The sequence below is a fragment of the Roseovarius tibetensis genome, assembly GCF_050896375.1.
Lineage (GTDB): Bacteria > Pseudomonadota > Alphaproteobacteria > Rhodobacterales > Rhodobacteraceae > Roseovarius > Roseovarius tibetensis.
Map to the genome: position 1 here is coordinate 1 of NZ_JBPBBB010000002.1, position 111,360 is coordinate 111,360.

The following is a 111,360-nucleotide window of genomic DNA, read 5'->3' on the forward strand; positions in this document are numbered from 1 at the left end:
GTGAATGAAATCTGACATAACGTCGGACTTATCATCGGATCGTAGCCGAAGTCAGACGGCCCCCGCCGCAGCCTTACCCAGCGAGAACAAGGGTGGCGTCTTCTTCGCTGAGCACGGCGCGCCGCTGTTCGGCTGTGAGCGGCTGAGACTCGACCTCATCTAGAAAGCACTCCCATCGAGCAAGTTCGCGCTCTAGGTGCGCGGCTATGGCGCCTTCCCTGGCAAGTTTTGGGTCTTTCAAGAAGTCACGGATACGTTCGCAAACCGCCTTGTCTCCAATCATCCCTTCTACACGGACCAGTTCCTGCTTCAGAAAGCCTCGATATTTTGCGGCCTCTGACAGGACCGGTGGCGTCACGCAAGCGGCAGGGTACGGAGACGGGCTTTCAAGACAGTCCAAGGCCGCCGACAACTCGTGGAACCTTGAGACGTCCCACGCGGTCTCCGGCTTCTGCTCCTCGGCAGCCTGCGGTGTCAGGGTCAACTTTGGGCGGGTGCTGACGGGCTGGTACGATGGAGCCGATGGCAGCCGACGCGATGCGCCGAAGAGTTCTCCAACCAATCCGAAAACGGCCGCACCGATCAGCCACTCAATCATTGCCTCGACCGCCCACCATCACCTGTCGAACAATGCATTGGCCGTGCCAAGTGACCTTTGTGTGACCGAAAACGGTCGGCTACGAAGCGAAGTCTTCTGAAGGCTGTCCGTTTCATCGTGCAGGCGATGTCGAACTGTCGGCGGTCCGTTCTCCATTCAGACTTCGAAGAAGCGCTTTACGCCTAGAAGCGGCGCTGCGTTCTCTCCTAGATAGGATTTCTTGATCATGTGGCCGACCACAGTGCAGCGGGCCATCTTTCCGAGTTTGCTTCCCATTCCAGACCGACTGAGAGCCAAACTGAAATCGTTTAGACCATCAGTGATCTGGTCGGCAGCAGATCCTTCGACAAGTCGATTTAGGCTTCCCCTGTAGAAACTTGGGGCTATTCCCGTTCGACGAATGAAGTCTTGCACATATCCGTCTTCGCTGGAGCTCGCGGCGTCCAGTTCATAGGAAATGACGTCTATCGTAGCACCATACTTGATGCTGACGGACGTCACAAAACGACACGCACAGACCATTAAGATCGGTGGGAGAAAGCCGGTTTCGACTGAACCTGTGGCCAACGCGGCAAGGTTGTCCATTCCGAATCCGGCCCGATCAGCACCCTCCAAAATGTAAAGCTGCTGCTCTGCCTTAGGATGACCAATATCCGCCGCCTTGTAGAAATTGTCCGCTGCGGCATCGAGATCGAAGGTGGGCAGATAGCCGCCTCCGTGCAGGAGGAACAGGTTGTAATAAGCAGACCCGTGCTCACCTTCGGCTGCCCGATTAAAGTGGTCATATGCCTCTTGGAACTTCTTGGCGCTTACGGCCAAGACGCCTGATCTGTAGGCTTCTTCAGCCCGGGCATCTGAGCTTTTGAAAAACTGCTTGCCGAAAAGTGCCATCCTGAAGGCTTCCTAGAATATGAGTGAGGATTTACCCCTTGCCGTCGATCTAGATGCGTAACGATTTGAAAGTCAACGAAGCGTGCGGCGCCTAGCCCGGCAAATGATCCAACACAAGCATGAACTCAATCCGCAGCACGGTATACACCTTGTCTCTCACTTGATGCAGAGACGGCCCCGAAATTCGTTCGATTAGCTGGTCGGCAGTCCGGTTCTATAGGTCGTTCATTCCGCATGCAACGAAAGGACGCTACCCGCGCTTCGTATTCGGCACGCCTCTTGCTGCTTGGAACAAGTCCGACAGCTTAGGGCTGTACCTGCCATCCGCTGAGCTAGGCACGAAGGGCCGGTTTGGGACGGGTGTGTCGTGAAGGGCGATCATAGTTTGCAGTTTTGCAGGGTCGGTTCACTGCGCACCGCCGTCGCTCGGGTCCGGCCAAGCTGCGCCTGCAGCGAATGTCCGGAAGGTCCGCAGAGCGGTCGATCACACGCCCGCGGTCCCACGCCTCAAACGCGGGTTCGGATCGTCTGATCCGAACCCATCAAGGTGGCGGCTCATGCCTTGAGCCGGTACCCTGTCGCCAGCATGCGCCATGCCAGCAGACATACGGCCAGCGTGGACCCGGCGCTGACGGCCAGACCAAGCGCCGGCGCGCTGTCCGAAACCCCCAGCACGCCGTAACGCGCGCCATCGATCAGGTAGAAGACCGGGTTGTAATGGGTGATCGTCTTCAGGACGGGCGGCAACGCCTCGACCGAGTAGAACGTGCCCGACAGGAAGGCCAGCGGCGTGATGACGAAATTGGTGATCGCCGCCATCTGGTCGAACTTGTTGGCGAAAATGCCCGCAACGATGCCCACGGCGCTCATGAAAGTGGCCCCCAGCAGGATGAAGACCAGCGCCCAGAGCGGATGGACCGGCACGATCCCCAGCACCGCCGTCAGCCCCACCGCGATGGCCACCGCGACGAACACCCCGCGCCCGATCCCACCGGCGAGATAACCCAAAACCATCTCACCCGACGACAAGGGCGGCATCAGCGTGTCGACGATATTGCCCTGCACCTTGGCGATGACGATCGACGAGGACGTGTTGGCAAAGGCGTTCTGGATCAGCGTCATCATCAGGATGCCGGGGGCGATGAAGGTGGTGAAATCGACGCCCATCACCGCACCGCGCCGTGGCCCGATCGCGATGGAAAAGATCACCATGAACAATCCTGCGGTAATCAGCGGCGCCATCAGCGTCTGCGTCCACACCGCGAGAAAACGGCGGTTCTCGCGCTCGGCCAGCGTGAACAGGCCCAGCCAGTTCACCCGCCCGAAACGGCGCGTGCCCATCGGAATCAGGTCGGGGTCGGGTAATTCGGCGGTTTGATCGCGCATGCGGACCTCTCGGGCTTGGTTCAGGGTGCGGGAAAGCGGCTCGGCCGGCGTCACGGACTGCCCCGGTCCCTTGTAACTCGGGCGTGCATCTCTACAATAGGGAACTGATGCAAATGACAAGGTGGCAGGGTTCGGCTCGGCCGTCCCATCCTCCATTTTATGCCAGATTGATGCAAGGAACCCCCGATGGCGTGGAACGACGAACGCGTTGAGCTTTTGAAGAAGATGTGGGGCGAAGGCCAATCCGCAAGCCAGATCGCGAAGGAACTGGGCGGCGTCACGCGCAACGCGGTCATCGGAAAGGTGCATCGTCTCGGACTGTCCAATCGAAACGGCTCTGGCCCGGCGGCCGCGGATGTCGCGGCGGTGGCCGACGAGCCCGAGATCGCACCGGCCGCCGAACCGGAGGCGGTGCCCCCCCTCGAACCCGAGGCACGGCCCGAGCCCGAACCGGAACCGGCCGCGGCGCAGGAGGCCGAACCGGAGGAAGAGCCAGAGCCCGCAGCCGTCACGCGGGTGCGAACGATCGTGCCCGCCGGGCAGCCGCTTCCGCCGCAACCCTCTGCGAACGAGATCGACCCCGACGCCCTGGCAAAGGTAAGCGAGATCGAGAAGAAGGCTAAAAGACTGAGCCTGATGGAACTGACGGAGCGGACCTGCAAATGGCCCGTCGGCGACCCGGCGACAGAGGACTTCTGGTTCTGCGGCTTGCCCGTCCAAAGCGGCAAACCCTATTGCGAAGCGCATGTCGGGGTCGCCTTCCAACCCGTATCGGGCCGCCGCGACCGCAAACGCTAGCAGCCGGCAGCATCATGCCCGCCTGGGCGCGCAACATTGCCCCGTGCGCCGCACGATGGCGCGGCTGCGCCCCCTGCAACCGGGATTAGGTCATGGGCGTGACCCTGCCGGTCGTTCGGGGCAGGGCCAGCCGCCCGAAACCGGCCTCACCGGCGCAGGACCTCTGACAGCAGGGGGTTGGCAAAGCGCCGTTCCTGGGTGACGGCGAAAAAGGTTTCGCTGATCCCGTCCAGTTTGGCGGCCTCGGTCAAGGCGCCCGATCGAAGCTCGTCATGCACGACGATCGGCGGAATGATGGCAAGGCCCGCATCCGCCCGCGCCAGAAGGCGGATCATTGCCATGTCATCGACTTCGGCGGCAAGGTTCGGTCTGACCTCGAGACGGGCTGCCAACGCATCGAAGGCGGCGCGCAACGCGGTCTCTCGCGTGGGAACGATCAGCGGTTCCGTGGCAAGAAGCGCGCGCAGCGCGCGCGGCACTGGACCCACGCGGGCCGGCGTGCCGATCAGGCCCACGGGCTGTTCGTCGATCCTGTGGACAAGCCATGGGCTGGCCGCATCGCGCGCCGGGGCAAGGTTCGTCAACACCACGTCCAGCGCCAGCCCGTCCAGCCCGCGCAGCAGCTCGTCCTGTGACCCGGCGCGCAGAACGACCTCGACATCCGGACGCCCGATCAACGGCCTCAGGAATTGCATCTGGAAGTTGCGCGACAAGGTGGCAAGCGCGCCGACACGCAGGGCCCGCCGCGCACGTCCGGTTTCGCGCAGGGTCGCGGTCAGATCGTCGGCGGTCCGGAAGATCGCCTCGGCATGGTCCAGCGCGATGCGGCCCGCCTCGGTCAGGACAAGCCCGCGCCCGCGTCGCTCGAAGAGATCCTGCCCCAAAGAGGCCTCGAGCGCGCGAAGCTGTGTGGACAGCGCGGACTGCGACAGGTTCAGCCCGCGCGCGGCACCCGTCAGAGTGCCATCGCTTGCCACGGCCCGGAAGAGACGAAGATGATGCAGATTCAGCTGGGCCATTGTTCTATTTTATCGAATGTTTGCGATCATTATATGTAATTTTCTGAAATCCAGACAAGCGTTAGATCGCATGGAATGATCCCGAACCCGGAGCCTGCCATGTCGAGCCTGCCGCTGATTTCCCTGTCCCCTGTTCTGCTGCTGCTGGCGGCGCTTGTGTCGCTTGCCCGCCCCGGACGCCGACCGGGCCGCTTGCCGATTCTGGCGGAAATCGCGGCCCTGTCCGCGCTCGGCCTTGGTCTTGCTGGTCTCGCGCGACTGCTGGCGGCGGGGCCACAGACGGTGGCCCTTGGGGACGCTGCCCTTGTGCGGCTGGACGCGATCAGCGTGACGATGACGTTGCTGGTATCGTTCGTCGGCTGGATCGTGGTCCGCTACTCGCGGCGCTACCTTGACGGAGAGGCGCGCGAAGGTCGCTTCCACACGCTGATCCTGACGGCCATCGCGGCGGTTCTCGTGCTCGTGCAGGCTGCCAGCCTGCCGGTGCTGGTCGCGGGTTTCGTGACGACGGGGCTCGCGCTGCGGCAGTTGCTGCTATTTTATCCCGACCGGGCCGAGGCGCAGCGCGCCGCGGCCAAGTTCATCCGGGTCTGGGGCATGGGCGACGTGGCGCTGATCCTTGCCGCGGGTCTGCTCTGGTACAGCTTTGGCACGGTCGACATCGCCACGCTGAACACACGCGACAGCCTGCCGGTACCGGCTCAGGCCGCGACCGGGCTTCTGGTACTGGCCGCAGCGCTCAAGACGGCGGCCTTTCCGGTACACGGTTGGCTGACCGAGGTCATGGAGGCGCCAACGCCCGTATCGGCCCTGCTGCACGCGGGAATCATCAATTCGGGCGGGGTGCTGCTGATCACGCTCTCGGGGCTGGTGCAGCAAAGCCCCGGAACCATGGCGGCACTGGTGATGCTCGGCGGCATAACGGCGCTGTTCGGCGCGCTGGTGATGCTGACACAAAGCGCGGTCAAGACCGCGCTGGCCTGGTCCACGGTGGCTCAGATGGGGTTCATGCTTCTGCAATGCGGGCTGGGCCTCTGGGCACTGGCGCTGCTGCATATCGTGGCGCATTCGCTTTACAAGGCGCATGCCTTCCTGTCCTCGGGCGGGGCGGTGCAGGCGGTGAACGCGATCCGCAAACCGGGGCCTGTCGCGGTGCCGGGGCTGGGTGCGGTGGCGCGGTCCTTCGCGCTGGCGCTGATCCTTTATGGCGTCGTCGCCGCCGGCTTCACCCTGGTGTTGGGCGACAAGTCACCGCAGGCACTGGCCCTCGGGGCGATGCTGATCTTCGGCGTGTCCTACCTGATCGCGCAGGGCCTTGCGGATTCGGCGCCCGGCGCGCTGACCCGGCGGACGGTCGCGGCCTCTCTTGGCGCGGCACTGGCCTATTTCGGCTTTCAGGTCATCGCACAGGTGCTTTGGGGCCCGTCCCTGCCCCCGGTCCCCGATGCAGGACCGCTGGAATGGGCGTTGATCGTGCTTGCGGTCCTGTCCTTTGGCCTCGTGGCCTTTGCCCAGGCGTTGTTTCCGCTCTGGGCGCATCATCCCTCTACCGCCGGGTTGCGCGTACATCTCGCGAACGGCCTTTACCTGAACGCGCTTCTGGACCGCCTGATCGGCGGCTTCCGGACGACCCCGCAATCCTGATCCGGAGACGCCCCCATGTTCATCCAGACCACACAGATCGCGCCGTCGCTGGCGTCACAGTTGCGCGCGGCGGCAGAGGCGGCGGCACGGGCCATCCCGCCGGCATTCCCGTTGGAGGCGACGGTCGCCGTCAACCCCTTCCTCGGCCAGACGGGCGAGGATCTGGCCACGACCTCGGCCCGCGTCGGGCGGGTGGCGGGCATCCGGCTGACCCTGCCGCGGGCCGACCTCGCCGCGAAGGTCGCCGCCGGCGAGATCACGGACGACGATCTTGCCGCGGCGCTGATCGCCGCCACCTCACCGGTCAAACCGCGCGATCTGGCCATGCTCAAGGCAAAGTTGACAACCAATAGCCACACGCCCGAGGCCCTGCCCACCGTGGCTACCCTGGCGGCACGCGCCACGGGCATCGACTGGCCCGCAATCATCTCGCGCAGCTTCGGCCTGTGGGCCGCGGGGTATTTCGATCGGGGTCAGGCACTCTGGACACCGCGGCCGGGCCAGGGGGCCTTTGCGGCGTGGCGGGAATGGGCGACCCACGACCTCACCCCGGAAATCGCCGGGCTGACCGGCTTCTCGGCCCATGTGGCCGAGGCGCCCGACAGCGCCGAACGTGCCATCCTGCGCGCGGCCGAGCGGCTGGGTCTGACACCCGAGGCCGCGGAGACGACCTTTCACCGGCTGCTCGTCGATCTGGGCGGGTGGCCGCAACACGCCCGTTGGCTGTTGTGGCAGGCCGAGCTGACCGGCGGAACCGATACGACACTGACCGACATGCTGGCGATCCGGCTTGTCTGGGAAGAGGCGCTGCTCGGGCAGTGTCCGGAGGTGGCGGAGGACTGGCAGATGACTGTGACCCGCCATGCCGCCCCCTTGCAGCCGACACCCGACCAGGCGCTGGACGCGATCCTTCAAGACGCGGCCGAACGGGCGCATCAACGCAAGGTCGCGGCCCTTCTGACAGGCCCCGCCGCACGCACCGGCCAGGCCCGTATGCAGGCCGCCTTTTGCATCGATGTGCGCTCCGAGGTGTTTCGCCGTGCGCTGGAGGCGCAGGATCACGACATCCAGACATTGGGTTTTGCCGGTTTCTTCGGCCTACCCGTCGCCCACAGGCCGGCCGGCACGGACGAGGTGCAGGCCCATCTGCCCGCACTGCTGACACCTGCGCTGACCTCGACCGGTCACGGCGCTGCCGATCACGAGGCGGCGATGCGCATCTCGGCGCGCGCCAAGCGCGCATGGGGCCGGTTCCGGCAAGCCGCGGTATCGTCCTTTGCCTTTGTCGAGGCCGCTGGCCCCGCCTACGGGGCCAGACTGCTGAAGGACGCGCTCAGGCTGGGCCCCAAGGATCCGTGCCCCACACCCCCGCCCCGGATCGACGGCGGGCTGACACCGGCGCAGAAGGCGCAGACGGCCGCGTCGGTGCTGCGGGCGATGAGCCTGACAACGGATCATGCGCGGCTGGTGCTGCTGGTGGGTCACGGCGCGCAGATGCGCAACAACCCGCATCAAAGCGCGTATCACTGCGGCGCCTGCGCCGGGCAGACCGGTGAGGTGTCCGCGCGCCTGCTGGCGTCGCTGCTGAACGATCCCGACACGCGCGCGGGGCTGCCGGCGCACGGGGTGTCACTGCCCGAGGACACCCTGTTCGTGGCCGGCCTGCATGATACGGTGACCGATGAGGTGACCCTGTACCACGACACGCCCGCCCCCGACCACGCCAACGACCTCGCGCAGGCCAAAGCCTGGCTGTCGGGCGCGGGGCATCAGGCGCGCACCGAACGTGCGCTGCGCCTGCCGGGCGGCGGGGGGGACACCCTTGCACGGCGGGCCACGGACTGGGCTGAAATCCGGGCCGAATGGGGTCTGGCCGGGTGCGGCACCTTGATCGCGGCCCCGCGTGCGACGACTGCAGGGCGCGACCTTGAGGGGCGCGCGTTCCTGCACAGCTATGACTGGACCGACGATACCGGGTTTGCCACGCTGGAACTGATCCTGACCGCACCGGTCGTGGTGGCAAGCTGGATCAGCCTGCAATACTATGGCTCGACCGTCGCACCGCAGGTTTTCGGCGGCGGGAACAAGCTGATACACAACGTCGTGGGCGGGATCGGCGTGGTCGAGGGGAACGGCGGCCTGATGCGTCCGGGGCTGCCCCACCAGACCGTGCACGATGGCGTGCGCCCGGCGCATGAGGCACTGCGATTGACGGTGCTGGTAGAGGCGCCGACAGAGGCGATAACCGACGTCCTGCGCAAACATGACGGCGTGCGGGATCTGTTCGACAATGGCTGGCTACATCTGCTCGCGCTGGAAAACGGCCGGTTTGCCGCGCGCTATTGCCCCGGCCTGATCTGGAAAACGTCTCGGCTTGATGGTGCTATCCGCTGAAGCCGGGCTGATCGGATCGCCGCGCGCGTTATCCGATCAGCCGGGCGTGCCCCTGCTTGTCCGCCGCGACCTGTCGGTGGCGATACCAATGCAGTCCGCGACGAAGGGTCAATCGCCGACGGCACGACGTTATCTGGCGGCCGTCGGGGTGCCCACGCGGCGTGTGCCATGGCGGCGAAGGCGACAGACCGATCCGTTCCTTGGATGACCGAGCGGGATCGCCGGATCAGGCCGCGCCGGCGCGCAACCCGTCATCCGAGGCCGCCGTCGGCACGAGCGCCTTGAACAGATCCGTCATCTTGAGAACGCCGACCTGCTTTCCATCTTGCGTGACGACATAGGTCAGGCCCGCCTCGCCTTCGGACCGGGCAATCACGGATTCGAGGTTGTCATCGTAATCGACCTCGCCGGCGACGGTGTCGGGAATGTTCTCCGTGACTTCCATGACCGAGCGGACGCGCAGAACGCGGGCGCGGTTGATGTCCGAAATGAAGTCGACGATGTAGTCGTCGTTCGGCGAGATCAGGATTTCCTGCGGCTCGCCCTGTTGCACAACGTACCCCTCGTTCAGGATCACAAGGTGGTCGGCCAGTTTCAGCGCCTCGTCAAGGTCGTGCGAGATGAAGACAACCGTCTTCTTGAGCTCTTTCTGAAGCTCCAGCAGCAGGTCCTGCATGTCGGTACGGATCAGCGGATCAAGGGCCGAGAACGCCTCGTCCATCAGCATCACCGGCGCATTCGAACAAAGCGCACGGGCGATCCCCACGCGTTGCTGCATACCCCCGGAAAGCTGGAAGGGATACTGGTCGGCGACGCCCTTGAGGCCCACGCGCTCCAGCCATTTATGCGCCTCGCTCTGGAATTCCTCCTTTGGAACCCCGCGCACGTCCATCGCCATGCCGGCATTTTCAAGCACGGTGCGGTGCGGAAGCAGCGCGAAGTGCTGGAACACCATCGACATCTCTTCCCGCCGCAGCTTGCGCAGATCCTTCTCGTTGAGGTCGACGATGTTGGTGCCGTCCAGATTGACCTCGCCTGCCGTCGGCTCGATCAGGCGATTCAGGTGGCGGATCAGCGTGGACTTGCCGGACCCGGACAGGCCCATCATCACGGTGATGTCGCCTTCCTTCACATCCACATTGATGTCGTTCAGGGCCAGAACGTGATGGTGATGTTCCAGCAGATCCGCCTTGGTCATCCCGTTCTTGACGTGATCCATCACGCCCTGCGGGTCTTCCCCGAAGATCTTGTAGAGGTGCCGGATCGAGATCTTGGTGTTCTTTTCGGATCGGTTGATCATGGCTCAGCCTTTCTGCGAGGCGTTGATGCGGTTGAGCGCCGCCTTGGTCGTCCGGTCCAGCATCACCGCGAGCAGCACGATGCCAAGGCCGGACACAAGGCCAACCCCCAGTTCAAGGTTGTTGATCCCCCGCAACACGAGAACCCCCAGACCCGGCGCCGATACCAGCGAGGCGATCACGACCATCGCAAGGCTCATCATGATGGTCTGGTTCACACCGGCCATGATGTTGGGCAGCGCCAGCGGGATCTGCACGCCATACAGCTTCTGCCGGTCGGTCATGCCGAACGCCTCGGCCGCCTCGATCACCGACTCGTCGACCATGCGGATGCCCAGATCCGTCAGGCGGATCACCGGCACGATGGCGTAAAGAATGATCGCGATCCCGTAGAGCTTCGGCTCGGTCACCGAAAACAGGAAGATCAGCGGAATCAGATAGACGAAAGGCGGCAGCGTCTGCAGCATGTCGAGGATCGGTATCGTGCCGGCGCGCATCCTGTCGGATCGCGACATCGCGATACCTATCGGGACCCCCAGTATCACGCATAGCACGGCGCAGACAAAGATGATTGCCAGCGTCTGCATCGCATAGCTGTAATAATCGATGAAGGCGAGGCCGCCGAGGCTGATCGCGACAAAGGCCAGAAGCTTCCACGATTTGGATACGAACCAGACAATAAGCATCAAAAGCGGGATGACGATCCACCACGGGGTGTTGAGAATCCCGTAAAGCGCCCCTTCGAGCAGCCATGACAGCGGCTGTGTCAACGGGTCCAGCACGACACTCATGGAATCCTTGACGTTCAGGAACCCCTGTTCGAGCCCGAGCGTGACGTTGCGCGATTGCGGAAACGCGGCGCAAGCGTCGTTCAGCGAGTCCATCGACGGGAACGGCAATTCCCATATCGATGTGCTTTGTTCCTGGCCCGAGGCCTGCGCCGTGAGCGCGTCCATGGACATGGGCGCCGACTCTTCAGAGGCCGAACACCAGTCCTCGAGCCCGAGAGCCCGGAATACGAAATCATATGTCGCCATCGTGACTTAATCTCCCTAGGCACTGCCGCATCGCAGGACATGCCGCGCATAAAAAAGGCGGGGCCGACCATAGATCGGCCCCGCCACTACGAATAATCTTAGCCTTGGTCGAGGACGGACGCAAGATTCTGACGTGCGTCATCACTCAGCCATTCGGACCACTGATCCTGATAGTTCTGCAGGTAGTAGACCGCGGCCTCGTCAGCCGACGCGTTGTTCTCGTCCATCCACGCCAGGATAGAGCTCATGTTGTCGGTCTTGAAGGTCATGTTCTGCATGAGCTTGAACACGGCGGGGTTCTCTTCCTGGAAGGTCGATGTCACGGCGGTGACGATCGGCGCTGCCGGGAAGTCGGACACGCCCGGATTATCGGCCTCTTGGTTCTGGTTGCGCGCGTGCACCTCGGGCTTGACCTCGCCAAGATCGACCTTGGTCATGTCGTATTTGCCGAGCGGCACGGTCGGGCCCCAGTAGTAGCCGAACCACGGCTCTTCTTCCATCACGGCATCGGCCATCGACGAGGCGAGCACCTGGCCCGACCCGGCGTTGAACACCTCGATGCCATTGCCCTCGAGGTCGAGCGCACGCGCCAGGTTGTCGCTGACCACGCGGCAGCCCCAGCCCTCGGGGCAGTTGTAAAAGCGTGCGCCGACCAGATCGGGATTTTCGAGGATGCCCTCGATCGTCGTCACCTCGGGGTGCTCTTCGGCGAGATAGGTGGGCACCCACCAGCCTTCGACACCACCGGGATCAAGCACGGATGCGGCTTCGACAACCTTTCCGGCTTCCTTGAGCTGCTCATACGCGTCACCGGTGGAGTTCAGCCACAGCTCGGTGACGATGTCGGGTTCGCCGTTCTCGGCCACCGACGTGACGGCCGGCACGGTATCGGACTGCACGACGCTGACATTGCAGCCGTAACCCTGCTCCATCAGGAACGACGCAACGCTGGTCACGACCTGCGCAGAGGCCCAATTCATTTCGGTGATCGAAACATCTCCGCATGCGTCGGATTGCGCGTGTGCCGCCATGGGTGCCGACAGGGCACTGGCCGCGAGAAATAGGGATAGCTTCTTCATGATCGTTTCCTTTCGATTTACCGCGTCATTTGCCGTTACGCCCGGTGTTTCAGGGCATACCTTTGCAACGTTTGTTCGCTACAAGGGACGACAACACACATTCGGGCACGGGTATTGTACCCGTGACGTCCGAATGGGCCTGAACGACGTGGATGTTGGGTGTTTTCCCATGCCGAGAAACTTAGCCAAGCCAAACATAAAGATCAACCCCCGACAGGGACATGTGGCCCGGACATGTGGCCCGCGGACGCCGTTACGGGGTCGTGCCACGCCACCCGCGCCATGATCGCGGCGGGCTCAGATATCCAGCGTGTGCTCTTTTTCCCACCGGCTGAAATGCGACACGAAGGAGTCCCACTCCTGATGCTTGAGCTTCAGGTAGGATCGCGAGAATTCGTCGCCCATGGCGCTCATCAGTTCGGGATCGGCCTCAAAGGCGCGCAGCGCGTCGAGCATGTTCAGCGGCAGCCGCGGCGCGTCCGTCACGGTATGACCTTCAGCGTACATGTCGATATCGCGGCGCGGTCCGGGATCGGCATCCGTGCGGATGCCGCTGAGCCCCGCGGCGACGATCACCGCTTGCAAAAGGTAAGGGTTGGCCGCGCCATCGGGCAGCCGCAGCTCGAACCGGCCCGGCCCCGGCACGCGCACCATGTGGGTACGGTTATTGCCCGTCCATGTCACCGAATTAGGCGCCCATGTCGCGCCCGAGATGGTGCGCGGCGCGTTGATCCGCTTGTAGCTGTTCACCGTCGGGTTGGTGATGGCCGCCAGCGCGCTTGCGTGTTTCATGATCCCGCCGAGGAACGCGCGCCCCTTGTCCGACAGCCCCAGCTCGCCGGTATCGCCGGTGCCCTTGTCGGTGGCAAAGACGTTGGTTCTTGCCGCCTCGCCCGGCGCGTCCCACACCGATATGTGCGCGTGACAGCCATTGCCGGTCAGCCCCTCGATCGGCTTGGGCATGAAAGTGGCGCGCAGCCCGTGCGCCTCGGCGACGGATTTCACCATGAACTTGAAGAAACTGTGCTTGTCGGCCGTGGCGAGGATGTCGTCGAACTCCCAGTTCATCTCGAACTGGCCGTTGGCGTCCTCGTGGTCCGTCTGGTACGGCCCCCAGCCCATGTCGAGCATGTAATCGCAGACCTCGCGCACCACGTCATAGCGGCGCATCACCGCCTGCTGGTCGTAGCACGGCTTTTCGGCTGTATCGAACGGGTCGGAAATCGCATCGCCCGACGGCGTCAGCAGGAAATACTCGGCCTCGACCCCGGTCTTGACATGCAATCCTTGCGCCGCAGCCTCGTCGATCAGACGGCGCAGCACGTTGCGCGGGGCCTGCGCGACGGGGGCATCGTCCATCATGCAGTTGCCCGCGACCCAGGCGACCTCGGGCTTCCACGGCAGTTGAATGACCGACGCCGGGTCGGGCACCGCCAGCAGGTCAGGATGCGCGGGCGTCATGTCCAGCCACGTGGCAAACCCGGCAAACCCCGCGCCATTCTCCTGCATGTCGGCGATCGCCTGTGCCGGCACCAGCTTGGCGCGCTGACCGCCGAACAGGTCGGTGAAGGAAATCATGAAATACTTGATGCCTCGGTCCCGCGCGAATGCCGCCAGATCCAGTGTCATGCGTCTGTCCCCTGTCTTGTGATCTTTTTATCATGAACAAGGGCCGGGAAATCCCCGGCCCCTGCGTCAGTCGTCAGTAACCAGTTCCGGGCTTGCCCGGATACCAGTCGGTGCCGGCCAGCGGGATCTGCGCCATCGCCGCGGCCTCCATCGTGAGCGCGCACAGATCCTCCGGTTCGAGGTTGTGCAGATGGTTGTGCCCGCAGGCGCGCGCGATGGTCTGCGCCTCCAGCGTCATGACCTTGAGGTAATTGCGCAGCCGCCGCCCCGCCGCGACCGGGTCAAGCCGCGCGGCAAGCTCGGGATCCTGCGTGGTGATGCCCGCCGGATCGCGGCCCTCGTGCCAGTCGTCATAGGCCCCGGCGGTGGTGCCAAGCGCGTTATACTCGGCCTCGTATTTCGGATCGTTGTCGCCAAGCGCCACCAGCGCGGCGGTGCCGATGGCCACCGCATCCGCACCAAGCGCCAGCGCCTTGGCGACATCCGCGCCGCTGCGGATACCGCCCGAGATCACAAGCTGCACCTCGCGGTGCATCCCGAGATCCTGCAGGGCGCGGACCGCCGGTCGGATGCAGGCCAGCGTCGGCAAGCCGACATTCTCGATGAACACGTCCTGCGTGGCCGCCGTGCCGCCCTGCATGCCGTCCAGCACCACGACATCCGCGCCGGCCTTCACCGCAAGCGCCGTGTCGTAATAGGGCCGCGTGCCGCCGACCTTGACATGGATAGGCACGCGCCAGCCGGTAATCTCGCGCAACTCCAGTATCTTGATCTCCAGATCATCCGGGCCGGTCCAGTCGGGATGGCGACAGGCCGAACGCTGGTCGATCCCCTTGGGCAGCGTGCGCATCTCCGCCACGCGGTCCGAGATCTTCTGGCCCAGCAACATGCCGCCGCCACCCGGTTTCGCGCCCTGCCCCACGACGACCTCGATCGCGTCGGCACGCCGCAGGTCGTCGGGATTCATGCCGTAGCGTGACGGCAGGTATTGATAGACCAGCTTGGTCGAGTGGTGGCGTTCCTCGGGCGTCATGCCGCCATCGCCCGTGGTTGTCGAGGTGCCGGCCGCCGACGCACCGCGCCCCAGTGCCTCCTTGGCCTGCGCCGACAGCGCACCAAAGCTCATCCCGGCGATGACGATGGGTATGTCCAGTTCGACCGGGTTTTTGGCATGCCGCGTGCCGAGGGTGACGCGGGTGTCGCAGGTCTCGCGGTAGCCTTCCAGCGGGTAGCGGCTGATCGAGGCCCCCAGAAACAGCAGATCGTCGAAATGCGGCACGCGCCGCTTGGCCCCGCCACCGCGAATGTCGTAGATGCCGGTCGCCGCGGCGCGCCGGATCTCGGCATTGACCGGATTGCTGAAGGTCGCGGACTGAACCGGCGCGGTGCGCGGGGGGGTATGCGGGTCGTCTTTCATGGTGTCATCCTCGCTCAATACGCGTCGGCATTGTCGATGTCGAAATTATACAGCTTGCGCGCCGAGCCGTAGCGCCGGAACTCTTCCGGGGCCGCGTCGCAGCCCGATCGCGCCAGAAGATCGCGCAGGATGTCGAGATGTTCGGCACGCATCTCCTTCTCGATGCAGTCGGCCCCAAGGCTTTTCACGCTGCCGCGCACGAACAGCCGTGCCTCGTAGATCGAATCGCCCAAGGCGTCGCCCGCATCGCCGCAGACCACAAGGTTGCCTGCCTGCCCCATGAAGGCCGACATGTGGCCGACATTGCCGCCCACGACGATATCGATGCCCTTCATCGAGATGCCGCAGCGGCTGGACGCGTTGCCCCGGATCACCAGCAGCCCCCCGCGGCCGGTGGCCCCGGCATACTGGCTGGCATCGCCATCGACGATCACCGTGCCTGACATCATGTTCTCGGCGACCCCCGGCCCGACAGACCCCGCGACATGGATGCGGGCCTGCTTGTTCATGCCGCCGCAGTAATACCCGGTGACACCGCGCACCGCGACGTCGATGGGCGCGTCGAGCCCCACGGCAACGGCATGCGCGCCGCGCGGATTCAGCACTTCCCAGTGCGTGGCGTTGGTCTGATCCGCCTGCGCCTGAAGCGTCGCGTTTAACTCGCGCAAGGGCTGCGTTGCCAGATCGATCGTCTGCATGGCTCAATGGCTCCAGAAATAGACGGTGGCGGGTTCGGGTTCCCAGACGTGGGCGGTGTCGATATCGGGCAGGTTGACCAGCGCGCGATATTCCGACCCGAAAGCGACATAACGATCCGTTTCGGCCATCACCGCCGGCTTGCAGGCGATGGGATCGCGCACCACGCCAAAGCCGTCGCGCGTGCCGACGACGAAGGTGAAGAACCCGTCCAGATCGGTCAGCGCACTGTCCAGCGCCTCGCCCAACGAGGCCCCCTCGCGCATGCGCCAACTCAGGTAGGCCGCGCCGACCTCGGTGTCGTTCTCGCTGTCGATGCGCATGCCGGCGGCGCGCAGCTTGCGGCGCAGGTTGTTGTGGTTGGACAGCGACCCGTTATGCACGAGGCACTGATCGGCGCCTGTGGAATAGGGATGCGCGCCATGCGTGGTGACCGCCGACTCCGTCGCCATGCGGGTGTGGCCGATGCCGTGACTGCCCGACATGGCGGCAAGATCAAAGCGCGCGACCACGTCCCGCGGCAGCCCGACCTCCTTGAAGATCTCGATGCGCTCACCGTCGCTCATCACCCGCAGCGCGGGGCGCAGGGCGGCGAGGGCCTTGCGCGCCGCCTCGACCCCGTCGACGGGCAGGTGAAGCACGGCATGGGTGTCGACCGGGTGCACCGTCACGTCCATCTTCAGCGCGGCGCTCAGTTCCTCGGCGAGGTTGGCGAAATCCGCCTCTGGCTGGGCCGATTGCACGGTCATCTTGGCGGTGCCGCCCTGGCCCGCGCCATAGATCGCGATGCCCGCACTGTCGGGGCCGCGATCGGTCATGGTCGCCAGCATGTCGGTCAGCATCGCGCCAAGCTGTGGCTCCAGCGCCTTGTCTTTCAGGAACAGTCCGACAATCCCGCACATGGAACGCCCTTTCCGGTTTTCACTACGTCCTGATGGCTAGCAGCACAGATTGCGCAAATCAACCAAGGGGAATTATTTATTCCCTTGCTGAAACAGCATTTCGATTGGATGCCGAAATTTCAGGCAGTCTCAGGCAGTCTGGGGGTAGGCGATGATCGACAGGTAACGCGCCGGCAGCTTCTCCAGCCCCTCGGGGCCGTGCGGCGCGTCGGCATCGAAAAACAGCGTATCGCCGGGGCGCAAATGATAAAGTCGGTCGCTGTGACGGTACAAAAGTTCCCCCTCCAGCATGTAGATCGTCTCGATCCCGCCATGCTGGAAGGTCGGGAAGATATCCGAGGCATAGGACAGCGTGATCAGGTACGGCTCGACCGTCACGCCGCTGGCATTCGACCCGATATGACCCAGAAGGTTGTACTGATGGCCGGCGCGCGTGCCGGCGCGCTCGGTCTCGACCCCGGTGCCCGAGGGCGTATGCACCGCTTCGCGATGCTCTTCGAAGCGCTGGAAAAACGACGTCAGCGGCACGCTGAGCGCATTGGACAGGGTTTGCAACGTGGTCAGCGACGGCGAGGTGTTGCCGTTCTCGATTTTCGACAGCATTCCGATGGACAGGCCTGTCAGGTCGGCAAGCTCGGCCACCGTGATGCCCTTTTGCCGGCGAAACGCGCGCACCTCGCGACCGATGGCCACTTCCAGCACCTTTTCCCGCTCGTCGCGAATGCTGTGCGGATCCTGGCGCAACCGTGTGCCGGGCCGTGCCTTGTCCACGTTTTTCGACTGCACCATGCCGCACGCCCCTTTCTTGCAACGCCGGTCTTGCGGCGGGATCGTCGATTTCACTGGCAATATAATGAATCGGCCTGCAAATGAAACCGTCCTGCCAATCGCCAGACCGGCGTTGTGGCGCGGCTACGGGCGACGTTGCGGGCCCGCTGCACGATATTCAGGCAGGACGCGCGCGTTTCGGGCAGTTGCTCAATACCCATGTCGCGATTATCCTGTATTACACTAAAGGGGGACGGAGATATCATGGCGCAGGGTGTCAGGCAGGTTCTGTTCCGGGGCGGGACGCTGTGTCGTCGCGGGGCATCGACCCTGATCGCCGGGCTTTGGCCCGGCCGCAGCCTGCACGACGTGGATGACGCGCTTGCTGCGCGCCCGGTCGGCCAGCAGGCGGCGATCACAAGCGGCGTATTCCTGTGCCTTGTTCTGGCTGGGTTCTTCGCGGCCCAATTCGGCTGGATCGGCATTCTGGTGTTCTGGCTGGCGGTAATCCTGATCGCACAGTGAGGCGCCCTCAGTACCCGAACGTATACAAACAAGTTATTGGTATTTCTGCAATTTTTTTGACGAAGACTCATCCAGTCGGCACGGACCGTCGTAAATCCTGACACAAACGAAAGGAGACGGTTATGGAACTCATTGGAATTCTCGCGATCGGTACTCTCAGTGGCGTGATGGCCTTTGCATATCTCAGCATTCGTGGCCTCGAAAAGATGAAGGACAGCGACGCGCCGAAATCGGCCCTGTCGCGCGACGGCGCGGAACAGCGCCTGCGCGCAAAGCGGATCTGACTTTGAGCAGCCAATGTTGAAACGGAAAATGCGACCGCGGGCTCCGCGGTCGCATTTTTTGTCGTGAAAAGGCGTGCGCGCGCTCAGGCCACGGCAAGTTGCTTCTTAGGGTCGTAGAAGGGCCGCTGCACCACCGTCGCAGGGGTCGCACCGGCCTGCGTGAACACCTCGAATTCCGCCCCAAGCTCGGCATGTGCGATATCGACCATCGCCAGCGCAATGTTCTGCTGCAGCCGGGGCGAATAGACCGCCGACGTGACCTTGCCCACGAACGCACCGCCATGGGTGATCTGCCAGAAACGCGTGTTCGGCCCCTTCAACGGCTCGCCCCCGAGGCGCAGACCGACCTGCTTGCGGGTGATCCCGGTGTCACGGATACGCTGCAACGCGAATTTGCCGATGAAATCGGTCTCCATGTCCAGGTTGCACAGACGCTCCAGACCCAGCTCGAACGGGTTGGTGCCGCTGTCGGCATCCGCGTGATACGACAGCATCCCGCCCTCAATCCGGCGAATGGTCGAGGTGTGGCCGGGCTTCAGCCCGTAAGGCAGGCCGGCGGTCATGATCCGCTCCCACAGGGCGTCGCCCCAGTCGCCGTCGCGCAGATAGATCTCGTAGCCCAGCTCGCTCGACCAGCCGGTGCGCGACACGATCAGCGGAATGCCGTCCAGCTCCATCTCGCGCAGCCAGTAATAGCGCAGGTCCATGATCTGGTCGCCGAACAGCGCGCGCATGATCTCGCCCGATTTCGGGCCCTGCAATTGCAGCGGCGACACGTCCGGCTCGGTGATCGCGACATCCATGCCGGAATGCACCGCCACGCCTTGCGCCCAGAGCAGGATGTCGCTGTCGGCCAGCGACAGCCAGAAGTGATCCTCGGCCAGCCGCAGGCAGATCGGATCATTCAGGATGCCGCCCTGCGCATTGGTGATCAGCACGTATTTGCACTGCCCGACCGCCATGTTCGACAGGTCGCGCGGCGTCAGCATCTGCACGAAGCGCGCGGCATCGGGTCCGGTGATCTCGACCTGTCGCTCGACGCCGACATCACACAGGATCGCATCATTCACGAGGTTCCAGAAATTCTGTTCCGGATCGCCGAAATCACGCGGGATATACATGTGGTTGTACACCGAAAAGCCCTGCGCGCCCCAGCGGACCGTTGCGTCGAAATATGGCGATTTGCGTATCTGCGTGCCAAAGCCGAATTCATCCGCGTATGTCATGTCGTTCCCCCTCCTGTCATGGTCGGCGGCCCCGTCGGCCGCGATCCATCCTCTGGAGGCACAATAACAAGTCGCATCCCGCCATGCGGACCGAATCGGTCGGGGAATGCAGCCCGATCAGACCAATAATCACGCGCCGACAGGCCGTTCCGACAGGCGCGGGGCGCATGGGTCAATCACGCAACGGCGCGACAAGTTTTGCAAGGTCGGGATGCGCGGCCTTGACCGTGCGGGTCGTGAAATATGTCACGTACCGGTCAATGCCGAGATCGGCGTCCAGCAGGGCGGCCATCATCGTCTCGAACGCGGCAAGGTTGCGGACGTAGATGGTCAGGACGTAATCCATGCCGCCGCCGGTGGCGACGCAATCGGTGATCTCGTCGACATGCACGATGTAGGATTCGAACCTGTCGAAATCCGTCCTGCGATGGTGGGTCAGCGAAACGGTGACGATGACCCGGGTGAAATCGGCGATCCGTTCCAGCGCGATATTGGCGTGATAGCCGCGGATGAACCCCGCCGCCTTCAACCGGTCGAGACGGGCCCAGCAGGGCGTGGGCGACAGGTTGACGATTTCGGCCAGTCGGGTCTTGCTGAGCTGTCCGTGCGTTTGCACGGCGCTCAGGATACGGATATCCGTCGCGTCGAGCCCGGATCGCTTCATGCCGCCGCCTGAATCACTGCCGTCATCGCCTCCGCTCGATCACGCCTCGTAAAGAAATTGTAGCGCGGCGAGGGTCGGTCAAGGCGGTTCGGGACGACCAGTTTTGCGTCGATCGCGTCACCGGACATTGCGTGGCAGGTGCGCGACCGGGCGGATCACGCCTGCCGTTCGGCCTCGGCTTCTGCTTCGGCTTCGGCCTTGTCGGCGGCCCAGGCCCCCGCCGCTTCGACCGCCACGACCGAGCTTGTGGGCACGACGCCCAGATAGCTGTCCGTCTCGCTTGCGGTCGCGGTGGCGCGCTGCGTCATTCGGTAGAGCGCGTAAAGCGCGATCGCGCCGAAGGTCGCCCCCAGCACCAGCCAGAACCCGAACGGACCCAGCCCCTGCATCGCCCAGCCGGTGGCGAGCGGCCCGAGGATCGCGCCAAGGCCGAACGTGAAGACCAGACCACCGGACGCCGCCGGCATGTCCTCGGGGTCGAGCGCGTCGTTGGTATAGGCGAGAAACAGCGCGTACAGCGGCGTCGTCACGCCCCCGGCAAAGAATGCCGCCGCCATCAGCGGCCACAGCCCGTCCGACGGGATGAAGGCCGGCAACCCGTCCTTGGTCAGCCAGCCCAGCCCGCAGGAAACCGCCCCGAGCAACGCCGCCCCGAAGATCAGCTTGCGCCGGTCCATGCAGTCCGACAGCCAGCCGATGGGGTATTGCATCAACAGCGCCCCCGCGAACAGCATCGCCACGAACAGCGAGATCTGTGCGACCGACAACCCGATTTGCGTGCCAAAGACCGCACCCATCCCCGATTGCGTCGCGTAGATCCCGCCCAGCAGGAAGATCCCCACCGTTCCCAGCGGCGAGCTGCGAAACAGCTTCAAGAGCGACATCGGCCGCGCGACATCCGTCGCGGGCACCGGGATGGCCGACAGCAGGATCGGCGCGAACGAGATCGACACCAGGATCGACGCCCCGATGAACAACGCCGATGTCGCCGCATCCCCGAGATTCAGCAAGCCTTGCGCCCCGATGATGCCAAGTGTCTGCGCGATCATGTAGGCCGACAGCACCTTGCCGCGCGTCTCGTTGGTGGACGCCGCGTTGAGCCAGCTTTCGGCGGCCACGTAGATGCCCGACATGCAGAACCCGATGAGGATGCGCAGCACGGTCCACGCCCAAGGTTCGGTCAGCAGCGGAAAGGCGATCAGCCCCGCCGACATGAAACTGCCCAGCGCCGCGAAGACCCGCAGATGCCCCACCCGCCGGATCATGATCGGCGTGATCCGCGCGCCCGACAGGAACCCCAGGAAATAGCCCGAGGTCACGACCGACAGTTCAGCGGCGGAGAAGTTCTCGATCCCGCCGCGCAGACCGATCAGGGTGAAATGCATGCCGTTACCCAGCATGATGAGCACGATCCCGAGCAGAAGCGCCCAGACCCCGGCGAGGGTTTTGATCATGACGCGGTCCTTTCCCGGATCGAGGGTGCACCACCCTCGGTTTCTACATGCGCGCATCGCGGGTCACTGGCGTCGCCGCGGTGCCGCATGTGCGCGCATTAACGACAAGCCGCGCGGCCCGCGTCAACGCGACCTTCAAACGCAGACCGGAAAAACCGCGCATTCGATGCACAAGCGCCACCATTTCGGGCAGCCAGGCCCGCGACGGGCATGGCCGTCGCATACGGTGGTCTGGACCATGCAGTACCGACAGCTACGTTTACTAAAACGGCTGATCACACAGGAGGCATCATGGGACTGATTCACGCTGGCATCGCCACCAAGGCCACGCTCACCGGGCTGGCCATCGGCCTGACGATCGGCGCCGGGTTCGCGCTCGCGGCTCACGGGGCCATGGCGATGGAGGACCGGAAATGATCATTCGATTGGCGAAAAGCGCGGCCCTTCACACCGCCGGGGGCGTGATCTTCGGCGTCACCGCCGCGCTTGCGGCCTGCACCGTGGCGCAGGCGGTACAGCGCGGGCGACCGTGCGGGCGCGATAGCGGGCGCGACGATATGCCGTCCCCCGCCCCGTCAGATCCCAAGGCGACGGACCCGTCCACGCTGTGACAGGGTGGCGGGGCGTATGGCGCCTTCGCGTCCCGCATCCCGATTGCCTGCACAATCGCACTGGAAAGACCCGACATGACACGTGAAACCCCCGCCTGGGCCGTCGATCTTGGCGCGCTTCATGCGCAGGTCTGGACGCGGCTTGTGCGTGGCGTGCACGACCGTCATGCGCCCGCGCGGCACCCGACCCTTGCGACGATCGGCCCGGATGGCATGCCGCAGGCCCGCACAGTCGTATTGCGTGCCGCCGACACGTCGTCTGCGACGCTCGACATCCACACGGATACCTGCTCGGCCAAGGTGGCCGAACTGCGCGACAATCCCCGTGCCGCGCTGCATGTCTGGGATGCCGCGGCGCATCTGCAAGTGCGCATCGAGTCCGAGGTCGCCATCCTGCAAGGCGCGGAGGTCACCGATATCTGGACCCGCGTCCCCGCGCCCTCGCGCAGCGCTTATGGCAGCACGCCGGCACCCGGCCAGCCGATTCCCGACGCGCTCGGCTACGACAAATCGCCCGACCCTGACCGTTTCGGGGTACTGCGCCTAAGTGTCCGGGCCATCGACGCGGTGCATCTTGGCCCCGAGCACCGCCGTGCGCGGTTCGTGCGTGGCGACGGCTGGGCGGGGCAGTGGCTGGCCCCCTGAGACGTGCACCCCGGTGCCATGTGGCGTGCCCGCGCGTCGATCTTGTTTTCCGCTGTAAAAGCCGTCAGGGTGCGTTTCATATCGTCCGTCAGCGGACCATCGGGGTTTTTGATGTCTGCCAACGGATCAGTCTTTGCGGATGTGAAGGTCACTGAAACAGACGACGGGCGCGACCTTGTGCTGTCGGGCGTCTTGACCGTCCAGACGCTTGCGCGGCTTCACCCACAGCTTGACGGCTTGCCGCCCAAGGCGACGCGTATCGACCTTTCGGGGGTCGAGCGTCTGGATACCGCGGGCGCATGGGCCATCGCGACGCTGCAACAGCGCATGTCCGACGCCGGGTGCGACGCCGACCTGCAAGGGGCCAGTGAACCGCATGCGGACCTGATGAAGACGGTCAGCGCCGCGATGCCCGACATTCCCGACACCACGGCCAAGCGCCCGAGTTGGGCCGACAGGCTGGAAACCATCGGGCGCGGGATCACGTCCGGCGGCGTGTTCGCGATGGAGCTGAGCGGATATCTGGGGCTTTTCATCGCCCGTCTTGGACGCGCATTCGTGCACCCGAGCGAGTTTCGCCTCACGGCGCTGGTGCATCACTGCCAGGAGGTGGGGCTGCGCGCGGTGCCCATCGTCGCCCTGATGGCGTTCCTGATCGGCGTCGTGCTGGCCTTCCAGGGCTCGGCGCAGCTGCGGCAGTTCGGCGCCGAGGTCTTCGTGGTCGACCTGATCGCCATTTCCATCCTGCGCGAGCTGGGCATCCTGCTGACCGCGATCATCGTCGCCGGTCGAACGGCCTCGGCCTTTACCGCCGCCATCGGCTCCATGAAGATGCGCGAAGAGATCGACGCGATGCGCACTCTCGGAATCGACCCGGCGATGGCGCTTTTCGTGCCGCGCATCCTCGCGCTGCTGTTGATGCTGCCCATTCTGGGCCTGATCGCGAATATCACCGGGCTTTTGGGCGGCGCGATCATGTCCTGGGTGGAGCTGGGCATCTCGCCCGCCATGTTCCGCACCCGGCTGGTCGAGGGCACGGATATAAGCCATGTCATCGTCGGCATGGTCAAGGCGCCCGTCTTTGCCATCATCATCGGCGTGGTGGGCTGCCACGCGGGCATGAAGGTCGGCAGCAATGCCGAATCCCTCGGCCGGATGACATCCGCCGCGGTGGTCACGGCGATCTTCGCGGTGATCGTCGCGGATGCGCTGTTTTCGATCTTCTTCGCGCAGATGGGGGTGTGATGACAGAAGGTCCGATCATCTCCGTCCGCGGTCTTCGCAATCAGTTCGGCGAGAATGTCGTGCATGACAATCTCGATCTCGATGTCTGGCGCGGCGAGGTTCTGGGGGTGGTCGGGGGGTCGGGCACCGGCAAGTCGGTCCTGCTGCGCAGCATCGTGGGCCTGTTGCGTCCGACAGCGGGCAGCATCCACATGTTCGGCATCGACGCGCTTTCGGCCGATGAGGACACGCGCATCGCCATCGACAGCCGCAACGGGGTGATGTTCCAGGATGGGGCGCTGTTCTCGTCGCTTACCGTGCGCGAGAATGTCGAGGTGCCGCTGCGGGTCGTATCCGATCTGTCGCCGGACCTGCGCCATGCCCTTGCCGATCTCAAGATCTCGATGTCGGGCCTGCCCTGGGCTGCGGGCAACAACTACCCGTCCGAACTGTCGGGCGGCATGCGCAAGCGCGCGGGGCTGGCGCGGGCCCTCGCCCTCGATCCCGAGATCGTCTTTCTGGACGAGCCGACCGCCGGTCTCGACCCCATCGGCGCATCGGGGTTCGACACGCTGATCCGGGGCCTCTCAAAGCAGCTCGGGCTGACCGTGTTCCTTGTCACGCATGATCTTGATACGCTGCATGCAACTTGTGACCGGATCGCGGTGTTGGCAGAGAAACGCGTGCTTGTCACCGGCACCATGTCGGAGATGCTGGACGTCGATCATCCGTGGGTGCATGAGTATTTCCACGGCCCCCGCGCGCGCGCCGCGATGGACGCCAAGGACAGGACCGACTGAAAACCATGGAAACACGTGCAAACTACGTCTTGATCGGAGCGTTCGCCCTCGCCGGTTTCATCGGCATTCTGGGCTTTCTGCTGTGGTTCGCCCAATTCGAACTGGACCGCCAGTTCGACTATTACGACGTGCGGTTTTCGTCCGTGTCCGGCCTCTCGCGCGCCTCGGAGGTCCGGTTTTCCGGGCTTCCCGTGGGGCAGGTCGTTTCCGTGGATCTTGCACCCGAGGGCGACGGGACGGTGGTGGCCCGCATTGAGATCGCAGGCGATACCCCGGTGCGAACCGACAGCGTCGCGACCATCGAATCCATGGGCGTGACCGGCGTCTCGTTCGTCGGCATCACGTCCGGCACTCCGGACGCGCCCCTTCTGACCGACGAAGACGGCATCCCCGAAATCGAGACCGGCCGCTCGGTGATCCAGACCCTGACCGAGGACGCGCCAAGGATCGTCGAAGAGGCCGTCACCGTCATGGAAAACATCGGCCAACTGCTGAACGACGACAACCAGCAGAAGGTTCAACTGATCCTGGACAACCTCGCGGACTCGTCCGGCGAGATCTCGCGCGCCCTGTCGGAATTCTCGGGGGTCAGCCGCACCATCGGCCAGGCCTCGGATGACATCGCGGACTTCGCTGGCCGGCTCAACCCTGTCGTTGCCGCCGTCGAGGATACCCTCGGCAATCTCGACACGACGCTGGAGGCGTTGACCTCGCTTTCGGGCCGGATCGAGACGTCGCTGGACGAGGCCGACGCCGCCCTCGAAAGCGGGCGCGGCGCGCTTGACGCGGCAGAGGTCTTCATGACCGGCGAATTGCAGGCGATCGCACAGGATCTGACGGCCACCACGTTGTTCCTGCGCGAACAGACGGGCGATCTGGTGACCGATGCGCGCGGCATGATCGGCGAATTCTCGGCCGTCGGCAGCGCCGCCACGGCGCGGCTGACCGAAGCCGAGGCCACCCTGACGGCCACCGAGAACGCCATCGGCCGGCTGGTCGCGACGCTCGACACGATCGACGGGGCGGTGACCTCGTTTGACGGGCTTATCACGACCGAAGGTGCCGCGCTGGTATCCGAGACGCGGACGATGATCGAGAATGCCGATCGGGCGATCGCGTCAGTCAATGCGGTGGCCGAGACCGATCTGCCCGCGATCGTCGCGGATATCCGGGATGCGACGAACACCGTGAACCGCGTCGCGGCAGAGGTCGGCACGAACCTGAGCGATGCCACCGGCAAGATCGACGGCCTCGCCGATGATGCCGCCACCACGCTCGCGCAGGTGACCGAGACCTTTGCCAATGCCAACCGGACGCTGGAAGCGATCGATCAGGCGCTGGTCACCGGCGAGCGCAGCCTCGAAGCGGCCGAACGGGCGTTCTCCGGTGCCGACAGGGTCATCAACGAGGATCTGGGGGCGATCACCGCGGACTTGCGGCAGGTCATGCAGCGGCTGGACGGGGCAATCGCACAGGTGGCCGACGATGTGCCCGCAATCACCGCGGACCTGCGCGACGCCGCCAGGACCGCCAACCGCGCCTTTGAAGAGGTCGGGCAACTGATGGCGGACTCGGGCGAACCGATCCGGCAGTTCACGACGTCCGGCCTGCCGCAATACATGCAACTGGCCCAAGAGACCCGCGCACTGATCGCCAATTTCGAACGCATCGCCCGACAGATCGAGCGCAATCCCGCGCAGTTCTTCCTCAACCGTCAGACACCGGAGTTCCGCAGATGACCCCTTTACGCAGCATTCTGTTTCCGTTGGTCGCACTGGCTCTGAGCGGATGTGCGGCCATCACCGCGGTCAACGAGGCCACGACACCGCTGCAAGCCTATGAACTGCGCGCGCCGGCCGACACCCCCACGGTGCGGGGCAGCCTGCAACGCGATCTGGTGATCGAGACGCCCAGCACGAGCGGCGCGCTTGATACGGACCGGATCATGATCCGGCCCAGCCCGGTCGAGGTGGCATATCTGCCCGCGTCCCGCTGGACGGATAACGCCCCCGTCATGCTGACCACGCTCATGGTCCGCAGCTTCGCGGATACCAACGCACTGCGTTACGTCGGGCGTCGCCCGCTCGGCGGCTCGGCGGATTATACGCTGATATCCGAGCTTACCGATTTTCAGGCCGAACTCGGACCTGACGGAACCACGGCGACGACACGTGTCCGGCTGAGCGCGCAGCTTGTGCGCGGCGAGGATACCGTCATCCTGGGCAGCCGCACCGTCGAGACCGCGTCCACCGTCGCGTCCACGGAAACAGCCGATCTGGTCGCAGGGTTCGATCAGGCCACGACGGCGGCCCTGAACGACCTGCGGACATGGGCCCTGCGGCGCATGGGACTTGGCGTTTCGGGCTGAAACGCGATGCGCGGCCTTGCCCGCCGGCACGCAGCGCCACACGACAGCGCGGGGCGTCACGGCCACCGCGGTTGTGAAACCATGCCCCACAGGTCATTCCCGCCTTGTTTTCCCTGCAGATACTTACGGCTGTTTGCATTTTGCTGCACCTGCACATAATTTTCTGCAGGTGCATTATCACTGACACATACCTGTGATACCGTGATTTGAGACAAGATTTGAGGCAAAGCATGACCGAACGGCCCCCCTCCACCGACATCACCACCGCATATGCAGATTTTCTGGATCGCATAGCACGCCTGACCATCGGCAAGGCGACCGGTGGCATGGCCCCATCGACACTTATGTCCGCGATGGCGGACTGGTCCATGCACCTTGCCACGGCCCCCGGAAAACAAAGCTTGCTGGCCGAAAAGGCAATGCAGGCGCCGGCCGCGATCGCGGCACGCAGCATGAACCCCGACGCGGCCCTGCCGGTGCAGGAAGACCGCCGTTTCGCGTCAGAGCATTGGGACACACCGCCGTTTTCGATGCTGCGCGACAGTTTCCTGCTGACCGAGGACTGGTGGCAGTCGGCCACGACGGATGTGCGCGGCATGTCCGCCAGCAACGAGGCCGCGCTGAGCTTTGCGGTCCGGCAGGCGCTCGACACGGTCTCTCCAACCAATTTTCCGCATCTCAACCCCGAAGTCCTGACACGCGCGCACCAGACCAAGGGTGCAAGCCTTGTGCAGGGCATGATGAACACCGTTGCGGATGTCTCCAGAAACGTCACACCGGACCCCGAGCCGCAGCCGACACCTGCGGAACTGACAGTCGGAGACGGCCTTGCCGCGACCCCCGGCAAGGTCGTCGCCCGCAGCCATCTGGCCGAACTGATCCAGTACACCCCCACCACCGAAACCGTGCACCCCGAGCCGATCCTGATCGTCCCGGCATGGATCATGAAATACTATATCCTCGATCTGTCGGCGCACAACTCGATGGTGCGCTGGCTGGTGTCGCAGGGATACACGGTCTTCATGATCTCGTGGCGCAACCCCGGCGCGGACGACCGTGATCTGGGGATGCAGGAATATCTCGATCAGGGGCCGCGCATGGCGCTCAACGCGATCGAGGCGATCACCGGGTCGGACCGCATCCATGCCACGGGGTATTGCCTTGGCGGTACGCTGCTGGCGATCCAGGCGGCGACGATGAAGCGCGCAGGCGACGATCGGCTGGCGTCGATGACGCTTCTGGCCGCGCAGGTGGATTTCTCCGAGCCGGGCGAGCTTGCGCTGTTCGTCTCCGAGGCGCAGGTCGCGCTGCTCGAGGATCTGATGGCGCAGCAGGGCTATCTCGACGGCGACCAGATGGCGGGGGCGTTCACGATGCTGCGCTCCAACGACCTGGTCTGGTCGCGTCTGATCCGCGAGAACATGATGGGCGAACATGCCGAACCCAACGACATGATGGCGTGGAATGCCGACACCACACGCATGCCCTACCGGATGCATTCGGAATACCTGCGGGGCCTGTTTCTGGAAAACCGGCTGTCGAACGGGAAATACCGGATCGACGGAAAGATCGTGTCGCTCAGCGATCTGGATCTGCCGATCTGTGCCGTGGGCACCGAGAAGGATCATGTCGCGCCGTGGACCTCGGTCTACAAGATCCATCACCTGACCGATGCCGATATCACCTTCATCCTCACCAATGGCGGGCACAATGCCGGCATCATCTCCGAGCCGGGCCACAGGCACCGCCACTACCGGATGTCGACGACGCTCCATGCCGGGCGCTACCTCGATCACGAGGCCTGGCGCGATGCCGCGCCGGTGACCGAAGGGTCGTGGTGGCTGGGCTGGGCCGACTGGCTTGAAACCCTCTCTGGCGAGCGTGTCGCGCCGCCGCCCATGGGACGGCCCGATGCGGGCTACGAGCCACGGGACGATGCCCCCGGCACCTATGTCTTTCAGACGTGAGGACGCGCCATGATGCTTGAAAACCGGATCGGTCTCGTGGTCGGCGTGGCGAATGAACACTCCATCGCGGCGGGCTGTGCCAAGGCGTTCGCACGCGAGGGGGCCACGCTTGCGCTGACCTACATGAATGACCGCGCGCTGCCGCATGTGCGGCCCGTCGCCGACGCCGCCGGGGCCGCCGAACTGCTGCCGCTCGATCTTGCCGATCCCGCGCAGATCGACGCGGTCTTCGACACCATCGCCAACCGCTGGGGCCGGCTGGATTTCCTGCTGCATTCGGTGGCGTTCTGCCCCAAGGACGACCTGCACGGGCGCGTCGTCGACTGCTCTGCCGATGGCTTTGCACAGGCGATGGACATCTCGTGCCATTCCTTCCTGCGCCTCGCGCGCAAGGCAGAGCCATTGATGCAGAAGGGCGGCAGCCTGCTGACGGTCAGCTATTACGGCGCCGAAAAGGTGGTGGACCATTACAACATCATGGGCCCGGTCAAGGCCGCGCTCGAGGGCGTCACCCGCGAGGTCGCGGTCGAACTGGGGCCGCAGGGCATTCGCGCCAACGTCCTGTCACCCGGCCCCATCGCCACGCGCGCGGCGTCGGGCATCGAGGATTTCGAAAGCCTGATGCAGGATGCCCGCGAGCATGCGGCGCAAAGGCGGCTGGTGACCATCGACGAGGTCGGCGAAATGGCCGCGTTCCTTGCCTCGGACCGGGCATCGGGCGTCACCGGGTCCATTTCCTATATCGACGGAGGACGGCATGTCCGAATGTAACGGGGATACCCCCGAGCGGATCGAGAACCGCACGCTGGACGAGTTGAGCATCGGCGAAAGCGCCGAGATGGTGCGCGTTCTGGCGCAAGAGGATATCGAGCTGTTCGCGGTGATGTCGGGCGACGTGAACCCCGCGCATCTCGATGCCGACTATGCCGACGAGACACAGTTTCACCACGTCGTCGCGCATGGCATGTGGGGCGGCGCGCTGATCTCGGCGGTGCTGGGGACGCGCCTGCCGGGGCCGGGCACGATCTATACCGACCAGTCGCTGCATTTCAAACGCCCGGTGGCCATCGGCGACAGCATCACCGTGCGCGTCACCGTGGCCGAGATCGACCGCGACAGCGGCCGCGTGACGCTTGATTGCCTGTGCCGCAACCAGCACGACAAGGTGGTGATCGATGGCCGGGCCGAGGTGCTGGCGCCGCGCCACAAGATCAGCCGCGCGGTGACCGCGCTGCCCACGGTGCGGATGCACAAGCCCGGCGCGCGGTTCAACGCGCTGGTCGAACAGGCACACGAATTGCCCCCGATGCCGACGGCGGTCGTGCATCCCTGCGACAGCCTCAGCCTGCTGGGCGCGCTTCAGGCCGAACAGGCCGGCCTGATCGAGCCGTTCTGGGTTGGCCCCCGCGCCAAGATCGAGGCCACGGCCTCGGATGCGGGCGTCACGGTCGATGCCGACCGTATCATCGATGCCCCGCACAGCCATGCCGCCGCCGAGGCCGCCGTCGCACTGGTGCGCGAGGGCCGCGCAAGCGCGTTGATGAAGGGCAAGCTGCACACCGACGAGTTGCTGGAGGCCGTCCTCGACCGCGCCAAGGGCCTGCGCACCGAACGCCGCCTCAGCCATGTCTTCGCACTCGACGTGCCGGATCACGAGCGGCTGCTCTTCATCACCGACGCGGCGATCAACATCGCGCCGGATCTTCCCACGCTTGCGGATATCGTGCAGAATGCTCTGGATCTGGCCATCGCCCTGGGGATCGAGACACCGCGCGCCGCGATTCTTTCGGCGGTCGAGACGGTGACCTCGAAGCTGCCCTCGACGCTGCTGGCCGCCTCGATCTGCAAGATGCACGACCGCGGCCAGATCACCGGGGGGCTGGTGGACGGGCCGCTGGCCTTTGACAACGCGATCTCGCCCGAGGCGGTCAAGGCCAAGGGCATCAAATCCGACGTGGCGGGCCTTGCCGATATCCTGGTCGCGCCGAACCTCGAAAGTGCCAACATGATCTCGAAACAGCTCATTCATCTGGCCGGTGCCGAAGCGGCGGGTGTCGCGGTCGGCGCGCGGGTGCCGATCATGCTGACCAGCCGGTCCGACAGCGCCGCCGCGCGCCTTGCATCGGCGGCCCTCGCACGGCTTCTGGCGGACGCACAACCCTCGACGCCTGTCTGATGTCCGGGGTGCTGCTGATCCTCAACACCGGCTCGTCCAGCGTGAAGTTCGCCCTGCACGACGCCGACAGCCATGACCGCATCGCCCACGGCGCGATCGAGGGGGTTGGGCGCACGCCCGTCATGACCCTGCACGAGGGCGAGACAAGGCAGACCCTGCACCCCGAAGATGACAAGATCGACATGGGCGCGCTGATCGACTGGCTGCTGGCCGGGCTAGACGCGCGTCTCGGGCCGCTGGATCTGGTCGGCGCAGGGCACCGCGTGGTGCATGGCGGACAGGATTTTGACGCGCCGGCACGGATCACGGACGACGTTCTGACCCGGCTGGACGCGCTCTGCCCGCTGGCGCCGGGGCATCAGCCCTACAACCTGATGGGCATTCGCGCGGTCGCCGCACGCTGGCCGGCCTGCCCGCAGATCGCCTGTTTCGACACCGCGTTCCACCGCACCCGCCCGCGCCACACCCAGCTTTTCGCCCTGCCCCGCGCACTGTCGGACGAGGGCATCCTGCGCTACGGCTTTCACGGGCTGTCCTACGATCACATCGCCGCATGCCTGCCGGAGATGATGGAAGACCGCGTGGCACGCGGCAAGGTCATCGTCGCGCATCTGGGCAGCGGCGCAAGCCTGTGCGCCATGGAGGGCGGGCAAAGCGTGGACACCACGATGGGCTTTACCGCGCTTGACGGGCTGATGATGGGCACGCGCTGCGGGCAGATCGACCCCGGCGTGCTGATCCACCTGATGCGCGAAAAGGGGATGGACGCCGACGCGCTGGAAACGCTTCTGGGTAAAAAGAGCGGCCTTGCGGGCGTTTCGGGGATCAGTTCGGACATGCGCGACCTTCTGGCCAGCCCGGCCCCCGAGGCGGCCGAGGCCGTCGCGCTGTTCGTGCACATGATCCAGCGCCAGATCGGCGCACTGACCGCAAGCCTCGGGGGTCTGGATGCGCTGGTCTTCACCGCAGGGATCGGCGAACGCTCGCCCGTGGTCCGGTCGAAGGTGATGGCGGGTCTGGGTTGGCTTGGGCTGGTGCCCGATGAAGCCGCGAACGCGGCCAACGAGACACTGATTTCGAGCCCCGACAGCCGTGTGACCGCCGCCATGATCCCCACCGATGAAGAGGGCGTGATCCTGCGCGCGCTGGTCGACCGGGTGGGCTGAACCGCGCGCGTCAGGCGAGGCTCAAAGCACGTAGCGGCTAAGATCCGTGGATCTCATCAATTCGCCAAGGTTCGCCTCGACGAAATCCGCGTCCACGGTCACCGTCTCGCCGGTGCGATCGGGGGCGGTAAAGCTCAACTCTTCGAACACCCGCTCCATCACCGTGTAAAGCCGGCGCGCGCCGATATTCTCGACCGACTGGTTCACCTCGGCCGCGATCCGGGCCAGCGCCGCGATCCCATCCTCGGTGAAGTCCACCGTGACCTGCTCGGTGCCCATGAGGGCGGTGTATTGCCGCGTCAGGGCATTGTCGGTCTCGGTCAGGATTCGCACGAAATCCGCCTCGGTCAGCGCACGCAACTCGACACGGATGGGCAGCCGCCCCTGCAGTTCGGGCAACAGGTCCGACGGCTTGGCGGTGTGAAACGCGCCCGAAGCGATGAACAGGATATGATCGGTCCTGACCGCGCCATGCTTGGTGCTGACGGTCGTGCCCTCGATCAGCGGCAGCAGATCACGCTGCACACCCTCGCGTGAGACGTCGCCACCGCGCGCGTCGGACTTGGCGCAGACCTTGTCGATCTCGTCCAGAAACACGATGCCGTTTTCTTCCACGGAGTCGAGCGCGGTGCGATTGACCGTCTCGTCATCGAGCAGCTTGTCAGCCTCTTCCCCGATCAGCAGGTCATGGCTATCGGCGACGCTGACCCGCTTTGTGGTGGTGCGCCCGCCGAACGCCTTGCCGAAAATGTCGCCCAGGTTCATCATCTGCGACCCCGGCTGGCCCGGAATTTCCATACCACCCAACGGGTTGGAGGTGTCGCTGACCTCGATATCGATCATCGTGTCGTCAAGCAGCCCGTCACGCAGCTTCTTGCGGAACATCTCGCGCGTGCCCTCGCGGGCATCCTCGCCGGCGATGGCGGTGATCACGCGTTCCTCTGCGGCGGCCTCGGCGCGGGCCTTGACGTCCTCGCGCATCCACTCGCGGGTCTGGGTGATGGCGCTGTCCACCAGATCGCGGATGATCTGTTCAACATCGCGCCCGACATAGCCCACTTCGGTGAACTTGGTCGCCTCGACCTTGATGAAGGGCGCGCGGGCCAGCTTGGCCAGACGGCGGCTGATCTCGGTCTTGCCGACGCCCGTGGGGCCGATCATCAGGATATTCTTGGGGTACACTTCGTCGCGCAGATCGTCAGCCAGCTGCTTGCGCCGCCAGCGGCTACGCAAGGCAACGGCGGTCGCGCGCTTGGCTTCTTTCTGGCCGATGATGAAGCGGTCAAGCTCCGAGACGATCTCGCGCGGGGTCAGGTCGGTCATTTCGAAATGGTCTCCACGGTGAGATTGCCGTTGGTGTAAATGCAGATATCAGCTGCGATGGCCATTGCCTTGCGGGCAATCTCCTCGGCCGACAAGTCTGTCTTGTCGGACAGGCCGCGCGCGGCGGCGAGCGCGAAATTGCCGCCCGAACCGATGGCGGCCACGTCATGCTCGGGTTCCAGCACGTCGCCGGCGCCGGTGATGACGTATAGTTGATCGCCATCTGTCACGATCAGCATCGCCTCGAGCTTTTGCAGGTACTTGTCGGTGCGCCAGTCCTTGGCGAGATCGACGCAGGCGCGCTGCAACTGTCCCGGTGTCGCCTCGAGCTTGGTTTCCAGCCGTTCCAGCAGGGTGAAGGCGTCCGCGGTCGATCCGGCAAAGCCCGCCACGACATCATAGCCACCGGGGCTGAGCCTGCGGACCTTGCGCGCACCGCCCTTGATCACGGTCTGGCCAAGACTGACCTGACCGTCCCCGGCGACGACAACCTCGCCGCCCTTGCGCACACCGATGATGGTGGTTCCGTGCCAACCGGGAAAATCGCTCATGATCGGGGGCTCCGTTTCGTTCCGGACGGTGCGCGCGCCGCACCGCGGGGGCAAGCTGCGCGTGAATAAGGGGGCCGCGTATGCTGCAGCCCCCTTGCGGACAACTGTCGCGGCTCAGATGCTCTCTTCGATCCAGCTTTGCAGTGCGGCCTTGGGCGCGGCACCGGTCTTGTTCGACACGACCTCGCCATTCTTGAAGATGAACAGCGCCGGAATGCCGCGAATGCCCATCGAGGCCGCGGAATTGGGGTTGCTGTCAACATCGACCTTGGCGACCTTGATCCTGCCGTTCATCTCGTTGGCCAGTTCTTCAAGCGCGGGGCCGATCTGCTTGCAGGGGCCGCACCATTCGGCCCAGAAATCCACGACGACGGGGACATCGGAATTTTTTACTTCGGCGTCGAAGGTGGCGTCGGTTACGGCAACGGTGGCCATGTCGGTTCTCCTAACGTTTCGGGTGTGAATTGTAAGTATGGAGCCGGGCGCGGCGCGTCAAGCGATCCCGGCGGATTCGAGCGCCGCGGTCACGCTGTCGTGCGGCAGTCGCATCAGCGTTGCGGTCCGCGTCCAGAGCAGCGCCGTCTCGATCCGCCGGTCCGGGTACAGCGCCGACAGCGCATGCGCATAGACCCCCATCTGCCGCAAAAGACCGTCCGGACACTCCTGAACGGTGTCGGGCACCATGGCGTTGGTCTTGAAATCCACCGCCAGCACGTGATCGGGTTCGACGATCAGCCGGTCGATGGTGCCGTGCAACCGCCGCGCCCCGAGATCGGCGGTGATCGACACCTCGGTCAGCGCATCGCCGGCGAAGAGCGGCCCGAGGCTGGGCCGCGTAAGGACCTTTTCCGCCTCGGCCAGCAACAGCGCCAGTTCCGCGCCCGTGGCCGCATCCGCGCCATTCGCCAGCAGGCGCGCCGCCGTCGCGGGCCAGTCGGGCGCGGGCATCTGGGGCAGGAATTCCAGCAGGCGATGCACCTGCCGGCCGCGCCGCGTGGCGGCATCCTTGTCAAGACCATCCTCGCCCGGCAGCGACTTGTCCCCTCCAAGATCCTCGGACGGGCTCAGGGTTTTCTGGCGCGGCGGATGCTGTGCGGCAACCTGGGTGAATATCGGGGCGAGGACAGGGGCAGGTGACGGCGCGGCGGACCCTGACGGCGTCCGCGCCTCTGGCCAGTCCCCGTGTTGCAGACGCAGACCCGTCCCATCGGCAAAGTCATGCGGCACAGCCCCGGCGCCGTCCATCCCGCGCCGAATCTTGTCGTACCAGGACGTGCCCGGCTTGCCCGGATCGCCGTGTGCTGCGACGATCAGCCAGGTCTCGGCGCGGGTCATGGCGACGTAGAGCAGGCGGTCACGCTCGGCCTCCTGCGCGGTGCGCGCACCGGCGACGGCGTCGCCGATCACCTCGGGCATATCGGCCGCCGGGCCGGTCCAGAGCGGCACATCGCCCGCCGTGACGATCTGCGGGGTCGGCGAGGCACGCCACGCGCCGGTTTCCGGCAGGATCACCACCGGCGCCTCCAGCCCCTTGGCACCGTGAACCGTCATCACGCGGATGCGGTCGCCGGCGCTGTCCATCTGGCGCTTGATCTCCAGATCGTCGGTCTCCATCCAGACAAGGAACCCGGTCAGGCTGTCGACGGCGCGCTGCTCGTAAGCCATCGCCTGGGACAGCAGGGCGTCGATCCCGTCCTCGGCCTCGCGGCCCAGACGGGCCAGCAGGCGGCGGCGTCCGTCATGCCGGGTCAGGATGCGCTCGATCAGCTCGAACGGGCGCAGGTAATCGACGTGATCCAGAAGATCGTCGATCACCGCCATCTCGGCCGGATACTCCGCCCGCCTGTTGCGCAGCGCCTGCCACAGGTAGCGCGCTTCGCGGCCCTGCGCGAGATCGTATAGCTGCGCCTCGGACCAGCCGAACAGCGGCGATTTCAGGGCTGTGGCCAGCGACAGGTCATCCTCGGGCGTGGACAGGAACGCCAGCAAGGCCCCCAGATCGCGCACCGCCAGTTCGGCGCCGACCTTGAGCCGATCCGCCCCGGCGATCGGCAGGCCTTCGGCCTTGCACGCGCGGATGATCTCGTGAAAGAGCGCCGAGCGGCGGCGCACGAGTATCAGGAAATCCCCGGCAGTGACGGGTCGGCCCCCCGACGACGCGGCACCATCCGGGATCATCTCGCCGCGGTCGAGCATCGCGCGCATCTCGGATGCCACGCGGCGGGCCAGCAGGATCGCCGGATCCGACGCCCCACGAATATCGACGGGCTGATGCCACGCGGGCGGCTCTTCGGTGTCGGGTTTTTCCACCACCGGCCACAGATCCACCCGGCCGGGGAGTGCGTCGAAAAACGCCTTGTGGCGTTCCTCGGGCGCAAAACCGCTATCGGCACTGTCATCGAAACAGCAATCGACGCAGGTCAGGATCGCGCGCGATGAGCGAAAGGACCAGGCCAGCACCCGCGATTGCAGGGGTGTCCCGGCACCCGCAAGGCGGTTGGCGAAATCGTGCTGCATGCGGTCGAACTCTCGCGGATCGGCCCCCTGGAAGGAATAGATCGACTGTTTCTTGTCGCCCACCACGAAGATCGTGCGGGCCGTGTCGGCCCGCGCGCCCTGCCCGCTGGTGAATTCCTGTGCCAGACGCTCGATCACCTGCCACTGCACGGGGCTGGTATCCTGCGCCTCGTCCACGAGGATATGGTCGATCCCGCCATCCAGCCGGTACAGCACCCAGGCCGCAACCGCCGGGTCGGTCAGCAGATCACGCGCGCAGAGGATCAGGTCGTCGAAATCCAGCCAGCCGCGCAATTGCTTGGCGCGCGCATAGGCCGGAAGGAAGATTTGCGCGAAATCGTGCAACGCACGGGTCTTTTGCATCGCGGCAAGGGCGAGACGCGCGGCGCGGGTCTCTTCGATGCGCAGCATCCATTGTTCGATCTGGTCGATCACCCCGGTCAGACCTGCGCGCGTGGCCTTGGTCGGAAACGTCCCGATCTTGGCCGAAAACGGGTCTTTCGCGCCGCTGCCGGTCAGAAAGACATCCTCAAGGACAGCAAGGGCACCATGATCCAACGCGCCGATCCGTGCGAGTTTCTCGGCGGCCTTGACGTCATTCGCCGAACCGGCCCTGAGCGCCGGTATCAACTGGTCCAGCAAGGTTTGCTCGTTGCCGAGAAAGGCGCGGGCCTCGATCCCGGCCATGTTCAGACCCTCGGGCAGACCGAACAGCGCGGCGAGCTCCGCGTCGTCCGGGGAATGCGCGAACCCGGCGCGGTGGCGGGTGATTTCGGATGTCAGGCCATCAAGCGTCTCGCCCGAATAATGCCGGGCCAACGCATAGAACACCCCAGACTGCGGCCCGCTGGCCAGCTCCTCGACGATCTCGGCCCGCAAGAGACGCGCGGTGCGGTCCTCCATCTCGGCGAATTGCGGGGTGACACCGGCCTCCAACGGAAAGCGGCGCAGAAGCGCGGCGCAGAAAGAGTGGATCGTCTGGATGCGAAGGCCGCCGGGCGTCTCGATCGCCTGCGCGAAAAGGCGGCGCGCGCGGCGCAGCGTATCCTCGTCGATCACGCCCTCGTGGCCCAGCCTGTGCAGGGCGCTCCGCAGTTCGCCATCGGGCAGCATCGCCCAGCTTCCCAGACGCTCGAACAGCCGGTTCTGCATCTCGCTTGCGGCGGCCTTGGTGTAGGTCAGGCACAGGATGTGCTGCGGGTTCACCTCGTCCAGCAGCAACCGCGCGACCCGGTCTGTCAGAACGCGGGTCTTGCCCGATCCGGCATTGGCCGAAAGCCATGTCGACAGGTCCGGGCGCGCCGCATCGACCTGCGCCTGCGTGGCGGCATCGCGCACGCTCATTGCCCCACGCCCGTCTCATCGGGGGGATCGGTCACATCCCATTCGCCGAACCGCGCCAGCTGGTCGTAATCGCCACGCTCAGCGGCGCTGTGCGGCGCGCGGCGCGCGACATAGCCCTTGCCCGGCACCGAATAGGCCGCGATCAGCTCCGTGAACTCGGACCAGACCTGTTCGGCGGGTTCTTCATCAAGGCGCGCGGGCACTTCCTTCGGGGGGCTGCCCAGCCCGATGAACACCGCGCAGCGCACCGGGACCGGGCCAAGTTCCGCGAACGCGCCGCGCTCGGTCATCGCGGCCTCAAGCAGCAACTGCTTGTCAAAGCTGCGTTGTTCCTTGGCCGAGGGCGGCGCGCCTGTCTTGTAGTCGTAGATGCAAAGCCGTCCCTGCGCATCGAGGTCGAGGCGGTCCGCCTTGGCCGACAGGACGAACCCCAGTTCGGCGATCGCGGCGCGCCCGCGCACCTCGAAATCATAAGGTTCGGCGATGCTGCGTCGGCCCTGTTCGCTTTCAATGAACCAGTCCGCCACCCGCTCCAGCCGGGCCAGCCACAATGTGCGCGCCTCGGCCCAGGGCACGTCACGCATCAGAACCTCGTCCGCCATCGACAGCAGGACGTCGCGCGTGGCCTTGCCGGGATCGTCCCGCACAGCCTTGACGAACCGCTCCAGCACCTCGTGCAGGACGGTGCCGCGCAGCAGCGCATCGGGCACCTTCATCAGCGGATCGAGCGGGCGCAGACGCAGCACATGGCGCGCGTAGATCGCGTAAGGGTCGCGGATCAACCGCTTGATTTCCGTGACGCTCAGGTGATCGGGGCGCGCGGCGACCGGGGGCGCGGGCGCAGGACGCGCGGCGCGCGGCGCCTCCACGGGGGTTTCCAGCGCCGCGACCTGGTCAAGCCATGCCTGCCCGCGGTCGCGCATCGCCCCAAGCGCCGCCACACCGCCCTGGTCGGGCAACCCCGCCAGCAGGTTCTGAACCCGGTTCAGCCAGCGCGACACCACCGTTTCGGCATCGTCGGACCTGACCGCGCGTGTCAGCCAGACCTCTTTCGCCGCCACCGCCTGCTGGAAATCATGTGCCGACAGGCCGATCCGCCGTTCCGGCAGCAACAGCCCCGCGCGATGCCGCAAGGACCGGTTGAGCCACGGGTCGGGCGCGGGCGCCTCGGGCCAGCTGCCCTCGTTCAGCCCGGCAAGGATCAGCAGGTCCGCGCCCTGCACCCGCGCCTCCAGCGTGCCCCAGATCAGGATATGGGGATGCGGCTCGGTCGGGGTTCGGACCTCCTCGTTGGCAAGGATGCTGTGAAACAGGCTGGCGTAATCGGTGGCGTTCAACGCGCCCGCCGCCCCGGCCTCGGCCAACAGCCCGTCGACCGCCTTGCGCGCGTCCTGCCCGGCCTCTTTCTGCCAGAGCGTGCCGGCCCCGTCGCCGCGACAGCCCTGTGCAATCCGTTCCGCCAGCGCGACATGCGCCGCGACACGGGTGTCCAGGGGCATGTCGTCGGGCTGGGCCTGATCGGTGAAACAATCGCAAAGCCATGTCACCCACTCGGGGATCAGCGCGTCGGACTTGGCGCCAGCCCAGGCCCGCAGGCTTTCGGCCGTGGGATAGGGCGGGCCGTGGCGGCGCAGGTGCAGTTCCAGCTCGCGCGTCAGGCGCAGGTGATCGCCGCGCAGCCCCCCCTGATGCGTCAGCGGGTGCTTGAGCAGGGTCAGCAGCGCCTCCGCGCTCAGCGTCTGGCGAGACAGATCGGCGACATGACGCAGGAACCGCCCCGGCGGCGACAGGTGCAGCGGCTGACCCGCGCTGTCATCGGGCAGGATGTGCCAACGGTCGAGGGCGGCGGTCACCTGCCGGCTGAGCGTGCGGTCGGGCGTGATCAGCGCGGCGGTCTGGCCGTCCTCGGCGGCTTGCCGCAGACGCATCGCGATCGCCAGCGCCTCGGCCCGCGTCGACGGCGCCTCGATCAGCGTGACATCGGCCATTGCATTTTCGATGCCCTGCAAGGCCGGTCCGTCGCGCAGCCACTGATCGGTGACGGGCGCGGGGCGCAGGGCCAGCGACATCAGCGCGTTGCGCGCCGGGCTGGGCGGCGTGCCGTCGGACCACGGGCGCACATCATGCGCGGAAATTCCCGCGCCTTCGGCAAACTTCACGAAACGGTATTGCGGATGATCCTCGGATGTCATCGCATCGCCGAGCGCATCCCAGACATGCGCCGGCGCGTCGAAATCAAAACCGGGCAGCACCACCGCGCCCTGCGGCAATCGCGCCACCGCCTGCATCAAAACCTGTGTCGCCCCGCGCGAGCCCGTTGATCCGGCAACGATGATCGGGGCCTGCGGCGGCGCCTCGGCCCATAGATCTGCCAGCCGTTCGATCACCATGCGCTGCCGTGTCTCCACGTCCGGGTTTTCGGGATCGGCCTCGAAATAGTGCCGCACGATGCCCAGAAAGGCCTTGATCCGCGCCCAGTGGCCGGACTGGTCGCTGACATCGAGATCCTCGATGACCTGCGGCGCCACACCCTCGCCATGCATCTCGTCCACCAGCCCGGCAAGACTGTCGGCAAGGTGAAAGATCGCGCTGCGCGGCGCCAGATCGGGCTGGCTGTCGAGCAGCCGCGAGATGAGCTGCACCAGTTCCAGCCGCCGGCGCAGGCGTGGCACCGGGTCGGGGACATGCGCCAGGTCCCACATCTCGCCCAGATCGGTGACAAGGCTGATCCGCGGCAACAGGCAGGGTGGCCCTTGGTCGAACAGATCGCGGATGCGCCGCGCCATGCGGCGGGTGTTCACGATCAGGGTGACACGCGCCAGCGCCTCGGGCGGCTGGCCGGCATGGCGCGCGCGCAGCCCCTCGACCAGCGCGCGCGGAAAATCAAGACCGGGGGCCAGGCCATAGACGCGCGGGGTGTCCGACGGCTCAAACATCGCGCAGCATCGCCTCGGCCTGCGCGATCCCCTCGGGACGTCCGACGTCGCACCACCGGCCGGGATAGGGCGTGGCCGACAGCCGCCCGTCACGCAGCATCTTGTCCCACAGAACGTTGAGCGAAAAGCACCGGTCCTCGATCTCGTGCAGCAGGTCGGGCTTGATGATCTGAACGCCCGAATAGATCAGGCCCGGCCCGCGCGCCGCACGCCCGTCGGCGGCGATGCGGAAGTCACCGGCGCCAGAATGCCCCACCGCGCGGTCGGGCGGCACGCAAAGCAGCAGCGCGTCCATGTCGTCGGGCCGCCACCGTGCCGCGAGATGGCACAGCGGATTCGGCCCGTGCCAGACCGCATCGGTGTTCATGGTGACGACCGGCCCCGGCCCCAACAGCGGCAATGCGGCACGCAGCCCGCCCCCGGTCTCGAGGATGTCTTGCGTCTCGTGCGAGAAGGCCACGTCACGCCCGGCGAGATGCGCGGTGATCCGGTCAGGCAGGTAATGCAGGTTGACCACCGTGCGCGGCGGGCCGTACTCGGCCACGAGATCAAGCGCATGGTCGATCAGGGCGCGCCCCGCGACCTGGATCAGCGGCTTGGGGCGATCCCTCGTCAGCGCGCCCATCCGCGTGCCGAACCCGGCGGCGAACAGCATCACCGGAAACGTCATGTCGCGCATCGTTCTTTCAGCCCCTGCAGAAAGGTTGCGTCCGGAGCGGGCAGGTTGTCCTGCACATGTGCGGCAATGCCTTGCAGCGCCGGATGCCCGAGATCACGCTGCAACAGGTCCCAGACCCGCGGGATCAGATCCACGTAATGCGCCTTGCCGTCGCGCAGGCAGAGCCGCGCGAAGACACCGAGAATACGCAGGTTTCTCTGCGTGCCAAGGCAATGATAGGCGGTGATGAAAGCCTCCGGATCCGCGCCGGTCGCCGCCACGTAGCGGTCGATCATCGCGCTTTCGATGTCGGGCGGCACATCGCGGCGCGCATCCTGCAGGACCGACACCAGATCATAGGCGGGATGGCCGCGCATGGCATCCTGAAAGTCGAGCAACCCGACCCGTGCGACGCCGGCGCGGTCGGGCAGCCACAGAAGGTTCTCCGCGTGATAGTCGCGCTGGATCAGGACATCCGCCCGTTGCGCATGCTGCGCGAGCAGCGCTTGCATTTCGACGTGAAACCCGGCCCGCGCGGGGCTATCCGACACGGTACCGCCATCAAGATACCAGTCGAAGGCAAGCGCGGCCATGTCGGCCATCACGCGTGGCGAATACGGCTCCAGCCCGGTCGGGGGCGGATGGCGGTGCAGCTCGACCAGTACATCGGTCGCGGCCTCGTAGAGCGGCGGTTCCTTGCCGGGCTCGGCCTCCAGCACCCGCGCGAACAGGGCGTCGCCCAGATCCTCGAGCAGAAGAAAGCCACCCGCGCTGTCCTCGGCGAGGATCCGCGGCGCACTCAGGCCCAGCCCCGAAAGGTGCCGCGCGATCCGGGCAAAGGCCGTGACATCCTCGCCCCTGTCGGCAGGCGCATCCATCAGCACGGCCCGCGCGCCGTCCCGGGCGCGCAAGCGCAGATACCGACGGTTCGACGCGTCCCCGGCAAGCGGGCGGGTTTCGGCGCCGTACCAACCGCTCGCACGGATGAAATCGGCTGTGGCCTGTGCGCGATCAGACATCGGCGAGCCCCGCCAGCCGGGCCGTCCAGCGCGGATCGGTCCATGTCAGTGTCAGGTGGCGACAGTTTTCGTCCGCCCCGGTCGCGAAATGCAGCGAAAGCGCGGTCGCCGGGCACAGATCGCCCAGACGGTCAGGCCATTCAACAAGGCAGATCGCGGTCTCGAACGCCTCGTCGAGGCCCAGTTCCGTGACCTCGCCCGGATCGCCAAGCCGGTAGAGATCGGCGTGCCAGATCTCGCATGTCGGGGCGGCGTAGACCTGAACCAGCGTGTAGGTGGGCGACGGCACATCCTCGGGATCGGTCAGGCATGACTGGATCAGGCAGCGCGCGAAATGCGTCTTGCCCGCCCCCACGCCGCCGTCGAGCAGCAGCACATCACCGGAACCAAGGCGCGGCGCCATGGCCCGTGCCAGCGCGCAGGTCTTGTCGGGGTGATCAAGGGCAAGGCTGTGGCACAGGTCGGACATGGCCCGACACTACACGCGCCATGCCTGCCCGCAACCCGGATCAGGCGATACGCTCGGGTTCCCGAAGCGCGCTTTGCTGGGCCTGCTGATGAAGCGAGAGCATCGCGCGCCCCTGTCCCAGCGGCGTGAGCTTGAGATCGACCCGCGTCCCCGCACCGTCCGGCGCGATACTGTCGGTCAGCGTGTTGCGAAGCGCATTCGAGGTGATCCGGTTTTCGACTTCTGACCAGAGCATCCTGTCGGGAAAGCGCGCTTGGCAGGCCTGCATGACGTCCGACAGGCACAGCTCGGTGATCGGCGTGTCCGGGGTCATGTCGATAATATCGCCGAATGCACGGTTGCAAAAGATCACCCGCCGGTCCTGGGACAGAACCGCGACTGCCGCGTCAAGATGGTCCAGCAACGAGTCGCGCAGCGCCATTTCGCCGCGGTGATGGCGCGTCCGGGACATCTCGTGCGAGATGTCCTCGAACAGGAAGGCGACCGCCCCGTCCGGGTGGGGGCGTCCCGTCACACGATAGCTCTGGCCGTTGGCAAGGCTCCACATCTCGCGGTAGTGGCCATCATGCGCGGCGCTGACCATGTCATTGATCTGGCTGCGCCAGCTTGAATAGTTCTTGGGCTCCGGCATCACCTGCCGGTCGCGCAGCATGTCGAAGAAGGCCACGATATCCGGGCGCGCGCTGAGAAACTCGACCTGCAGCCCGGTCAGATCGATGAGCGAGGGATTGAACATCACGAGCGTCTTGGCACGGTCGAACACGGCCAATCCGGTCGGCAGATCGGCGAAGGTCTTGCCCAGGGTCTGCACGAACTCGCGCTGCGTGGTCTCGGCCGCCACCAGGCCCGACACGTCGTTTGCGAAAAACAACCGCCCGTCTTCCCGGCATCTGACCGTCACGTCGAACCACTTGTCGGGCGTCTGCACGTCGCCGTCGGGCACGCGGATTCGGCGCGTCTTTGTCTTCGGGGGGGTGGGGGGCGGCATCAGTTCGGCCGACATGCGCGCCTTGTCCGCATCCGACAACGCCGCGGCCGCGCTGTTTTCCCACACCATGACCCCGGCATCATCCGACATCCAGACCGGGTACGGGGCGACCCGCAGCGCCTGACGGGACGCGCCGGATGCATGATGCGCGCGCCTGATCTCGTTCAGGCCCGCCGCCGACGGCGGCTGATCCTCGCACAGCCGAACGCGCAGCGCACCCGGCGTTGCCCGTGCTTCGATATGGGCGTTGTCCTGTGGCAGCCAGCTGTGGAAATGCCGCGTTTCGCCGGGGGAAATGACATTCGGGCTTTCCGGCAGATCCGGAAACCGAAAGCCGAGCCAGTCCCGGAACCCGGTCCATGCCGCAGAATCGGTCACGGATGCGGGAAAGCTGTCGCCCGCGTCATGATCCACAAGCCTGTCGCCACGAAAAAGAAAATGGCAGTCGTTCGGGCGCGCGGGTTCTGCATGGGCTCTGCGCCGCTCTGGCAGGACACCCAGGATCCATATCAGGGCCAGCGACACAAGACCGGCCGTCACCGTCAACACCGTCAGTTCCGTTATCGTCATGTCGGTCCCCCTGAGTTGCACCGATGCGCGTCATGCAGATTGTCGTGCAACTTGGTTAACACGTGTTTAACGAGAACATGGGTTTCGGTAAAGTCGCTCTAGTTGCTGAATCGCTGGTTTTCGCCAAGTGTAACGTCACCGGACACCTCGAGTGCCTTGCGGGGCCACGTCACCTCGATCACGGCCCCGGTCCGGATGGCATCGGCCCCGTTGGCAAAGGTCAGATCGGCGCCGGCGCGTTCCAGAAGCGTCTTGGCGATGAAAAGACCAAGCCCCATCCCCTCGTAGTCCGGGCGGCGTGCCTCGGCGGCCGGTGCGCGCCGGCGGATGAACGGATCACCGATCCGGCCCAGCATGTCGGCAGGGTATCCCTGCCCGTCATCCATGATCCGCAGGGTGATGGTGGTATCGGTCCAGTAGGATTCGACCCAGACATTCTCGCGCGCGAAGTCCACGGCGTTCTGGATCAGGTTGCGCAGACCATGGATGATCTCGGGCCGGCGCAGCACGGTGGGGTGCGTGCTCATGTCCCGAATGCCCGCCGCATGCTCGAAATGGATCAGCTTGCCGCGATCCACATGCGGCTCCGCCGCCTCTTCGATCAGCGCGTCGAGAGGGGTGCGGCGCAGGTGCAGATCGTCCTTTCCCGCCGGCCCCATCGCGCGCAGGATATCCCGGCAGCGATCCGCCTGATCGCGGATCAGAAGGGCATCGTCGCGCAGGTCCGGTCTGTCCTCGAGATCCTCGGCGAGTTCCGCGCTGGTTAGCTTGATCGTGGCCAGCGGTGTGCCCAGCTCGTGCGCCGCCGCCGCCACCACGCCGCCAAGATCGGTCAATTTCTGTTCGCGGGCGAGCGCCATCTGCGTTGCCTGCAAGGCGTCTGACATGGCGCGCATTTCCTGAACGATCCAGCGCGCGTAGACGCCAAGGAACATCACGGCGATGACGATCGCCGCCCAACTGCCGAACCGGAACACGTCGGGCACCTTCAGGATCACGCCGTCCTCGGTGCGCAGCGGCAGGTAGAACTGCATCATCAGCGTCACGAGGACGATCGCCATGACCCCCAGAAAGGCCGTGGACCGCCCCGACAGGGCCGACGCCGATACCGTCACAGGCCCCACGATCAGGATCGAGAACGGATTGTTGAGCCCGCCGGTCAGGTACAGCAATGTCCCCAGTTGCAGCATGTCGAACAGCACCACGAGGAAGGTGTCCTGTTCGGACAGGCGCTTGTTTTCAGCGAAGATGAAGGCGGCGACCAGGTTGGAGATCACCGAGACCCCGACCACCAGGAAACACAGCCCCATCTCGAGATCGAGGCGATATACCCGATCGGCGACGATCAGCGCCGTGACCTGTCCAAAGATCGCCCACCAGCGCAACAGGACCAGCGTGCGCAGCCGGATCCAGTTGCCCCGCACGCGCATCCGGAAAAGACCGGGGGTCTCGTCGATCATATCTGCGGGCATTTCCATTGCGTGCCGGGTCAAGGGTGCTAAATCGACAGGTAGCTCGCATCGTCTCGCAGAAAACGCAAGGATATCTCCATGACCCGTCTGTTCGCCGTTCTGGCCGCCCTCGTCGTGATCGGAGCAGGCGGCGCGGCTTATGTCATGATGTCCGATCAGGATGGCGACCAGTTCGCGCAATGCCGGGCATCGAACGTGGCCGGCGGCTCGGCACAGATCGGCGGACCGTTCGAACTGGTGGATGAAACCGGCACAATTGTGACCGACGCGGATGTCATCGACAAGCCGACGCTTATCTATTTCGGCTACACGTTCTGTCCTGATGTCTGCCCGCTGGACGCGGCGCGCAACGCCGCCGCCGTGGATATCCTCGAAGATCGGGGCGAGATCGTGAAGCCGGTCTTCATCTCGGTCGACCCGGCCCGCGACACGCCCGAGGTCCTGGCAGAGTTCACGGACTATCTGCATCCCCGGATGCTGGGCCTTACCGGCAGCCCGGAACAGGTGCGTGCCGCCTCGCAGGCCTACCGCACCTATTACAAGGCGCAGAAATCCGACGGCGAGGACGACTACTATCTCGTCGATCACTCGACCATGACCTATCTCACCCTGCCCGGTCACGGGTTCGTGGATTTCTTTCGCCGCGACGCGAGTGCCGAGCAGATGGCAGATCGTGTTCAATGCTTCATCGACGCCAGTTAGGGATCGCGCGACAGGCAGGCACGGTGCCCGCCTTTTGTCCCGCTCATCGTCACGTGCGGTTGATGCCGTGCCTTTGACGCACCTGCGACGCGGGCTATGTCGGAAATTGCAGCATGTTACAGGACGCCGATCATGACCGACGAGATGCAGACTATCGGAGACGACAGAACACTCCTACTGGTGGATGATGACGACGCGTTTCTCAGACGTCTTGCGAAGGCGATGGAAAAGCGCGGGTTCGAGGTAGAGACGGCCGTCTCCGTCGCCGCCGGCCGCGAGATCGCTATGGCTCGCCCGCCCGCATTCGCCGTTTGTGACCTGCGGCTCGAGGATGGCAACGGCCTCGACGTGGTCGAGGTGATCCGCGACAAGCGGCCGGACAGCCGGATCGTGGTGCTGACCGGCTATGGCGCGATCGCCACTGCCGTAGCTGCGGTCAAGATGGGGGCCACCGATTACCTGTCGAAACCGGCGGATGCCAACGACATCACCGCCGCGCTTTTGGCGTCCGGCGCGGACCTGCCCCCGCCACCTGACAATCCGATGAGCGCGGATCGCGTGCGATGGGAGCATATCCAGCGCGTGTACGAGCTATGCGACCGCAATGTGAGCGAAACCGCCCGTCGGCTGAGCATGCACCGGCGCACGCTGCAGCGCATCCTCGCGAAACGGTCCCCGCATTGATGACAGCCCGCGGGGCGTGGCAAAGGCCCTGTTAACATCGCCCTGATAATATGTAACAAGACGGGTGTATCAGGCAGGGGTTGATGTCGGTGAAGGCGTGGCAATCATACCGGATGCGATTGCGGCGCAAACGGGCCCGGATCCGCGCCTTCCGCAAACATTTCTCGCTGCGCCCGGTCGTGGATCGCACCAGCGTCATCCGCAAGGGCGATGTGCTGTTGTTCGCGACCCTGCGCGACGAGCATATTCGCCTTCCCTATTTCCTGCGCTATTACCGCGATCTTGGCATATCGCATTTCCTGATCGTCGATAATGACAGCCGCGACGGCGGCGCGGCGTATCTCGCACAGCAGCCGGACGTCTCGCTATGGTCGACGGCCGCAAGCTACAAGCGCGCGCGCTTCGGGGTGGACTGGCTCAACTGGCTGCAAGGCCGGTACGGGCACGGGCACTGGACGCTTGTCGTGGATGCGGACGAGTTCTTTGTCTACCCGTTCTGCGACACGCGCCCCATACGGGCCCTGACCGACTGGCTCGATACCAGTCATATCAGATCCTTCGGGGCGATGCTGCTGGACATGTACCCGAAAGGTCGTATCGACGCGGTGCCCTATCGCGCCGGGCAGAACCTGATCGAGATTGCCGCGTGGTTCGATCCGGGAAATTATACGATCGAACGCAACAAACTCTACGGCAATCTCTGGATTCAGGGCGGCCCTCGGGCCCGCGTCTTTTTCCCGGACGCGCCGAAAAAGGCCCCCGCGCTCAACAAGACGCCGCTGGTGAAATGGGACCGCCGCTATGCCTATGACAGTTCGACCCACATGCTGTTGCCGCGCGGTCTGAACCTGACCCATGACGCATGGGGCGGCGAAAAGACCAGCGGGATCCTGCTGCACGCCAAGTTTCTCGACACCTTCCCCGCCAAGGCGACCGAGGAGCTGACCCGCCGTCAGCATTATGCGGCCAGCACCGAATACGAGGCCTATGCCGCCGCCGCACGGCAGACCCCGGACCTGTGGTGCAAATGGTCGGAAAAATATATCAACTGGCGGCAGTTGGAGATCCTCGGGCTGATGTCCAAGGGCAACTGGGCGTGATGAAGGGATCGGAGCGCACATGACCGTTGGGATCATCATGCTGGTGCATACCGCCTTTGACCGCGCCGAACAGGTGGCGCGGCACTGGGCGGCCTCGGGCTGTCCGCTGGTGATCCATGTCGACAAGGCGGTGCCGCGCGAGACACATGACGTCTTCGTCGCCGCGCTGTCGGGCCTGTCGGATCTGCGCTTTGCCCCGCGCCATCGCTGTGAATGGGGGACATGGGGCATCGTCGCCGCGACGCAGGATGCAGCCGGGATCATGCTGCGCGACTTCGGACGCGTGCGGCATGTCTATCTCGCCTCGGGGTCGTGCCTGCCCCTGCGCCCCGTGCAGGAGCTGATCGAGTATCTCGACGCCCGCCCGCAGACGGATTTCATCGAAAGCGCGACGATCGCCGACGTGCCATGGACCATCGGGGGGCTCGATCACGAACGCTTTACCCTGCGGTTTCCTTTCTCGTGGCGCAGGCACCGGTTTCTCTTCGACGCGTATGTGGCGCTGCAGCAGCGCGTCGGGGTCCGGCGGCGAATCCCCGACGGCATCGAACCGCATATGGGCAGCCAATGGTGGTGCCTGACCCGGCAGACCCTGTCAGCGATCCTCGACGATCCGGACAGGCGGATACAGGAACGCTATTTCAAGGCGGTGTGGATTCCGGATGAAAGCTATTTCCAGACGCTTGCACGCCGCTATTCCCGCCGCATCGAAAGCCGGTCGCTGACCCTGTCCAAATTCGACTACCAGGGCAAACCGCACATCTTCTACGACGATCACCTGCAGCTTCTGCGACGCTCGGACTGTTTCGTCGCGCGCAAGGTCTGGCCCTTTGCCGACAAGCTCTACGCGGCGTTCCTGACCGACCAGGCCGGCGCGATGAAGCGCACGGAACCCGACCCCGGAAAGATCGACCGCATCTTCGCCAAGGCGGTGGAGCGACGGACACGCGGACGGCCTGGACTTTACATGCAAAGCCGTTTTCCGGTCGAGGGGCGCGAGGGCGCGCTGACCTGTGCCCCCTATTCCGTCTTCGAGGGGTTCGACGATCTCTTCGAGAATTTCGAGGCGTGGCTGGCGCGGATCACCGAGATGCGTGTCCACGGCCATCTCTTCGCGCCCGACCGGGCCGAGTTCAGCGATGGCGAAACGGTGACCAGCGGCGCGCTGAGCGACAGCGCCGCCTTGCGCGATTACGACAAGCGCGCCTTCCTGACCAACCTCATCTGGAACACGCGCGGCGCGCGGCAGGCCTTTCAGCTGGGACCGCGCGACCATATCCAAGATGTGGAATGGCACATCGCAAAGGACGCCAACGCACAGATTTCGGTGATCTCTGGGGCCTGGGCAGTGCCGTTGTTGCGGTCCAATGCAGATTTCGGCGATATCCGGCGCGAGGCGGCGCGCCTGCAACGTATCGAAAGCCGTCATCTGGATGTTCTGCGGTCGCAATGGACACGGGCACGCGTGCGCATCTGGACCATGGCGGAATTCATCGAGACCCCGATGGAGCCGCTCCAGACCGTCATCGAGGAGATTGGCCGACGTGCCCCGCACACCCTTGCGGAGATGCCGCACCTCGCGGATCTGACCGGGTTCGGGCAATTCCTGCAGAATCTCAGGAACCAGGGGATGCACCCCCATCTCATGGGCGATTTCCCGGTGGAACAGGACCCGCACGTCCCGTCCCGTGACACGCGAAAACCCTATCTTGTGCGGTCGGAATGAATGACCCAACCCTTCGATTACTTCGTCGTCTTCGCCGATATGCGCACCGGCTCGAACTTTCTGGAAAGCAATCTCAACGCGCTTGACGGGATCGTCTGTCACGGCGAGGCGTTCAACCCGCATTTCATAGGCTACCCGAACCGGACAGAGCTTCTGGGACTCAGCCAGGCGGACCGCGATGCGGACCCTGCACGCCTGCTCGCGGCGATCCGGGGGCAGGCACAGGGGATCGGCGGGTTCCGGTTCTTCCACGACCACGACCCGCGCATCCTGGACCGGGTGCTTGATGATCCGCGCTGCGGCAAGATCATCCTGACGCGCAACCCGCTTGACAGCTACGTGTCGAAAAAGATCGCGCAGACCACCGGGCAGTGGAAACTGACCAACGTGAAGCGCCGCCGCGACACCGCGATCACCTTCGACCCCGCGGAGTTCGAGGAACATGTCGCGCGGCTTCAGGCGTTTCAGGCGATCGTGCTCAAACGGCTTCAGACGACAGGGCAGACGGCCTTTCACCTGACCTACGAGGATCTTCACAGCCTTGACGTGATGAACGGGCTGGCGCGCTACCTGGGCGTTGCGGCGCGGCTGACGGCGCTGGACGCATCATTGAAGGTCCAGAACCCCGACCCCCTGGACAGCAAGGTCGAGAATTTCGAGGAAATGACACGGGCGCTGGCCCGGCGCGATCCGTTCGATCTGGCGCGCACCCCGACTTACGAACCGCGCCGCGGCGCGGCGGTGCCGGGTTACGTCGCCGCCGCGCATGCGCCGCTGCTTTACATGCCGATCCGGTCGGGACCGGACGCGGCGATCCGCGCGTGGCTGGCCGCGCTTGATGGCGTGACCGAGGACGCGCTGCGCACGCGCCTCGATCAGAAGGCGCTGCGCGACTGGATGCGGCACAGCCCGGGGCATCGGCGCTTTACCGTGCTGCGGCATCCGGTGGCGCGCGCGCATGCGGCGTTCTGCGACAAGATCCTGATCAAGGGGCCCGGATGCTACCGCGATATCCGCCGCACCCTGCGCAACTTTCACAAGCTGCCGATCCCCGGCCGTCTGCCGGATACGGGCTATGATCTGGCGGCGCACCGGGCAGCGTTCCTCGCATTCCTGACGTTTCTCAAGGCCAACCTGTCCGGGCAGACCGCGATCCGCGTCGATCCGCACTGGTGCAGCCAGGCCGCCACCGTCGAGGGGATGGCACAGTTCGCGGCACCCGACATGATCCTGCGCGAGGATGAGTTGCCCGACACGCTGCCGGTACTGGCGCGGCGGGCGGGCCATGCGACGCCGCCGCCGGTGCCCGACGCAGCGCCCGATATCCCGTTCGCGCTGTCGCAGGTCTACGACGCCGAGGTTGAACACCTTGCCCGCGCGGCCTACCGGCGGGATTACAGGCTGTTCGGTTTCGGCAATTGGGCGTGACCCTTCAGGCGGCCTGTGCCGCCTGAGCCTCGGTCACGATGGTATGCAGGGTCGCCGGGTTCCGGTTCGCCCTGATCTTGGCGCAAAGCGATGGATCGCGCAGCGTGCGGGACACCAGCGCCAGCGCCTTGAGATGCGCCGCGCCCGCATCGACGGGGGCGAACAGCGCGAAGGCCAGATCGACAGGCTGACGGTCAACGGCGTCGAAATTTATGGGCTTTTCAAGAACCGTCAGTGCACCGACCACCTGATCCAGCCCGGCGATGCGCGCATGTGGCAACGCCACGCCGTGACCGACACCCGTCGGTCCAAGCGCCTCGCGCTCCAGAAGCGCCTCGACGGCTTCGGCGCGCGACACGCCGTAGGCCGCCTCGGCGATCATCCCGAGTTCTTGCATCAGGCGTTTCTTGCTGGTGGTGCCCGCTAGAACGCGCACCGCCTCAGGCTTCAGGATCATGGGTCAGTCCAATTCTCGCGCAGTCAGGGCATAAGCCAAAGCCGCCCGTCAGCATGTGTCAATCAGGGATCAATCCAGCCGATATTGCCATCCTCGCGGCGATAAACGACATTGACCGTCTCTTTGCCCTCTTTGCGGAAAACGAGAACGGGCGCCCCGGCAAGCTCCATCTGCATCACGGCCTCGCCGACCGAAAGAGAGGGCACCTGCGTCTCCATCTCGGCCACGATGATCGGTTGCAGGCTGTCGGGTTCCGATTCCGCCTCCGCTGTGTTGGAGGCGAGGATGTAAGAGGATGCGCCAAAGAGTTCAACCGGCTCCGAACGCTCGCGGTGATGGTCCTTGAGCCGGCGTTTGTAGCGGCGCAGCTGTTTTTCCATTTTCTCGCAGCAGGCGTCGAAGGCAGCGTAGATTTCATGCGCTTTCGCGCTGGCCTGCGCGGTCAGGCCGGTGGACAGATGCACGGTGGACTCACAGGCGAATTCGCTGGCATTCTTCGAAAAGACGACATGGGCATCGGTCGGACGTTCGGCATACTTGGCGATGACGCCGCTGAGTTCGTCCCTGACATGCGTTTGCAGGGCTTCACCGATATCGATCTGCTTTCCGCTGATTTGGTACCGCATCTTGTCTCCTTACGTTTGACAATCCGGAGGTTTTGCGCCGCGCGCGGTCATCCGGCCCGGCGCCGGATGCTGATGTATAACGCGCTTTCACCCTGCCACGTTGCAAGTCCCGGCTGCTCGGACCAACTGGGCACCAATACGGGATCGCGTCTTATCATCCTATAATTGACGCGCGTTCGCGCGGTTTTGTCAATCGGTTTGAAATCCGGCCGCACGGATTCACCGATCGCGCCGCGGTCACGAAATGCGGAAACTGTCGCCAAGGTAGACGCGGCGCACATTCTCGTTCTCGACCACGTCCTGCGGGCTGCCGGACATCAGCACCTTGCCGTCATGCAGGATATAAGCCCGATCGACGATTTCGAGCGTCTCGCGCACGTTATGATCGGTGATCAGCACCCCGATGCCGCGTTTCTTCAGGTCCGCGACAAGATGCCGGATATCACTGACGGAAATCGGATCGACCCCGGCAAAGGGTTCGTCCAGCAGCAGGTATTTCGGGTTCGCCGCCAGACAGCGGGCAATCTCGACCCTCCGCCGCTCGCCGCCGGACAACGCCATGGCGGGCGCGCGGCGCAGATGTTCGATCGAGAACTCCGACAGCAACTGTTCTAGCCGCTCTCGCCGCTTCTGGCGGTCCTTCACGGAAATGTCGAGGATCGCGATGATGTTGTCCTCGACCGACAGCCCCCGAAAGATCGACATCTCTTGCGGCAGATATCCGATTCCCAGCTTGGCCCGACGATACATGGGCAGCGCGCTGACCTCACGCCCGTCGATGTAGATATGCCCGCCCTCGGGGTGGATCAGCCCGGCGATGGCATAGAAGGTCGTGGTCTTGCCGGATCCGTTGGGACCCAGCAGCGCGACCACCTCGCCCCGCGCCAGCGACAGCGACACATCGCGGATCACGACGTGTTTCTTGTAGCTTTTGCGCAGGTTCTCGATCCGCAGGCCGGTCGTGTCGTTTTCGTGCGCAAGGGTCAGGTCGGGCCGTGTCATCGGTCATCGCCGCCGGGCTGCAGAACGGTCTTGACGCGGCCCGTCACCCGCGCCGTGCCCGCGCCCGTATCGACCACCATCGTGTCGCCGGTGATGGCGCTGTCGCCCTGAACCAGCAGGACATCGCCGCGCAACTCGATCATCCCGGTGGTGATATTGTAATCGGCGCGCGCCGCCTCTGCCGCGTCCTCGCCGCTGACAAGGGTCACGCCGCCGGTTGCCTGCAGGCGCTCTATCCCGCTTTGATCGGCAAGATAGACCACCAGCACCCGCGGCGCGGCAAGACGCATTGCCCCTTGGGCGATCACGACATCGCCCTCGAATACGGCGGTGTTGTCGGTCTGGCTGACGTTGAGACTGTCGGAGGTGACTTCGACCGGTTGGGTGCGATCCTGGGCTGTATCGCCAAAAGCCACGCGCGCGCCCTGGGCTGCCGCAACGATCGGCAGGCAGGCCAGCACGACACCGGCCAGAAACAACTTGAATCCATGCACGAAACTCATTCCTCTACCGCCTGTGGCAGGTATACCAGCTTCACCCCGGCGCTGAAATGCAATTCCGCCGCACCAGTTTGCGGCGCGTTCTGCAACACCATGCGTCCCGCTGTCAGATCCCCCAGCGGCCCGGTCGCGGTGATCGGTCCGGGGCTGAGCGCGAAAAGCGCGTCAAGACGCGAGATCAGCCGATCCGTTTCAATCACGTAGCCGGTCGAGGTGGTCATCCGCACGTCGCCGCCAAGCTGCGCGGTCATCTCACGCCGTTCGAGATCCGCCGTGTCGGCGGTGATGTCCACCCTTGTTCCCGCCTGCAGCCGGAATTGCGCCGCGACCCGTTCCGCGGTCAGGCGTTCGGGTGTTTCGGGGTCGGGACGGACGATGTCGGCGGTGAACCGGATCTCGTCGCCCTGCCCGGTCACACCCGCAAAGCTGGGATTGGTCGCGCCGAGATCCCGCGCCCGTTGTTCGAGGTCGATCTGCGACATCGGCACCGAGTCAGACGGATCGACGGTATTCGAGATCAGAAACAGCGTTGACAAAAGCCCGAGCGCGGCAAGCGGCAGCAGGACCTTCATCCCCGCCACAACCTTTGAATAGGTGTTGTCCGCGCGCGCCATGCCTCAATGCGCGAAGATGTCGATCTCGGGCCAGCCCGCCAGATCAAGCCGCGCGCGCATCGGCAGAAAGTCGAAACAGGCCTGCGCCATGTCCATGCGCCCCTCGCGCAGCAGCCGCGCATCAAGTGCCTCGCGCAGGCGGTGCAGATACAGCACGTCCGACGCCGCGTAATCCAGTTGTGCGGCGCTCAGCGCCTCTGCCCCCCAGTCCGAGGTCTGCTGCTGTTTCGAGACGTCCACCCCCACCAGTTCCTGCAACAGGTATTTCAGCCCGTGCCGGTCGGTATAGGTGCGGATCAGCTTGCTGGCGATCTTGGTGCAGTAGACCGGCGCGGCGAGCGCGCCAAAGGCGTTGTACATCGCGGCGATGTCGAACCGGCCGAAGTGAAACAGCTTGAGCGTGTCAGGATCGGTCAGAAGCTTTTCCAGATTTGGCGCGCGTGTCTGTCCCTTGGCGATCTGCACCAGATGCGCGTCGCCGTCACCCGCCGAAAGTTGCACGACACACAGCCGGTCACGATGCGGGTTGAGACCCATGGTCTCGCAATCGATTGCGACGACAGGACCAAGGTCCAGCCCGTCGGGCAGGTCGGTCTGATAAAGATGGTTCGTCATCCAATATCCTTGTGGCTGCCCCGCGATACGGGGTCTGAGTTATTCTTCAGACCTAAGCCGAGTTTGGCGGGAAATCCAGCCCAAGCGTGCCCGGCACGGGGCCAATCCACTTGCGCAACACCCGTGGGTCGGCCACAAACCGCATCGGACAGATAACAGATAGGGGACACCCCGCGTGCACCATCCCGACCAGACCGACATGCGCGCCGCCGATCACCTTGCGCGGCGGCTTTACGAGGCCGGGTGCCGGCACGCGTTCGGGATGCCCGGCGGCGAGGTTCTGACGGTAATGGACGCGCTGGCCCGCGCGGGAATCAAGGTGACCCTGGCCCGGCACGAGAACGCTGCGGCCTTCATGGCCGAGGGCGTGTGGCACCGCACCGGCGCGCCCGGCATCCTCGTGGCCACGTTGGGGCCGGGGGTGCTGAACGGCGTCAACGCCATCGCCAACGCGCATCAGGACCGCGTGCCGCTGATCGTGATCTCGGGCTGCGTCGATGCCGACGAGGCGCTGACCTACACCCACCAGATCCTCGATCACGAGGCGGTGCTGGCGCCCGTGACCAAGGCGACCTTCCGACTGACGGCCCAAGGCTGCGACATCATCGCCGACAAGGCCGTGGGGATCGCCACAGAGGGTCGCCCCGGCCCGGTGCATATCGACGTGCCGATTTCCGTCGCGGACACGCCCGTCACCCTGCCGCGCCTGCGCCGTCGGCCGGATGCCGCCCCCATGGTGCCGAATGCGGCCACGCTGGCGCGCGCGCGCGGTTGGCTGAATGATGCTGTGCGCCCGGTGATGATCGTCGGGCTGGATGCGGTGAACGAGGGCGCAGCCGGCACGATCCGCGACGTGGCCGAGCGTTTCGGCATCCCCGTCATCACGACCTACAAGGCCAAGGGGATCCTGCCGGAAACGCATCCGCTGGCCCTGGGCGGGGCGGGCCTGTCGCCGCTGGCCGACGGTATCCTCGTGCCCGTCGTGGGCCAGGCCGACCTGATCCTATGCGTGGGCTACGACCCGATCGAGATGCGCCCCGGCTGGCGCGAGATCTGGGATACCGCGGGTGTGAACGTCATCGACATCGCCGCCGTGCCCAATCACCAGTACATGCACCAGGCCACGCTGAACATCGTCGGCGCCTGCGGGCCGGCGCTGGCGGCCATCGCCGAGGGCGCGACGCCGCAGGACACATGGCCCGGCGGCGAGGTGGCCGCGGCGCAAGGCACCCTGGCGCGCGCCTTTCCGACCGATGACGCATGGGGCGCGGCCGCCGTGATCGACGAATGCCGCAGAACGCTGCCTGCGGATACCATCGCCACCGTCGACAGCGGCGCGCACCGGATCCTGCTGTCGCAGATGTGGACCGCCCACGCGCCCCGCACCCTGCTGCAATCGACGGCACTGTGCACCATGGGCTGCGCCGTGCCGCTTGCCATGGGCGCGAAACTCGCCACGCCCGACGCGACCGTGGTCAGCTTTTCGGGCGATGCCGGCTTTCTGATGGTGGCCGGCGAGTTGTCCACCGTGGCCGAACTCGGCCTGCCGGTGATCTTCGTGGTCTTCGTCGATGCCAGCCTCGCGCTGATCGAGAAGAAACAGCGCGAACGGCAGATGCCCAACCTTGCCGTCGATTTCGACCGCCACGATTTCGCCGCCATCGGGCGCGCCTTCGGCGGCAACGGCGTGCGGGTGACCGACCGCGCCGAGTTGCACGCCGCGCTGCAAGACGCGCAGGCGGCCGAAACCTTTACCGTGATCGCGGCGGAAATCGACCGCGGGTCCTATGACACTCGTATCTGAGGAGATGCCCCATGCCCGGCCCGCTTGACGGTCTTGTCGTTCTCGATCTCAGCCGCATCCTGGCGGGTCCCACCTGCACGCAGCTTCTGGGCGATCTCGGCGCCGAGGTCATCAAGATAGAAAACCTTTCCGGCGACGACACGCGGGCCTGGGGCCCGCCATTCGCCACGGGGCCGGATGGCCAGCCCACCGACCTGTCGGCGTATTTCCTGTCGATCAATCGCAACAAGAAATCCGTGGCGGTGGACCTGACCGATGCCGGCGTGCAGACGGCGCTGCGCGATCTCGCCGGTCGCGCCGACGTGGTGATCGAGAATTTCAAGCCCGGCGGCCTGCGCCGCTACGGGCTGGATCACGAGACGCTGTGCGCGGCGCATCCCGGCCTCGTCTATTGCTCGATCTCGGGCTTCGGGCAGACCGGCCCCAATCGCGACAAGCCGGGCTACGACCTCATGGCGCAAGGATACGGCGGGATTATGTCGATCACCGGCGCCGCCGGCGACGAACCGATGAAGGTGGGCGTCGGCGTGGCCGACGTGGTGTGCGGGCTGTATGCCGCGACCGGCATCCTTGCCGCGCTGCGCCACCGCGACGCCACCGGCGAGGGGCAGCATATCGATCTGGCTCTGGTGGACAGCACGATGTCATGGCTGGCCAATCAGGGGCTGAACTACCTGACCTCGGGCATCTCGCCGGTGCGCGCGGGCAACGCGCATCCCAATATCGTGCCCTACCAGGTCTTCGCCACGGCCGACGGCTACGTCATCGTCGCGGTCGGCAATGACAGCCAGTATGCGCGGTTCTGCGACTACCTGGGGCAGCCCGGCTGGGCCACCGATCCGCGCTTTGCCACCAACACCGCGCGGCTTGCCAACCGCGATACGCTGGTGCCGATGATCGAGGCAGAGCTGGCCCGCCGGTCGATGCAGGACGTGATCGACGGGCTCGAGACGCGGCGCGTGCCCGTGGGCCCGGTGAACACGATCGAACAGGCGCTGGAGTCCGATCAGGCGCAGGCGCGCGGGATGACCATAACCCTGCCCGCCCCGCAAACCGCGGCGGGCGAGGTACGGCTGCTCGGCAATCCGCTGAAGTTCTCGCGCACGCCGGTCAGCTACCGCCGTGCGCCGCCCGCCACCGGCGCGGATACAGCCGACATCCTGCCCGATCCGGGCGACGACGCGTGACACGACACCGGGCGATACCGCCCGCATGACAAGGTTGCGCCGCTCGGGCCGAGGCCGCCGCGCACCGGGCCTGCCGCGCGGCCGGCGCTTTCGCTGTTCTGCCGATAAACTGTTGGTGATCGGTGCGCCGGATCGCAGCGGCTGTGGTACATCCTCGGGACAGGGTGCAGGCCCGGACCGGCGAGAGGACATCGAGACCATGCGAAATGACCAGTTCGGGTACGAGATCCCGCTTTCCTCGCCCGAGGCCGCCGCGGCGTGGGACCGGATGGTGCTGGGCTTTCTTGCCCACGGGGCCAGCGTGCCCGACCACCTGGGCGCGGTCCTGCGCGACGCGCCGGACTTTGCCATGGGGCATGCCGTAAAGGGCCTTTTCTGCCTGATGCTGGGCCGGGCCGAGATGACCGAGACCGCCCGCGAGGCCTACCGGACGGCGAGCCTCGTGGCCCGGCAGGGCGCGCCCCTGCCGCGCGAGATGGGCTATATCCGCGCGCTTGGCGCGTGGCTGGACGGGCGCCCGTCGGACTGCGTGCGCGCCTTGGAAGAGATCCTCGCGCGCTGGCCCGAGGACGCGCTGGCGATGAAGATCTGTCACGCGACGCGCTTCATCCTAGGTGACCGGCACGGCATGCGATCCTCGGTCGAGGCGCTGCTGCCCGCCTATGACGCGCAGAACCCGGCGCGCGGCTACCTGCTGGGCTGTCACGCCTTCGCGCTGGAAGAAACCGGCGAGTATGGCCGCGCCGCGACCGCCGGACGCCTCGCGCTCAGCATCGCCGAGGACGACGCGTGGGGCCTGCACGCGGTCGCGCATGTCTACGACATGACGGCCGATTCGCGCGGTGGCCTCGACTGGCTGGAGGGGCGCGAGGCCGCCTGGGCGCATTGCAACAATTTCCGCTACCATGTCTGGTGGCACAAGGCGCTGATGCATCTCGATCAGAACCAGATCGGGGCGGTGTTCGACCTTTACGACACAGAGATCCGCCGCGATCACACCGACGATTTCCGCGACATCTCCAACGCCACCTCGCTGCTGATGCGGCTGGAGCTGGAGGGGCATGACGTGGGTCACCGCTGGGAAGAACTGGCCGACATATCCGAGCGGCGCACGCAGGATGCCTGCCTGATCTTTGCGGATCTGCATTACCTGCTGGCGCTGGTCGGCGGCAATCGCGACATGGCCGTCAGGCGGATGATGGGCCGTCTGCACCGCGACGCGCAACGCACCGACGCGGGCGAGATGCAGGCCCGCATGGCGCATCCCGGCCTCGCGGCGACCACCGGCCTCGAAGCGTTCGGCGAGGGCGATTACCGGACCGCGTTCCTCAATCTTTCGCAGGCGCGCAGGTCCATGCAGACGATCGGCGGCAGCCACGCGCAGCGCGACGTGTTCGAGCGGCTGACCATCGATGCAGGCATCCGAAGCGGGTTCCTTGACGAGGCCGAGACGATGCTGCAGGAGCGCAGCGGCCAGCGCGCCGGCACTCTTGACACCTATGCCGGCACACGGCTCGATCTGATCTCGGACGCGCGCGGCGACTGGAACACCACCAAAAGCCTGCCCGCCGAGTGACCCCGGCGCAGGGTGCAAAAGGAACCGACACCGCGATGACGAGTGCTGCCGATCCGGCGATGACCCAAGGCCGCGCCACGCAGGCCGCGGTCCCGCCCGCTGCGACCCGCGATATCCGGCTGGATTTCTTTCGCGGGCTGGCGATGTTCATCATCCTCTGCGCGCATACGCCGAGCAATTTCTTCACCAGCTGGATCCCGGCCCGCTGGGGCTTTTCGGACGCGACCGAGATCTTCGTCTTCTGTTCGGGCATGGCCTCGGCCATCGCGTTCGGGCGCAGCTTTGACCGCGCGGGATGGCGGCTGGGGACCGGGCGCGTGGCTTTTCGCGTCTGGCAGGTCTACTGGGCGCATATCGGCATGTTTTTCGCCATCGCCACGATGCTGGCGGCGTTCGATCATTTCGGCACGTTCGAGACCGTCTATATCGGCACGCTGAACCTGTGGGCGTTTTTCGAGGATCCCGGCCCGCTTCTTGTGGGGCTGTTCACGCTGACCTACGTGCCAAATTACTTCGATATCCTGCCGATGTACCTTGTGATCCTCGCGATGATGCCGCTGATGGTGGCGCTCAGCCGCGTCAGCCTGTGGGCGGTTGCCGGCGCGGTCGGGTTGATCTGGATTTTCGCACAAGGCGCGCTGCTGGACGCCCTTGGCCTCGGCGCGCTGCATCTCGCCTTCCCGGCAGAGCCGTGGTCGGATCGCGAATGGTTCTTCAACCCGTTTGGCTGGCAGTTGATCTTCTTCACCGGCTTCGCCTTCATGCGCGGCTGGCTGCCGAAACCGCCCGTCAACACCGCGCTGGTCGTGGTCGCCGCCGTCATCGTGATCGCCATGATCCCGCTGTCGCATATCGGCATGCGCGAGATCTTCGGCCCCCACGCCCCCGGCATCCGCGACAGTATCGTCGAGTGGCGGATCGCCAACCAGGGCCTGTTCAACAAGTCCGATTTCGGCATCCTGCGCTACGTGCATTTCCTGGCTCTGGCCTATCTGTGCTGGGTCGCGGCGGGCAATGGCGGCGCGCGGCTGAAGGCCGTCGGCACCGGGATGCTGGCACGTGGCTGGGACGCCCTGTTGCAGATGATCCTGAAGGTCGGGCAGCAATCGCTGGCGGTGTTCGTCTTTTCCATGGTCTTCGCGCGGTTTTCAGGCTTCATGATGGACCAAATCGGGCGCACGACATGGAACATGACGCTGGCCAACCTGATAGGGTTCGCCGCGTTGATCGTGGTGGCCTACACCGTGGCGTGGTTCAAATCGCAGCCATGGCGCGCCCCGCGATAAGCGGCCCCGACGTCGCCCAGGCTGTCTTGTGAGGGCGCGGGCCGCGTGCCACTCTGCCCGGCATGGAAAGCGACGTCATCACCCTCACGCAGGATATCGCGCTCGACCTGTGGGCGCGGGCCGAGATGTTTCTGCGTGGGCTGATGCGGCCATGGAACGCCTACCAGGTTGCGATCGCGGCGGGCCTTTTCATCGTCGCGCATCTGCTGAACCGTCTGCTCGGCCCGACCGTCCACGCATGGATGCGGCGCCGCGAGGGCTGGCCGCTGTGGCGCATGCGGTTTCTCGTGATGCTGTACCGGCGGCTGCGGCTGATCCTGTTCGTGGCGCTGATCTGGCCGACCGTCTGGGTGATGGGCGCGACGACATGGCCCAGCCGGTCGTACCTGTTGACGGTGGTCGCGGAACTGGCGCTGGCATGGCTGATGATCGCCATCGTGACGCGGGCAATCGGCAACGGCTTTCTGCGGGCGCTGGTGCGCTACGCGGGCTGGACATGGGCGACGCTGATCATCCTGAACCTGACGGGCGAGGCACGGGCGCTGCTGGATGGCTGGGCGTTCGAAATGGGCGAGACGCGGCTGTCGGTCTGGATGCTGGTCCAAGCGACCATCGTGATCGGCACCCTTTTTGTGCTGGCGCGATTCGTTGCAACCACCAGCGCGGCACGGGTGCGCCGCAAGACCGACATATCGCCGTCGATTCAGGTGCTTCTGGTCAAGGTCCTGCAGGTGCTGCTGTACGGCACGGCGGTCTTCATCGGGCTGCACGTGGTCGGGGTGGATCTGACCGGGCTTGCCGTGCTGTCGGGGGCGATCGGCGTGGGGCTGGGTTTCGGCCTGCAGAAGGTTGTGTCGAACCTCGTGTCGGGGGTGATCATCCTGCTCGACAAGTCGATCAAGCCCGGCGACGTCATCAGCCTTGGCGAGACCTTCGGCTGGATCAACAGTCTCGGGGCGCGCTACGTGTCCATCACCACGCGGGACGGGCGCGAATACCTGATCCCCAACGAGGACCTGATCACGGGGCAGGTGGTCAACTGGTCGCATTCCAACGATTTCGTGCGGCTCGACATTCATTTCGGCACCGCCTACGGCGATGACCCGCACAAGGTGCGCCGCATTGCGACCGAGGCCGCGAAGACCGTGCCGCGTGTCCTTGGCGAACAGCCGCCGGTCTGTCACATCGTGGGCTTTGGCGACAGCAGCGTCGATTATGTCCTGCGCTTCTGGATCCGTGATCCGACAGGCGGGCTGACCAACATTCGCGGCAATGTCTACCTGGCGCTTTGGGACGCATTTCAGGAAAACGGTATTTCCATCCCCTTCCCGCAGCGCGAAGTACGCCTGCTGGACACGCCCGGCTGAGAGACGTGTCATATTCGACGCGCCGGGGGCCGGTGGCGCAGGGATTGATTGAAATCTCACCGGTCTGCTGCTATTTTCAGAACATGCCCGGCACCGGGGCGTTGTGGTGCGATATGAAGGAGGACGATGTCCTGTCTCTTACGACCTACGCGGCTGGGGCCGCTGACCACGGGGCACACGCGACGGTGTCCGCTTTGACCGCAGACAGCGAAGCGCAACTTGCGGCCATCCTCGATTCCCTTTCCGACGACAAGGCCGAAGATATCGTGCAGATCGACCTGCGCGGCAAGTCGGCCATGGGCGATTACATGGTGGTCTGCTCTGGACGGTCGTCACGCCAGGTTTCGGCGATCTCGGAAAAGTTGGTGGACCGGCTCAAGCAGGATCACGGCATTCCGACCCGCACCGAGGGCAAGAATACCGGCGACTGGGTGCTGATCGACACGGGCGACGTGATCGTCCATGTCTTCCGCCCCGAGGTGCGCGACTTCTACCAGATCGAGAAGATGTGGATGCCCGCCGGGCAGACGGCCGCGTCGCAGGTCTGAATGCGGGTGCACGTCGGCGCCGTGGGCCGGTTGCGGACCGGCCCTGAACGCGCGCTGATCGATGACTACACGACGCGCTTCGACAAGACCGGGCGCGCGCTTGGGCTTGGTCCCCTGCACCTGCACGAGGTCGAGGACAAGAAAGGCCGCGGCATAAGCGCCGAGGCCGGTCTGCTTGACCGTACGATTCCCAAGGGCGCGTTGGTGGTGGCACTGGACGAGCGCGGCAACCTGATGAGCTCGCCCGATTTGTCCCGACACCTTGGCCACTGGCGTGACACGGGGCGCGGCGACGTCGCCTTTCTGATTGGAGGCGCTGACGGGCTGTCGCCCGATCTGCGCGCGCGGGCGGATGTCACGCTGTCATTCGGCAAGATGGTCTGGCCGCACATGCTGGCGCGCGTGATGCTGGTCGAACAGCTTTACCGCGCCGCATCAATTCTGGCCGGCAGCCCCTATCATCGGTCGTGACAGCGGCCGCCGGCGATTGGGGTCTTCAGCACGGAACGGTGCGATAGGTCCCGTCACCATTGGCATAGGCACATTGATTGGTCCGGGTGTTGCGCGCGACGAGGGTGCCCGCAGCGGCCCCGGCAAGGGTGGAAATCACCGTCCAGCCGGGATTGGCGTCAAAGACCGCCGCCCCGACAAGACCGGCCCCGGCCCCGATCGCGGCCCCGGTCAGTTCCCGGTTGTCACTGGTATTGATACAGCCCGCAAGGGTCAGGCTGGCGAGGCTGGCAAGGATCAGACTGCGCATGGTGATGGACTCCTCTTCCATATTTGGGGACATGCCGAATATGGGCATTCGCCGCCCCAAGATCAAAGCCAGCCGGCGATCGTTCGCCGATGTCAGATCGCGAGGTATTCCGATCGCAGTTCCTCGTTTTCCAGCACCTCGGTGGCGGTGCCGTCGAACACGATGCCGCCCGTGTCGAGGATCACCGCACGATCCGCCAGTTCCAGCGCGCGCACCGCGTTCTGCTCGACCAGAATCGTGGTGATGCCCTGTTCCTTGATGATGCGCAGGGTCTTCTCGATCTCGTCGACGATCACCGGCGCCAGCCCCTCGTAGGGTTCGTCCAGAAGCAGCACCTTGATGTCGCGCGCCAGCGCACGGGCCACGGCCAGCATCTGCTGCTCGCCGCCCGACAGCGTGGTGCCCTCTTGCTTGCGACGCTCGGCCAGACGGGGGAACAGCTCGAACAGGCGGTCGAAGGACCAGCCGACAGGCGGGGCGATCTGGGCCAGTTGCAGGTTCTCCTCGACGGTCAGACCGGGAATGATGCGCCTGTCCTCGGGCACGAGGCCGATCCCGGCCGCCGCCGCTTCGTGGCTTCTCATCGTGTGCAGCGGCTTGTGATCCAGCCAGATCTCGCCGTGCTTGACCTGCGGGCTGTCCATCCGCGCGATCGACCGCAGCGTGGTGGTCTTGCCCGCACCGTTGCGACCCAGAAGCGCGAGGATCTCGCCCTCATGGACATTGAAGCTGATATTCTGGACGATGAAGCTCTCGCCGTAGTAGCTTTCGAGGTTCCAGACGGAAAGAAAGGCGGGGGCGGTTTCGGCGTAGTTCCGGCCCTTGGAAAAGTCGGGTTTGACGTTCATGGTCCGTGCTCCTGTCAGGCTGATTCACCCAGATACGCTTCGCGCACCTTGGGATGGCCCTTGATTTTCTCGGGGGTATCCTCGACCAGCGGGCTGCCCTGGGCCAGAACGGTGATCCGGTCGGCAAGGCTGAACACCACATGCATGTCATGCTCGATGATCGCGATGGTGATGTCGCGCTCGTCCTTGATCTGCTTGAGCAGGTCGATGGTGGCGTTTGTGTCGGCGCGTGCCATGCCCGCCGTCGGCTCGTCCAGAAGCAGCAGGCGCGGGGCTTGCGCCAGACACATGCCGATCTCCAGCCGCCGCTTGTTGCCGCGCGACATCGAGGCCGAATGCATGTGCCGGTCATCGGCCATGCCGAGACTTTCAAGCATGTGTTCGGCCTGATCGACGATCTCGGTCTCGTTTTCCGAGTGCTCGAAGGCATGCATGCGGAACACGCCGTCGCGCTTGGCGAAAATGGGGATCATCATGTTTTCCAGCACCGTGAGATCGCCGAAGATCTCGGGCGTCTGGAACACGCGGGAAATGCCCATCTGATTGATCTCGTAGGGCTTGCGGCCCAGCACCGACTGGCCCTGGAACATCACCGATCCGGTATCGGGGATCAGCTTGCCGATCAGGCAGTTGAGCAATGTCGACTTGCCCGCCCCGTTCGGTCCGATGATCGCATGCACGGAATTTTCCGCCACATCCAGATTGACGTCCCCAAGCGCCTGCAACCCGCCGAAGCGCTTGTTGACGTTCTTGACTTCCAGAATGCCCATGGCGCGCGCTCCTTATTCGGCGGGGTTGGATTGGTTGGATTTCCCGGCGTCGTCCCGCGCCTTGCGGCGGCGGAACAGCCCCGCGACACGCTTGCCGCCTTCGACCAGACCGCCGGGCAGGAAGATGACGACCAGCATGAACACCAGCCCCAGCGTCAGATGCCAGCCCTTGCCCACGAAGGGATAGATCACCGCGACCACGATATTCTCCAACCCGTCGGGCAGAAAGGCGAACCAGCTGTGCAGGATTTCCTCGTTGATCTTCGAGACGATGTTTTCCATGTACTTGATCGCGCTTGCGCCCAGCACCGGGCCGATCAGCGTGCCGACCCCGCCCAGGATGGTCATCAGCACCACCTCGCCGGACGCCGTCCAGAACATCCGCTCGGCCCCCGCCAGCGGGTCCATCGAGGCCATGAGCCCCCCGGCAAGGCCGGCATACATGCCCGAGATCACGAAAGCCGCCAGCGCATAGGGCCGCGCGTAAAGGCCGGTATAGCTCATCCTCGTGTTGTTCGACTTGATCGCGCGCAGCATCATCCCGAAGGGCGACCGGAACAGCCGTATCGCCATGTAGAACGCCAGCAGCATGACGATCGCGCAGAAGTAATAGCCGATCGAGAAGGTGAACACCCAGTCGCCGAACGCCAGTTCGGTGCTCGCGTTCATCTTCAGCCCGAAGAGGCCGGGCACGGGAATGTTGCCGCCTTGCGTCACGGCCATGTCAAGAATGCGCGGATCGCTCAGCGCCAGTTGCAGTCCCGTTTCGCCGCCGGTGATCGGCGTCAGCACCGAGTAGGCCAGCGCGTAGGACATCTGCGCGAAGGCCAGTGTCAGGATCGCGAAATAGATCCCCGACCGGCGCAACGACACGTAGCCGATCAGCAGCGCAAACAGCCCCGAGGTGATGACCGCCAGCGCGATCGCCGGGATGACGTTCATGCTGAGCAGCTTGAACATCCACACCGCCGCGTAAGAGCCCACCCCCAGGAAGGCCGCGTGACCAAAGCTGAGATACCCGGTCAGGCCGAACAGGATGTTGAACCCGATGGCGAAGATCCCGAAGATCACGAAACGCTGCATCAGGTCCGGATAGCCCGCGTTGAACTGCGCCATGGCGGAATTCACCGGGAACGGGTTCAGCAGGAACGGGGCCAGCATCGTCAGTGTCACGACGACCAGCAGCAGGGCGACGTCTCTTTTTCCCAGACCAAGCATGGTCACTCCTCCATCACGCCCTTGCGGCCCATCAGGCCGCGCGGACGCGTCAACAGAATGATGATGGCGACCAGATAGATGATGATCTGGTTGATGCCGGGGAGCACCTCGATCACCGCGCCCATCGAGGCGAAGGATTCAAGGATGCCCAACAGGAAACCCGCCAGCACCGCGCCGGGCAGGCTGCCCATGCCGCCGACGACCACGACGACAAAGCTGAGCACGAGGAAATCCATCCCCATGTGATAGCTTGGCGGGTTGATCGGGGCATACATCACGCCCGCCACGCCCGCCACGGCGGCGGCGATGCCGAACATGATCGTGAACCGCTTGTCGATATTGATGCCCAGAAGGCCCACGGTTTCGCGGTCGGCCATGCCCGCGCGCACAACCATCCCGAAGGTGGTGAATCGCAGGAAGGCAAAGACCGCCGCGATGATGACCGCCGCAAAACCGAAGTACACGAGGCGCCAGTAGGGATAGATGATCTGCCCCGGACCAAAGCCGACCAGCGTTCCGAAATCGAACGAGCCGCGGAAGACGTCAGGCGCCGGTGTCTGGATCGGGTTCGCGCCATAGAAATACTTGATGATCTCCTGCAGCACGATGGCCAGTCCGAAGGTCACGAGGATCTGGTCGGCATGGGGGCGGTGGTAGAAGTGCTTGATCAGCCCGCGTTCCATGATGAACCCGACAAGGACCATGATCGGGATCGCGACCAGGATCGCCAGCGGCACGGACCAATCAATGATTCCACCGCCCAGCTCCGGCCCCAGCCAGTGTTCGACATAGGTGGTCTTGACAGTGGCCGGATTGCCGAGAAAGTCGGTCTTGTCCGGATCGACCGTCTCGAACCCGAGGTTGAGCACCCGCGACAGCGTGACCGCGCAGAACGCCCCGATCATGAACAACGCACCATGGGCGAAATTGACGACGCCGAGCGTACCGAAGATCAGCGTCAGGCCAAGCGCGATCAGCGCATAGGCCGACCCCTTGTCGAGGCCGTTGAGTATCTGAAGGATGATTGCGTCCATTATCCCACCCATGGGTTAGAGAAGACGGTGGTCTGTCACGAAAACGTGCCGTCGGGCAGATCAGACAAACCGGCCGCGCGCACGAGGCGCGCGGCCGGGTGTCATGGATGGCTCAGGCGCCGTTATTGCACGACCCGAGCGATCCACCATCGAATTGCGGGTGATCCGGCGCATACATCACCTGCTCGGTCGGGGTGACCTCGACGATCTCCAGCAGGTCGAACTCGGATTCCGGGTTCTCCTTGCCGCGCACGACCAGCACATCCTTGAAGCACTGGTGATCGTCGGCCCGGTACAGCGTCGGCCCGTTGCCAAGACCGTCGAACTCGAACCCTTCGAGGGCTTCGACCACCGCGCAGGGCTGGAAGCTTCCGGCGCGCTCGACCGCATCGGCGTAAAGCAGCGTCTGCACGTAGCAGGTATGCGCCGCCTGGCTGGGCGGAAAGCCGTATTTCTCGCCGAAGGACCGCACGAACGCCTTCGAGGCGTCGTCCTGCAACGACCAGTGCCAGTTGGTCGAGCCGAAGATGCCCTTGACGTTCTCGCCCGCGCCGCGCGCCATCAGCCGTGAATAAAGCGGCACGACGATCTCGAAGTTCTTGCCGTTCGCAGTAGCCTCGCGCAGGCCGAACTGGACCGCGTTGGTCAGCGAGTTTACCATGTTGCCGCCGTAATGGTTCAGCACCAGAACGTCGGCGCCCGACTGCATCACCGGCGCGATGTAGGAACTGAAATCGGTCTGGGTCAGCGGCGTCTTGACGGCGTTGACTGTTTCCCAGCCCATCGCCTCTGTCGAGGAGCGGATCGCCTCTTCGGTGGTGTAGCCCCAGTTGTAGTCGGCGGTCAGGTGATAGGCCTTGCGGTCGGTGCCATAGGCATCGGCCAGCACCGGCGCCAGCGCCGCGCCGGACATGTACGAGTTGAAGAAGTGCCGGAACCCGTTGGCCTTGCGGTCCTTGCCGGTGGTGTCGTTGGAATGCGTCAGCCCGGCCATGAAGATCACGCCCGCCGACTGGCACAGATCCTGCACCGCCACCGCAACGCCCGACGACGATCCGCCGGTGATCATGATGGCCCCGTCCTTTTCGATCATCGACCGGGCCGATGCGCGTGCCGCGTCAGATTTGGTCTGGGTGTCGCCGGTGACGTATTCCACCTTCTTGCCCAGTATGCCGTTGCCCTTCAGCGCCTTGGAGCTGAACGTGTTCATCATGCCGCCGTCGCCCTCGCCATTGAGGTGCTCGACCGCCAGTTCATAGGCGCGCAGCTCGTCCGCGCCCTCGTCGGCATAGGGCCCCGATTGCGGCACGTTGAACCCGAGCGTCACGGTGTTGCCGGTCGGCTCGTTGGTGAACGCAGAGGCGCTGGACGCGGTGAATATCGTGGGCATTGCGACCCCGGCGCCGGCAATGGCGCTTGTCCGGATCAGGCCCCGACGTGTCAGCTTCGGTGTGGACATGTCTTCCTCCCTTTATGGATTTCGCGGGATGCGTCTCCTCAAACGCAGCCCGAGACACTATTGTGCAGCTCGAGTATGCTGCGCGGCAACAAAGCTTCGCAACAGGCGGATATCCCGGAAGATTTCTTTTGTTAATTTCTGGACAATCATGGCACAAGTTTTGTAAAAAGATTTTCTAACCGCTGCGGCAAGTACATTCGGAGGCACGAAAATTCCAGTGGCGGACCAGCTCATGATCGGGACGCGGATACGTGAACGGCGCTTGCTGACCGGGATACGGCAGGCCACGCTTGCGAAACAGGCCGGGATCTCGCCCTCTTATCTCAACCTGATCGAACACAACCGCCGCAGAATCGGCGGCAAGACGCTGTTGAAACTCGCCGAAGCGCTGGAGGTCGAACCGTCGCTTCTGTCGGAAGGGGCCGGTGCCGCGCTCGTCTCCGCGCTGCACGAAGCCGCCGCAGAGGCGGGCCGCGATGATGTCGAACTCGACCGGACCGAGGAATTCGCGGAACGGTTCCCCGGCTGGGCCGAGGTGCTGACAGCGCTTTACAACCGGACCCGGACGCTTGAAACCACGATCGAGACGCTGACCGACCGCCTTGCGCATGACCCGTTTCTCGCGGATTCCCTGCACGAGGTCATTTCGGCGGTGACGGCCATTCGCGCGACCTCTTCGATCCTCGTCGAAACCGAGGCGCTGGAACCCGAATGGCAGGCCCGGTTTCATCGCAACATCAACGAAGACAGCACGCGCCTGACCGACGAGGCGCAGGTCCTTGTCCGCTACCTGGACGGCGCGGCCAATCGCGAGGCCACGGTGCAATCCCCGCAGGACGAGATGCACGCCTTCCTTGCGGCGCGCGACTTTCACGTCCCAGAGCTGGAGCGCGGGCTGGCGGGACCACGCGATGTCACGATGCTGTTGCAGGGCGCGGACGCGCAGGCCCTGTCTGCCCCCGCGCAGGCCCTGACGCGGGAGGTATTGTTGCGCTACCTGGAAGATGCGCAGGCCCTGCCACTGCGGAAGATCCTGGCGCGCGTGCAGGAGCTGGGCATGCGCCCCGACCGTCTGGCAGAGGCCACGGGCGCGGATCTGTCGCGCGTGTTCCGCAGGCTGGCCACGCTGCCCGCGTCGCAGGTCGGTCCGGTGGGGCTGGCGATCTGCGACGCCTCCGGAACCCTCACGTTTCGCAAGCCGATCGCGGGGTTCGACATGCCGCGCCTGGCCGGGGCCTGCGCGCTCTGGCCGCTCTATCAGGTGATGGCACAACCCAGTGCACCGTTGCGGATGCGGGTCCGGCAGGTCGGGCGCGGCGACGAGCCGGTGCTGGCGATGGCCGTGGCCGGCGCGGCCGAGCCGGCGGGCTTTGACCGGCCGGCGTTGACGCGGATGCACATGCTGCTTCTGCCCGATCCGCGCACGGATATGGGCGAGGTGCTGGATCTTGGCGTCAGTTGCCGGATCTGCCCGATCCGCGACTGCACCGCGCGGCGCGAGCCGTCGATCATCGCAGAGGGTTTTTGACAGGGACTGTCTTAACCGGGATAGTCGACTGGCGCGCCGGTCAGGGGCACGCATCGGACAGGGAGGCCGATCGCATGGGAAAGAAGGTTCTGGTCATCGAGGACGAGCCGAACATCATCGAGGCGGTCAGCTTCATCCTCTCGCGCGACGGCTGGGACGTGAAGACCCATTCCAACGGGCATGACGCGATGGAAACGGTGCGCGCGCGCGCGCCCGACCTGATCATCCTCGACGTGATGCTGCCCGGCAAGAGCGGCTACGACATCCTCGAAGAAATCCGCGCGGATGCCGATTTCGCGGCGACCCCCGTCCTGATGCTGACCGCGCGGGGGCAGGACAGGGACCGCGAGATCGCCGAACGCGCCGGGGCCGACCAGTACATGACCAAACCGTTCTCCAACGCCGACGTGCTGGCCGCCGTGCGCGCCCTGGTCCGGGCATGAGCCCGGATCGCGGCCCTGTCTTTCTGGCGCGGCGCACCTACCGCCAACGCCGCCTGGCCGACGCCGCGCGGCTGCTGCCGCTGGCAGCAGGGGTGCTCATGGTCGTACCGATCCTGTGGCAAGGACCCGAGGGAGACCCCGGCACGGCACGGGTGATGATCTACATATTCGTGCTCTGGGCCGTGCTCGTGGGGCTGTCCGCGCTGATCTCGCGGCACCTGCGGGCCGGCGAGACCGATCCCGCCGGCACCGACCAGGGAGACACGTGAATGTCGGGGCTCAACGTCCTCGTCCTTGTCTGCATCTGCTACGTGGCGCTGCTGTTCACGGTGGCCTTCGGCGCGGACCGGGCGGCGGCGCGGGGGCGGGTGGGCTGGCTGCGATCACCCATCGTCTACACGCTGTCGCTGTCGATCTACTGCACCGCCTGGACGTTCTACGGCGCGGTCGGCTTCGCGGCACGGTCGGGGCTGGAATTCGTGACCATCTATCTCGGGCCGACGCTGGTGATGATCGGCTGGTGGTGGACCCTGCGGCGGCTGGTGCGCGTGGGGCGCAGCCAGCGGATCACCTCGATCGCCGACCTGATCTCGTCGCGTTACGGTAAATCCAACCTGCTGGCGGTGTTCGTGACGGTCCTCGCGGTGATCGGCACGACACCCTATATCGCGCTGCAACTGCAATCTGTCACGCTGTCCTTCGCCGCCTTCGCCCAGACCGACCCCGAGGCGATCCACCTGTCGGACATGCAATCCACGGCGCTGTGGGTGGCTGTCGGGCTGACCGTGTTCACCGTGCTGTTCGGCACCCGCAATCTCGACGCCAACGAACGGCATCACGGCGTGGTCATGGCGATCGCGATTGAGGCCGTGGTCAAGCTCTGCGCACTGCTGGCCGTGGGTATCTTCGTCGTCTGGGGGTTGGCCGGCGGCATCAACGGCACGCTCGACCGGATAGAGACCTCCGGGATTTCGCATTTCGACGTCGCGGGGACCCGCTGGGTCGGGCTGACGCTGCTGTCGGCGGTCGCGTTCATGTGCCTGCCGCGCATGTTCCAGGTCATGGTGGTCGAGAACGAGGACGAGACCCACCTGCGTACCGCCGCGTGGGCCTTTCCGGCCTATCTCATGCTGATGAGCCTGTTTGTCATCCCGATCGCCGCCGTCGGCCTGCAAGTGATGCCCGAAGGCGCCAATCCGGACCTCTTCGTGCTGACGCTGCCACTGATGGACGGGCGTGACGGGCTGGCGATCCTGTCGTTCCTCGGCGGGTTCTCCAGCGCCACCTCGATGGTGATCGTGGCGTCGATCGCGCTGTCGACCATGGTGTCCAACCATATCGTGATGCCGATCTGGCTGCGCTATTCGACCAATGCCGCGATGATGTCGGGCGATGTGCGCAAGGTCGCGATCACCGCCCGGCGGCTGAGCATCGCGGGCGTGGTATTCCTCGGCTATCTCTACTTTCACCTGTCGGGCGGCGGCACGGCGCTTGCCGCCATCGGGCTGATCGCCTTTGTCGGCGTGGCACAGTTTTTGCCCGCGCTGATGGGGGGGCTGTTCTGGCGCGGTGCCACGCGCACCGGCGCCCTGGCGGGGTTGGGCGCGGGCGCAGTTATCTGGTTGTACTGCCTCTTCCTGCCAAGTTTCGGACCCTCGGCGGTGCTGCCGGACGCGGTGTTCGACGAGGGGCTCATGGGCCTCGCATGGCTGCGGCCCTACGCGCTGTTCGGCACCGAACGCCTGGACCCGGTGATCCACGCCTTCATGTGGTCGATGCTGCTCAATACCGGCTGCTTCATCCTGGGGTCGCTGCTCAGCTTTCCGCAGCCGATCGAGCGCTTGCAGGGCGCGCAATTCGTCAACGTGTTCGACCATTCCGGCACGCCCGGCGGCTGGACCGGCAACATGGCGCAAAGCGAGGATCTGCTGATCATGTCCCAACGCATCATGGGCGCGGACGAGGCCCAGGCGCTCTTTGCCGATGCGGCAAGGCGGCAGGGCGTTGCGGGCTACCTGCCCGAACCCAGCCCCGATTTCCTGCAGGATCTCGAACGCGTGCTGTCGGGGTCGGTCGGCGCGGCCACCGCGCACGCGATGATCGCCCAGATCGTGGGCGGCGCCACGGTCTCGGTCGAGGATCTGATGGCGGTGGCCGACGAAACCGCGCAGATCATGGAATACTCCACCCGGCTCGAGGCGCAAAGCCAGGAACTCGCCCGCACCGCCCGGCAATTGCGGCAGGCCAATGAAAAGCTCACCCAGCTTTCCGTTCAGAAGGACGGCTTTCTGTCGCAGGTCAGCCACGAGCTGCGCACGCCGATGACCTCGATCCGGGCATTTTCCGAAATCCTGCGCGACACCGGCGACCTCACCCCCGAGGAACAGAGCAAATACGCCTCGATCATCCATGACGAGACGGTTCGCCTGACGCGCCTGCTCGACGATCTTCTGGATCTGAGCGTGCTGGAAAACGGGCAGGTCGAGATCAACACCCAGACCGGCCAGCTTGTCGATGTTCTCGACCGCGCCGAGCGCGCCGCCGGGGTCAAGGACACCGCCCTCAGGGTCGAGCGGAACCGCAGTGCCGAGGCGATCGAACTGACCTCCGATCTCGACCGGCTGGCGCAGGTTTTCATCAACCTGATCGCCAATGCACGCAAGTACTGCGACGGCACACCCCCCGTCATGACCATCCGCACAACGGTGACCGATGGACATGTGGTGATCGACTTCACCGATAACGGGTCGGGCATCCCGCCCGAGAAACAGGCCGTGATCTTCGAGAAATTCTCGCGAATCGGACAGACCACGGCCGGCGGTGCGGGCCTCGGCCTCGCGATATGCCGCGAGATCATGGAGCGGCTGGGCGGCTCGGTCAGCTACCTGCCCGGTCAGACGGGCGCGGCCTTTCGGGTCAGCCTGCCGCTATCCGGCCAGGCCCAAGGCCCGGTGGACGGCGCCGCGCAATCTTCGGGGTGATCTAAAGGAAATGGTAACCAGCCCCGGCCTAGGGTCATGCGAGGATACCAGAAACCAGGCGGCGGGCGTGATGGCATCGCAGGACCACGATTCGGTCATACATCGAAAGGCCCGTCCGACCCGCGGCGGATGCGAATCGCGTGCCATGTCGTCGGCCAAGGCGCTGCGCCTGACACTGGCGCGCGCCGCCGAAAACCTGTTCGATCTGGCACTGACGGTGGCGACCGTGGAACAGCAGCGCGCGCCCCTCGCAGGGATCGAAGACATCCTGCAGAAAGATGGTTTGATCCTGCTGCTCGACGGATCGGACGGCACGCGCGGGGCGCTATGCCTCGACCAGCAGATGATGGCGGCCCTGATCGAGGTCCAGACGACAGGTCGCGTGCGGCAGGGGGCGGCGCAGCCCCGGCGCCCCACCCGCACCGACGCCGCGATGACGGCCCCGCTTGTCGATGCGCTCATGGACGGGATCGACACCGAAATGGCGGCCGAGGTCGACGGATACCAGCCGCGCGGCTTCGGCTTCGGCGACCGGGTCGATGACCTGCGCACGCTGGCGCTGGCGCTGGATTCGCCCGACTACGACCATTTCCGCGTGACGGTCGATCTCGGCTCCGGGGCCAAGACCGGACAGCTGGACCTGCTCTTGCCCGTCAGGGCAAGCCCCGCGCAACGGACCGGCGCGGCCGACGGGCCCGCGTGCGCCACGCCGGAGATGGGCGATGTGGCTCTCAGCGCCCCGGTCGTGCTCGACGCTATGCTGGCGCGGATCAGCCTGCCGCTGCGCGACGCCTGCGCGTTCGAGCCGGGCCAGACGCTGCCGCTCGACCGCGAGACGCTGACCGCGACGCGGCTGATCGCGGCGGGCGGGCATCTGGTGGCCGAGGCGCGGCTCGGCCAGGTCAATGGGTGGCGCGCGCTGCGCCTCGTCTCGACCCCGTCGGCCCCTTTGCCAGACTTCTCCGTGCAGGAGCCTGCGACCGATCCCGGCGCGACCCAAGGCCAGCCGCCACCACTGCCCGAAAAGGCATCCGGCACGGGTACGAAACCAGCCCCGTCGACCACCGGCAGCACCGTGCGCGCCACCGATCAGGCGTGAGGCGACGCCGAACACGTGTTTGACCTGCGTCAATTTCGCCAAGGCACGACGATGGTAAGGTCATAAAAACATCTGGGGATATTCCATGCTGGACAAGGCGAAATACCACGCGGCGCTGCTGCAAAGGCTCGGCGCACTCGACACCCGGCTGCACGCCATAGAGGCGGAACTGGATGCGCCCCGGTCACGCGACTGGGAAGAGCTGGCGGTCGAACGCGAGGGCGACGAGGTGCTGGAAACGCTCGGCCAGACCGGCGAGATGGAAATCGCGCGCATTCGCGCGGCGCTGGCCCGGATGCGCCAAGGCACTTACGGGCTTTGCACTGTCTGTCAGGAACCGATTTCGACGGATCGTCTGGATATTCTGCCGGAAACACCGATGTGCCGCGTCTGCGCCGCGCAAATGACGTGATCGCGGTCACGATTCTGTCGCCTAGCGCGCGTATGCATGATCGCGGCAGGAAAATGCGAAAACATCGGATGACACCAAGGAGGACCAAGATGATTGATCTGAAAACAGAGATCGAGACCGTCCAGTCCATGGTCGAACAGGCGGACCCGGACACGCGCTACAAGCACGAGCCGGAGCTGCGCGACCTTATCGACCGGATGCACAACAACGACATGGCCGTGCCGGCACCTGTGAAACGGTTGCACCAGATCCTTCTGACCGAGGCGATCGAGGCTGAATTCGACAACATGCCCATCTGACGCGCCTGCCTGCGTCCCCGTATCGTCGTGCCATCGCGTGCGCGTGTCCCGTTGCGCGCGTCAGCCCAGCATGATCCCGGCGACGACCATCATCAGCCCGATCACCGACAGGAAAAGCGCACCCATGTTGAGCGGAACAACCTTGCGTATCGCGGCGCGCAGATCCTGATCGGACCCACCGCGTCGGCGGGCGGTCCAGACAAGGATGATGCACCAGACGAGTCCCGCCAGACCGGCGACGGAAACGGCCGTTCCAAGCCAGATCAGAATGTCCATCGCGGTTTCCTTTCGTCCTGCGACCACACGCGCAAGCTGCCTAGGCGACAGTCGCCGGGCTTGCAAGAGGCGCGCCGAGTTGCTGCTTGCACGCCCGCACGCACGTCGCTAAGCCTGCCCCCTGTCCAGAGCGGAGGCCCCCATGAACGACATGACATCCGACCCGAACTATAATGTCACCGCAGATGAATTGCGCCAGTTCGTCGAACGGATCGAGCGGCTGGAAGAAGAGAAAAAGGACATCGCCGACCAGATCAAGGAAGTCTATGCCGAAAGCAAGTCGCGCGGCTACGATCAAAAGGCGATGCGCGCCCTCATCACTCTCAGGAAGAAGGACAGTGACGAGGTGGCCGAGCAGGAGGCCGTTCTTCAGATCTACAAGGAAGCGCTCGGCATGGCCTGAGCAGGCGCAGACGCGTCAGACCGCCTGATGCAACGCCGCAATACGCGCCGATGCGGGTCCCGCAGCGGATCGCCCGGCGTCAGTTTTGCCGGGCATGCACGCTGCTGCCGGACAGTTCTTGTGAAAACGGCAGCGGCAGCGGGTCCTCGCCCATCCGGGCCCGGTAGACCGGCAGGCTTTCGGCCACGCGCATGACGTAATTGCGCGTCTCGCGGAACGGGATATGCTCGATCCAGTCGACGATCTCGTCCGGTTCGCGCCCGCGCGGATCTCCACGCTCTTCGATCCACCGCTGCGCCCGCGTCGGTCCCGCATTGTAGCCCGCCGATATCAGGACGATATTACCGCCGAAACGCTCGTCCAGCCGCGCCAGATAGGCCGCGCCCAGCCGTGCATTGTAGACCGGATCGGTCAGCAGGTCGTTGCGGTCATAGGGCAGCCCCAGGTCGTCCGCCACTGCCCGCGCCGTGCCGGGCATCAACTGCATGAGGCCGCGCGCACCCGCGGGGCTGGCCACAACGGGGTTGAACTCGCTCTCGCGTCGGGCGATCGCAAGGACAAGCTCGCGCGGGGCGCGAAGATCGAGGTCGGCGATCGGGTACAGCGGATAATACGGCGCCTCGACGACGACCCCGCGCGCCGCGCCGGCCTTGCCGATCATCACCTGCAGATAGGGTTGCCGCAACTCGGCAAGCATCTGGCCCATCTGGCCAAGCCCGGTGCGGTCGAGGCTTTCGGACAGGTGCACGAAAAACTGCCGCGCCAACCCAAGGTCCCCCATGCGCAGCGCCAGCGTGCCGATCTCGTGCAGGTCGCTGCGGGCGAACGCGGCCTCGCGCCACGGTGGGAATGTCTCGGCCCCGCGCAGCGGCGCCTTGACGTCCGCGCCGGCCCTTTCGGCGGCCAACAGCCCGTAAAAGCTGGTCGGGTGCGCTGCGCCCTCGGCATAGGCGATCCGTGCGGCGGCGGCATCGCCAAGCGCCTCTTGCGCACGCCCGATCCAGTAGCCCGCGCGCCCCAGCGAAATCGGCGTGCCGACCGCGGCGCGAAACCGCTGGAAGTGATCCAGCGCCAGACCCGGCGCATCAAGATAGCGCAGCGCGAGATAGCCCGACAGCCATTCCAGATCGGCGTAGTTCGCGCCCTCGACCAGTTGATGCACCGACGCGATGTCATAGGCCAGCCCGGCCTCGCCCGCGCGCATCTTCTGCCGGGCGAGATAGCGCCGCCAACTCGCCCAGCGCTCTGGCTCTCCGAGGCCTCCGCGGATGCGGCTTTGCCGCAAGAGCACCTCGATCGCGTCGTCGGGGGCCGTGTCGAGGTGACGCGTGAAAAGCTCGAAGGCGATTGCGGGATCGCGCGCCTGCGCGTCGGTCAGCCCGTCGATCTCGCCGCGCCGGACCTTGCCGCGCAGCTCGGCGCGGCTGCGGGCCTGCTGGCTGACCAGCGGCAGCATGTCCTCGACATCGCTGAGCCCGCGCCACAGGGCCATGTCGAGCCGCGCTTCGTGATGCGGGCGCAGAAGCGGGCCGTAGGCGCGCAGGAACGCCTCGTGCTCGGATCGTGTCATGTGAAGCGTCCGCCATGCCAGCACGATACCCGCCTCGGCCTCGCCCTGTTGTCCGTGCGCCAGCCGGGCCCGCGCAAGGGACAACGCCCCGGTGCCGGTCTGCGGACGGTAGCCGTCGTAGAACGCCAGAACCGCGGCAGGATCGGCAATGGCCATGACAAGTTCGCTTTGCAGGCGCAGATGCTCGAGCCCCGGCCAATGGCCGTTGCGGTCGAGAAAGGCGCGGATCTCCGATGGTGTCCCGCGTCCTGCGCGCAGGCGATACCACTCGATCAGATCGGCCGCCGCCGGCCCGTCGCGCGCGGCCAGGGACGCGGCCACGTCCCAGCGTTCGCCCGCCATCGCGTCGAGCGCGCTTGCGAGGGGACGCGGGGCGATGCGCGGCACATCCGCCGCATTGGCGGCGAAAACCGGCAGGCCCAGTCCGAAAAGCAGGGCAAGCCCGCGCAACATCTCTTGCATTTTCTTCTCTGGCGAAGGATAGACGGCGCCAGCCTAAGCGGCCTCTGGCCCGACGTCCATCACAGATACGGCGGACCCCGCGCGTCGGATCGTCCAAGGCCCGTCAGATGAGACCGAAAGGAGCGTGTCATGTTCAAAGGATCTTTTCCTGCCCTCGTCACGCCGTTCAAGGACGGCGCGCTGGATCTCGACACGCTGCACAAACTGGTCGAGTGGCATATCGGCGAGGGCAGTCACGGGCTTGTGCCCGTCGGCACGACCGGCGAAAGCCCGACGCTGAGCCATCACGAGCACGAGACCGTCGTCTCGGAGGTCGTGCGCGCCGCCGCGGGGCGCATCCCCGTGATCGCGGGCACCGGCAGCAACAACACGCGGGAGGCCGAGCGCTTCATGCGGCATGCCGAGAGCGTGGGCGCGGATGCGGCGCTGGTGGTGACGCCCTATTACAACAAGCCCACCCAGGCCGGCATGGTCGCGCATTTCACGGCGCTGCACGATTGCTGCACGCTGCCGATCATCATCTACAACATTCCCGGTCGATCCGCGGTGGACCTGATGCCCCCCGCATTGGGAGAGCTAGCGAAACTTCCCCGGATCGTCGGGGTGAAGGATGCCACGGGCGACCTGGCGCGGGTCTGTGCGCAGCGGATCACCTGCGGCACCGACTTCATCCAGATCTCCGGCGAGGATGCCACGGCACACGGGTTCAACGCGCATGGCGGCGTCGGCGTGATCTCGGTCACCGCCAATGTCGCGCCGCGCCTGGTGGCCCAGGTGCAGGAGGCGACGCTGGCCGGCGATTACGCCACGGCGCTGGCCTTGCAGGACAGGCTGATGCCCCTGCACCACGCGATCTTCACAGAGCCGGGACTGGTCGGCGTGAAATACGCGATGTCACGCCTTGGCCTGTGCAGCGACGAGGTCCGCACGCCTCTTATCGGCCTCAGCGAGCCAACCAAGGCGCTGGTCGAACACGGGATGCGCCACGCGGGTCTGCTGAACTGAGGCACGCCGCCGCCCGGACGGATCGCGGCGTCACCCGCGCGGCGACCACCGGGCCAGCGCATCCTCGTCCTCGTCGCGGGCGGCGACCCATGCGGCGTCGGTCTCGGTGACTTCCTTCTTCCAGAAGGGCGCGCGGGATTTCAGATAATCCATCAGGAACTCGGCCGCGTGGAACGCGTCGCCGCGGTGGCGCGCGGCGGTGGCGACCATCATGATCATCTCGTCGGGGCCAAGCCGCCCGTAGCGATGCAGGATCAGCGCGTCACCGATCTGCCAGCGCGCCCGCGCCTCTTCGGCAATGCCGGTCAGGGCGGCTTCGGTCATTCCGGGATAATGCTCGATCTCCATCGCCTGCAGATCGCCCTGCAAGTCGCGCACGATCCCGCCGAACGTGACGATCGCGCCCATGCCCGATTGCCGCGCGGCAAAGGCGTTGGCCTCGGCCCCGAGATCGAAGGGGGCGGCCTGAACGCGGATATCCATCGCCTCAGCCCCCGGTCATCGGCGGAAAGAACGCGACCTCGCGCACATCCTTCAGCGAGGCGTCGAAATCCGAAAGTTCCTGATCGACCGCGACGCGCAGCGCCGAAAGATCGGCAAAGGCCGCCGCATACCGGTCCTCGCGCGCGCGCAGATCCTCGACCAGATCCATGACGGTTGCCGGCGCGCTGTCGATCCGGTCTTTGGGGTGTCCGATTCGTTCGCGCACCCAGGCGAAATAAAGCACATCCATCAGCGTTCATCCTTCAGGAAGGGCAAGGATTTTCTGAAGTAATCCAGCCCTGTGATCAATGTCAGCGCGGCCGCAAGCCACAGCAGCCACATGCCGACATACCCGGTCCAGACCATGCCCTGATACTTCCACCAGAGACTGTGCAGATGCTCTGTACGTCCCTCGATGACACGCGAGACAAGGTCCGGGTCCATGCCCTGTACCGACATCTGGAAATAATGCAGGCACACGCCTTGGGCAAAAAGCACCGCGATGGCGATCATCTGCGCCGTGGTCTTCCACTTGGCCAGCTTCGTGACCTTGAGCAGGCCCGCCGTATCGCCAAGATATTCCCGCAGCCCCGAGACGAACACCTCGCGAAAGAGGATCATCGTGGCGGGCAGGACCAGCCACGGCGACATGCTGGAATAGCCGACGATCACCATCAGCGCGATCACCACCATCGCCTTGTCGGCAATCGGGTCGAGCATGGTGCCGACCTTGGTGACCTGTTTCCAGCTGCGGGCAAGATAGCCGTCAAACCAGTCGGTAACGGCCGCACCGACGAACAGGATCAGAGCGAACCAATCGGCATAGGGCCGCGTGAAATAGAGAAACATCACCGCCACGGCCGGCGCGGCCAGAAGGCGGATCAGGGTCAGGATATTGGGCAAGGTCCAACTCATCGCCCCGTCTCTACCGCGACAAAAAGCCAAGGGAAAGCGCGGCGTGCCCGCCCGCGCTGCGCGGCGCCCTGATTTTCAGCCCTTTTCATGGAAGAAATCGAACAGCTTTTGCGCCAGCGCATGCGACACACCGTCGACGGCCTTGAGATCGGCGAGGTTGGCGCGACTCACCGCCTTGGCCGATCCGAAATGCGCCAGCAGGGCGCGTTTGCGGGCCGCGCCCACGCCCGGCACCTCGTCGAGCGGCGTGGCCGAGACCGACTTGGCCCGCTTGGCCCGATGCGTGCCGATGGCAAAGCGGTGCGCCTCGTCGCGCAGGCGCTGGATGAAATAAAGCACCGGGTCGCCGCGCCGCAACGCCATCGGCCGCTTGCCGACGCGGTGAAACTCCTCCTTGCCGTGGTCGCGGTCCACGCCCTTGGCGACACCGACCATCGGGATGTCGGCCACGCCCATCTCCTGCATGATCGAGGCGACCGCGCTGACCTGCCCGGCGCCGCCATCGATCAGGATCAGGTCCGGCCACTGGCCCTGATCGCGATCGGGGTCCTCTTTCAGAAGGCGCTTGAAGCGGCGGGTCAGCACCTCTTTCATCATCCCGAAATCGTCGCCGGGGGTCAGGTTGTCGCCGCGGATGTTGAACTTGCGGTACTGGTTTTTCATCATGCCTTCGGGGCCGGCCACGATCATCGCGCCGACGGCATTGGTGCCCTGGATATGGCTGTTATCGTAGACCTCGATCCGCGCCGGCGGCCCCGGCAGCTCGAACGCCTCGGCCAGACCTTTTAGCAATTTGCCCTGCGTCGCGCTTTCAGCCATCTTGCGCGCAAGGCTTTCGCGAGCATTGCGCAGCGCGGCATCGATCAACTCGGCCTTTTCGCCGCGCTGCGGGACATTGACCGTCACCTTGCGGCCCAGCTTTTCGCCCAGGGCCTCGCTCATCAGGTCGGGGCTTTCGATGGCGTGCGATAGCAGCAGGGCGCGCGGCGGCTCCTTGTCGGAATAGAACTGGCCGATGAAGGCCTCCAACACCTCGGGTTCCTCGACATCCGCGCCCACGCGCGGGTAGAAATCGCGGTTGCCCCAGTTCTGGCCCGCGCGGATGAAGAAGACCTGCACGCAGGCCTGCCCCTTTTCGAGATGCAGGGCGATCACGTCCGCCTCTGTCACGGTGCGCGGGTTGATGCCTTGCGCGGTCTGCACCTGCGTCAGCGCCTTGATCCGGTCGCGTAGCGCCGCGGCGCGCTCGAACTCCATCGCCTCGGACGCCTCGGCCATCTGCGCCGCCAGCTTTTCCTGGATCTCGGTCGAGCGACCGGACAGGTACCGCTCGGCATCGCGCACCTGCTGCGCATACTCGGCCTTCGAGATCTTGCCGACGCAGGGCGCGGTGCAGCGCTTGATCTGGTATTGCAGGCAAGGGCGCGTGCGGCTTTCGAACATCGTGTCGGTGCAGTTGCGCAACTGGAACACCCGCTGCAACTGCGCCAGCGTCCGGTTGACCGCGCCGGCACTGGCAAAGGGGCCGTAATAGCTGCCCTTGTCGCGCTTGGTGCCGCGATGCTTGCGGATCTGCGGGTAGTCATGCGCAGAGACGAGGATGTTGGGAAAACTCTTGTCGTCGCGCAGCAGCACGTTGTAGCGCGGCTTGAGCTGCTTGATGAGGTTCTGTTCCAGCAACAGCGCCTCGGTCTCGGTCGCGGTGGTCAGGAACATCATCGACGCGGTTTCCGAGATCATCCGCGCGATCCGCGCCGTGTGCCCGGTGGGCCGCGCATAGTTCGATACCCGCGCCCGCAGGTTGCGCGCCTTTCCGACGTAAAGCACCCGCGCCTGCGCATCCAGCATGCGGTACACCCCCGGCGAGGCGTCGAGGCTGCGCAGGTAATCCCGGATTACCTCGGGGCCGGTCGCGGGCGTTTCTGTGAGATCAGACTCCGACATCGGTTTCCAGATATGATTCCCCTGTCACGCTGCAATGCCATGGGGGCGTGGACAAGGTAAAAGAGATCCACCATTCCTGTGGATAAGTCTGATGATAAAATTCCGTGAGCTTGAATTTTTCGTTAGTTCAGACGCACTTCTTCGGTTTGCCAAGATTTTAGGCATATATTCAAGCCATTGTTTTTATTGTGAATTTTAATGCGTTTTAGACAGGCTATTGAAAACGCTTACGTTTTTGTAACGATTACGTGACGGCGACAGAACCGGTGCAAAACTTCCGCCTGCGTTAACGATTATTACTCAACCCCGAGGACGTCAGGCGTCTGCCAGCCGAGATGCTGACCACCGTCGACGCAGATCAATTGACCCGTCACGCCGGGGGCGGACAGCAGGTAAACCAGCGCCCCGGTGATGTCGCTTTCGTTGGCGCCCCGGCGCAAAATCGTCGTATCACGCTGCCGCGCGAAGTGCGGCGCACTTTGACGGAGTCCCTGCAACGTCGGCCCCGGTCCGATGGCATTCACCCGCAGCCTTGGGGCCAACGCCTGCGCCGCCGTCTGCGTAAAGGCCCACAGCCCCATCTTGGCAATGGTGTAGCTCATGAACTCGGGCGTCAGCTTGCGCACACGCTGGTCGATCATGTTGACGACCAGACCCTGTGCCACCGGCTCTCCCATGTCGTCGATCAGCGGATCGGGGATCTGTCGCGCCAGGGCCTGGGTCAGCACGAAGGGCGCGCGCAGGTTGCTTTCCACGTGACGGTCCCAACCGGCCCGCGTGGCGGTCTCGATATTGTCATATTCGAAGATCGAGGCGTTGTTGACCAGCGTCGTCACCGGCGCGCCCAGCGCCTCGGCGGCGCGATCCACCAGCGGCGTGACCTGCGCCTCGTCCAGAAGATCGGCCTGCAATGTCACCGCGTGCCGGCCCATCGCGCGGATCTCTGTCGCGACATCCTCGGCGGCTGCGGCAGAGCTGGCGAAATGGACCGCCACGTCGCACCCCTGCCGCGCCAGTTCCAGCGCCATCGCCCGTCCAAGGCGTTTGCCCGCCCCTGTCACCAATGCCGTCATCATACCCAGCTCGCCTGCGTCAACACGATGGTGACATAGGCCACGTAACCGCAGGTCAACAGGATTCCGGTCACTCGACCGATATCACACCGCATGAACACGAACGGGATGAGGATCAGCGACGCGGCCAGCATCACCCAAAGGTCGAATGTCAGGAATTCGGCGTTGACCGGCACCTCGCCGACCAGTGCCGTGATCCCGATGATCGCAAGCAGGTTGAACATGTTCGACCCGATCACGTTGCCAAGCGCCACATCGGCCTGTCGGCGCAGCGCCGCCATCACCGTCGTCGCCAGCTCGGGCAGCGAGGTGCCAAGCGCCACGAGCGTCAGCCCGATCGCCGCCTCGCGCACGCCATAGCGGATCGCGAGGATCGAGGCGTTGTCGACCAGAAGATCCGCGCCAACCGGCAGGCCGATCAATCCGGCGATCAGAAAGACGATGATCCGCCACCACGGCATGTCGGGATCGACGCCCTCGACCTCTTCGGGGTCGTCCACGGCCGCCAGCGCGCTCTGCGCCGCGTCACGCCGATGCGACAGCGCATCGCGCAGCGCCTCGCCAAGGATCAGCACCAGCGCGGCCAGCAGGATCAGGCCGGCAATCCAGTCGAAACTGCCGCGAAAGGCGAGCGCGATGAACAGCACGCTGGCCGCCAGCATCTGCAGGTAAGACTTGCCGCAGCGGCAACCGCTGGTGTGCAGCACCGACAGGATCGCGGGAATGCCAAGGACCAGCAGGATGTTGGCGGTATTGGACCCCACAACATTGCCCATGGCGATACCCGGCTTGTCGGTCAGTACCGCGTTCACGGAAATCAGAAGCTCGGGCGCCGAGGTACCGAAGGCCACGATGGTCAGGCTGACGATCAGCGCGGGCACACCGACCCGAAGACTGAGGTTCACCGCGCCTTTCACCAGCGCGTCCCCCGCCACGAGCAGGATGACCAACCCGACCGCGACGAGTATCCACGGCATCATGGCTTGCGCCCCTTTTCACAGGAACAGGGCCCCTTGCCGATTCGGTAGCGACCGCATTTCCGGCATTTCGCGGCGGCCAGACGCTGCTGACCGGGGAACCGCAGCTTGCCGAACATCGCCAACACCCCCATCGCGACCAGAAACAGAACGACGATCTTGACGATCATGTCATAGCCCGAAGCGAGCGTAGCTTGCCCGTTCCTCGATCGCGCCGATCGCATCCTGGGTCAGCGTCGCGCCGAACCGTGCCAGAAGGCCACGCCGCGGCCCGTACCTGGAGAACCGCACCTTGTCGCCGTAGATCTCTTTCATCTTCGGTGCGAGGTGCCCGATCCCGTCGGCCAGCCCCAGTTCGACACTGCGCTGCCCCAGCCAGAATTCGCCGGTGAAGATATCCGGATCGTCGGCCAGCTTGCCGTCGCGACGCGCCTTCACATGATCGATGAACGCCTCGTGGATCTGGCCCAGAAGATCCTTGAGCCGGGTCACGTCCTCGGGCTTTTCGGGCAGGAACGGGTCGAGCGTGCTTTTCGACTTTCCGGCGGTATAGACCCGCCGTTCGATCCCTTGCCGGGTCAGGAAGACCTGCGCACCAAAGCCCGCCGAAATCACCCCGATGGACCCGGTGATCGAGGACCGATCAACCCAGATATCGTCGGCCGCCACGGCCAGCCAGTACCCGCCCGAGGCCGCGACATCCTCGACGAAGGCATGCACCGGGATCTTCTTTTCCTCGGCCAGCCGGCGGATGCGCGCCGCGATCAGCGAGCTTTGCACGGGCGAGCCGCCGGGCGAGTTGATGACCAGCGCCACCGCAGCGGGCTTGCCGCGCGAAAAGGCCTTCTCGATGACCGGGCCGAGCACCTCGTCATTGAGTTGCGCGCGCCCGCCCGATCCGATCACCCCGACCATACGAATGACCGCGACGACAGGCTTGCGATTCAGGAAAGGGATGAGATGTTTCATGGTGTCCGATCTAGAGTGCGTGAGCATGACAAACAAGGCGGCCGGACCATGTCGGCCCGCCCGACGGAAAAAACACGGCGCTTCGGGTCAGGCCTTGATGCGGTAGCCGGTCTTGAAGATCCACCAGACCACGCCCAGACACAGCGCGAAAAACACCGCGACGGCCAGCAGGCTGAACCCCACACCGACATCCGCCACCCCGAAAAATGACCAGCGAAACCCGGAAATCAGGTAGACCACAGGGTTGAGCAGCGCCACCGACTGCCATCCCTCTGGCAGCATCGAAACCGAGTAGAACGCGCCCCCCAGGAACACCAGCGGCGTGACGACCAGAAGCGGCACAAGCTGCAATTGCTGGAAATTCTCCGACCAGATCCCGATGATGAAGCCGAAAAGCGAAAAGGTGATCGAGATCATCACGAGAAACAGGATCATCATCCCCGGATGCGCGACGTCGATATCGATGAAGAGCCGCGCGGTCATCAGGATCACGGCCCCGATCGCAAAGGACTTGGTCGCGGCCGCACCGACATAGCCCAGCACGATCTCGAAAAAGTTGATCGGCGCCGAGAGATGCTCGAAGATCGTACCGATGAATTTCGGGAAATAGATCCCGAACGAGGCATTGGAGATGGCTTGGGTCATCACGCTCAGCATGATCAAACCGGGCACGATGAACGCCCCGTAGCTGACCCCCTCGACCTCTTCTATGCGCCCGCCTATGGCCGCGCCGAAGACCACGAAATACAGCGTGGTGGAGATCACCGGCGACAGCAGGCTTTCGAAGATGGTCCGGAAAAACCGCTTCATCTCGTAGACGTAAATGGCGCGGATGGCATACAGGTTCATGCCGCGTCCTCCGTGACGAGGCTGACGAAGATCTCTTCGAGACTGCTTTGCCGGGTCTCGATGTCGCGCAGGGTCAGGCCCTCGCGCGTCAGGGCCTGCAACAGCCGCGTGATGCCGGTGCGGTCGCCGCGGGTTTCGTATCTGTAGATCAGCGCATGCCCGTCCTCGACCCGCTCAAGATCGTAGCTGGCCAGCGCCGCGGGAACGGCGTCGACCGGCTCGGCCAGCTCGATCTTGAGGGTCTTGCGCCCCAGACGGCGCATCAGTGCCGCCTTGTCCTCGACCAGCAGGATCTCGCCCTTGCTGATGACCGCGATCCGGTCGGCCATCGCCTCGGCCTCTTCAAGGTAATGCGTCGTCAGGATGATGGTCACCCCCTGCTCCTTGAGACCGCGCACGACGTCCCACATCTCGCGCCGCAGTTCCACGTCGACACCGGCCGTCGGCTCGTCGAGAAACAGCACGCGCGGCTCGTGGCACAGCGCCTTGGCGATCAGCACCCGGCGCTTCATGCCGCCGGACAGTTCGCGCGTGCGCGCGCCGCGCTTGTCCCACAGCGACAACTGCCGCAGCACCTTTTCGATCACCGCATCGTTGCGGGGCTTGCCGAACAGCCCGCGCGAGAACCGCACCGTGTTGATGACCTTTTCGAACGGCTCTAGCGCGATCTCCTGTGGCACCAGCCCGACCATCGCGCGCGCGCCCCTATAGCCGCTGACGATGTCGTGCCCGCCGATCTCGGCGCGCCCGCTGCTTGGCGTCGTGATCCCGCACAGGGTCGAGATCAGCGTCGTCTTGCCCGCGCCATTGGGGCCCAGCAGCGCGATGATCTCGCCTTCCTCGATGTCGAGGGACACGTCGCGCAAGGCCGGCTCGCCGTCCTTGTAGGTCTTGCCCAGATTCTCCACCTTGACGATCGTGCTCATCACTGCCCCTTCGCGTTTCGAAGGAACCTAGAGGTTTGCCGCGCCAGTGCAATGCCTGTCCGGCCCGTGCGGCTAGTGCAGCCCCGCGACCGTCGCCCGAAGCGTCGCGATCCCCTCACCCGTTTCCGCCGAAGTCACGATCAGTTCGGGAAAGGCGGCCGGGTGGGGGGCAAGCTTGCCGCGCACCTGGTCGAGCACGCGGTCGCGCGTGGCCGCATTGATCTTGTCGGTCTTCGTGAGAACGCATTGGAACGTGACTGCGGCACTGTCCAGCAGCGCCATAATCTCTTCGTCCACCGGCTTGATGCCGTGGCGCGCATCGACAAGGACAAAGGCCCGACGCAGCGTCGCGCGGCCCGACAGGTACTGCTTGAGCAATGCCTGCCATTGGCGCACGACCGCGACGGGCGCGTTGGCGAACCCGTAGCCGGGCAGGTCCACCAAATAATGGCTTTCGCCGCAGGTGAAGTAGTTGATCTCTTGTGTGCGACCGGGCGTATTGGAGGCCCGCGCGAGGGCCTTGCGCCCGGTCATCGCATTGATCAACGTGGATTTTCCCACGTTGGACCGGCCGGCGAAACAGACCTCGGGACGGTCGGCGGGTGGCAGGCCATCCATCGCCACCACGCCCTTCAGGAAATCCACCGGACCGGCAAACAGCTTGCGGCCGGCCTCGCAGGATTCCGCATCGGGGGCCTCTGCGATCGGAAAGGACAGCGCCATCACGCCGCCTCACGCATCGGGGACATCAAGGGGACTGCCCCCGGCCTCACTTCTTCTTGTCCGCATCGGCCTGCGTCGCGCCTTTCCGGAAACCCGACATGATGTTGCCGAACACGTCCGGCTTGTAGCCCTGGCTGCGCATGATGAGGTATTGCTGCGAGAACGTGATCACGTTGTTGGCGATCCAGTAGATCACGAGGCCGCTGGCAAAGCTGCCCAGCATGAACATGAAGACCCACGGCATCCAGGCAAAGATCATCTTCTGCGTCGGATCCGTCGGCGCCGGGTTGAGCTTTTGCTGCAACCACATCGACACGCCAAGGCACAGCGGCAGGATGCCGATGAAGATCAGCGCCAGGATCGATCCCGGCTCGGGCGCGGCCCACGGGAAGATGCCCCAGAGGTTGTAGATCGACGACGGGTCCGGCGCAGAAAGGTCGCGGATCCAGCCGATCCACGGCGCATGGCGCAATTCCAGCGTGACGAAGATCACCTTGTAGAGCGAGAAGAAGATCGGGATCTGCAACAGGATCGGCAGACAGCCCGAGGCCGGGTTGACCTTCTGCGTCTTGTAAAGCTCCATCATCTCTTTCTGAAGCTTCTGCTTGTCGTCGCCGGCCTGCTCCTTGATCTTCTCCATCTCGGGCTGAAGTTCCTTCATCTTCGCCATCGAGACGTAGGACTTGTAGGCCAGCGGCAGCAGGACGACCTTGATCAGCAGGGTCAGTCCGATGATCGCCCAGCCCATGTTGCCGATCAGCGCGTTGAGCCAGTGCAGCACCGCGAAGATGGGCTTGGTCAGAAAGAAGAACCAGCCCCAGTCGATGGAGTCGAGGAAGCGTTCGACGCCACCCTCGTTCTGATAGGCCCGGATCACCGCCCAGTCCTTGGCGCCCGCGAACAGGCGGCTTTCCGACACGGTGGTTTCGCCCGGCGCCAGGCTACGGGTGCGCTGAACAGTCTCGGTCTGGTAGATGCCGCGGCGCGGGTCGTATTTGCTGACCGCCTTGAACGGATCGCCCTGCTGGGGGATCAGCGTGGTCATCCAGTAATGATCGGTGATCCCGATCCAGCCGTTCTCGTTGACCTGCGTGACCTCGGCGGGCGCCCCTTCGCGGGGGTTGAACTCGTAGTCCTCGACGTTGGAATAGCTGGTTTCGGTCAGCTCGCCATCGGCCATCCCGACCACGCCCTCGTGCAGGATGAAGAAGTTCTTCAGATTTTCCGGCGTGCCGTGCCGTGCGATGATGCCGTAGGGCGCAAGGCTGACGGTCTGCCCGCCGGTATTCTCGACGGACTGGCGGACAGAGAACATGTAATCGTCGTCCACGCTCAGCTCGCGCCGGAATTCGAGGCCGGACCCGTTGTCCCAGACAAGGGTCACGGGGCTGTCGGGGGTCAGGGTTCCGCCGCTCTCGATCTCCCAGATCGTGTTCGCGCCCGGCACGTCCTCGGGTACCAGCCCGCTGCCCGGCGCCCAGCCATAAAGCGCGTAATAGGGATTGTCGCTGCCGACCGGCGACAGCAGATGCACGATATCCGCATCGGGATCGATCGTTTCGCGGTAGTTCTTGAGAAGAAGCTCGTCTATCCGCCCACCCTGCAAGGACACGCTGCCCGTCAGGCTGGGCGTGTCGATATCGAGACGCGGCGCTTCCGAGGCGCGCGCGGTGTCATCCCCGGCGGCGGCGTCCGGTGACGTGTCGACCGACCCGTTCGGCACCTCGGCGCGGGGCGAGGTCAGATCGCCGGCGGACTCGGTCGCGGGGGCGTTGGGATCGACCGTCTCGGAATCCGGGGGCGGGAACATCACGAACCAGACAAGGATCACGACAAAGCTCAGCGCCGTCGCGAGGATAAGATTCTTGTTCTGATCATCCATGTTCGGGCACCGTCCGGCTGTTGAAAGTCACGAGGGGGGTTCAACAGAGTGCGGTCCCAAAGGTCAAGCGGTTTCCGGACCCAGGGCCAATCATGACAGGCCGTCACCGCCGTGAACCCGGATCGACGAATGTCCGGCGCGCATCGCGGCATCGGTCGCCGCCATCGATGCGTCGATCATCGCCCGACCGGATCGTTCGGTCAATGCGTCGTCGATGCAGATGCCCATCGAGGCGGACAGATGCACGTTGCCCGCGGTCAGCATCACGGGTTCCGCCAGCGCGGCCTGCAGCCGCTTGGCCAGCGCGAGGACCGCCGCCCGATCAAGACCGGGTCCTGGCGTCAGCAGGATCGCGATACGCCCGTTTGTCAGGTCGAAAAGCGAATCATCATGCCGTGTGCCAAGCGCGATGCGTTCGAGGCATTGCGTCGTCACGCGCTCGACCTCGGTCGCATCGCGGCCCGCGACGATCAAGGCGTGGTCGTCTATCTGCACCAACACACAGGCGAACGTTTCCCCTGTCCTGCGCACCGTGTCAAACGTGGCGTCGATCGCGTCGCGCAAGGGGCCGACCGTGGCGGCATCGCAAGCGCGCGCCCCACGCCAAGAACCGACGCGCCAGAATCCGGCGTGCCAGACGCCGGGGCGATCCGTGATCGGCAGACATCCCAGAAACACAAAGGGCGCCAGCAGAAGGCCGGTGCCGACCCCGAACCATGCAAGCGCAAGCCCGAGCGCCAGCGCGAAAACCAGAATCTTTGTCCCATGCGCCGCAAGATGCCGCGGGACAGGCCGTCTGCGTCGTCTGGAAGCGGTGCTTTTCCGCATGATACCCCCGATCAGTCTGTGCAGGTCTAGCAGGCCAAGCTTAACGGGGGCTGGAATATGCATCGGATTTTACGCCGGATTTTAGCGATCTGCCGCCGGTCCAAGGATGCCGGGCGCACCAGATGCGCGACCGGTCGCGACAAAACCGCCCGATGGGCACCGGGCGTGCGGCGTCAGCTGTTTGCGCCGTCGATCCACGCCGTGATGATTGCGCGCGCGCTGTCACTGTTCCAGTCCGCATCCCCCTGAAGGCGGGCGACCTCCTGCCCGTTCGGGTCGAGCAACACGGTGATCGGCAAGCCGAAAACACCCATCGCACGGGCAAGCGCGCTTTTCGGATCGCGGTGCAACGGCAGATTCTCGACGCCGATCTCGTCGAAGAACGCCTTCATTGCCGGCGGCGGATTACGCCCGGTGGCGATGGTCACCACCGCGAAATCCTCGGAGCCGAGCGCCTCTTGCAACGCGGAAAGCGTGGGCATCTCGTGCCGGCAGGGCGCACACCACGTGGCCCAGAAATTAACCACCAGATGCTGCCCCTCGTAATCGGCCAGCGTCATTGTGCTGCCATCGGCGCGCTCGAACGCCGTGTCCGGCGCGGCCTCGGGTGTGCCGTGGAAGGTCAGTTTCTTCATGTCCCCGTCGCGCAACGCCTCGAGGGCCGCCATATCGGCCAGCGCGCCGTTTGCACCAAGGCCAAGGGCGATATAAAGGATCAGGGCAGATATGCGTTTCATGACTTCCTCCGAAGGGCCGGACATAATGACGGACACGACCTCGAACCAGATGTGGGGCGGCCGCTTTGCCGCGGGACCGGACGCGATCATGGAGGCAATTAACGCCTCGATCGCGTTCGACAAGCGGATGGCGGTGCAGGACATCGCCGGATCGCGTGCCCATGCTGCCATGCTGGCCGCCACGGGCATCATAAGCGGTAGCGATGCCGAGGCGATGAGGGAAGGCCTGCTCACGATCTTGTCAGAGATCGAGGACGGCGAATTCACCTTTTCCGCCGCGCTCGAGGACATCCACATGAATGTCGAGGCGCGGCTGACCGCGCTGATCGGGCCGCGCGCCGGGCGGCTGCACACCGCGCGCAGCCGCAACGACCAGGTGGCGACCGATTTCCGGCTCTGGGTGCGCGATCAGCTCGATGCCGCGGATGACGGGCTGCAGGCGTTGATGCGCGCGTTGGTGGCGCAGGCCGAGGCGGGCGCGGACTGGGTGATGCCGGGCTTCACCCATCTGCAGACCGCCCAGCCGGTGACATGGGGCCACCACATGATGGCCTATGTCGAGATGTTCGGCCGCGATCTGGGCCGTGTCCGCGACGCGCGTGCACGCATGAACGAATGCCCGCTGGGCGCGGCGGCGCTGGCCGGCACCAGTTTTCCCATCGACCGCGACATGACCGCGCTGGAGCTGGGCTTTGACCGGCCATGCGCGAATTCCCTCGATGCCGTCAGCGACCGCGATTTCGCGCTGGAATTTCTGGGCGCCGCAAGCATCACCGCCATGCATCTCAGCCGGATGGCCGAGGAGCTGGTGATCTGGTCCTCGGCGCAGTTCCGGTTCGTGGCGCTGTCCGACCGGTTTTCGACCGGGTCGTCGATCATGCCCCAGAAGAAGAACCCCGACGCGGCCGAGTTGATCCGCGCCAAGGTGGGCCGTATCTTCGGCGCGAACGTGGCGCTTATGACGGTGATGAAGGGCCTGCCGCTGGCGTATTCCAAGGACATGCAGGAGGACAAGGAGCAGGTTTTTGATGCCGCCGACACGCTGATGCTGGCGCTCGCGGCGATGGAGGGCATGGTGCGCGACATGGTGGCGCAGCAGGCCCACCTTGAGGGGGCCGCGGCCTCGGGCTTTTCGACGGCGACGGACCTGGCGGACTGGCTGGTGCGGGTTCTGGACCTGCCGTTCCGCGAAGCGCATCACGTGACGGGAAGCCTCGTGGCGCGGGCCGAGGCCAAGGGTGTCGATCTGCCGGATCTGACCCTTGCCGACATGCAGGCGGTGCATGGCGAAATCGACGCGTCGGTTTATGATGTATTGGGCGTGCACAATTCGGTCGCCTCGCGCATCAGTCACGGCGGCACGGCGCCCGCGCAGGTGCGCGCACAGGTGGCACGGTGGAAGGAGCGTTTGAAATGAAACGGATCGGGGCCGGACTGTTGGGACTTGCCCTGCTGGCAGCCTGCGGCGTTGACGGACCGCCCGTGCGCCCCACGCTTGGGGCCACGCTGAGCGCGGGATCGGGCGGGGTGCACACCACGGTCCGCACGGGCGCGCGCGTTGGGAATGTGAACGTCGGCGTGGGGGTCGGATTATGAGATGGGTCTTCGCCGCTCTGGCGCTTTGGGGGGCCGTGCATCCGATGTATTACTTCATGTCCTACATGGCCGCGAACGACTGGAGCCTCGGGGCGCTGATCGATGCGTGGTATGTGAATGACAGCACGACCGGCCTGACCTGGGACCTTACCATCGCCGCCATCGCGCTGACCGTATGGGTGCTGGTCGAGGTCGTGCAGCGGCGGCACTGGATGGGGCTGATCGCCGTTCCGGCGACCTTCTGCATCGGGGTCAGTTGCGGGCTGCCGCTTTATATTTTCCTGCGCCTGTCGCGGGATGCCAAGCGCGGTATCTGAGTATTTTTGGAAAGATGAAGCGGGTGGGGCCAAGGCGTGGATCATTTTCTCTATCGTGACGGCGCGCTTTGCGCCGAGGATGTGCCGTTGGCCGAGATCGCGGACCGGGTCGGAACGCCGTTCTATTGTTACTCCACCGCGACGCTGACCCGGCATTTCAAGCTGTTCGACGAGGCGCTTGCCGGCATGGATCATCTGGTATGCTACGCGATGAAGGCGGCGAGCAACCAGGCGATCGTGAAGACGCTGGCCGATCTCGGGGCCGGGATGGACGTGGTGTCGGGCGGCGAATATGCCCGCGCAAAGGCCGCCGGCGTGCCCGGCTGCCGCATCGTGTTTTCCGGCGTCGGCAAGACCGGCGACGAGATGCGCATGGCGCTGGAGGGCGGCGTGCGGCAGTTCAATGTCGAGAGCGAGCCCGAGCTGGTCTTGCTGAGCGAGGTGGCGACGGGCCTGGGCGTGACTGCGCCGATCACCGTGCGCGTGAACCCGGACGTGGATGCGCGCACCCATGCCAAGATTGCCACCGGCAAGAGCGAAAACAAGTTCGGCATCCCGATCAGCCGCGCGCGCGCGGTCTATGCCGAGGCGGCACGCCTGCCCGGCATCGAGGTGGTCGGGATCGATGTGCATATCGGCAGCCAGTTGACCGATCTGGCCCCGTTCCGGCAAGCCTATGAAAAGGTGGCCGAGTTGACCGGCGCGTTGCGTGCTGACGGGCATGACATCAGGCGCCTGGATCTCGGCGGGGGCCTAGGCATTCCCTACACGCGCGGTAACGCCGCACCGCCGCCGCCCGACGCCTATGGCGCGCTGATCGCCGAGACGCTGGGTCATCTGGGCTGCGAGATCGAGATCGAGCCGGGGCGACTGATCGTCGGCAATGCCGGCATCCTCGTGTCTCGCGTGATCTACGTGAAATCCGGCGAGGGGCGCGTGTTCCTGATACTGGATGCGGCGATGAACGATCTGATCCGCCCCGCCATGTACGAGGCGCACCACGATATCGTGCCGCTGGTCGAACCCGCGCCCGGCGTCGAACAGACGCCGTATGACGTTGTCGGCCCGGTCTGCGAATCAGGTGACACGTTCGCAAAGGGGCGTCTGCTGCCCCCGATGACGGCGGGGGATCTGGTGGCCTTCCGCAGTGCGGGCGCCTACGGCGCGGTGATGTCGAGCGAATACAACACGCGGCCCCTGATACCGGAAGTTCTGGTCGATGGGCAGGAGTTTGCCGTGATCCGGGCGCGCCCGACCTTTGACGAAATGATAAAACGCGATACTCTTCCATATTGGCTCTGACGCGGTGTGCGCGTCGACCCGAGGAGTGATGCGGCCATGGCAGCGAACCGCCCCCCCCTGCGAGATGTGACGGCGCGATTGCGGTGGCCGCTGATGCTGACCTGGGCCGGGATGATCGCCGAGCGGGTATTGCGGGCCTTCTGGCCGGTCTGGAGTCTCGTGGCGGTGGTGGCCGCCCTTCTGATGCTCGGCGTGCAGGACGTGATACGGATCGGATCGGTCTGGATCGCCGGTGGTCTGGCATGTCTTGCGCTCGTCGCGTTGGCCATACGCGGTGTCGCGCGCTTCCGGTTTCCGGGCCGGGCCGCCGCGCTGGCACGGCTGGACGCGACGCTGCCCGGACGCCCCCTTGCCGCGCTGGCCGACACCCAGGCCGTGGGCGCGGGCGATGCCGGATCTCAGGCGCTCTGGCGCGTCCACCAGGACCGGATGGCGGCCCGTGCCGAAGCTGCGCAGGCAGTCGAGCCCGATCTGCGCTTGTCGCGGCAGGATCCGTTCGGTTTGCGTTACGTCGCGTTGCTGGCACTGGTGGTGGCGCTTCTGTTCGGCTCTGTCTGGCGCGCGGGATCGGTGACCGAGATGATGCCCGGTGCCGGCCAGGGATCTGCCCTGGCGCAGGGTCCAGTCTGGGAAGGTTGGGTCGAGCCGCCCGCCTATACCGGCCTGCCCACGCTGTACCTCGCCGATCAGAAGGGCACGGTGCGCGCGCCCGTGGGCAGTGAAGTTACCGTTCGACTTTATGGTGAGGCAGGCGCGCTGAGCCTGAATGAAGCAGTGTCCGGTCCGACCGGGCCGGACGACGGCGACGACGGCAGCGCGACCGAACCCGAGCAAAGCTTCGAGATCGTCCGCGATGGCGCGCTGCGCATCGACGGCCCCGGAGGACGGGCCTGGACGGTCGAGGCGACCGCCGATGCCCCCCCTGAAATTCGCGTGCTTTCGGACGAGGCCGAGGTCGCGTTCGACGGGCAGATGCGCCTGCCCTTCGAGGCGCGCGACGATTACGGGGTGGTGTCAGGCACTGCCGTGATCGAGCTGGACCTCGACGCGGTGGAGCGCCGCCACGGGCTTGCCGTGCCCCCCGAGCCGCGCGACCCGCTGACGCTTGACCTGCCGATGCCGCTGGCCGGCGACCGGACGGAGTTCTCCGAGGCGCTGATCGAGAACCTGTCGCAGCACCCCTGGGCCCACCTTCCGGTGGTCCTGCGAATGCAGGCCGAAGATGCCGTCGGGCAAACCGGCCTGTCCCGACCCGTGGACATGGCCCTGCCCGCGCGGCGCTTTTTCAACCCGATGGCGGCGGCGGTGATCGAGCAGCGGCGCGATCTTCTGTGGTCGCGCGACAATGCGCGCCGCGTCGCACAGGTGTTGCGCGCCGTGTCCTACCAGCCGCGCGAGGGGCTTTTCAGGTCGGAAAAGGCGTATCTGCGGATGCGCGTGATCATCCGCCGGCTGGAGGCCGGTATCGCCGATGACGGGCTGAGCACGGCGGAACGCGACGAGATCGCACAGGCGCTGTGGGATCTTGGGGTGCTTCTGGAAGATGGCGATGTGGGTGACGCGCTGGAACGCATGCGAAACGCGCAAGAGCGGCTGAGCGAAGCGATGCGCAATGGCGCCAGCGAAGAGGAAATCGCGCGCCTGATGCAGGATCTGCGCGACGCCACGCAGGATTACCTGCGCCAGAAGATGCAGCAGGCGCAACGCGACGATCCCGACGGGGGCGACGATCAGCGCAGCGCGGAAAACATGATGCAGATGAACCAACAGGATCTGCAGGACATGATGGACCGCATTCAGGAGCTGATGAACGAGGGGCGCTTCGCCGAGGCCCAACAGGCGCTGGAGGAGTTCCAGCAGATGATGGAGAACATGCAGGTCACCCAAGGCCAGGGCGGCGAGGGCCAGTCACCCGGCCAGCAGGCGATGGAAGGCCTGGCCGAGACGCTGCGCGATCAGCAGGGCCTGTCGGACGACGCCTTCCGCGACCTGCAGGACCAGTTCGATCCCGGCGGGCAGTCGGGCCCGTCACAGGGCGAACCGGGCCAAGGCGACCGCGAGGGTCAGCCGGGTCAGGGTGGACAGGGCAGCCGGAACGGCATGCAGCCGGGCGAGGGTCAGGGCGGTGATGGTCAGGGCCGCGCCGGGTCGCTGTCCGACCGGCAAGAGGCGCTGCGCCGCGAACTGCAACGCCAGCGGCAGGGGCTGCCGGGGCTGGGCGGCGAGGCCGGTGAGGCCGCGCGCGAGGCGCTGGAACGCGCCGAACGCGCAATGGAAGGCGCCGAGGAGTCGCTGCGCGATGACGATCTTCCCGGTGCCATCGACGACCAGGCCGACGCGATGGAGGCGCTGCGCGAAGGCATGCGCAACATGGGCGAGGCCATGGCCCAACAGCAGACCCCCGGCGGTCAGGGCGAGGGCGAAGGCCCACCGGGACAGGCGCAGGCCGATCCGCTTGGCCGCGAGGCGGGACAGGGCGGGCGCGTCGGTACACAGGACGATCTGCTTCAGGGCGAAGACGTCTATCGCCGCGCGCGCGATCTGCTGGACGAGATCCGGCGACGCTCGGGCGAGGGCGACCGGCCCGATATCGAGCTTGATTACCTCGAACGCCTGCTCGACCGGTTCTGAGACACGATCCCCGTCCGGATCATGTGCTGGACATTTCGGGCACAAGCTGCTTTGCCTGTCGCCCAACATGCATTCGTCGAGAGGGAAGCACGATGACCGGCACAGATCTGAAATCCATACTCAAGGATCCCACGCTGCTGGCCGAAAAGGCCTATATCAACGGTGACTGGGTGGATGGCGACAACGGCACGTTCGAGGTCATCAACCCCGCGCGCGGCGACGTGATCGCCAATGTGGCCGATCTCAGCCGGGCACAGGTGGCGCGCGCCATCGCCGGGGCCGAGGCCGCGCAGAAAGACTGGGCGAAATGGACCGGCAAGGAACGCGCGACCGTGCTGCGCCGCTTTTTCGACCTGATGATGGAGAACCAGCACGATCTCGGCGTGATCCTGACCGCCGAGCAGGGCAAGCCGCTGGCCGAGGCGACGGGCGAGATCGCCTACGGCGCCGCGTTCATCGAGTTTTTCGGCGAAGAGGCCAAGCGCGTCTATGGCGAGACGATCCCCGGCCATCAGCGCGACAAGCGCATCACGGTAATCAAGCAGCCGATCGGGGTGGTCGCCTCGATCACGCCATGGAACTTCCCGACCGCGATGATCACCCGCAAGGCCGGTCCGGCGCTGGCCGCGGGCTGTGCCTTTGTCGGGCGTCCTGCCAGTGAGACACCGTTATCGGCGACGGCGCTCGGCGTTCTGGCCGAGCGTGCGGGTATTCCCGCGGGCATTTTCAACATTGTTCCCTCGACCGAAGATGCCGAGATCGGCCGTGAATTCTGCGAAAACCCCGGCGTGCGCAAGCTGACCTTTACCGGCAGCACCGAGGTCGGGCGCATCCTGTTGCGGCAGGCCGCCGACCAGGTGCTGAAATGCGCGATGGAGCTTGGGGGCAACGCACCCTTCATCGTCTTCGACGACGCCGATCTCGATGCGGCGGTCGAAGGCGCGATCATGTGCAAGTTCCGCAACAACGGTCAGACCTGCGTTTGCGCCAACCGCATCTACGTACAGGCCGGCGTCTATGACGCCTTTGCCGCCAAGCTCAAGACGGCGGTGGAAAAGCTGAAGGTCGGCGACGGTCTGGCCGAGGGGACGACGCTCGGGCCGCTGATCGACGCCGACGCGCTCGACAAGGTGCGCGCGCATGTGGCCGATGCCACGGCCAAGGGCGGCACGGTCATCCTTGGTGGTGCGGAAGAGGCCGACGGCCTGTTCCTGCCACCCACGATCATCACTGGGGCGACCCGCGAGATGGATTTTTCCACCGAGGAAACATTCGGCCCTCTCGCGCCGCTTTTCAAGTTCGAGGATGAGGACGACGTGATCGACCTGGCCAACGATACCATCTTCGGGCTGGCATCGTATTTCTACGCCAATGACCTGAGCCGCGTCACACGCGTCGCCGAGGCGCTGGAATACGGCATCGTCGGCGTCAATACCGGTATCATCTCGACGGAAATGGCACCGTTCGGCGGGGTCAAGCAATCCGGGCTGGGCCGCGAGGGCAGCCATCATGGCATCGACGAGTTCCTCGAGATGAAATATATCTGTACCAGCGTCTGACAGTCTCGACCGGCGGGCCGGCGGGGGGTAGACTGGATCTACCCAATCTCTTGAGGAGGTTTTCGATGCGCCGCATCACCGCCCTGGCTCTCATGCTTTCGCTCGGCCCCGCCGGGCCGGTCCTGTCGCAGGCCGATGACACGCGCACGATCCGCGGTGCGCTCGGCTACATGCAACGCATCGCGTTGCCGCCCGAAGCCACGGCCATCGTGGTGGCAGAGGGACGGTTCGGCGCGATGCTGGGCGAGGCGACGCTCGACCCTGACGGACAACAGGTGCCCCTGCCCTTCGAGCTCACGGTGCCTTCGGGGCTTTCGGGGGATCTGGGCGCGGTGATCCGCGTCCATTTTGAGGCCCGTTGGGTTCTGGAAGGGCTGGAATTCGAGGCCGGGCGCGACACCGTCGATCTTGGAGAGTTGACGCTGGAGCCGGTGACGCCGCTGGCCTTCGCCAGCGATTTTATCTGCGGCGACATCCCCGTTTCGATCGGGGTTCTGGGCGACGACATGGTCCTGCGGGTCGAGGGCCGCGATATCCGGCTGGCGCAGGTCCGCGCTGCGTCTGGTGCACGCTACGAGGTGCTTGGCGAAACCGACACCCATGTCTGGAACAAGGGCGAGGCGATTTCGATCCGGCTGGAAGGGCGTGACCTGTCCGATTGCCGCAAAGTGCCCCCCGCCGACGAGGCCCCCTATCGCGCGCAGGGCAACGAACCCGGCTGGCATGTCATGCTGGACGCCGACACCGCCGAGGTGGTGGCCGATTACGGCGAGATCAGCCGCGAAGCCGCGCGTCCCGTGGTCCAGGTCGTGCCGGGCGCCTACGAGTTCGACATGCCCGAGGCCGATGCGACCCTGCGCGTCGAGGAACGGCTGTGTCACGACGACGCCACCGGCATGCCCTATCCCGACACCGCGCGGCTGACCCTCGACGGGCGCGAGCTGCGTGGCTGCGGCGGCAATCCCTCGGACCTGCTGACGCAAGAGCTTTGGCGAATTACCGCCCTCGGCGAGGCGGATCTGGTCGAGCCCGAACGCCTGTCGCTCAATTTCCTGCCGCCGGGGCGGGTTGCGGGCAGCAGCGGCTGCAACCGGCTGATCGGCAATTTCAACCTGACCGGAGAGGGCCTGCGCTTTGGTGCCATGGGCAGCACGATGATGGCCTGCGACGACGCCCTGATGGATCAGGAACGCCGCATGCTCGATGCGCTTGAACAGGTCGAACGTTTCGACATCACCGACGACGGCGCGTTGGTCCTGATCGGGGACGGGGACAAGATCCTGCTTGAGGCGCGCCAACCCTGATCCAACGACGCGCGGCGCGTCAGGTCATGCGCGCGCGATGCGCGTCGCCCCCATGATGTCGCGCAGCGGCAGTGCCCACCGTGGCGCATGACGCATGAAAAAGCCCGATCGGCATGAAGCCGACCGGGCGCAGACGTCTTGGCAGCGATCACGCCGCGTCAGTTCACCTTTTCAGCGTCCACGACATCCTTGGATACCGACGGCACGTCGCGCGAAATGCTGATCTGGCGCGGTTTCAGGGCCTCGGGCATCTCGCGTTCTAGGTCGATATGCAGCATCCCGTCCGCATGGGCTGCCCCTGTCACGTGTACATGATCGGCAAGCTGAAACCGCCGCTCGAACGCTCGGGTGGCGATCCCGCGATGCAGGTAGCTGCGATTCCGGTCCTCGTCGGATTTGCGGGCCGACACGACAAGCGCGCCGTCCTTCACCTCGACGTTGAGATCATCGGCAGAGAAACCCGCGACCGCGATAGAGATGCGGTAGGTATCGTCAGCCGTCTTTTCGATGTTGTAGGGCGGATAGGTGGGCTGCGACATGTCGCTGGCCATGGCCCGGTCCAGCAGGTCGGCCACCTGATCGAAGCCGACGGTCGCACGGTACAGCGGTGCAAGATCGAAGTTACGCATAAGTCATCCTCCTTTGAGCGATACTTTGATGCCGACCTTCCCGCACGGGACAGGCCGGTGACGCCCCGGCCCAAATTTCAGGCACCGAGGCGAGTTTGAAATGGGAAGCGCCCGACCCCCTGTCAAGAGCCGTACGGATCAATGGCGCGCGATGATCGCGTCCTTTTCGGGGGTCTGCACGGTCCGGGGAAAAACCCCCTGCCCGGCCTCAAGCGCCGCGCGCAGAACCCGCAGCGGATCCACGAGGCGCATGCCAAGCGAGACCTTGCGCCCCTCGACCTCGGCCATGGCCGAGATCACCGACACGATCTGCGGCCGCCCGCCCGCAAAGGAAAATACCGGCGCGCCGCTCGATCCGAAATCGACATCGCAGGACATCACCAGCATCCCTTCCTGTTGCGCCAGCACGGTGCAGGCATTCTGAAACGACGCGGCCTCGGCCCGGCCGCGCGCATAGCTCACGACGCCGATCGTCTCGCCCGGGCGCGGCTGATCGCCGGTCGTGAACAGGGTCACGCGGGCGGTGTCGATCGGCGCGGCCAGTTCCAGTAGCGCCACGTCATGGCGCACGCGCGCCGCCGTCACACCCGCGTCGAAGGCGTAATCGGGATGTATCACGGCACGCAGCACGGGGCGGTCGGCGACGGCCCGACCGTCGCGCAGCCCGGCCCTGAAAGCGATTCGCGCGGGGTTCAGACGCATACCGGTGTCACGGTCGTACAGGCAGTGCGCGGCGGTCAGGACAAGGTCGGGCGCGACAAGCGCCCCCGTGCAAAGCCCGCGCCCGTTCAGATCCAGCCGGCCCACCGCCTGCCACTGGCGGGCCGTGTCACCTATATCGAGGCGCTGCAAATGGCTGTCCTGCGCGGCCACGGCGCCACCAAGCGTGACCCAAAAACAGACGAAGCACAGGAACAGACGCAGCATTCGACCTCCGGCGCGGGGGTGTGCGCCTGTCGGCGCGTGGACATGGTATGCGAACTATGCCCGGATCAGCGCAGGACGGGAACCCCCGAAACCGCGCGCGGCGCATCCGACAGCGCGGGCGGCTTCGGACCCCCGGTGGCCCAGTCGAGCAATTCGACCGTGTGCACCACCGGCACCCCGATGCCCGACCCGATCTGCATCATGCACCCGATATTGCCGGCGGCGATAACGTCCGGGTTTTTCGCCTCCAGCGTTCGGATCTTTCGGGTCTTGAGCTGGCCGGATATCGCCGGCTGCATCAGGTTGTAGGTCCCCGCAGATCCGCAGCACAGATGGGCGTCGGCGGGCTCCACCACCCGGAACCCGGCTTGTTTGAGCAGATCCTTGGGATATGTCTTGATCTGCTGACCATGCTGCAACGAACAGGCGGCGTGATAGGCGACGACCATCTCTTTGTCGTCCCCCTCCGACAGGTCGAGCTGGATGAGGAATTCGCTCACATCCATGGCAATCGCGCTGACTTTTGCGGCCTCCTCGGCCAGCGGACTAAGGCGGAACATGTGCCCATAATCCTTCACCGTTGTCCCACAACCGCTGGTGTTGATCACTACCGCGTCAAGGCCCTCGCGATCCATCTCGCGCGCCCATGCGGTGATGTTGCGGGCGGCGCTCGCATGGCTTTCGGCGGTCTTGCCCATGTGATGGGTCAGCGCCCCGCAACAGCCCGCGCCGTCGGCCACCACCACGTCGCAGCCTGCCCGCGTCAGCAGGCGGATCGTGGCATCGTTGATATCGGTGTTGAGCGCGCGCTGCGCACAGCCGGTCATCAGCGCCACGCGCTTGACGCGCGCGCCTTGCGCGGGAAATACCTGTGGCGCGTCATTGCGGCTGACCAGCGGGATGCGCTTGGGCGCCATGTCGAGCATCGCGCGCAGCCGCGCATCGGGCATCAGCCGCGCAAAGGGCCGGCCGATCTTGGCCCCCAGCAGCGCCAGCCGGAACCGCCCCGGATAGGGCAGGATCCGCGCCAGCACCCAGCGCAGCGCCCGGTCCGACAGCGGCCGGCGGTACCGTTCCTCGATATATTCGCGCGCCTGATCCACGAGATGCATGTAATGCACCCCCGACGGGCAGGTCGTCATGCAGGCCAGGCACGACAGGCAGCGGTCGATATGCAGCACCGTCTTTTCATCCGGGACGCGGTCATTCTCCAGCATGTCCTTGATCAGGTAGATTCGGCCCCGCGGACTGTCCAGCTCGTCGCCCAGCACCTGGTAGGTCGGGCAGGTCGCGGTGCAGAACCCGCAATGCACGCAGGATCGCAGGATCTGGTTGGCGCGCGCGATCTTCGGATCGGCCAGTTGCTCGGGCGTGAATTCGGTCTTCATGCGCTCTCCATCCGGGCCATCAAACCGGGGTTTAGGATACCCCGCGGGTCGAACTTGTGCCGCAACCCGTTCTCCAGCGCCTCGACGGGCGCGGGCCGCGGGCCAAACGCCGCACGGCTGCGATCGCCCCGCACCCGCATGGCATGTCCGCCGCGCGCGCCGACCGCGGCACGGATTTCGGGGGCCGCGGCGCCCTCGGGCACCAGCAGCCAGATCAGCCCTCCACCCCAGTCGTACAGCGCCTGCGCGTCCGGCAGATCGGCCACGATCCCCGGCGCGTCGGTGGGTTTCACAGACACCCGCCAGACATCGCCGGTGCGCCCGTGAAAGGGGGCGACATCGCGCACCTGACGCCAATCGGCCGCGACGCAGTCGGAATCGGTGTCCAGCGTGCATGCCCCGACCCCCGACAGCATGGCCTGAACGCGTTCCGCGCGGTACGCGACCGACGCCTCCGAACCTTCCAGCCGAAGCAACGTAACCGGCGGGTCGCCCGGTCCCGGTCGCAGATGCGCCGCGCCGGTCACCTCGTAGGGCGACCCCAGCGCACGGCACAGCACCTCGACAGCCTCGGGATCGCTCAACCCGTAAAGCCGCAAGGTGCCTGTGCAGCCCGGCGCGGGCAGCACCTTCAGCGCCACCTCGCTCAGGACGCCCAGCGTGCCGTAACTTCCCGCCATCACCTTTGCCAGATCATAGCCAGTGACGTTCTTCATGACCCGCCCGCCATTGCGGATGATCCGCCCCTGCCCGTCGACAAGGCGCACACCCAGCAGGAAATCGCGGGCTGCCCCGGCCTGTATGCGGCGCGGGCCGCTGACATTCGCGGCCACGACGCCGCCAAGGGTCGGAACACCTTGGGTACCCAGCAATCCACGATGATCCATCGGCTCGAAGGCCAGTCGCTGACCTTCTGCGGCAAGCGCGTCCTCGATCTCCTCCAATGGCGTGCCGGCGCCCGCAACCAGCGTCAGCGCCCCCGGTTCGTAAAGCCTGATCCCACGCAATCCGGCCGTGCTCAGCCGTGCGCCGTTCGACGCCCGCCCGAGGGGCCGGGTGCCGCCCCCCTCGATGCGCAGCGGGCCGTCGGCCGCCTTGATGATTCCGGCAAGTTCGTCTTCGGTCTCTGGTGTCATGCGGTTTCTTCTTGGTTCAAATACCCAAATCCACCGACGCAGCCGCGTGCATCCGCGTCATGCAATGCGCCGCGCATCCGACACGTCCAGCGGAAACACCTTGGCGGGGTTGAGCAGCCATTTCGGGTCGAACACGTCCTTGACGTCCATCTGCGCGGCCAGATCGTCGGGTCCGTATTGATGCGACATCAGGTCGCGCTTCTCGATACCGACGCCGTGTTCTCCGGTCAGGCATCCGCCGACCTCGACGCACAGTTTCAGGATCTCCGCGCCGAACGCCTCGCAGCGCTCCAGCTCTCCGGGGGCGTTGGCATCGTACAGGATCAGCGGATGCATGTTGCCGTCGCCGGCATGAAACACGTTGGCCACACCCAGACCGAATTCCGCCGACATCTCGCCGATCCGGCGCAAGACATACGGCAGTTCGCCGACCGGGATGGTCCCATCGAGGCACATGTAATCGCCCAGCTGCCCCATCGCCCCGAATGCCGACTTGCGCCCCGTCCAGATCGCGGCGCTTTCGGCGGCCGACCGGCTCTGGCGCAGGGCGACGGGATCATGTGTGCGCGCAATCGCCTCGATCAGGGCAAGCTGTTCGTCGATCTCGGCCTCCGATCCCTCGACCTCGACGATCAGCAACGCCTCGCAGTCGGGATACCCCGCCTGTGCGAAATCCTCGGTGGCTCGGATGCAGGGGCGATCCATGAACTCGATCGCCACCGGCAGCACGCCGGCCTTGATGATGTCCGACACACAGGACCCGGCGACTTCGCTCGAATCAAAACCGATCAGCACCGGGCGCGCGCCCTCGGGGGCCCGCAGGATGCGCAAGCTTGCTTCGGTCACCACGCCAAGCTGCCCCTCGGACCCGCAGATCAGCCCCAGCAGGTCATAGCCGTCGGCATCCAGATACGCGCCGCCCAGCTCGACCACGGTGCCGTCCATCTGCACCAGCGTCACGCCAAGCAGGTTGTTGGTCGTCACCCCGTATTTCAGGCAATGCGCGCCGCCGGAATTCATCGCGATATTGCCGGCAATGGCGCAGGCCAGCTGGCTTGACGGGTCGGGGGCATAGAAAAACCCCTCTTCCTCGACGGCGCCGGTGACGCTCAGATTGGTGCGCCCGGTCTGCACCCGGATCACGCGGTTCTCGTAATCGGTCTCGATCACCTCGGCCATTCGCGCCACGCCAAGGATCACGCAATCCGCCGTCGGCAACGCGCCCCCGGCCAGCGATGTCCCCGATCCGCGCGGCACGACCGGCACGCCCATCTGGTGGCAGATCGCCAGCGCCCGGCTCACCTCGTCGGTCGAGGCGGGCAGAATCACCGCCATCGGCGGGCACTTGTAGGCGGTCAGCGCATCGCATTCATAGGCGCGTGTCTCGGCGACGTCGTCGATCACCGCGCCTTCGGGCAGCACCGTACGCAGGCGCGTCACCAAGGCGGCCTTGCGCGACTGGATCTCGGGGTCCGGAACGGGCATCTGCATCGGCATCTCCTCCAATTGGTCAACATCTATCGCCAATTCGCGGGTTTCGCGAGTCATTCATGCGCCCTGCGGCCGGGTAAAACTTGCATGCGGGGCCGCAGTCGGGCAAACGACGCGCATGGACTGGGTCAAGATCATACATCTTCTGTGCGTGATGGGCTGGGTGACGTCGATCTTCGCCGTCCCCCGCGCCCTGATCTACTGGCACCGCGAATGGGACCGGCTGGGCGAATTCGGCCCGCTGGGCGATCTGACCATCCGGCTGTACCGCTTTTCGCTGGGGCTGGGGGTGATCGGCATCGCCACCGGGCTGGTGCTGGCGCATTGGTGGGGCTGGCCGGCCTGGACGCATCTCAAGACCGCGCTGGTGCTGGCGCTTGCAGCGCATTACGGCTGGACCGGGCGACTGGTCCTGCGCGCCCGCAGGGGTGTGTTTACCGAAAGCGACCGTTACCTGCGTATCTTCAACGAAATCAGTGTTCTGGGCGTGATCGCGGTTCTCTGGGCCGTCGTCGCACGTCCGTTCTGAGCGCGGCGATGACGGGCCTGCCGTCAGAGTTTTCGGTGCTGACGCCATTTGATGCCCTGGGCGTGGCGTTCCTGCTGTTCGTCTGGATGGGGACAACCCTGCTGATCGAGAATGCGCCGCGCCGCTGGCCCTCGACCTCGAACCTGATGGCCAATTACCGTCGCGAATGGATGGTGCAATTCGTTGACCGCGATCCGCGCATCTTCGATGCCCAGGTGATCGGGCAATTGCGGCAGGGCACCTCGTTCTTTGCCTCGGCCACGCTGATCGCCATTGGCGGCACGCTGGCACTGCTGGGCGATCTCGAACGGGTCATGGGCGTCGCCGAGGATCTGACCGCCGGTCAGCAACCCGTGCTGGTCTGGGAGGTCAAGATCCTGCTGATCGTGGTCTTCCTCGTCAACGCGTTCCTTAAATTCGTCTGGTCGAACCGGCTGTTCGGCTATTGCGCCGTGATGATGGGCGCTGTGCCCAATACCCGCGATCACCCCGCGGCCCTGACCCGCGCAGCCAAGGCCGCCGAGATCAACATCACCGCTGCACGCGGGTTCAATCGCGGGTTGCGGTCGCTTTATTGCGCGCTTGCGGCGGCCGCGTGGCTTCTGGGGGCCTATGCGCTGATCGCGGCGGCCGGGATCACGGCACTGGTGCTCTTGCGCCGCGAATTCGCCTCGACCTCGCGCACCGTCCTGATGCGTCCGGACATGCCAGGGGATGACGACACGAAGACGTGACCCCGCTGTCGCGGCACACACGCTATGATCGGCGCATGAAGCAGATCCCTTTGATCGCGTTTGTCACTCTCGTCGCCTCCGCCGCCACGGCCGAGCCGCCGGAAATCGTCGATGCCACGGCCACGCAGACCGGCACATCCTGGCGGGTGGATGTCACGCTGCGCCATCCCGATACGGGCTGGGCGCATTACGCCGACGGGTGGGACGTGCGCGATGAGGCTGGCACCCGGCTTGGCCATCGGGTGCTGCACCATCCGCATGTCGATGAGCAGCCCTTTACCCGCGCGCTCGTCGATCTCGACCTGCAAGACGTCACCGGGGATATCTTCGTCCGCGCGCACTGCTCTGTCGATGGCTGGACCACCGACACCGTGAGAATTCACATTCAACCCTGACCCCGGAAGATATACGTCTAGTGAGTGATTTATACAACGCATGCGCGGATTTCCGCGGATTTTTCCCGACAAATGCGCATGATCCTGCCCCTCACCATGCTGTGATCGTTTTGGCCTCCCCAGCCCCTTGTCCAGACACGTCTGTGGAACGATATGCATTCATAACGGTTGTAACCGTGCCCCGATGATCTTTTTGATCCAAGAGGCGTAGAAATTATGAAAGGAACTCAGATGCTTAAGACAACAACAGCCCTGGCGACAGTGGCCGCATTTCTCGCCGCACCCGCCCTCGCAGGCAACGTGAGCGAGCCCACTCCCGAGCCGATGGTCCAAGCCCCGGCACCCGTTCCCGCCGCACCGGCATCGCCCGACTGGACCGGATTCTACGGTGGTGGACAGCTTGGCTATGCCAATGTCGATCCCAGCGGCATCAGCAGCGATGACGGCGTGATCGGTGGTCTTGTCGGCGGCTACGACTATGACCTGCAGAACGGCTTCGTGATCGGTGCCGGCCTCGACTACGATTTCACCGACATTGATGTCGGCACAGTTGCCTCGGTCGAGGACGTATTCCGCGCCAAGCTGCGCGGCGGCTACAAGATCGGCAACGGGCTGGCCTATGCGACCGGCGGTTACGCTTGGGCGGACACCGACAATCTGGGCGACGATGACGGTTACTTCGTCGGTGCCGGCTACGAGCACCTCGTGACCGACAACATCTCGCTGGGTGGTGAAGTTCTGTATCACCAGTTCGACGATTTCGGTTCGACCACAGTCGACGTCGATGTGACGACGGTTCAGGCGCGGGCAACCTTCCGGTTCTGATCCCCGGATCATGCGACGCCAAAAGGCGGCCCCACGGGCCGCCTTTTTTCATTGCACCGCCCGTGCGTCCATTTCAGGCTGAAAACAACCCTGCGTCCGCGACGTCAGTCGAGATCGAGCCGATCCTTCAGGTCCTTCAACGTGTGACGGTCGGCATCTTCCATCGGGGCGACGCGCGACTTGAACAGGGTCGCCTGCGACTTCAGAATCACGCCATCATCCAGTATTTTCAGATGGTTGGCCCGCAGGGTATCCCCGCTGGACGTGATATCCGCGATTGCTTCGGCGGTTTCATTCTTGACGGTGCCCTCGGTCGCGCCCTGACTGTCGATCAACTGGTAATCCGCGACCCCGTTCTCGCGCAGGAAATTGCGCACGAGATGATGGTATTTCGTGGCAATTCTCAACCGGAACCCGTGCTTTGACCGAAACGCGGCGGCCACGGCATCAAGATCGTCCAGACAGCTCACATCGACCCAGGCGCGCGGCACGGCCAGCACAAGGTCGGCCTGCCCAAAGCCCAGTTCGGCCAGTTCCGCGACAAGGTTCTCCCACTGTCCCAGCGTGTCGCGCACCAGATCGGTGCCCGTGACCCCCAGATGAATGCGCCCCGCCGCCAGTTCACGCGGGATTTCGCCCGCCGAAAGCAGGATAAGCTCGACATTATCGATACCCTGAACGAATCCGGCATATTCACGGTCAGAACCGGATTTGCCCAGTTCGATGCCGTGCCGTGCGAACCAGTCAAAGGTCTTGTCCATCAGCCGCCCCTTCGACGGCACCCCCAGTTTCAGGCTCATGCCGCGCCTCCAAGGCTGAGCACCAGACCCGGTCGGATCACCCCGCCCACGGCCGGAATCTCACCGCCCGCGCCAAGCTGCCGGGTCAGCGCATCATAGCGCCCGCCGGTTGCCACCGGGGGCAGGTCGGGGCGTTTTTCTGCATGGAACCCGAAGACAAAGCCATCATAGTATTCCATCTGCGTTCGCCCGTAACTGGCTTCGAAATCGAGCGTGGTGATATCCAGCCCGCGTGCCTCCAGCGCGTCGAGCCGCCGCGCCAGCCGTTCGACCGCGGGCTGGATCGCCTCCATGTCCACCGCGATGTCGCGCAGTCGCTCCAGCGCGTTGTCGCTGGTCTCGCGCACCGCCAGAATCGCGTCGAGCAGATCGACCTCGGTGCGGGCGATCGGGGCGGTTGCCGCATCCTCGCGCAAGGCCGTGATCCGGCTTTTGATTTCATCGCGGGTGCGCAAGCCGACCACGGGACCGGCTTTCGCCATGGGATCGTCCGCCGCCAGAAGCGCCGCACGGGCCTCGGGCATCGGCGAACGTCCGGAAAAACGGTCGATCAGCGCACGGAACCGGCGCGGCCGCCAGATATGGCGCCGCAGTGCCGCCTTGCGCCGCTCGGTCGTGCGCAACCCCTCGACAGCGGCCATGAGGATGCCGATATCGCCGGTCGCCGCGCGCAGGCCAAGCGGGCGCAGCATATTGAAAACCATCGAGAAAACCTCGGCGTCCGCGGCCTCTGGCGCGTCACGCTCGAAGATCTCGTAGCCCACCTGAATATATTCGTTGGCGCGCGAGGGGTCCTCTTCCTGACGTCGGAACACCTCGCCGGAATAGGTGTAGCGCGCCGGTTCGGCGCCGTGCTGCATGTGCATCTGCACCACCGGCACGGTGAAATCGGGGCGCAACATCTGCTCGCCCCTCAGCGCGTCCGAGGTGACATAAGCCCGCGCGCGGATATCCTCACCGTAAAGATCGAGCAGCGCCTCGGCCGGTTGCAGGATCGCGGTCTCGACCGGCTGCGCGCCCGCCGACTCGAACAGACTGCGCAGGCGCGCGGCCTCGGCCAGGGTCGCGGCGCGGTCGGGGATCATCCCTGCACCGCCAGCATTTCGCGCACCTTTTCAACGAGCCCGGCACGCGGCACCTCGATCTGACTGGGGCGTTCCTTCCATTCCTCCAGCGTGGCGTTCTCGGC

Annotated in this window: 110 protein-coding genes (1 of these 110 only partly in view); 48 read left to right on the forward strand and 62 right to left on the reverse strand. The window is 65.2% G+C overall.

The window, feature by feature from the left end; all coding sequences use genetic code 11:
• Window positions 1–73: 73 nt before the first annotated feature.
• The 3 genes from ACROSR_RS01870 to ACROSR_RS01880 all read right to left on the reverse strand — a co-directional run bounded on the left by ACROSR_RS01870 (window position 74) and on the right by ACROSR_RS01880 (window position 2,875).
• On the reverse strand, window positions 74–598 hold the full coding sequence (locus ACROSR_RS01870) for a hypothetical protein (RefSeq protein ID WP_432682061.1): 525 nt from the start codon (window positions 596–598) through the stop codon (window positions 74–76).
• A gap of 156 nt (window positions 599–754) precedes the next feature.
• Window positions 755–1,489 carry an SEL1-like repeat protein gene (locus ACROSR_RS01875; RefSeq protein WP_432682062.1) on the reverse strand — a complete coding sequence of 245 codons (735 nt, stop codon included), beginning with the start codon at window positions 1,487–1,489 and terminating at the stop codon, window positions 755–757.
• Window positions 1,490–2,044: 555 nt separating this feature from the next.
• Window positions 2,045–2,875 (reverse strand): ABC transporter permease, encoded by an 831-nt coding sequence (locus ACROSR_RS01880; protein ID WP_432682063.1) that lies wholly within the window; start codon window positions 2,873–2,875, stop codon window positions 2,045–2,047.
• Between the two features lie 186 nt (window positions 2,876–3,061).
• Here ACROSR_RS01880 and ACROSR_RS01885 point away from each other — a divergent pair, with 186 nt between their 5' ends.
• Complete coding sequence (locus ACROSR_RS01885) at window positions 3,062–3,673, forward strand: GcrA family cell cycle regulator (RefSeq protein ID WP_432682064.1); 612 nt, start codon at window positions 3,062–3,064, stop codon at window positions 3,671–3,673.
• 146 nt (window positions 3,674–3,819) lie between these two features.
• Here ACROSR_RS01885 and ACROSR_RS01890 read toward each other — a convergent pair whose 3' ends face one another.
• Window positions 3,820–4,692: a LysR family transcriptional regulator gene (locus ACROSR_RS01890; protein WP_432682065.1), complete on the reverse strand. Its 873-nt coding sequence runs from the start codon at window positions 4,690–4,692 to the stop codon at window positions 3,820–3,822.
• 75 nt (window positions 4,693–4,767) lie between these two features.
• On the opposite strand from ACROSR_RS01890, the gene ACROSR_RS01895 reads away from it, so the two are divergent.
• Together ACROSR_RS01895 and ACROSR_RS01900 are read left to right on the forward strand one after the other, a co-directional pair.
• Window positions 4,768–6,336, forward strand: a complete 1,569-nt coding sequence (locus ACROSR_RS01895) for a proton-conducting transporter transmembrane domain-containing protein (RefSeq protein WP_432682066.1) — start codon at window positions 4,768–4,770, stop codon at window positions 6,334–6,336.
• A 15-nt stretch (window positions 6,337–6,351) separates the two neighbouring features.
• On the forward strand, window positions 6,352–8,730 hold the full coding sequence (locus ACROSR_RS01900; protein ID WP_432682067.1) for a YbcC family protein: 2,379 nt from the start codon (window positions 6,352–6,354) through the stop codon (window positions 8,728–8,730).
• Between the two features lie 226 nt (window positions 8,731–8,956).
• On the opposite strand, the gene ACROSR_RS01905 is transcribed toward ACROSR_RS01900, so the two are convergent.
• The 9 genes from ACROSR_RS01905 to ACROSR_RS01945 form a co-directional block, all read right to left on the reverse strand.
• The gene (locus ACROSR_RS01905; RefSeq protein WP_432682068.1) at window positions 8,957–10,030 is read right to left on the reverse strand and encodes a betaine/proline/choline family ABC transporter ATP-binding protein; all 1,074 of its coding nucleotides are present in this window, start codon (window positions 10,028–10,030) and stop codon (window positions 8,957–8,959) included.
• Window positions 10,031–10,033: 3 nt separating this feature from the next.
• The gene (locus tag ACROSR_RS01910) at window positions 10,034–11,065 is read right to left on the reverse strand and encodes an ABC transporter permease (RefSeq protein ID WP_432682069.1); all 1,032 of its coding nucleotides are present in this window, start codon (window positions 11,063–11,065) and stop codon (window positions 10,034–10,036) included.
• Window positions 11,066–11,163: 98 nt separating this feature from the next.
• Complete coding sequence (locus ACROSR_RS01915) at window positions 11,164–12,144, reverse strand: ABC transporter substrate-binding protein (RefSeq protein ID WP_432682070.1); 981 nt, start codon at window positions 12,142–12,144, stop codon at window positions 11,164–11,166.
• A 297-nt stretch (window positions 12,145–12,441) separates the two neighbouring features.
• Window positions 12,442–13,773: a type III glutamate--ammonia ligase gene (gene glnT, locus ACROSR_RS01920; protein ID WP_432682071.1), complete on the reverse strand. Its 1,332-nt coding sequence runs from the start codon at window positions 13,771–13,773 to the stop codon at window positions 12,442–12,444.
• A gap of 73 nt (window positions 13,774–13,846) precedes the next feature.
• On the reverse strand, window positions 13,847–15,190 hold the full coding sequence (locus tag ACROSR_RS01925) for an FMN-binding glutamate synthase family protein (protein ID WP_432682072.1): 1,344 nt from the start codon (window positions 15,188–15,190) through the stop codon (window positions 13,847–13,849).
• Between the two features lie 14 nt (window positions 15,191–15,204).
• Window positions 15,205–15,888: a GltB/FmdC/FwdC-like GXGXG domain-containing protein gene (locus ACROSR_RS01930; RefSeq protein WP_432682074.1), complete on the reverse strand. Its 684-nt coding sequence runs from the start codon at window positions 15,886–15,888 to the stop codon at window positions 15,205–15,207.
• 3 nt (window positions 15,889–15,891) lie between these two features.
• Complete coding sequence (locus ACROSR_RS01935) at window positions 15,892–16,788, reverse strand: class II glutamine amidotransferase (protein ID WP_432682075.1); 897 nt, start codon at window positions 16,786–16,788, stop codon at window positions 15,892–15,894.
• Window positions 16,789–16,917: 129 nt separating this feature from the next.
• Window positions 16,918–17,577 carry a helix-turn-helix domain-containing protein gene (locus ACROSR_RS01940; protein ID WP_432682076.1) on the reverse strand — a complete coding sequence of 220 codons (660 nt, stop codon included), beginning with the start codon at window positions 17,575–17,577 and terminating at the stop codon, window positions 16,918–16,920.
• Between the two features lie 50 nt (window positions 17,578–17,627).
• Window positions 17,628–17,777 carry a hypothetical protein gene (locus tag ACROSR_RS01945; RefSeq protein ID WP_432682078.1) on the reverse strand — a complete coding sequence of 50 codons (150 nt, stop codon included), beginning with the start codon at window positions 17,775–17,777 and terminating at the stop codon, window positions 17,628–17,630.
• A gap of 43 nt (window positions 17,778–17,820) precedes the next feature.
• Between ACROSR_RS01945 and ACROSR_RS01950 the strand changes: the two genes are divergently transcribed.
• Together ACROSR_RS01950 and ACROSR_RS01955 are read left to right on the forward strand one after the other, a co-directional pair.
• Entirely contained in the window at window positions 17,821–18,081 is a 261-nt protein-coding gene (locus tag ACROSR_RS01950) for a hypothetical protein (RefSeq protein ID WP_432682079.1), read from the forward strand.
• Window positions 18,082–18,203: 122 nt separating this feature from the next.
• A complete protein-coding gene (locus tag ACROSR_RS01955) occupies window positions 18,204–18,365 on the forward strand; it encodes a hypothetical protein (protein WP_432682081.1) in 162 nt (53 codons plus the stop codon).
• A gap of 83 nt (window positions 18,366–18,448) precedes the next feature.
• On the opposite strand, the gene ACROSR_RS01960 is transcribed toward ACROSR_RS01955, so the two are convergent.
• The 3 genes from ACROSR_RS01960 to ACROSR_RS01970 all read right to left on the reverse strand — a co-directional run bounded on the left by ACROSR_RS01960 (window position 18,449) and on the right by ACROSR_RS01970 (window position 21,709).
• A complete protein-coding gene (locus ACROSR_RS01960; RefSeq protein ID WP_432682082.1) occupies window positions 18,449–19,591 on the reverse strand; it encodes a glycine cleavage T C-terminal barrel domain-containing protein in 1,143 nt (380 codons plus the stop codon).
• Window positions 19,592–19,763: 172 nt separating this feature from the next.
• Complete coding sequence (locus tag ACROSR_RS01965) at window positions 19,764–20,255, reverse strand: Lrp/AsnC family transcriptional regulator (RefSeq protein ID WP_432682084.1); 492 nt, start codon at window positions 20,253–20,255, stop codon at window positions 19,764–19,766.
• Between the two features lie 155 nt (window positions 20,256–20,410).
• Entirely contained in the window at window positions 20,411–21,709 is a 1,299-nt protein-coding gene (locus ACROSR_RS01970) for an MFS transporter (protein WP_432682086.1), read from the reverse strand.
• 291 nt (window positions 21,710–22,000) lie between these two features.
• Between ACROSR_RS01970 and ACROSR_RS01975 the strand changes: the two genes are divergently transcribed.
• The 11 genes from ACROSR_RS01975 to ACROSR_RS02025 all read left to right on the forward strand — a co-directional run bounded on the left by ACROSR_RS01975 (window position 22,001) and on the right by ACROSR_RS02025 (window position 32,666).
• Window positions 22,001–22,126, forward strand: a complete 126-nt coding sequence (locus ACROSR_RS01975; RefSeq protein WP_432682087.1) for a hypothetical protein — start codon at window positions 22,001–22,003, stop codon at window positions 22,124–22,126.
• Window positions 22,123–22,320 carry a hypothetical protein gene (locus ACROSR_RS01980; protein WP_432682088.1) on the forward strand — a complete coding sequence of 66 codons (198 nt, stop codon included), beginning with the start codon at window positions 22,123–22,125 and terminating at the stop codon, window positions 22,318–22,320. The genes ACROSR_RS01975 and ACROSR_RS01980 overlap by 4 nt, the downstream gene beginning before the upstream one ends.
• A gap of 75 nt (window positions 22,321–22,395) precedes the next feature.
• Window positions 22,396–22,965, forward strand: coding sequence for a pyridoxamine 5'-phosphate oxidase family protein (locus tag ACROSR_RS01985; RefSeq protein WP_432682089.1), 570 nt, complete (start codon window positions 22,396–22,398; stop codon window positions 22,963–22,965).
• Window positions 22,966–23,076: 111 nt separating this feature from the next.
• Entirely contained in the window at window positions 23,077–24,210 is a 1,134-nt protein-coding gene (locus tag ACROSR_RS01990) for an ABC transporter permease (protein WP_432682090.1), read from the forward strand.
• Window positions 24,210–24,989: an ABC transporter ATP-binding protein gene (locus tag ACROSR_RS01995; protein ID WP_432682091.1), complete on the forward strand. Its 780-nt coding sequence runs from the start codon at window positions 24,210–24,212 to the stop codon at window positions 24,987–24,989. The genes ACROSR_RS01990 and ACROSR_RS01995 overlap by 1 nt, the downstream gene beginning before the upstream one ends.
• Before the next feature lie 5 nt (window positions 24,990–24,994).
• Complete coding sequence (locus ACROSR_RS02000; RefSeq protein ID WP_432682093.1) at window positions 24,995–26,728, forward strand: MlaD family protein; 1,734 nt, start codon at window positions 24,995–24,997, stop codon at window positions 26,726–26,728.
• On the forward strand, window positions 26,725–27,357 hold the full coding sequence (locus ACROSR_RS02005) for an ABC-type transport auxiliary lipoprotein family protein (RefSeq protein WP_432682094.1): 633 nt from the start codon (window positions 26,725–26,727) through the stop codon (window positions 27,355–27,357). Before ACROSR_RS02000 ends, ACROSR_RS02005 begins: the two co-directional genes overlap by 4 nt.
• A gap of 230 nt (window positions 27,358–27,587) precedes the next feature.
• Window positions 27,588–29,324 carry a PHA/PHB synthase family protein gene (locus ACROSR_RS02010; protein WP_432682095.1) on the forward strand — a complete coding sequence of 579 codons (1,737 nt, stop codon included), beginning with the start codon at window positions 27,588–27,590 and terminating at the stop codon, window positions 29,322–29,324.
• Between the two features lie 12 nt (window positions 29,325–29,336).
• Entirely contained in the window at window positions 29,337–30,095 is a 759-nt protein-coding gene (gene fabI / locus ACROSR_RS02015) for an enoyl-ACP reductase FabI (RefSeq protein WP_432682281.1), read from the forward strand.
• A complete protein-coding gene (locus ACROSR_RS02020; protein ID WP_432682096.1) occupies window positions 30,082–31,500 on the forward strand; it encodes a bifunctional enoyl-CoA hydratase/phosphate acetyltransferase in 1,419 nt (472 codons plus the stop codon). The genes fabI and ACROSR_RS02020 overlap by 14 nt, the downstream gene beginning before the upstream one ends.
• Window positions 31,500–32,666: an acetate/propionate family kinase gene (locus ACROSR_RS02025; protein WP_432682097.1), complete on the forward strand. Its 1,167-nt coding sequence runs from the start codon at window positions 31,500–31,502 to the stop codon at window positions 32,664–32,666. Before ACROSR_RS02020 ends, ACROSR_RS02025 begins: the two co-directional genes overlap by 1 nt.
• 21 nt (window positions 32,667–32,687) lie before the next feature.
• Here ACROSR_RS02025 and hslU read toward each other — a convergent pair whose 3' ends face one another.
• The 10 genes from hslU to regB form a co-directional block, all read right to left on the reverse strand.
• A complete protein-coding gene (gene hslU / locus ACROSR_RS02030; protein WP_432682098.1) occupies window positions 32,688–33,989 on the reverse strand; it encodes an ATP-dependent protease ATPase subunit HslU in 1,302 nt (433 codons plus the stop codon).
• A complete protein-coding gene (hslV, locus tag ACROSR_RS02035; RefSeq protein WP_432682099.1) occupies window positions 33,986–34,540 on the reverse strand; it encodes an ATP-dependent protease subunit HslV in 555 nt (184 codons plus the stop codon). The genes hslU and hslV overlap by 4 nt, the downstream gene beginning before the upstream one ends.
• 114 nt (window positions 34,541–34,654) lie before the next feature.
• Window positions 34,655–34,975 (reverse strand): thioredoxin, encoded by a 321-nt coding sequence (trxA, locus tag ACROSR_RS02040; protein ID WP_432682100.1) that lies wholly within the window; start codon window positions 34,973–34,975, stop codon window positions 34,655–34,657.
• 57 nt (window positions 34,976–35,032) lie between these two features.
• Window positions 35,033–38,401 carry a double-strand break repair helicase AddA gene (addA, locus tag ACROSR_RS02045; protein ID WP_432682101.1) on the reverse strand — a complete coding sequence of 1,123 codons (3,369 nt, stop codon included), beginning with the start codon at window positions 38,399–38,401 and terminating at the stop codon, window positions 35,033–35,035.
• Window positions 38,398–41,337, reverse strand: coding sequence for a double-strand break repair protein AddB (gene addB / locus ACROSR_RS02050; RefSeq protein WP_432682102.1), 2,940 nt, complete (start codon window positions 41,335–41,337; stop codon window positions 38,398–38,400). Before addB ends, addA begins: the two co-directional genes overlap by 4 nt.
• Window positions 41,330–42,016, reverse strand: coding sequence for a nucleotidyltransferase family protein (locus tag ACROSR_RS02055; protein WP_432682103.1), 687 nt, complete (start codon window positions 42,014–42,016; stop codon window positions 41,330–41,332). The genes addB and ACROSR_RS02055 overlap by 8 nt, the downstream gene beginning before the upstream one ends.
• Entirely contained in the window at window positions 42,004–43,014 is a 1,011-nt protein-coding gene (locus ACROSR_RS02060; protein WP_432682104.1) for an aminoglycoside phosphotransferase family protein, read from the reverse strand. Before ACROSR_RS02060 ends, ACROSR_RS02055 begins: the two co-directional genes overlap by 13 nt.
• Window positions 43,007–43,483 (reverse strand): tRNA (adenosine(37)-N6)-threonylcarbamoyltransferase complex ATPase subunit type 1 TsaE, encoded by a 477-nt coding sequence (tsaE, locus tag ACROSR_RS02065; protein WP_432682105.1) that lies wholly within the window; start codon window positions 43,481–43,483, stop codon window positions 43,007–43,009. Before tsaE ends, ACROSR_RS02060 begins: the two co-directional genes overlap by 8 nt.
• A 40-nt stretch (window positions 43,484–43,523) precedes the next feature.
• Complete coding sequence (locus ACROSR_RS02070) at window positions 43,524–45,041, reverse strand: PAS-domain containing protein (RefSeq protein ID WP_432682106.1); 1,518 nt, start codon at window positions 45,039–45,041, stop codon at window positions 43,524–43,526.
• Window positions 45,042–45,139: 98 nt separating this feature from the next.
• Window positions 45,140–46,501 (reverse strand): sensor histidine kinase RegB, encoded by a 1,362-nt coding sequence (regB, locus tag ACROSR_RS02075; protein WP_432682282.1) that lies wholly within the window; start codon window positions 46,499–46,501, stop codon window positions 45,140–45,142.
• A 90-nt stretch (window positions 46,502–46,591) separates the two neighbouring features.
• On the opposite strand from regB, the gene ACROSR_RS02080 reads away from it, so the two are divergent.
• The 5 genes from ACROSR_RS02080 (at window position 46,592) to ACROSR_RS02100 (ending at window position 52,153) form a co-directional block, all read left to right on the forward strand.
• A complete protein-coding gene (locus tag ACROSR_RS02080) occupies window positions 46,592–47,215 on the forward strand; it encodes an SCO family protein (protein ID WP_432682107.1) in 624 nt (207 codons plus the stop codon).
• Between the two features lie 132 nt (window positions 47,216–47,347).
• Complete coding sequence (locus ACROSR_RS02085) at window positions 47,348–47,899, forward strand: ActR/PrrA/RegA family redox response regulator transcription factor (protein ID WP_432682108.1); 552 nt, start codon at window positions 47,348–47,350, stop codon at window positions 47,897–47,899.
• A 113-nt stretch (window positions 47,900–48,012) separates the two neighbouring features.
• Window positions 48,013–48,999, forward strand: coding sequence for a glycosyltransferase family 2 protein (locus ACROSR_RS02090; protein WP_432682283.1), 987 nt, complete (start codon window positions 48,013–48,015; stop codon window positions 48,997–48,999).
• 19 nt (window positions 49,000–49,018) lie between these two features.
• Window positions 49,019–50,725 (forward strand): DUF5927 domain-containing protein, encoded by a 1,707-nt coding sequence (locus tag ACROSR_RS02095; protein ID WP_432682109.1) that lies wholly within the window; start codon window positions 49,019–49,021, stop codon window positions 50,723–50,725.
• A complete protein-coding gene (locus ACROSR_RS02100; protein WP_432682110.1) occupies window positions 50,726–52,153 on the forward strand; it encodes a sulfotransferase family 2 domain-containing protein in 1,428 nt (475 codons plus the stop codon).
• A 4-nt stretch (window positions 52,154–52,157) separates the two neighbouring features.
• On the opposite strand, the gene ACROSR_RS02105 is transcribed toward ACROSR_RS02100, so the two are convergent.
• The 6 genes from ACROSR_RS02105 to ACROSR_RS02130 form a co-directional block, all read right to left on the reverse strand.
• The gene (locus ACROSR_RS02105; RefSeq protein ID WP_432682111.1) at window positions 52,158–52,610 is read right to left on the reverse strand and encodes a PTS sugar transporter subunit IIA; all 453 of its coding nucleotides are present in this window, start codon (window positions 52,608–52,610) and stop codon (window positions 52,158–52,160) included.
• Between the two features lie 62 nt (window positions 52,611–52,672).
• Complete coding sequence (gene hpf, locus ACROSR_RS02110; protein ID WP_432682112.1) at window positions 52,673–53,236, reverse strand: ribosome hibernation-promoting factor, HPF/YfiA family; 564 nt, start codon at window positions 53,234–53,236, stop codon at window positions 52,673–52,675.
• Between the two features lie 237 nt (window positions 53,237–53,473).
• On the reverse strand, window positions 53,474–54,238 hold the full coding sequence (gene lptB, locus ACROSR_RS02115) for an LPS export ABC transporter ATP-binding protein (protein WP_432682113.1): 765 nt from the start codon (window positions 54,236–54,238) through the stop codon (window positions 53,474–53,476).
• Window positions 54,235–54,741: a lipopolysaccharide transport periplasmic protein LptA gene (gene lptA, locus ACROSR_RS02120; protein ID WP_432682114.1), complete on the reverse strand. Its 507-nt coding sequence runs from the start codon at window positions 54,739–54,741 to the stop codon at window positions 54,235–54,237. Before lptA ends, lptB begins: the two co-directional genes overlap by 4 nt.
• Window positions 54,738–55,352, reverse strand: a complete 615-nt coding sequence (gene lptC / locus ACROSR_RS02125; RefSeq protein WP_432682115.1) for an LPS export ABC transporter periplasmic protein LptC — start codon at window positions 55,350–55,352, stop codon at window positions 54,738–54,740. Before lptC ends, lptA begins: the two co-directional genes overlap by 4 nt.
• Before the next feature lie 3 nt (window positions 55,353–55,355).
• On the reverse strand, window positions 55,356–55,967 hold the full coding sequence (locus ACROSR_RS02130) for a ribonuclease D (RefSeq protein ID WP_432682116.1): 612 nt from the start codon (window positions 55,965–55,967) through the stop codon (window positions 55,356–55,358).
• A gap of 199 nt (window positions 55,968–56,166) precedes the next feature.
• Here ACROSR_RS02130 and ACROSR_RS02135 point away from each other — a divergent pair, with 199 nt between their 5' ends.
• The 7 genes from ACROSR_RS02135 (at window position 56,167) to rlmH (ending at window position 64,206) form a co-directional block, all read left to right on the forward strand.
• Entirely contained in the window at window positions 56,167–57,771 is a 1,605-nt protein-coding gene (locus ACROSR_RS02135) for a thiamine pyrophosphate-binding protein (protein WP_432682284.1), read from the forward strand.
• Between the two features lie 11 nt (window positions 57,772–57,782).
• Window positions 57,783–58,958 (forward strand): CaiB/BaiF CoA transferase family protein, encoded by a 1,176-nt coding sequence (locus ACROSR_RS02140; RefSeq protein WP_432682117.1) that lies wholly within the window; start codon window positions 57,783–57,785, stop codon window positions 58,956–58,958.
• Between the two features lie 199 nt (window positions 58,959–59,157).
• Window positions 59,158–60,534: a tetratricopeptide repeat protein gene (locus tag ACROSR_RS02145; protein ID WP_432682118.1), complete on the forward strand. Its 1,377-nt coding sequence runs from the start codon at window positions 59,158–59,160 to the stop codon at window positions 60,532–60,534.
• 35 nt (window positions 60,535–60,569) lie between these two features.
• Entirely contained in the window at window positions 60,570–61,820 is a 1,251-nt protein-coding gene (locus ACROSR_RS02150; protein ID WP_432682119.1) for an OpgC family protein, read from the forward strand.
• 62 nt (window positions 61,821–61,882) lie between these two features.
• On the forward strand, window positions 61,883–63,187 hold the full coding sequence (locus ACROSR_RS02155; protein ID WP_432682120.1) for a mechanosensitive ion channel family protein: 1,305 nt from the start codon (window positions 61,883–61,885) through the stop codon (window positions 63,185–63,187).
• A gap of 83 nt (window positions 63,188–63,270) precedes the next feature.
• Window positions 63,271–63,735 carry a ribosome silencing factor gene (gene rsfS, locus ACROSR_RS02160; RefSeq protein ID WP_432682121.1) on the forward strand — a complete coding sequence of 155 codons (465 nt, stop codon included), beginning with the start codon at window positions 63,271–63,273 and terminating at the stop codon, window positions 63,733–63,735.
• Window positions 63,736–64,206 carry a 23S rRNA (pseudouridine(1915)-N(3))-methyltransferase RlmH gene (rlmH, locus tag ACROSR_RS02165; RefSeq protein ID WP_432682122.1) on the forward strand — a complete coding sequence of 157 codons (471 nt, stop codon included), beginning with the start codon at window positions 63,736–63,738 and terminating at the stop codon, window positions 64,204–64,206.
• 25 nt (window positions 64,207–64,231) lie between these two features.
• On the opposite strand, the gene ACROSR_RS02170 is transcribed toward rlmH, so the two are convergent.
• From ACROSR_RS02170 to ACROSR_RS02195, 6 genes are all read right to left on the reverse strand, one after another.
• Entirely contained in the window at window positions 64,232–64,495 is a 264-nt protein-coding gene (locus ACROSR_RS02170) for a glycine zipper 2TM domain-containing protein (RefSeq protein WP_432682123.1), read from the reverse strand.
• A 92-nt stretch (window positions 64,496–64,587) separates the two neighbouring features.
• Window positions 64,588–65,343 (reverse strand): ABC transporter ATP-binding protein, encoded by a 756-nt coding sequence (locus ACROSR_RS02175; protein WP_432682124.1) that lies wholly within the window; start codon window positions 65,341–65,343, stop codon window positions 64,588–64,590.
• A gap of 14 nt (window positions 65,344–65,357) precedes the next feature.
• Complete coding sequence (locus tag ACROSR_RS02180) at window positions 65,358–66,113, reverse strand: ABC transporter ATP-binding protein (protein WP_432682125.1); 756 nt, start codon at window positions 66,111–66,113, stop codon at window positions 65,358–65,360.
• Between the two features lie 12 nt (window positions 66,114–66,125).
• Window positions 66,126–67,331 carry a branched-chain amino acid ABC transporter permease gene (locus ACROSR_RS02185; RefSeq protein ID WP_432682126.1) on the reverse strand — a complete coding sequence of 402 codons (1,206 nt, stop codon included), beginning with the start codon at window positions 67,329–67,331 and terminating at the stop codon, window positions 66,126–66,128.
• 2 nt (window positions 67,332–67,333) lie between these two features.
• The gene (locus ACROSR_RS02190; RefSeq protein ID WP_432682127.1) at window positions 67,334–68,365 is read right to left on the reverse strand and encodes a branched-chain amino acid ABC transporter permease; all 1,032 of its coding nucleotides are present in this window, start codon (window positions 68,363–68,365) and stop codon (window positions 67,334–67,336) included.
• Between the two features lie 112 nt (window positions 68,366–68,477).
• Window positions 68,478–69,824, reverse strand: a complete 1,347-nt coding sequence (locus ACROSR_RS02195) for a substrate-binding protein (protein WP_432682128.1) — start codon at window positions 69,822–69,824, stop codon at window positions 68,478–68,480.
• Between the two features lie 217 nt (window positions 69,825–70,041).
• Between ACROSR_RS02195 and ACROSR_RS02200 the strand changes: the two genes are divergently transcribed.
• The 7 genes from ACROSR_RS02200 to ACROSR_RS02230 all read left to right on the forward strand — a co-directional run bounded on the left by ACROSR_RS02200 (window position 70,042) and on the right by ACROSR_RS02230 (window position 76,586).
• Window positions 70,042–71,352 (forward strand): helix-turn-helix domain-containing protein, encoded by a 1,311-nt coding sequence (locus ACROSR_RS02200; protein ID WP_432682129.1) that lies wholly within the window; start codon window positions 70,042–70,044, stop codon window positions 71,350–71,352.
• Between the two features lie 74 nt (window positions 71,353–71,426).
• Window positions 71,427–71,795, forward strand: coding sequence for a response regulator transcription factor (locus ACROSR_RS02205; protein ID WP_432682130.1), 369 nt, complete (start codon window positions 71,427–71,429; stop codon window positions 71,793–71,795).
• Window positions 71,792–72,064, forward strand: a complete 273-nt coding sequence (locus ACROSR_RS02210; protein WP_432682131.1) for a hypothetical protein — start codon at window positions 71,792–71,794, stop codon at window positions 72,062–72,064. Before ACROSR_RS02205 ends, ACROSR_RS02210 begins: the two co-directional genes overlap by 4 nt.
• Window positions 72,065–74,776, forward strand: a complete 2,712-nt coding sequence (locus ACROSR_RS02215) for an ATP-binding protein (RefSeq protein ID WP_432682132.1) — start codon at window positions 72,065–72,067, stop codon at window positions 74,774–74,776.
• Between the two features lie 145 nt (window positions 74,777–74,921).
• Window positions 74,922–75,875, forward strand: coding sequence for a FliM/FliN family flagellar motor switch protein (locus ACROSR_RS02220; RefSeq protein WP_432682133.1), 954 nt, complete (start codon window positions 74,922–74,924; stop codon window positions 75,873–75,875).
• Window positions 75,876–75,960: 85 nt separating this feature from the next.
• A complete protein-coding gene (locus ACROSR_RS02225) occupies window positions 75,961–76,287 on the forward strand; it encodes a TraR/DksA family transcriptional regulator (RefSeq protein WP_432682134.1) in 327 nt (108 codons plus the stop codon).
• 89 nt (window positions 76,288–76,376) lie between these two features.
• Window positions 76,377–76,586, forward strand: coding sequence for a hypothetical protein (locus tag ACROSR_RS02230; protein WP_432682135.1), 210 nt, complete (start codon window positions 76,377–76,379; stop codon window positions 76,584–76,586).
• A gap of 60 nt (window positions 76,587–76,646) precedes the next feature.
• Here the strand turns inward: ACROSR_RS02230 and ACROSR_RS02235 are convergent, their stop codons facing one another.
• Window positions 76,647–76,862, reverse strand: coding sequence for a hypothetical protein (locus ACROSR_RS02235; RefSeq protein WP_432682136.1), 216 nt, complete (start codon window positions 76,860–76,862; stop codon window positions 76,647–76,649).
• Window positions 76,863–77,004: 142 nt separating this feature from the next.
• Between ACROSR_RS02235 and ACROSR_RS02240 the strand changes: the two genes are divergently transcribed.
• Window positions 77,005–77,265: a DUF2312 domain-containing protein gene (locus ACROSR_RS02240; protein WP_432682137.1), complete on the forward strand. Its 261-nt coding sequence runs from the start codon at window positions 77,005–77,007 to the stop codon at window positions 77,263–77,265.
• 79 nt (window positions 77,266–77,344) lie between these two features.
• Here ACROSR_RS02240 and ACROSR_RS02245 read toward each other — a convergent pair whose 3' ends face one another.
• Window positions 77,345–79,297 (reverse strand): lytic transglycosylase domain-containing protein, encoded by a 1,953-nt coding sequence (locus ACROSR_RS02245; protein ID WP_432682138.1) that lies wholly within the window; start codon window positions 79,295–79,297, stop codon window positions 77,345–77,347.
• 129 nt (window positions 79,298–79,426) lie between these two features.
• Here ACROSR_RS02245 and dapA point away from each other — a divergent pair, with 129 nt between their 5' ends.
• The gene (dapA, locus tag ACROSR_RS02250; RefSeq protein WP_432682139.1) at window positions 79,427–80,302 is read left to right on the forward strand and encodes a 4-hydroxy-tetrahydrodipicolinate synthase; all 876 of its coding nucleotides are present in this window, start codon (window positions 79,427–79,429) and stop codon (window positions 80,300–80,302) included.
• Window positions 80,303–80,332: 30 nt separating this feature from the next.
• On the opposite strand, the gene ACROSR_RS02255 is transcribed toward dapA, so the two are convergent.
• The 14 genes from ACROSR_RS02255 to ACROSR_RS02320 all read right to left on the reverse strand — a co-directional run bounded on the left by ACROSR_RS02255 (window position 80,333) and on the right by ACROSR_RS02320 (window position 92,608).
• Window positions 80,333–80,785, reverse strand: coding sequence for a molybdenum cofactor biosynthesis protein MoaE (locus ACROSR_RS02255; RefSeq protein WP_432682140.1), 453 nt, complete (start codon window positions 80,783–80,785; stop codon window positions 80,333–80,335).
• Window positions 80,786–80,789: 4 nt separating this feature from the next.
• The gene (moaD, locus tag ACROSR_RS02260; protein ID WP_432682141.1) at window positions 80,790–81,035 is read right to left on the reverse strand and encodes a molybdopterin converting factor subunit 1; all 246 of its coding nucleotides are present in this window, start codon (window positions 81,033–81,035) and stop codon (window positions 80,790–80,792) included.
• Window positions 81,035–81,700, reverse strand: a complete 666-nt coding sequence (gene pgsA / locus ACROSR_RS02265) for a CDP-diacylglycerol--glycerol-3-phosphate 3-phosphatidyltransferase (RefSeq protein WP_432682142.1) — start codon at window positions 81,698–81,700, stop codon at window positions 81,035–81,037. The genes moaD and pgsA overlap by 1 nt, the downstream gene beginning before the upstream one ends.
• Before the next feature lie 75 nt (window positions 81,701–81,775).
• Entirely contained in the window at window positions 81,776–83,644 is a 1,869-nt protein-coding gene (gene uvrC, locus ACROSR_RS02270) for an excinuclease ABC subunit UvrC (protein ID WP_432682143.1), read from the reverse strand.
• A 296-nt stretch (window positions 83,645–83,940) separates the two neighbouring features.
• A complete protein-coding gene (locus ACROSR_RS02275) occupies window positions 83,941–84,720 on the reverse strand; it encodes an SDR family oxidoreductase (RefSeq protein WP_432682144.1) in 780 nt (259 codons plus the stop codon).
• Window positions 84,717–85,697, reverse strand: coding sequence for a calcium/sodium antiporter (locus ACROSR_RS02280; protein WP_432682145.1), 981 nt, complete (start codon window positions 85,695–85,697; stop codon window positions 84,717–84,719). The genes ACROSR_RS02275 and ACROSR_RS02280 overlap by 4 nt, the downstream gene beginning before the upstream one ends.
• Window positions 85,694–85,864: a hypothetical protein gene (locus ACROSR_RS02285; protein ID WP_432682146.1), complete on the reverse strand. Its 171-nt coding sequence runs from the start codon at window positions 85,862–85,864 to the stop codon at window positions 85,694–85,696. The genes ACROSR_RS02280 and ACROSR_RS02285 overlap by 4 nt, the downstream gene beginning before the upstream one ends.
• Before the next feature lies 1 nt (window position 85,865).
• Window positions 85,866–86,663: a S49 family peptidase gene (locus ACROSR_RS02290; RefSeq protein WP_432682147.1), complete on the reverse strand. Its 798-nt coding sequence runs from the start codon at window positions 86,661–86,663 to the stop codon at window positions 85,866–85,868.
• Between the two features lie 87 nt (window positions 86,664–86,750).
• Window positions 86,751–87,512, reverse strand: coding sequence for an ABC transporter permease (locus ACROSR_RS02295; RefSeq protein WP_432682148.1), 762 nt, complete (start codon window positions 87,510–87,512; stop codon window positions 86,751–86,753).
• Window positions 87,509–88,438 carry an ABC transporter ATP-binding protein gene (locus ACROSR_RS02300; RefSeq protein WP_432682149.1) on the reverse strand — a complete coding sequence of 310 codons (930 nt, stop codon included), beginning with the start codon at window positions 88,436–88,438 and terminating at the stop codon, window positions 87,509–87,511. Before ACROSR_RS02300 ends, ACROSR_RS02295 begins: the two co-directional genes overlap by 4 nt.
• A gap of 72 nt (window positions 88,439–88,510) precedes the next feature.
• Window positions 88,511–89,161, reverse strand: a complete 651-nt coding sequence (yihA, locus tag ACROSR_RS02305; RefSeq protein ID WP_432682150.1) for a ribosome biogenesis GTP-binding protein YihA/YsxC — start codon at window positions 89,159–89,161, stop codon at window positions 88,511–88,513.
• Window positions 89,162–89,207: 46 nt separating this feature from the next.
• Window positions 89,208–91,043 (reverse strand): membrane protein insertase YidC, encoded by a 1,836-nt coding sequence (gene yidC, locus ACROSR_RS02310; protein WP_432682151.1) that lies wholly within the window; start codon window positions 91,041–91,043, stop codon window positions 89,208–89,210.
• A 90-nt stretch (window positions 91,044–91,133) separates the two neighbouring features.
• On the reverse strand, window positions 91,134–91,871 hold the full coding sequence (locus tag ACROSR_RS02315) for a hypothetical protein (RefSeq protein ID WP_432682152.1): 738 nt from the start codon (window positions 91,869–91,871) through the stop codon (window positions 91,134–91,136).
• A gap of 173 nt (window positions 91,872–92,044) precedes the next feature.
• Complete coding sequence (locus tag ACROSR_RS02320; RefSeq protein WP_432682153.1) at window positions 92,045–92,608, reverse strand: TlpA family protein disulfide reductase; 564 nt, start codon at window positions 92,606–92,608, stop codon at window positions 92,045–92,047.
• A gap of 25 nt (window positions 92,609–92,633) precedes the next feature.
• Between ACROSR_RS02320 and argH the strand changes: the two genes are divergently transcribed.
• The 7 genes from argH (at window position 92,634) to ACROSR_RS02355 (ending at window position 101,317) form a co-directional block, all read left to right on the forward strand.
• Window positions 92,634–94,025 (forward strand): argininosuccinate lyase, encoded by a 1,392-nt coding sequence (gene argH / locus ACROSR_RS02325; RefSeq protein WP_432682154.1) that lies wholly within the window; start codon window positions 92,634–92,636, stop codon window positions 94,023–94,025.
• The gene (locus ACROSR_RS02330) at window positions 94,022–94,204 is read left to right on the forward strand and encodes an argininosuccinate lyase (protein ID WP_432682155.1); all 183 of its coding nucleotides are present in this window, start codon (window positions 94,022–94,024) and stop codon (window positions 94,202–94,204) included. The genes argH and ACROSR_RS02330 overlap by 4 nt, the downstream gene beginning before the upstream one ends.
• Entirely contained in the window at window positions 94,201–94,521 is a 321-nt protein-coding gene (locus ACROSR_RS02335; protein ID WP_432682156.1) for a DUF2834 domain-containing protein, read from the forward strand. Before ACROSR_RS02330 ends, ACROSR_RS02335 begins: the two co-directional genes overlap by 4 nt.
• Window positions 94,522–94,557: 36 nt before the next feature.
• Window positions 94,558–95,823: a diaminopimelate decarboxylase gene (gene lysA / locus ACROSR_RS02340; protein WP_432682157.1), complete on the forward strand. Its 1,266-nt coding sequence runs from the start codon at window positions 94,558–94,560 to the stop codon at window positions 95,821–95,823.
• Between the two features lie 36 nt (window positions 95,824–95,859).
• Window positions 95,860–98,454 (forward strand): TIGR02302 family protein, encoded by a 2,595-nt coding sequence (locus ACROSR_RS02345; RefSeq protein ID WP_432682158.1) that lies wholly within the window; start codon window positions 95,860–95,862, stop codon window positions 98,452–98,454.
• A gap of 92 nt (window positions 98,455–98,546) precedes the next feature.
• A complete protein-coding gene (locus ACROSR_RS02350; RefSeq protein WP_432682159.1) occupies window positions 98,547–100,013 on the forward strand; it encodes an NAD-dependent succinate-semialdehyde dehydrogenase in 1,467 nt (488 codons plus the stop codon).
• A 65-nt stretch (window positions 100,014–100,078) separates the two neighbouring features.
• Entirely contained in the window at window positions 100,079–101,317 is a 1,239-nt protein-coding gene (locus ACROSR_RS02355) for an META domain-containing protein (RefSeq protein WP_432682160.1), read from the forward strand.
• A 158-nt stretch (window positions 101,318–101,475) separates the two neighbouring features.
• On the opposite strand, the gene ACROSR_RS02360 is transcribed toward ACROSR_RS02355, so the two are convergent.
• The 5 genes from ACROSR_RS02360 to ACROSR_RS02380 all read right to left on the reverse strand — a co-directional run bounded on the left by ACROSR_RS02360 (window position 101,476) and on the right by ACROSR_RS02380 (window position 106,888).
• On the reverse strand, window positions 101,476–101,946 hold the full coding sequence (locus tag ACROSR_RS02360) for an Hsp20 family protein (RefSeq protein WP_432682161.1): 471 nt from the start codon (window positions 101,944–101,946) through the stop codon (window positions 101,476–101,478).
• A 138-nt stretch (window positions 101,947–102,084) separates the two neighbouring features.
• Window positions 102,085–102,873: a trypsin-like serine peptidase gene (locus ACROSR_RS02365; RefSeq protein WP_432682162.1), complete on the reverse strand. Its 789-nt coding sequence runs from the start codon at window positions 102,871–102,873 to the stop codon at window positions 102,085–102,087.
• 65 nt (window positions 102,874–102,938) lie between these two features.
• Complete coding sequence (glcF, locus tag ACROSR_RS02370) at window positions 102,939–104,261, reverse strand: glycolate oxidase subunit GlcF (RefSeq protein ID WP_432682163.1); 1,323 nt, start codon at window positions 104,259–104,261, stop codon at window positions 102,939–102,941.
• Window positions 104,258–105,397, reverse strand: a complete 1,140-nt coding sequence (glcE, locus tag ACROSR_RS02375) for a glycolate oxidase subunit GlcE (protein WP_432682164.1) — start codon at window positions 105,395–105,397, stop codon at window positions 104,258–104,260. Before glcE ends, glcF begins: the two co-directional genes overlap by 4 nt.
• A 57-nt stretch (window positions 105,398–105,454) precedes the next feature.
• The gene (locus tag ACROSR_RS02380; RefSeq protein WP_432682165.1) at window positions 105,455–106,888 is read right to left on the reverse strand and encodes an FAD-linked oxidase C-terminal domain-containing protein; all 1,434 of its coding nucleotides are present in this window, start codon (window positions 106,886–106,888) and stop codon (window positions 105,455–105,457) included.
• A 118-nt stretch (window positions 106,889–107,006) separates the two neighbouring features.
• Between ACROSR_RS02380 and ACROSR_RS02385 the strand changes: the two genes are divergently transcribed.
• From ACROSR_RS02385 to ACROSR_RS02400, 4 genes are all read left to right on the forward strand, one after another.
• The gene (locus ACROSR_RS02385; protein WP_432682166.1) at window positions 107,007–107,417 is read left to right on the forward strand and encodes a CopD family protein; all 411 of its coding nucleotides are present in this window, start codon (window positions 107,007–107,009) and stop codon (window positions 107,415–107,417) included.
• 8 nt (window positions 107,418–107,425) lie between these two features.
• Window positions 107,426–108,151, forward strand: coding sequence for a DUF599 domain-containing protein (locus ACROSR_RS02390; protein ID WP_432682167.1), 726 nt, complete (start codon window positions 107,426–107,428; stop codon window positions 108,149–108,151).
• Window positions 108,152–108,186: 35 nt separating this feature from the next.
• The gene (locus tag ACROSR_RS02395) at window positions 108,187–108,546 is read left to right on the forward strand and encodes a hypothetical protein (RefSeq protein WP_432682168.1); all 360 of its coding nucleotides are present in this window, start codon (window positions 108,187–108,189) and stop codon (window positions 108,544–108,546) included.
• A gap of 231 nt (window positions 108,547–108,777) precedes the next feature.
• Complete coding sequence (locus ACROSR_RS02400) at window positions 108,778–109,371, forward strand: outer membrane protein (protein ID WP_432682169.1); 594 nt, start codon at window positions 108,778–108,780, stop codon at window positions 109,369–109,371.
• 104 nt (window positions 109,372–109,475) lie between these two features.
• Here ACROSR_RS02400 and hisG read toward each other — a convergent pair whose 3' ends face one another.
• The 3 genes in view from hisG to hisS are tightly spaced (each overlapping or abutting the next) and all read right to left on the reverse strand, a layout consistent with a single transcriptional unit that may run on beyond the window.
• Window positions 109,476–110,171 carry an ATP phosphoribosyltransferase gene (gene hisG, locus ACROSR_RS02405; RefSeq protein WP_432682170.1) on the reverse strand — a complete coding sequence of 232 codons (696 nt, stop codon included), beginning with the start codon at window positions 110,169–110,171 and terminating at the stop codon, window positions 109,476–109,478.
• Complete coding sequence (locus ACROSR_RS02410) at window positions 110,168–111,253, reverse strand: ATP phosphoribosyltransferase regulatory subunit (protein WP_432682285.1); 1,086 nt, start codon at window positions 111,251–111,253, stop codon at window positions 110,168–110,170. Before ACROSR_RS02410 ends, hisG begins: the two co-directional genes overlap by 4 nt.
• A protein-coding gene (gene hisS / locus ACROSR_RS02415) for a histidine--tRNA ligase (protein ID WP_432682286.1) crosses the window boundary here: on the reverse strand, window positions 111,253–111,360 show its final stretch. 1,527 nt of this gene lie beyond the right edge of the window; the window shows 108 of its 1,635 coding nt (coding positions 1,528–1,635); its start codon lies beyond the right edge, outside the window; the stop codon is at window positions 111,253–111,255. The genes ACROSR_RS02410 and hisS overlap by 1 nt, the downstream gene beginning before the upstream one ends.

What these genes read in the sequence shown, in the direction of transcription:
- ACROSR_RS01870 (WP_432682061.1), bottom strand. Translation starts at nt 598, where the DNA reads ATGATTGAGTGGCTGATCGGTGCGGCCGTTTTCGGATTGGTTGGAGAA.
- ACROSR_RS01875 (WP_432682062.1), bottom strand. Translation starts at nt 1,489, where the DNA reads ATGGCACTTTTCGGCAAGCAGTTTTTCAAAAGCTCAGATGCCCGGGCT.
- ACROSR_RS01880 (WP_432682063.1), bottom strand. Translation starts at nt 2,875, where the DNA reads ATGCGCGATCAAACCGCCGAATTACCCGACCCCGACCTGATTCCGATG.
- ACROSR_RS01885 (WP_432682064.1), top strand. Translation starts at nt 3,062, where the DNA reads ATGGCGTGGAACGACGAACGCGTTGAGCTTTTGAAGAAGATGTGGGGC.
- ACROSR_RS01890 (WP_432682065.1), bottom strand. Translation starts at nt 4,692, where the DNA reads ATGGCCCAGCTGAATCTGCATCATCTTCGTCTCTTCCGGGCCGTGGCA.
- ACROSR_RS01895 (WP_432682066.1), top strand. Translation starts at nt 4,768, where the DNA reads ATGATCCCGAACCCGGAGCCTGCCATGTCGAGCCTGCCGCTGATTTCC.
- ACROSR_RS01900 (WP_432682067.1), top strand. Translation starts at nt 6,352, where the DNA reads ATGTTCATCCAGACCACACAGATCGCGCCGTCGCTGGCGTCACAGTTG.
- ACROSR_RS01905 (WP_432682068.1), bottom strand. Translation starts at nt 10,030, where the DNA reads ATGATCAACCGATCCGAAAAGAACACCAAGATCTCGATCCGGCACCTC.
- ACROSR_RS01910 (WP_432682069.1), bottom strand. Translation starts at nt 11,065, where the DNA reads ATGGCGACATATGATTTCGTATTCCGGGCTCTCGGGCTCGAGGACTGG.
- ACROSR_RS01915 (WP_432682070.1), bottom strand. Translation starts at nt 12,144, where the DNA reads ATGAAGAAGCTATCCCTATTTCTCGCGGCCAGTGCCCTGTCGGCACCC.
- glnT (WP_432682071.1), bottom strand. Translation starts at nt 13,773, where the DNA reads ATGACACTGGATCTGGCGGCATTCGCGCGGGACCGAGGCATCAAGTAT.
- ACROSR_RS01925 (WP_432682072.1), bottom strand. Translation starts at nt 15,190, where the DNA reads ATGAAAGACGACCCGCATACCCCCCCGCGCACCGCGCCGGTTCAGTCC.
- ACROSR_RS01930 (WP_432682074.1), bottom strand. Translation starts at nt 15,888, where the DNA reads ATGCAGACGATCGATCTGGCAACGCAGCCCTTGCGCGAGTTAAACGCG.
- ACROSR_RS01935 (WP_432682075.1), bottom strand. Translation starts at nt 16,788, where the DNA reads ATGTGCGGGATTGTCGGACTGTTCCTGAAAGACAAGGCGCTGGAGCCA.
- ACROSR_RS01940 (WP_432682076.1), bottom strand. Translation starts at nt 17,577, where the DNA reads ATGGTGCAGTCGAAAAACGTGGACAAGGCACGGCCCGGCACACGGTTG.
- ACROSR_RS01945 (WP_432682078.1), bottom strand. Translation starts at nt 17,777, where the DNA reads ATGGGTATTGAGCAACTGCCCGAAACGCGCGCGTCCTGCCTGAATATC.
- ACROSR_RS01950 (WP_432682079.1), top strand. Translation starts at nt 17,821, where the DNA reads ATGGCGCAGGGTGTCAGGCAGGTTCTGTTCCGGGGCGGGACGCTGTGT.
- ACROSR_RS01955 (WP_432682081.1), top strand. Translation starts at nt 18,204, where the DNA reads ATGGAACTCATTGGAATTCTCGCGATCGGTACTCTCAGTGGCGTGATG.
- ACROSR_RS01960 (WP_432682082.1), bottom strand. Translation starts at nt 19,591, where the DNA reads ATGACATACGCGGATGAATTCGGCTTTGGCACGCAGATACGCAAATCG.
- ACROSR_RS01965 (WP_432682084.1), bottom strand. Translation starts at nt 20,255, where the DNA reads ATGAAGCGATCCGGGCTCGACGCGACGGATATCCGTATCCTGAGCGCC.
- ACROSR_RS01970 (WP_432682086.1), bottom strand. Translation starts at nt 21,709, where the DNA reads ATGATCAAAACCCTCGCCGGGGTCTGGGCGCTTCTGCTCGGGATCGTG.
- ACROSR_RS01975 (WP_432682087.1), top strand. Translation starts at nt 22,001, where the DNA reads ATGGGACTGATTCACGCTGGCATCGCCACCAAGGCCACGCTCACCGGG.
- ACROSR_RS01980 (WP_432682088.1), top strand. Translation starts at nt 22,123, where the DNA reads ATGATCATTCGATTGGCGAAAAGCGCGGCCCTTCACACCGCCGGGGGC.
- ACROSR_RS01985 (WP_432682089.1), top strand. Translation starts at nt 22,396, where the DNA reads ATGACACGTGAAACCCCCGCCTGGGCCGTCGATCTTGGCGCGCTTCAT.
- ACROSR_RS01990 (WP_432682090.1), top strand. Translation starts at nt 23,077, where the DNA reads ATGTCTGCCAACGGATCAGTCTTTGCGGATGTGAAGGTCACTGAAACA.
- ACROSR_RS01995 (WP_432682091.1), top strand. Translation starts at nt 24,210, where the DNA reads ATGACAGAAGGTCCGATCATCTCCGTCCGCGGTCTTCGCAATCAGTTC.
- ACROSR_RS02000 (WP_432682093.1), top strand. Translation starts at nt 24,995, where the DNA reads ATGGAAACACGTGCAAACTACGTCTTGATCGGAGCGTTCGCCCTCGCC.
- ACROSR_RS02005 (WP_432682094.1), top strand. Translation starts at nt 26,725, where the DNA reads ATGACCCCTTTACGCAGCATTCTGTTTCCGTTGGTCGCACTGGCTCTG.
- ACROSR_RS02010 (WP_432682095.1), top strand. Translation starts at nt 27,588, where the DNA reads ATGACCGAACGGCCCCCCTCCACCGACATCACCACCGCATATGCAGAT.
- fabI (WP_432682281.1), top strand. Translation starts at nt 29,337, where the DNA reads ATGCTTGAAAACCGGATCGGTCTCGTGGTCGGCGTGGCGAATGAACAC.
- ACROSR_RS02020 (WP_432682096.1), top strand. Translation starts at nt 30,082, where the DNA reads ATGTCCGAATGTAACGGGGATACCCCCGAGCGGATCGAGAACCGCACG.
- ACROSR_RS02025 (WP_432682097.1), top strand. Translation starts at nt 31,500, where the DNA reads ATGTCCGGGGTGCTGCTGATCCTCAACACCGGCTCGTCCAGCGTGAAG.
- hslU (WP_432682098.1), bottom strand. Translation starts at nt 33,989, where the DNA reads ATGACCGACCTGACCCCGCGCGAGATCGTCTCGGAGCTTGACCGCTTC.
- hslV (WP_432682099.1), bottom strand. Translation starts at nt 34,540, where the DNA reads ATGAGCGATTTTCCCGGTTGGCACGGAACCACCATCATCGGTGTGCGC.
- trxA (WP_432682100.1), bottom strand. Translation starts at nt 34,975, where the DNA reads ATGGCCACCGTTGCCGTAACCGACGCCACCTTCGACGCCGAAGTAAAA.
- addA (WP_432682101.1), bottom strand. Translation starts at nt 38,401, where the DNA reads ATGAGCGTGCGCGATGCCGCCACGCAGGCGCAGGTCGATGCGGCGCGC.
- addB (WP_432682102.1), bottom strand. Translation starts at nt 41,337, where the DNA reads ATGTTTGAGCCGTCGGACACCCCGCGCGTCTATGGCCTGGCCCCCGGT.
- ACROSR_RS02055 (WP_432682103.1), bottom strand. Translation starts at nt 42,016, where the DNA reads ATGCGCGACATGACGTTTCCGGTGATGCTGTTCGCCGCCGGGTTCGGC.
- ACROSR_RS02060 (WP_432682104.1), bottom strand. Translation starts at nt 43,014, where the DNA reads ATGTCTGATCGCGCACAGGCCACAGCCGATTTCATCCGTGCGAGCGGT.
- tsaE (WP_432682105.1), bottom strand. Translation starts at nt 43,483, where the DNA reads ATGTCCGACCTGTGCCACAGCCTTGCCCTTGATCACCCCGACAAGACC.
- ACROSR_RS02070 (WP_432682106.1), bottom strand. Translation starts at nt 45,041, where the DNA reads ATGACGATAACGGAACTGACGGTGTTGACGGTGACGGCCGGTCTTGTG.
- regB (WP_432682282.1), bottom strand. Translation starts at nt 46,501, where the DNA reads ATGATCGACGAGACCCCCGGTCTTTTCCGGATGCGCGTGCGGGGCAAC.
- ACROSR_RS02080 (WP_432682107.1), top strand. Translation starts at nt 46,592, where the DNA reads ATGACCCGTCTGTTCGCCGTTCTGGCCGCCCTCGTCGTGATCGGAGCA.
- ACROSR_RS02085 (WP_432682108.1), top strand. Translation starts at nt 47,348, where the DNA reads ATGACCGACGAGATGCAGACTATCGGAGACGACAGAACACTCCTACTG.
- ACROSR_RS02090 (WP_432682283.1), top strand. Translation starts at nt 48,013, where the DNA reads ATGCGATTGCGGCGCAAACGGGCCCGGATCCGCGCCTTCCGCAAACAT.
- ACROSR_RS02095 (WP_432682109.1), top strand. Translation starts at nt 49,019, where the DNA reads ATGACCGTTGGGATCATCATGCTGGTGCATACCGCCTTTGACCGCGCC.
- ACROSR_RS02100 (WP_432682110.1), top strand. Translation starts at nt 50,726, where the DNA reads ATGACCCAACCCTTCGATTACTTCGTCGTCTTCGCCGATATGCGCACC.
- ACROSR_RS02105 (WP_432682111.1), bottom strand. Translation starts at nt 52,610, where the DNA reads ATGATCCTGAAGCCTGAGGCGGTGCGCGTTCTAGCGGGCACCACCAGC.
- hpf (WP_432682112.1), bottom strand. Translation starts at nt 53,236, where the DNA reads ATGCGGTACCAAATCAGCGGAAAGCAGATCGATATCGGTGAAGCCCTG.
- lptB (WP_432682113.1), bottom strand. Translation starts at nt 54,238, where the DNA reads ATGACACGGCCCGACCTGACCCTTGCGCACGAAAACGACACGACCGGC.
- lptA (WP_432682114.1), bottom strand. Translation starts at nt 54,741, where the DNA reads ATGAGTTTCGTGCATGGATTCAAGTTGTTTCTGGCCGGTGTCGTGCTG.
- lptC (WP_432682115.1), bottom strand. Translation starts at nt 55,352, where the DNA reads ATGGCGCGCGCGGACAACACCTATTCAAAGGTTGTGGCGGGGATGAAG.
- ACROSR_RS02130 (WP_432682116.1), bottom strand. Translation starts at nt 55,967, where the DNA reads ATGACGAACCATCTTTATCAGACCGACCTGCCCGACGGGCTGGACCTT.
- ACROSR_RS02135 (WP_432682284.1), top strand. Translation starts at nt 56,167, where the DNA reads ATGCGCGCCGCCGATCACCTTGCGCGGCGGCTTTACGAGGCCGGGTGC.
- ACROSR_RS02140 (WP_432682117.1), top strand. Translation starts at nt 57,783, where the DNA reads ATGCCCGGCCCGCTTGACGGTCTTGTCGTTCTCGATCTCAGCCGCATC.
- ACROSR_RS02145 (WP_432682118.1), top strand. Translation starts at nt 59,158, where the DNA reads ATGCGAAATGACCAGTTCGGGTACGAGATCCCGCTTTCCTCGCCCGAG.
- ACROSR_RS02150 (WP_432682119.1), top strand. Translation starts at nt 60,570, where the DNA reads ATGACGAGTGCTGCCGATCCGGCGATGACCCAAGGCCGCGCCACGCAG.
- ACROSR_RS02155 (WP_432682120.1), top strand. Translation starts at nt 61,883, where the DNA reads ATGGAAAGCGACGTCATCACCCTCACGCAGGATATCGCGCTCGACCTG.
- rsfS (WP_432682121.1), top strand. Translation starts at nt 63,271, where the DNA reads ATGCCCGGCACCGGGGCGTTGTGGTGCGATATGAAGGAGGACGATGTC.
- rlmH (WP_432682122.1), top strand. Translation starts at nt 63,736, where the DNA reads ATGCGGGTGCACGTCGGCGCCGTGGGCCGGTTGCGGACCGGCCCTGAA.
- ACROSR_RS02170 (WP_432682123.1), bottom strand. Translation starts at nt 64,495, where the DNA reads ATGCGCAGTCTGATCCTTGCCAGCCTCGCCAGCCTGACCCTTGCGGGC.
- ACROSR_RS02175 (WP_432682124.1), bottom strand. Translation starts at nt 65,343, where the DNA reads ATGAACGTCAAACCCGACTTTTCCAAGGGCCGGAACTACGCCGAAACC.
- ACROSR_RS02180 (WP_432682125.1), bottom strand. Translation starts at nt 66,113, where the DNA reads ATGGGCATTCTGGAAGTCAAGAACGTCAACAAGCGCTTCGGCGGGTTG.
- ACROSR_RS02185 (WP_432682126.1), bottom strand. Translation starts at nt 67,331, where the DNA reads ATGCTTGGTCTGGGAAAAAGAGACGTCGCCCTGCTGCTGGTCGTCGTG.
- ACROSR_RS02190 (WP_432682127.1), bottom strand. Translation starts at nt 68,365, where the DNA reads ATGGACGCAATCATCCTTCAGATACTCAACGGCCTCGACAAGGGGTCG.
- ACROSR_RS02195 (WP_432682128.1), bottom strand. Translation starts at nt 69,824, where the DNA reads ATGTCCACACCGAAGCTGACACGTCGGGGCCTGATCCGGACAAGCGCC.
- ACROSR_RS02205 (WP_432682130.1), top strand. Translation starts at nt 71,427, where the DNA reads ATGGGAAAGAAGGTTCTGGTCATCGAGGACGAGCCGAACATCATCGAG.
- ACROSR_RS02210 (WP_432682131.1), top strand. Translation starts at nt 71,792, where the DNA reads ATGAGCCCGGATCGCGGCCCTGTCTTTCTGGCGCGGCGCACCTACCGC.
- ACROSR_RS02215 (WP_432682132.1), top strand. Translation starts at nt 72,065, where the DNA reads ATGTCGGGGCTCAACGTCCTCGTCCTTGTCTGCATCTGCTACGTGGCG.
- ACROSR_RS02220 (WP_432682133.1), top strand. Translation starts at nt 74,922, where the DNA reads ATGTCGTCGGCCAAGGCGCTGCGCCTGACACTGGCGCGCGCCGCCGAA.
- ACROSR_RS02225 (WP_432682134.1), top strand. Translation starts at nt 75,961, where the DNA reads ATGCTGGACAAGGCGAAATACCACGCGGCGCTGCTGCAAAGGCTCGGC.
- ACROSR_RS02230 (WP_432682135.1), top strand. Translation starts at nt 76,377, where the DNA reads ATGATTGATCTGAAAACAGAGATCGAGACCGTCCAGTCCATGGTCGAA.
- ACROSR_RS02235 (WP_432682136.1), bottom strand. Translation starts at nt 76,862, where the DNA reads ATGGACATTCTGATCTGGCTTGGAACGGCCGTTTCCGTCGCCGGTCTG.
- ACROSR_RS02240 (WP_432682137.1), top strand. Translation starts at nt 77,005, where the DNA reads ATGAACGACATGACATCCGACCCGAACTATAATGTCACCGCAGATGAA.
- ACROSR_RS02245 (WP_432682138.1), bottom strand. Translation starts at nt 79,297, where the DNA reads ATGCAAGAGATGTTGCGCGGGCTTGCCCTGCTTTTCGGACTGGGCCTG.
- dapA (WP_432682139.1), top strand. Translation starts at nt 79,427, where the DNA reads ATGTTCAAAGGATCTTTTCCTGCCCTCGTCACGCCGTTCAAGGACGGC.
- ACROSR_RS02255 (WP_432682140.1), bottom strand. Translation starts at nt 80,785, where the DNA reads ATGGATATCCGCGTTCAGGCCGCCCCCTTCGATCTCGGGGCCGAGGCC.
- moaD (WP_432682141.1), bottom strand. Translation starts at nt 81,035, where the DNA reads ATGGATGTGCTTTATTTCGCCTGGGTGCGCGAACGAATCGGACACCCC.
- pgsA (WP_432682142.1), bottom strand. Translation starts at nt 81,700, where the DNA reads ATGAGTTGGACCTTGCCCAATATCCTGACCCTGATCCGCCTTCTGGCC.
- uvrC (WP_432682143.1), bottom strand. Translation starts at nt 83,644, where the DNA reads ATGTCGGAGTCTGATCTCACAGAAACGCCCGCGACCGGCCCCGAGGTA.
- ACROSR_RS02275 (WP_432682144.1), bottom strand. Translation starts at nt 84,720, where the DNA reads ATGATGACGGCATTGGTGACAGGGGCGGGCAAACGCCTTGGACGGGCG.
- ACROSR_RS02280 (WP_432682145.1), bottom strand. Translation starts at nt 85,697, where the DNA reads ATGATGCCGTGGATACTCGTCGCGGTCGGGTTGGTCATCCTGCTCGTG.
- ACROSR_RS02285 (WP_432682146.1), bottom strand. Translation starts at nt 85,864, where the DNA reads ATGATCGTCAAGATCGTCGTTCTGTTTCTGGTCGCGATGGGGGTGTTG.
- ACROSR_RS02290 (WP_432682147.1), bottom strand. Translation starts at nt 86,663, where the DNA reads ATGAAACATCTCATCCCTTTCCTGAATCGCAAGCCTGTCGTCGCGGTC.
- ACROSR_RS02295 (WP_432682148.1), bottom strand. Translation starts at nt 87,512, where the DNA reads ATGAACCTGTATGCCATCCGCGCCATTTACGTCTACGAGATGAAGCGG.
- ACROSR_RS02300 (WP_432682149.1), bottom strand. Translation starts at nt 88,438, where the DNA reads ATGAGCACGATCGTCAAGGTGGAGAATCTGGGCAAGACCTACAAGGAC.
- yihA (WP_432682150.1), bottom strand. Translation starts at nt 89,161, where the DNA reads ATGGCGCTGTCCTTTCCGATCGCAGAGGCCCCCGATGCGGAATCCTGC.
- yidC (WP_432682151.1), bottom strand. Translation starts at nt 91,043, where the DNA reads ATGGATGATCAGAACAAGAATCTTATCCTCGCGACGGCGCTGAGCTTT.
- ACROSR_RS02315 (WP_432682152.1), bottom strand. Translation starts at nt 91,871, where the DNA reads ATGCGGAAAAGCACCGCTTCCAGACGACGCAGACGGCCTGTCCCGCGG.
- ACROSR_RS02320 (WP_432682153.1), bottom strand. Translation starts at nt 92,608, where the DNA reads ATGAAACGCATATCTGCCCTGATCCTTTATATCGCCCTTGGCCTTGGT.
- argH (WP_432682154.1), top strand. Translation starts at nt 92,634, where the DNA reads ATGACGGACACGACCTCGAACCAGATGTGGGGCGGCCGCTTTGCCGCG.
- ACROSR_RS02330 (WP_432682155.1), top strand. Translation starts at nt 94,022, where the DNA reads ATGAAACGGATCGGGGCCGGACTGTTGGGACTTGCCCTGCTGGCAGCC.
- ACROSR_RS02335 (WP_432682156.1), top strand. Translation starts at nt 94,201, where the DNA reads ATGAGATGGGTCTTCGCCGCTCTGGCGCTTTGGGGGGCCGTGCATCCG.
- ACROSR_RS02345 (WP_432682158.1), top strand. Translation starts at nt 95,860, where the DNA reads ATGGCAGCGAACCGCCCCCCCCTGCGAGATGTGACGGCGCGATTGCGG.
- ACROSR_RS02350 (WP_432682159.1), top strand. Translation starts at nt 98,547, where the DNA reads ATGACCGGCACAGATCTGAAATCCATACTCAAGGATCCCACGCTGCTG.
- ACROSR_RS02355 (WP_432682160.1), top strand. Translation starts at nt 100,079, where the DNA reads ATGCGCCGCATCACCGCCCTGGCTCTCATGCTTTCGCTCGGCCCCGCC.
- ACROSR_RS02360 (WP_432682161.1), bottom strand. Translation starts at nt 101,946, where the DNA reads ATGCGTAACTTCGATCTTGCACCGCTGTACCGTGCGACCGTCGGCTTC.
- ACROSR_RS02365 (WP_432682162.1), bottom strand. Translation starts at nt 102,873, where the DNA reads ATGCTGCGTCTGTTCCTGTGCTTCGTCTGTTTTTGGGTCACGCTTGGT.
- glcF (WP_432682163.1), bottom strand. Translation starts at nt 104,261, where the DNA reads ATGAAGACCGAATTCACGCCCGAGCAACTGGCCGATCCGAAGATCGCG.
- glcE (WP_432682164.1), bottom strand. Translation starts at nt 105,397, where the DNA reads ATGACACCAGAGACCGAAGACGAACTTGCCGGAATCATCAAGGCGGCC.
- ACROSR_RS02380 (WP_432682165.1), bottom strand. Translation starts at nt 106,888, where the DNA reads ATGCAGATGCCCGTTCCGGACCCCGAGATCCAGTCGCGCAAGGCCGCC.
- ACROSR_RS02385 (WP_432682166.1), top strand. Translation starts at nt 107,007, where the DNA reads ATGGACTGGGTCAAGATCATACATCTTCTGTGCGTGATGGGCTGGGTG.
- ACROSR_RS02390 (WP_432682167.1), top strand. Translation starts at nt 107,426, where the DNA reads ATGACGGGCCTGCCGTCAGAGTTTTCGGTGCTGACGCCATTTGATGCC.
- ACROSR_RS02395 (WP_432682168.1), top strand. Translation starts at nt 108,187, where the DNA reads ATGAAGCAGATCCCTTTGATCGCGTTTGTCACTCTCGTCGCCTCCGCC.
- ACROSR_RS02400 (WP_432682169.1), top strand. Translation starts at nt 108,778, where the DNA reads ATGCTTAAGACAACAACAGCCCTGGCGACAGTGGCCGCATTTCTCGCC.
- hisG (WP_432682170.1), bottom strand. Translation starts at nt 110,171, where the DNA reads ATGAGCCTGAAACTGGGGGTGCCGTCGAAGGGGCGGCTGATGGACAAG.